The sequence below is a fragment of the Pseudoflavonifractor sp. MCC625 genome, from assembly GCF_018784545.1.
Lineage (GTDB): Bacteria > Bacillota > Clostridia > Oscillospirales > Oscillospiraceae > Pseudoflavonifractor_A > Pseudoflavonifractor_A gallinarum.
Window position 1 is genome coordinate 96,015 of the sequence record NZ_WQOJ01000014.1, and the last position, 115,343, is coordinate 211,357.

96 protein-coding genes, 1 tRNA gene, 1 other RNA gene, 2 pseudogenes and 1 riboswitch (1 of these 101 only partly in view) are annotated in these 115,343 nt (G+C 56.6%); of the genes and pseudogenes, 41 read left to right on the plus strand and 59 right to left on the minus strand.

Going from position 1 to position 115,343, the window contains the following annotated elements; genetic code table 11:
* Positions 1 to 219 precede the first annotated feature (219 nt).
* The 4 genes from dnaJ (at position 220) to rpiB (ending at position 4,754) form a co-directional block, all read left to right on the plus strand.
* Positions 220 to 1,392 carry a molecular chaperone DnaJ gene (gene dnaJ, locus GPK94_RS05155; protein ID WP_215654879.1) on the plus strand — a complete coding sequence of 391 codons (1,173 nt, stop codon included), beginning with the start codon at positions 220 to 222 and terminating at the stop codon, positions 1,390 to 1,392.
* Between the two features lie 83 nt (positions 1,393 to 1,475).
* The gene (locus tag GPK94_RS05160) at positions 1,476 to 3,455 is read left to right on the plus strand and encodes a phospholipid carrier-dependent glycosyltransferase (protein WP_215654886.1); all 1,980 of its coding nucleotides are present in this window, start codon (positions 1,476 to 1,478) and stop codon (positions 3,453 to 3,455) included.
* Positions 3,456 to 3,473: 18 nt separating this feature from the next.
* Positions 3,474 to 4,268 (plus strand): histidinol-phosphatase HisJ family protein, encoded by a 795-nt coding sequence (locus GPK94_RS05165; protein WP_215654888.1) that lies wholly within the window; start codon positions 3,474 to 3,476, stop codon positions 4,266 to 4,268.
* 48 nt (positions 4,269 to 4,316) lie between these two features.
* A complete protein-coding gene (gene rpiB / locus GPK94_RS05170) occupies positions 4,317 to 4,754 on the plus strand; it encodes a ribose 5-phosphate isomerase B (RefSeq protein ID WP_193537126.1) in 438 nt (145 codons plus the stop codon).
* Positions 4,755 to 4,823: 69 nt separating this feature from the next.
* On the opposite strand, the gene GPK94_RS05175 is transcribed toward rpiB, so the two are convergent.
* The 5 genes from GPK94_RS05175 to GPK94_RS05195 form a co-directional block, all read right to left on the minus strand.
* Entirely contained in the window at positions 4,824 to 5,159 is a 336-nt protein-coding gene (locus GPK94_RS05175; RefSeq protein WP_101691171.1) for a hypothetical protein, read from the minus strand.
* A gap of 136 nt (positions 5,160 to 5,295) precedes the next feature.
* Positions 5,296 to 6,084 carry an amino acid ABC transporter ATP-binding protein gene (locus GPK94_RS05180; RefSeq protein WP_252192520.1) on the minus strand — a complete coding sequence of 263 codons (789 nt, stop codon included), beginning with the start codon at positions 6,082 to 6,084 and terminating at the stop codon, positions 5,296 to 5,298.
* A 12-nt stretch (positions 6,085 to 6,096) separates the two neighbouring features.
* Complete coding sequence (locus tag GPK94_RS05185) at positions 6,097 to 6,741, minus strand: amino acid ABC transporter permease (RefSeq protein WP_101691169.1); 645 nt, start codon at positions 6,739 to 6,741, stop codon at positions 6,097 to 6,099.
* Between the two features lie 78 nt (positions 6,742 to 6,819).
* Positions 6,820 to 7,683 carry a transporter substrate-binding domain-containing protein gene (locus GPK94_RS05190; RefSeq protein ID WP_101691168.1) on the minus strand — a complete coding sequence of 288 codons (864 nt, stop codon included), beginning with the start codon at positions 7,681 to 7,683 and terminating at the stop codon, positions 6,820 to 6,822.
* A 173-nt stretch (positions 7,684 to 7,856) separates the two neighbouring features.
* Positions 7,857 to 8,447 carry a molybdenum cofactor guanylyltransferase gene (locus GPK94_RS05195; RefSeq protein WP_215654890.1) on the minus strand — a complete coding sequence of 197 codons (591 nt, stop codon included), beginning with the start codon at positions 8,445 to 8,447 and terminating at the stop codon, positions 7,857 to 7,859.
* Between the two features lie 155 nt (positions 8,448 to 8,602).
* On the opposite strand from GPK94_RS05195, the gene GPK94_RS05200 reads away from it, so the two are divergent.
* The 6 genes from GPK94_RS05200 to GPK94_RS05225 all read left to right on the plus strand — a co-directional run bounded on the left by GPK94_RS05200 (position 8,603) and on the right by GPK94_RS05225 (position 19,039).
* Complete coding sequence (locus GPK94_RS05200) at positions 8,603 to 9,733, plus strand: D-alanyl-D-alanine carboxypeptidase family protein (RefSeq protein WP_195279424.1); 1,131 nt, start codon at positions 8,603 to 8,605, stop codon at positions 9,731 to 9,733.
* Positions 9,734 to 9,980: 247 nt separating this feature from the next.
* The gene (glgB, locus tag GPK94_RS05205; protein ID WP_346727993.1) at positions 9,981 to 12,035 is read left to right on the plus strand and encodes a 1,4-alpha-glucan branching protein GlgB; all 2,055 of its coding nucleotides are present in this window, start codon (positions 9,981 to 9,983) and stop codon (positions 12,033 to 12,035) included.
* 128 nt (positions 12,036 to 12,163) lie between these two features.
* Positions 12,164 to 13,381 carry a glucose-1-phosphate adenylyltransferase gene (locus GPK94_RS05210; protein WP_215654894.1) on the plus strand — a complete coding sequence of 406 codons (1,218 nt, stop codon included), beginning with the start codon at positions 12,164 to 12,166 and terminating at the stop codon, positions 13,379 to 13,381.
* Positions 13,375 to 14,493, plus strand: a complete 1,119-nt coding sequence (gene glgD / locus GPK94_RS05215; RefSeq protein WP_215654896.1) for a glucose-1-phosphate adenylyltransferase subunit GlgD — start codon at positions 13,375 to 13,377, stop codon at positions 14,491 to 14,493. Before GPK94_RS05210 ends, glgD begins: the two co-directional genes overlap by 7 nt.
* A 177-nt stretch (positions 14,494 to 14,670) precedes the next feature.
* Positions 14,671 to 16,419 (plus strand): glycogen synthase GlgA, encoded by a 1,749-nt coding sequence (glgA, locus tag GPK94_RS05220; RefSeq protein ID WP_215654898.1) that lies wholly within the window; start codon positions 14,671 to 14,673, stop codon positions 16,417 to 16,419.
* A gap of 175 nt (positions 16,420 to 16,594) precedes the next feature.
* Complete coding sequence (locus GPK94_RS05225; RefSeq protein WP_215654900.1) at positions 16,595 to 19,039, plus strand: glycogen/starch/alpha-glucan phosphorylase; 2,445 nt, start codon at positions 16,595 to 16,597, stop codon at positions 19,037 to 19,039.
* A gap of 81 nt (positions 19,040 to 19,120) precedes the next feature.
* On the opposite strand, the gene GPK94_RS05230 is transcribed toward GPK94_RS05225, so the two are convergent.
* The 8 genes from GPK94_RS05230 to GPK94_RS05265 form a co-directional block, all read right to left on the minus strand.
* The gene (locus GPK94_RS05230) at positions 19,121 to 19,765 is read right to left on the minus strand and encodes an ABC-2 transporter permease (RefSeq protein ID WP_101691160.1); all 645 of its coding nucleotides are present in this window, start codon (positions 19,763 to 19,765) and stop codon (positions 19,121 to 19,123) included.
* Positions 19,762 to 20,628 carry an ABC transporter ATP-binding protein gene (locus GPK94_RS05235; protein WP_215654902.1) on the minus strand — a complete coding sequence of 289 codons (867 nt, stop codon included), beginning with the start codon at positions 20,626 to 20,628 and terminating at the stop codon, positions 19,762 to 19,764. The genes GPK94_RS05230 and GPK94_RS05235 overlap by 4 nt, the downstream gene beginning before the upstream one ends.
* Positions 20,628 to 21,008: a GntR family transcriptional regulator gene (locus GPK94_RS05240; protein ID WP_193537139.1), complete on the minus strand. Its 381-nt coding sequence runs from the start codon at positions 21,006 to 21,008 to the stop codon at positions 20,628 to 20,630. The genes GPK94_RS05235 and GPK94_RS05240 overlap by 1 nt, the downstream gene beginning before the upstream one ends.
* Positions 21,009 to 21,132: 124 nt before the next feature.
* Complete coding sequence (locus tag GPK94_RS05245; protein ID WP_235964234.1) at positions 21,133 to 21,750, minus strand: single-stranded DNA-binding protein; 618 nt, start codon at positions 21,748 to 21,750, stop codon at positions 21,133 to 21,135.
* A gap of 112 nt (positions 21,751 to 21,862) precedes the next feature.
* Positions 21,863 to 22,099 (minus strand): hypothetical protein, encoded by a 237-nt coding sequence (locus GPK94_RS05250; RefSeq protein WP_101691156.1) that lies wholly within the window; start codon positions 22,097 to 22,099, stop codon positions 21,863 to 21,865.
* Between the two features lie 116 nt (positions 22,100 to 22,215).
* The gene (locus tag GPK94_RS05255; protein ID WP_186963314.1) at positions 22,216 to 23,010 is read right to left on the minus strand and encodes an ABC transporter ATP-binding protein; all 795 of its coding nucleotides are present in this window, start codon (positions 23,008 to 23,010) and stop codon (positions 22,216 to 22,218) included.
* Positions 23,003 to 23,926 (minus strand): ABC transporter permease, encoded by a 924-nt coding sequence (locus GPK94_RS05260; protein WP_328821042.1) that lies wholly within the window; start codon positions 23,924 to 23,926, stop codon positions 23,003 to 23,005. The genes GPK94_RS05255 and GPK94_RS05260 overlap by 8 nt, the downstream gene beginning before the upstream one ends.
* Before the next feature lie 89 nt (positions 23,927 to 24,015).
* Positions 24,016 to 25,029, minus strand: a complete 1,014-nt coding sequence (locus tag GPK94_RS05265; RefSeq protein ID WP_186963315.1) for an ABC transporter substrate-binding protein — start codon at positions 25,027 to 25,029, stop codon at positions 24,016 to 24,018.
* A gap of 243 nt (positions 25,030 to 25,272) precedes the next feature.
* Here GPK94_RS05265 and GPK94_RS05270 point away from each other — a divergent pair, with 243 nt between their 5' ends.
* The 4 genes from GPK94_RS05270 to GPK94_RS05285 are packed head-to-tail and all read left to right on the plus strand — an operon-like array spanning position 25,273 to position 27,825.
* Positions 25,273 to 25,995: a WecB/TagA/CpsF family glycosyltransferase gene (locus GPK94_RS05270; protein ID WP_101691153.1), complete on the plus strand. Its 723-nt coding sequence runs from the start codon at positions 25,273 to 25,275 to the stop codon at positions 25,993 to 25,995.
* A gap of 16 nt (positions 25,996 to 26,011) precedes the next feature.
* Complete coding sequence (locus tag GPK94_RS05275) at positions 26,012 to 26,692, plus strand: thymidylate kinase (RefSeq protein ID WP_186963316.1); 681 nt, start codon at positions 26,012 to 26,014, stop codon at positions 26,690 to 26,692.
* Positions 26,693 to 26,714: 22 nt separating this feature from the next.
* Positions 26,715 to 27,260: a DJ-1 family glyoxalase III gene (locus GPK94_RS05280; protein ID WP_186963317.1), complete on the plus strand. Its 546-nt coding sequence runs from the start codon at positions 26,715 to 26,717 to the stop codon at positions 27,258 to 27,260.
* Positions 27,253 to 27,825 (plus strand): 5-formyltetrahydrofolate cyclo-ligase, encoded by a 573-nt coding sequence (locus GPK94_RS05285; protein WP_215654904.1) that lies wholly within the window; start codon positions 27,253 to 27,255, stop codon positions 27,823 to 27,825. Before GPK94_RS05280 ends, GPK94_RS05285 begins: the two co-directional genes overlap by 8 nt.
* A gap of 53 nt (positions 27,826 to 27,878) precedes the next feature.
* On the opposite strand, the gene GPK94_RS05290 is transcribed toward GPK94_RS05285, so the two are convergent.
* Complete coding sequence (locus tag GPK94_RS05290) at positions 27,879 to 28,070, minus strand: hypothetical protein (protein WP_215654906.1); 192 nt, start codon at positions 28,068 to 28,070, stop codon at positions 27,879 to 27,881.
* A 188-nt stretch (positions 28,071 to 28,258) separates the two neighbouring features.
* Between GPK94_RS05290 and mltG the strand changes: the two genes are divergently transcribed.
* The 6 genes and pseudogenes from mltG to GPK94_RS05320 form a co-directional block, all read left to right on the plus strand.
* Complete coding sequence (gene mltG / locus GPK94_RS05295) at positions 28,259 to 29,503, plus strand: endolytic transglycosylase MltG (protein WP_215654908.1); 1,245 nt, start codon at positions 28,259 to 28,261, stop codon at positions 29,501 to 29,503.
* Between the two features lie 85 nt (positions 29,504 to 29,588).
* Complete coding sequence (locus tag GPK94_RS05300) at positions 29,589 to 30,797, plus strand: U32 family peptidase (protein ID WP_215654910.1); 1,209 nt, start codon at positions 29,589 to 29,591, stop codon at positions 30,795 to 30,797.
* A complete protein-coding gene (locus tag GPK94_RS05305) occupies positions 30,794 to 31,894 on the plus strand; it encodes an acyltransferase (RefSeq protein WP_346727994.1) in 1,101 nt (366 codons plus the stop codon). Before GPK94_RS05300 ends, GPK94_RS05305 begins: the two co-directional genes overlap by 4 nt.
* Positions 31,895 to 32,215: 321 nt before the next feature.
* Entirely contained in the window at positions 32,216 to 34,876 is a 2,661-nt protein-coding gene (gene alaS / locus GPK94_RS05310) for an alanine--tRNA ligase (protein ID WP_215654912.1), read from the plus strand.
* Between the two features lie 262 nt (positions 34,877 to 35,138).
* Positions 35,139 to 35,477, plus strand: a complete 339-nt coding sequence (locus GPK94_RS05315; protein WP_101691145.1) for a histidine triad nucleotide-binding protein — start codon at positions 35,139 to 35,141, stop codon at positions 35,475 to 35,477.
* A 37-nt stretch (positions 35,478 to 35,514) separates the two neighbouring features.
* Positions 35,515 to 35,934, plus strand: a pseudogene (locus tag GPK94_RS05320) (cytidine deaminase); the annotation flags it as partial.
* Positions 35,935 to 36,002: 68 nt separating this feature from the next.
* Here the strand turns inward: GPK94_RS05320 and GPK94_RS05325 are convergent.
* On the minus strand, positions 36,003 to 37,328 hold the full coding sequence (locus GPK94_RS05325) for an MATE family efflux transporter (RefSeq protein WP_215654914.1): 1,326 nt from the start codon (positions 37,326 to 37,328) through the stop codon (positions 36,003 to 36,005).
* Positions 37,329 to 37,363: 35 nt separating this feature from the next.
* Positions 37,364 to 39,550, minus strand: a complete 2,187-nt coding sequence (locus tag GPK94_RS05330) for a DNA topoisomerase III (protein ID WP_215654916.1) — start codon at positions 39,548 to 39,550, stop codon at positions 37,364 to 37,366.
* Between the two features lie 122 nt (positions 39,551 to 39,672).
* Here GPK94_RS05330 and GPK94_RS05335 point away from each other — a divergent pair, with 122 nt between their 5' ends.
* Positions 39,673 to 40,197 carry a GNAT family N-acetyltransferase gene (locus GPK94_RS05335; protein WP_101691141.1) on the plus strand — a complete coding sequence of 175 codons (525 nt, stop codon included), beginning with the start codon at positions 39,673 to 39,675 and terminating at the stop codon, positions 40,195 to 40,197.
* 61 nt (positions 40,198 to 40,258) lie between these two features.
* Here the strand turns inward: GPK94_RS05335 and pepT are convergent, their stop codons facing one another.
* Positions 40,259 to 41,476, minus strand: a complete 1,218-nt coding sequence (gene pepT / locus GPK94_RS05340) for a peptidase T (protein ID WP_215654918.1) — start codon at positions 41,474 to 41,476, stop codon at positions 40,259 to 40,261.
* Between the two features lie 130 nt (positions 41,477 to 41,606).
* On the opposite strand from pepT, the gene GPK94_RS05345 reads away from it, so the two are divergent.
* Together GPK94_RS05345 and GPK94_RS05350 are read left to right on the plus strand one after the other, a co-directional pair.
* Positions 41,607 to 42,554 carry an alpha/beta hydrolase gene (locus GPK94_RS05345; protein WP_215654920.1) on the plus strand — a complete coding sequence of 316 codons (948 nt, stop codon included), beginning with the start codon at positions 41,607 to 41,609 and terminating at the stop codon, positions 42,552 to 42,554.
* An 89-nt stretch (positions 42,555 to 42,643) separates the two neighbouring features.
* On the plus strand, positions 42,644 to 42,856 hold the full coding sequence (locus tag GPK94_RS05350; protein ID WP_101691138.1) for a DUF378 domain-containing protein: 213 nt from the start codon (positions 42,644 to 42,646) through the stop codon (positions 42,854 to 42,856).
* An 84-nt stretch (positions 42,857 to 42,940) separates the two neighbouring features.
* Here GPK94_RS05350 and GPK94_RS05355 read toward each other — a convergent pair whose 3' ends face one another.
* The 3 genes from GPK94_RS05355 to GPK94_RS05365 are packed head-to-tail and all read right to left on the minus strand — an operon-like array spanning position 42,941 to position 44,693.
* A complete protein-coding gene (locus GPK94_RS05355) occupies positions 42,941 to 43,639 on the minus strand; it encodes a hypothetical protein (RefSeq protein ID WP_215654921.1) in 699 nt (232 codons plus the stop codon).
* The gene (locus tag GPK94_RS05360) at positions 43,636 to 44,343 is read right to left on the minus strand and encodes an ABC transporter ATP-binding protein (protein WP_215654923.1); all 708 of its coding nucleotides are present in this window, start codon (positions 44,341 to 44,343) and stop codon (positions 43,636 to 43,638) included. Before GPK94_RS05360 ends, GPK94_RS05355 begins: the two co-directional genes overlap by 4 nt.
* Positions 44,340 to 44,693, minus strand: a complete 354-nt coding sequence (locus GPK94_RS05365) for a GntR family transcriptional regulator (RefSeq protein ID WP_215654925.1) — start codon at positions 44,691 to 44,693, stop codon at positions 44,340 to 44,342. Before GPK94_RS05365 ends, GPK94_RS05360 begins: the two co-directional genes overlap by 4 nt.
* A 160-nt stretch (positions 44,694 to 44,853) precedes the next feature.
* Between GPK94_RS05365 and GPK94_RS05370 the strand changes: the two genes are divergently transcribed.
* The 5 genes from GPK94_RS05370 to GPK94_RS05390 all read left to right on the plus strand — a co-directional run bounded on the left by GPK94_RS05370 (position 44,854) and on the right by GPK94_RS05390 (position 51,360).
* Entirely contained in the window at positions 44,854 to 45,117 is a 264-nt protein-coding gene (locus GPK94_RS05370) for a metal-sensing transcriptional repressor (RefSeq protein WP_101691134.1), read from the plus strand.
* Between the two features lie 31 nt (positions 45,118 to 45,148).
* The gene (locus tag GPK94_RS05375) at positions 45,149 to 47,710 is read left to right on the plus strand and encodes a heavy metal translocating P-type ATPase (RefSeq protein WP_215654927.1); all 2,562 of its coding nucleotides are present in this window, start codon (positions 45,149 to 45,151) and stop codon (positions 47,708 to 47,710) included.
* Between the two features lie 116 nt (positions 47,711 to 47,826).
* On the plus strand, positions 47,827 to 49,179 hold the full coding sequence (locus GPK94_RS05380; RefSeq protein WP_215654929.1) for an 8-oxoguanine deaminase: 1,353 nt from the start codon (positions 47,827 to 47,829) through the stop codon (positions 49,177 to 49,179).
* 177 nt (positions 49,180 to 49,356) lie between these two features.
* On the plus strand, positions 49,357 to 50,718 hold the full coding sequence (locus tag GPK94_RS05385; RefSeq protein ID WP_215654931.1) for an MATE family efflux transporter: 1,362 nt from the start codon (positions 49,357 to 49,359) through the stop codon (positions 50,716 to 50,718).
* Positions 50,719 to 50,880: 162 nt separating this feature from the next.
* Positions 50,881 to 51,360, plus strand: coding sequence for a GNAT family N-acetyltransferase (locus tag GPK94_RS05390; protein WP_215654933.1), 480 nt, complete (start codon positions 50,881 to 50,883; stop codon positions 51,358 to 51,360).
* A 90-nt stretch (positions 51,361 to 51,450) separates the two neighbouring features.
* Here GPK94_RS05390 and GPK94_RS05395 read toward each other — a convergent pair whose 3' ends face one another.
* The 10 genes from GPK94_RS05395 to ffs form a co-directional block, all read right to left on the minus strand.
* Complete coding sequence (locus GPK94_RS05395; RefSeq protein ID WP_101691294.1) at positions 51,451 to 52,374, minus strand: ABC transporter permease; 924 nt, start codon at positions 52,372 to 52,374, stop codon at positions 51,451 to 51,453.
* Positions 52,375 to 52,412: 38 nt separating this feature from the next.
* Positions 52,413 to 53,588: an ABC transporter permease gene (locus GPK94_RS05400; protein WP_101691129.1), complete on the minus strand. Its 1,176-nt coding sequence runs from the start codon at positions 53,586 to 53,588 to the stop codon at positions 52,413 to 52,415.
* Positions 53,589 to 55,118, minus strand: coding sequence for an ABC transporter ATP-binding protein (locus GPK94_RS05405; RefSeq protein ID WP_101691128.1), 1,530 nt, complete (start codon positions 55,116 to 55,118; stop codon positions 53,589 to 53,591).
* Between the two features lie 159 nt (positions 55,119 to 55,277).
* Positions 55,278 to 56,450: a BMP family ABC transporter substrate-binding protein gene (locus GPK94_RS05410; RefSeq protein WP_346727995.1), complete on the minus strand. Its 1,173-nt coding sequence runs from the start codon at positions 56,448 to 56,450 to the stop codon at positions 55,278 to 55,280.
* A 228-nt stretch (positions 56,451 to 56,678) separates the two neighbouring features.
* Positions 56,679 to 57,326 (minus strand): deoxyribose-phosphate aldolase, encoded by a 648-nt coding sequence (gene deoC / locus GPK94_RS05415; RefSeq protein WP_101691127.1) that lies wholly within the window; start codon positions 57,324 to 57,326, stop codon positions 56,679 to 56,681.
* A 99-nt stretch (positions 57,327 to 57,425) separates the two neighbouring features.
* Positions 57,426 to 58,553: a DUF362 domain-containing protein gene (locus tag GPK94_RS05420; protein ID WP_186963331.1), complete on the minus strand. Its 1,128-nt coding sequence runs from the start codon at positions 58,551 to 58,553 to the stop codon at positions 57,426 to 57,428.
* A 12-nt stretch (positions 58,554 to 58,565) separates the two neighbouring features.
* On the minus strand, positions 58,566 to 59,303 hold the full coding sequence (locus GPK94_RS05425; protein WP_252192521.1) for a YoaK family protein: 738 nt from the start codon (positions 59,301 to 59,303) through the stop codon (positions 58,566 to 58,568).
* 93 nt (positions 59,304 to 59,396) lie between these two features.
* Positions 59,397 to 59,744, minus strand: a complete 348-nt coding sequence (locus GPK94_RS05430; protein WP_101691124.1) for a YbaB/EbfC family nucleoid-associated protein — start codon at positions 59,742 to 59,744, stop codon at positions 59,397 to 59,399.
* A 45-nt stretch (positions 59,745 to 59,789) separates the two neighbouring features.
* Positions 59,790 to 61,559 (minus strand): DNA polymerase III subunit gamma/tau, encoded by a 1,770-nt coding sequence (dnaX, locus tag GPK94_RS05435; protein ID WP_215654935.1) that lies wholly within the window; start codon positions 61,557 to 61,559, stop codon positions 59,790 to 59,792.
* A 110-nt stretch (positions 61,560 to 61,669) separates the two neighbouring features.
* An RNA gene (ffs, locus tag GPK94_RS05440) (signal recognition particle sRNA large type) lies at positions 61,670 to 61,934 on the minus strand.
* 257 nt (positions 61,935 to 62,191) lie between these two features.
* On the opposite strand from ffs, the gene GPK94_RS05445 reads away from it, so the two are divergent.
* Positions 62,192 to 62,268: transfer RNA gene (locus tag GPK94_RS05445), tRNA-Ala, on the plus strand.
* A 46-nt stretch (positions 62,269 to 62,314) separates the two neighbouring features.
* On the opposite strand, the gene GPK94_RS05450 is transcribed toward GPK94_RS05445, so the two are convergent.
* From GPK94_RS05450 to GPK94_RS05470, 5 genes are all read right to left on the minus strand, one after another.
* Entirely contained in the window at positions 62,315 to 63,838 is a 1,524-nt protein-coding gene (locus tag GPK94_RS05450; RefSeq protein WP_215654937.1) for a recombinase family protein, read from the minus strand.
* 192 nt (positions 63,839 to 64,030) lie between these two features.
* The gene (locus GPK94_RS05455; RefSeq protein ID WP_087181419.1) at positions 64,031 to 64,228 is read right to left on the minus strand and encodes a hypothetical protein; all 198 of its coding nucleotides are present in this window, start codon (positions 64,226 to 64,228) and stop codon (positions 64,031 to 64,033) included.
* Positions 64,229 to 64,242: 14 nt separating this feature from the next.
* Complete coding sequence (locus GPK94_RS05460; protein ID WP_215654939.1) at positions 64,243 to 65,610, minus strand: relaxase/mobilization nuclease domain-containing protein; 1,368 nt, start codon at positions 65,608 to 65,610, stop codon at positions 64,243 to 64,245.
* 2 nt (positions 65,611 to 65,612) lie between these two features.
* A complete protein-coding gene (mobC, locus tag GPK94_RS05465; RefSeq protein ID WP_215654941.1) occupies positions 65,613 to 65,924 on the minus strand; it encodes a plasmid mobilization relaxosome protein MobC in 312 nt (103 codons plus the stop codon).
* Between the two features lie 311 nt (positions 65,925 to 66,235).
* On the minus strand, positions 66,236 to 67,312 hold the full coding sequence (locus GPK94_RS05470) for an AAA family ATPase (RefSeq protein ID WP_215654943.1): 1,077 nt from the start codon (positions 67,310 to 67,312) through the stop codon (positions 66,236 to 66,238).
* 122 nt (positions 67,313 to 67,434) lie between these two features.
* Here GPK94_RS05470 and GPK94_RS05475 point away from each other — a divergent pair, with 122 nt between their 5' ends.
* Entirely contained in the window at positions 67,435 to 70,464 is a 3,030-nt protein-coding gene (locus tag GPK94_RS05475) for an RNA dependent RNA polymerase (protein ID WP_252192522.1), read from the plus strand.
* Entirely contained in the window at positions 70,454 to 71,326 is an 873-nt protein-coding gene (locus GPK94_RS05480) for a hypothetical protein (protein ID WP_215654945.1), read from the plus strand. The genes GPK94_RS05475 and GPK94_RS05480 overlap by 11 nt, the downstream gene beginning before the upstream one ends.
* 8 nt (positions 71,327 to 71,334) lie before the next feature.
* On the opposite strand, the gene GPK94_RS05485 is transcribed toward GPK94_RS05480, so the two are convergent.
* Positions 71,335 to 71,625 (minus strand): DUF6809 family protein, encoded by a 291-nt coding sequence (locus GPK94_RS05485; protein WP_215654946.1) that lies wholly within the window; start codon positions 71,623 to 71,625, stop codon positions 71,335 to 71,337.
* 904 nt (positions 71,626 to 72,529) lie between these two features.
* Here GPK94_RS05485 and GPK94_RS16395 point away from each other — a divergent pair.
* From GPK94_RS16395 to GPK94_RS05510, 4 genes are all read left to right on the plus strand, one after another.
* On the plus strand, positions 72,530 to 76,531 hold the full coding sequence (locus GPK94_RS16395) for an S-layer homology domain-containing protein (protein ID WP_215654950.1): 4,002 nt from the start codon (positions 72,530 to 72,532) through the stop codon (positions 76,529 to 76,531).
* 183 nt (positions 76,532 to 76,714) lie between these two features.
* A complete protein-coding gene (locus tag GPK94_RS05500) occupies positions 76,715 to 76,891 on the plus strand; it encodes a hypothetical protein (protein WP_158578119.1) in 177 nt (58 codons plus the stop codon).
* Entirely contained in the window at positions 76,878 to 77,135 is a 258-nt protein-coding gene (locus tag GPK94_RS05505) for a hypothetical protein (RefSeq protein ID WP_215654952.1), read from the plus strand. Before GPK94_RS05500 ends, GPK94_RS05505 begins: the two co-directional genes overlap by 14 nt.
* Positions 77,136 to 77,465: 330 nt before the next feature.
* Complete coding sequence (locus tag GPK94_RS05510) at positions 77,466 to 78,794, plus strand: threonine/serine exporter family protein (RefSeq protein ID WP_215654954.1); 1,329 nt, start codon at positions 77,466 to 77,468, stop codon at positions 78,792 to 78,794.
* A gap of 66 nt (positions 78,795 to 78,860) precedes the next feature.
* Here the strand turns inward: GPK94_RS05510 and GPK94_RS05515 are convergent, their stop codons facing one another.
* The 13 genes from GPK94_RS05515 to GPK94_RS05575 all read right to left on the minus strand — a co-directional run bounded on the left by GPK94_RS05515 (position 78,861) and on the right by GPK94_RS05575 (position 88,903).
* Positions 78,861 to 79,661, minus strand: a complete 801-nt coding sequence (locus GPK94_RS05515; protein WP_118285405.1) for a DUF4866 family protein — start codon at positions 79,659 to 79,661, stop codon at positions 78,861 to 78,863.
* Between the two features lie 302 nt (positions 79,662 to 79,963).
* Positions 79,964 to 81,223 carry a site-specific integrase gene (locus tag GPK94_RS05520; protein ID WP_215654956.1) on the minus strand — a complete coding sequence of 420 codons (1,260 nt, stop codon included), beginning with the start codon at positions 81,221 to 81,223 and terminating at the stop codon, positions 79,964 to 79,966.
* Positions 81,224 to 81,232: 9 nt separating this feature from the next.
* The gene (locus GPK94_RS15970) at positions 81,233 to 81,700 is read right to left on the minus strand and encodes an excisionase (RefSeq protein WP_252192523.1); all 468 of its coding nucleotides are present in this window, start codon (positions 81,698 to 81,700) and stop codon (positions 81,233 to 81,235) included.
* Positions 81,697 to 82,890 (minus strand): zinc-ribbon domain-containing protein, encoded by a 1,194-nt coding sequence (locus GPK94_RS05530; protein WP_215654958.1) that lies wholly within the window; start codon positions 82,888 to 82,890, stop codon positions 81,697 to 81,699. Before GPK94_RS05530 ends, GPK94_RS15970 begins: the two co-directional genes overlap by 4 nt.
* A 128-nt stretch (positions 82,891 to 83,018) precedes the next feature.
* The gene (locus GPK94_RS05535) at positions 83,019 to 84,296 is read right to left on the minus strand and encodes a tyrosine-type recombinase/integrase (protein ID WP_110436397.1); all 1,278 of its coding nucleotides are present in this window, start codon (positions 84,294 to 84,296) and stop codon (positions 83,019 to 83,021) included.
* A gap of 109 nt (positions 84,297 to 84,405) precedes the next feature.
* The gene (locus GPK94_RS05540) at positions 84,406 to 84,618 is read right to left on the minus strand and encodes an excisionase (RefSeq protein WP_118730357.1); all 213 of its coding nucleotides are present in this window, start codon (positions 84,616 to 84,618) and stop codon (positions 84,406 to 84,408) included.
* Positions 84,615 to 85,091: a hypothetical protein gene (locus tag GPK94_RS05545; RefSeq protein ID WP_215654960.1), complete on the minus strand. Its 477-nt coding sequence runs from the start codon at positions 85,089 to 85,091 to the stop codon at positions 84,615 to 84,617. The genes GPK94_RS05540 and GPK94_RS05545 overlap by 4 nt, the downstream gene beginning before the upstream one ends.
* Positions 85,092 to 85,093: 2 nt before the next feature.
* Positions 85,094 to 85,471, minus strand: a complete 378-nt coding sequence (locus tag GPK94_RS05550) for a type II toxin-antitoxin system PemK/MazF family toxin (protein ID WP_118285410.1) — start codon at positions 85,469 to 85,471, stop codon at positions 85,094 to 85,096.
* Between the two features lie 28 nt (positions 85,472 to 85,499).
* Entirely contained in the window at positions 85,500 to 86,093 is a 594-nt protein-coding gene (locus tag GPK94_RS05555) for a hypothetical protein (protein WP_110436393.1), read from the minus strand.
* Positions 86,094 to 86,358: 265 nt separating this feature from the next.
* Positions 86,359 to 86,607, minus strand: a complete 249-nt coding sequence (locus GPK94_RS05560) for a hypothetical protein (protein ID WP_110436392.1) — start codon at positions 86,605 to 86,607, stop codon at positions 86,359 to 86,361.
* Between the two features lie 23 nt (positions 86,608 to 86,630).
* Positions 86,631 to 87,356 (minus strand): ImmA/IrrE family metallo-endopeptidase, encoded by a 726-nt coding sequence (locus tag GPK94_RS05565; protein ID WP_118285411.1) that lies wholly within the window; start codon positions 87,354 to 87,356, stop codon positions 86,631 to 86,633.
* A 12-nt stretch (positions 87,357 to 87,368) separates the two neighbouring features.
* The gene (locus tag GPK94_RS05570; RefSeq protein WP_118285412.1) at positions 87,369 to 87,632 is read right to left on the minus strand and encodes a hypothetical protein; all 264 of its coding nucleotides are present in this window, start codon (positions 87,630 to 87,632) and stop codon (positions 87,369 to 87,371) included.
* 29 nt (positions 87,633 to 87,661) lie between these two features.
* Complete coding sequence (locus GPK94_RS05575) at positions 87,662 to 88,903, minus strand: DNA polymerase IV (RefSeq protein ID WP_118285413.1); 1,242 nt, start codon at positions 88,901 to 88,903, stop codon at positions 87,662 to 87,664.
* A 151-nt stretch (positions 88,904 to 89,054) separates the two neighbouring features.
* Between GPK94_RS05575 and GPK94_RS05580 the strand changes: the two genes are divergently transcribed.
* Both GPK94_RS05580 and GPK94_RS05585 read left to right on the plus strand, forming a co-directional pair.
* Entirely contained in the window at positions 89,055 to 89,876 is an 822-nt protein-coding gene (locus GPK94_RS05580; protein ID WP_110436388.1) for an XRE family transcriptional regulator, read from the plus strand.
* 31 nt (positions 89,877 to 89,907) lie between these two features.
* A complete protein-coding gene (locus GPK94_RS05585) occupies positions 89,908 to 90,114 on the plus strand; it encodes a helix-turn-helix transcriptional regulator (protein WP_110436387.1) in 207 nt (68 codons plus the stop codon).
* 277 nt (positions 90,115 to 90,391) lie between these two features.
* Here the strand turns inward: GPK94_RS05585 and GPK94_RS05590 are convergent, their stop codons facing one another.
* The gene (locus GPK94_RS05590) at positions 90,392 to 91,540 is read right to left on the minus strand and encodes an SLC13 family permease (protein ID WP_110436386.1); all 1,149 of its coding nucleotides are present in this window, start codon (positions 91,538 to 91,540) and stop codon (positions 90,392 to 90,394) included.
* A 321-nt stretch (positions 91,541 to 91,861) separates the two neighbouring features.
* Here GPK94_RS05590 and GPK94_RS05595 point away from each other — a divergent pair, with 321 nt between their 5' ends.
* Together GPK94_RS05595 and GPK94_RS05600 are read left to right on the plus strand one after the other, a co-directional pair.
* A complete protein-coding gene (locus GPK94_RS05595; protein ID WP_110436384.1) occupies positions 91,862 to 93,148 on the plus strand; it encodes a stalk domain-containing protein in 1,287 nt (428 codons plus the stop codon).
* Positions 93,149 to 93,236: 88 nt separating this feature from the next.
* Complete coding sequence (locus GPK94_RS05600) at positions 93,237 to 94,370, plus strand: hypothetical protein (protein ID WP_118360359.1); 1,134 nt, start codon at positions 93,237 to 93,239, stop codon at positions 94,368 to 94,370.
* Positions 94,371 to 94,627: 257 nt separating this feature from the next.
* Here the strand turns inward: GPK94_RS05600 and GPK94_RS05605 are convergent, their stop codons facing one another.
* From GPK94_RS05605 to GPK94_RS05615, 3 genes are read right to left on the minus strand one after another with little or no spacing between them, the layout of a single operon-like run.
* Entirely contained in the window at positions 94,628 to 95,341 is a 714-nt protein-coding gene (locus GPK94_RS05605; protein ID WP_110436382.1) for a hypothetical protein, read from the minus strand.
* A gap of 8 nt (positions 95,342 to 95,349) precedes the next feature.
* The gene (locus tag GPK94_RS05610) at positions 95,350 to 102,057 is read right to left on the minus strand and encodes a DUF4474 domain-containing protein (RefSeq protein WP_118740129.1); all 6,708 of its coding nucleotides are present in this window, start codon (positions 102,055 to 102,057) and stop codon (positions 95,350 to 95,352) included.
* Between the two features lie 49 nt (positions 102,058 to 102,106).
* On the minus strand, positions 102,107 to 104,113 hold the full coding sequence (locus GPK94_RS05615) for an S-layer homology domain-containing protein (RefSeq protein WP_118286302.1): 2,007 nt from the start codon (positions 104,111 to 104,113) through the stop codon (positions 102,107 to 102,109).
* Between the two features lie 104 nt (positions 104,114 to 104,217).
* Positions 104,218 to 104,309: riboswitch (cyclic di-GMP riboswitch) on the minus strand.
* Positions 104,310 to 105,121: 812 nt separating this feature from the next.
* Here GPK94_RS05615 and GPK94_RS05620 point away from each other — a divergent pair.
* Together GPK94_RS05620 and GPK94_RS05625 are read left to right on the plus strand one after the other, a co-directional pair.
* Complete coding sequence (locus GPK94_RS05620; protein WP_158574641.1) at positions 105,122 to 105,313, plus strand: helix-turn-helix domain-containing protein; 192 nt, start codon at positions 105,122 to 105,124, stop codon at positions 105,311 to 105,313.
* Positions 105,314 to 105,395: 82 nt separating this feature from the next.
* Positions 105,396 to 106,580 (plus strand): site-specific integrase, encoded by a 1,185-nt coding sequence (locus GPK94_RS05625; RefSeq protein WP_118285582.1) that lies wholly within the window; start codon positions 105,396 to 105,398, stop codon positions 106,578 to 106,580.
* A gap of 427 nt (positions 106,581 to 107,007) precedes the next feature.
* Here GPK94_RS05625 and GPK94_RS05630 read toward each other — a convergent pair whose 3' ends face one another.
* From GPK94_RS05630 to GPK94_RS05655, 6 genes and pseudogenes are all read right to left on the minus strand, one after another.
* Positions 107,008 to 108,804 carry a GGDEF domain-containing protein gene (locus GPK94_RS05630; protein ID WP_110436375.1) on the minus strand — a complete coding sequence of 599 codons (1,797 nt, stop codon included), beginning with the start codon at positions 108,802 to 108,804 and terminating at the stop codon, positions 107,008 to 107,010.
* Between the two features lie 325 nt (positions 108,805 to 109,129).
* Positions 109,130 to 111,982, minus strand: coding sequence for an S-layer homology domain-containing protein (locus tag GPK94_RS05635; protein WP_215654963.1), 2,853 nt, complete (start codon positions 111,980 to 111,982; stop codon positions 109,130 to 109,132).
* A gap of 321 nt (positions 111,983 to 112,303) precedes the next feature.
* Positions 112,304 to 112,933, minus strand: a pseudogene (locus GPK94_RS05640) (recombinase family protein).
* Positions 112,912 to 113,142: an LLM class flavin-dependent oxidoreductase gene (locus tag GPK94_RS05645; RefSeq protein ID WP_118285591.1), complete on the minus strand. Its 231-nt coding sequence runs from the start codon at positions 113,140 to 113,142 to the stop codon at positions 112,912 to 112,914. Before GPK94_RS05645 ends, GPK94_RS05640 begins: the two are co-directional and overlap by 22 nt.
* Before the next feature lie 69 nt (positions 113,143 to 113,211).
* Entirely contained in the window at positions 113,212 to 115,155 is a 1,944-nt protein-coding gene (locus GPK94_RS05650; protein WP_243022137.1) for a CHAP domain-containing protein, read from the minus strand.
* A gap of 36 nt (positions 115,156 to 115,191) precedes the next feature.
* Positions 115,192 to 115,343, minus strand: partial view of a DUF87 domain-containing protein gene (locus tag GPK94_RS05655; RefSeq protein WP_118360352.1) — the final stretch only. Its footprint extends 2,188 nt past the window's final position; only the last 152 of its 2,340 coding nucleotides appear in the window; its start codon lies off the right edge, out of view; the stop codon is at positions 115,192 to 115,194.

Genomic DNA, 115,343 nt, shown 5'->3' on the forward strand with positions numbered 1-115,343 from the left:
CGTGACACAGAAGCGCTCCGGGGCCGGAGCAGGCGCACAGCAAACCGCCTCCGGCGATTCAAAGAAACATCAGCTCTGTGGTGGGACGGATGAATTTCATCCGTCCCACTCGGGGCGTTTTGGCGGGCGTACCAGATACGTCCCTGCAACGGGAAATGCAGCGTAGGGGCGCGCTTTGCGCCCGCCGTTCCATACTCCCTCAATTTAAGAGGTGATCATATGCCTGAACAGAAACGAGATTTTTACGAGGTCCTGGGGGTCAGCAAGAGCGCCAGCGACGATGAGCTGAAAAAGGCCTACCGCAAGCTGGCCAAGCAGTACCACCCCGACCTCAACCCCGGCGATAAGGAGGCCGAGGCCAAGTTCAAGGAGGTCAACGAGGCCTACGAGGTCCTCTCCGACAAGGAGAAACGTGCCCGTTACGACCAGTTCGGCCACGCCGGTGTTGACCCCAACTATAACCCCGGCGGCGGTTTCGGCGGCTTCGGCGGCGCCGATTTCGGCGACATCGACCTGGGTGATATTTTCGGATCCTTCTTCGGAGGCGGATTCGGCGGCGGCTTTGGCGGGGGCGGCGGTGCCCGGCGCAACGGCCCCATGAAGGGCGATACCCTCCGTGCTTCCGTCACCATCACCTTTGAAGAGGCCGCCTTTGGCTGCGAAAAGGAGATCAACCTGACTCGCAGCGAACAGTGTGACGTGTGTAAGGGCACCGGCTGCGCCCCCGGCACGACAGCCGAGATCTGCCCCGACTGTCACGGCTCGGGTACCATCCGCATCCAGCGGGGCGGCGGCGCGTTCTCCTTTGCCACCACCACCAGCTGCCCCAAGTGCGGCGGCACCGGTAAGCTCATCCATACCCCCTGTAAGACCTGTAACGGCGCCGGCTCGGTTCGGAAGAACCGGAAGATCACCGTCAAGATCCCCGCCGGCATCGACAACGGTCAGGCCATCTCCCTGCGGGGACAGGGCGGCGCGGGCAAGAACGGCGGTCCGGCCGGCGATCTGATCATCAGCATCACCGTGCGTCCCCATCCCCAGTTCAAGCGGGACGGCATGAATGTCTACCTGGATCAGAAGGTCTCCTTCCTCCAGGCCACCCTGGGCGCGGAGCTGGAGATCCCCACCATCGACGGAAAGGTCAAGTGGAACCTGCCCGAGGGCACCCAGCCGGGCGCCACGTTCCGCCTCAAGGGCAAGGGCATCCCCTCCGTCAACGGACGGGGCCGGGGCGACCAGTACGTCACCGTCTCGGTGGATGTCCCCCGCGGGCTCACCCACGAGCAGAAGGAGGCCCTGCGCCACTTCGGCCGCGCCATTGGCGAGCTGCCCGACGCGGAGGAGGAAGAGGGGCTCAAAGGATTCTTTGACAAAATGAAGAAAAAGAAATAAAATAAGGGATGGACAATGTCCATCCCTTATTTTGTTATCTGACCTTATGCTATTTCTTGAATCCAACTTCCGGGAGGTCTTTCATGGATATCCTGCTCCAGGCCATCCGGCCTACGCTGATTTTTCCCATCCTTCTGCTCGCCGCCCTCTTTCTCCTGTTTGGCTCTTACTGGCGCTGGATCCTCTCTCCCCATAACCTGCATGACCGGATCCGCCGTCAAACCGGAGAGGTCCTCCCCTCCCCCGCCAAACCCCGCTTTTCCTTTGCGGGACGCTGTCACCCACTGGAGCGGCGGGACGGCCTGCTCATCCTGCTCCTGACGCTGGTCTATGCCGCCACCGCCTTTTTTCAGCTGGGCTCCTTTACCAATCCCCAGTCTTTTCACAATTTTACCGAGACACAGACGGTGGAGGTGGAATTCTCCCAGCCCTTCCAGCTCACCCGGCTGATGTATTATCCGGGTCTCGGCACCGGAGACTACAATGTGGAGATCTCCGCCGATGGCTCCCACTGGTCCACCCTCTGGGCCCGGGAGAACGAGGAGGGGACCGTCACCGGCTACTACTGGGCCGACGCGGAGGGCTACGAGCCCAGCTATGCCATGCCCCAGCACTACGCCGACCTCTTCAAGTGGCTTGAAATCACGCCCGAGAATACGCTGGAGGTCCGCTTCCTGCGCATCACCGCCAAATCCACCAAGAGCCCCATCGAACTGGGGGAGCTGGCTCTCTATGACACTTCGGGAAATCTGGTGTGCCCCGACCAGCCGGGGGAGGCCTCCGCCCTCTTTGACGAGGGAGACACCGTCCCGGAATCCCCCTCCTGGTATAACTCCACCTACTTTGACGAGATCTACCATGCCCGCACCGCCTACGAGCACATCCGTGGGATCTACCCCTATGAGATCTCCCATCCCCCGCTGGGCAAGCTCATCCTGGGCATCGGTATCCGTCTCTTTGGTATGACTCCCTTTGGCTGGCGCTTTATGGGCACGCTCTTCGGTGTGCTCATGCTTCCTCTGCTCTATGCCTTCCTCAAAAATCTCTTTGGGAAGACGCCGGTGGCCTTCTGCGGGACGGCTCTCTTTGCCTTTGATTTCATGCATCTCACCCAGACCCGCATCGCCACCATCGACACCTACGGGGTGTTCTTCATCCTGGCCATGTACTACTTCATGTACCGGTATCTCACCCTCCCGGCGGGCACCCCGTTCCGGAAGGGCGCGCCCTGGCTGTTCCTCTCCGGCCTTTTCTGGGGGATCGGTGCGGCCAGCAAGTGGACCGTCATCTATGGCGGCGTGGGACTGGCTCTGCTCTATTTCCTGGGCCTGTGGTTCAAGCTGCGGGACTGGCCCAAAGTGGAGGAGGGGGAAACTCCCCCGGTATTCCGGAATCTCTGGCTGATCCAGACACTGGCCTTTTCCGTGCTGTGCTTCGTGGTGATCCCCGCCTGCATCTATACCCTCTCCTACTGGCCCTACGCTGCCGCCAAAGGGGATACCAGCCTGGGCAACCTCATCCATGAGATGTGGAAAAATCAGGAGTATATGCTCACCTACCACCAGGGCGTCCACGACACCCACCCCTACTCCTCCCGCTGGTATCAGTGGATCGTGGACGGACGGCCCATCCTCTACTATCTGGACTACACCTCCGTACCGGGGAGCAAGTCGGCCTTTGCCGCCTTCTCCAACCCGGTGGTCTGCTGGGGCGGACTGCTGGCCGTTGTGAGCCTCATCGTCCACTGCATCCGGCGCCGCTGCGGGAAGGCCCTTTTCATCGTGGTGGCCTACTTCTCCCAGCTGGCCCCCTGGTTCTTCATTGGACGGACCACCTTCGAGTATCACTACTTCCCCTCCATCCTCTTCCTCTGCTTTGCCCTGGCCTATGTGTACAACGATCTCTTCGAGATGGGTCTGCCCTGGATGCGCAAAAGCGTCTATGCCCTGACCGGGACCGCGGTGGCCCTGTATGCCGCCTTCTACCCGGTGCTCATCGGTCTGATGGTCCCCCGGTGGTATACCTCAAACCTTCTCCAGTGGCTTCCCTCCTGGCCAATCTGACAAATTGGAGCGTGCTGTATGTATTTCATCGACTATCACACCCACACCATACTCTCCCCCGACGGGCATGTCCCTCTGGCTGAAATGGCCCGGGCCGCGGAGAAGGCCGGACTCTCCGAGCTGTGCGTCACCGACCACTATGACCGCATTCTGGAGCACGGCGGCTTCGCCCCCGATTATGACTGGTCCCCTGCCCTGGAGCAGTTCCGGACGACGGCGCCCGCCTTTGAGGGGAGACTCCAGCTCCGGTTTGGCATCGAGTACGGCAGTGCCCCCTTTGATCCCGACTACGCCCGGCGTATGCTCGCCCTGCCCGAGCTGGACTTTGTGATCGGTTCGCTCCACAATCTCTCTCCCGAGCTGGGCGGAGAGGACTTCTTCTACTTCTCCTATGACTCGGAGGAGACCTGCCGCCGGGTACTGGACGACTATTTCGCCTCCATGCTCCGCCTGGTGGAGCTGCCGGAGACCTATGATATCCTGGGACACATCATCTATCCCCTGCGTTATATGCCCCAGGAAATCTCCCTGGACCCCTGGTGGGACAGCATCGACACCGTGCTGCGCCGGGTGGTAGAGACCGGACGCGGCATCGAGCTGAACACCTATTGCGGCAAGACCGTGGAGCCCTGGCGCCCCATTCTGGAGCGCTATCGCGCCCTGGGTGGTGAGCTCATCACCGTGGGCTCCGACGCCCACTTCCCCGAGCGGGTGGGCCTGGGCATCCCTGCCGCCTACGACCTGCTGAAGGCGACCGGATTCCGCTATGTGACCACCTACCACCGTCACAATCCCGTTCCCAAGCCGCTGTAAGGGCGGATCTGGATAGATGGACTGAATTGATTTGAGGAGGATATGAACATGAAAGTTTCTCTGGGCTGCGACCACGGCGGATTTGCCATGAAGGAGCATGTGAAGGGCTGGCTGGAGTCCCACGGCTACGAGGTGCAGGACTGCGGCTGCTACTCCACCGAGAGTGTGGATTACCCGGTCTACGGCCGGGCGGCCGCCGAGGCGGTGGCCTCCGGCGCCTGTGAGCGGGGCATTGTGGTGTGCACCACCGGTATCGGCATCTCCATTGCCGCCAACAAGGTCAAGGGCATCCGCTGCGCCCTGTGCTCCGAGCCTCTCTCCGCCGAGATGACCCGCCGCCACAACAACGCCAACATGCTGGCCATGGGCGGCGGCATGATCGGGGCCAACATGGCCGACCGCATCGTGGAGACCTTCCTGACCACCGAGTTCGAGGGCGGCCGCCATGAGCGCCGGGTCAACCTGATCTCCGACATCGAGGGCTGAGCGGGATCATCTCTCCCCTGAGGCAACAAAAAAGCAGACACGCACCGGTTTTGTGCGTGTCTGCTTTTTTTATTCCTGCTCTTCGGCCGCCTGGGCCGCCTGTTTGCGCTCCAGCGCCGCCGCGCGCATCGCCAGGGTCTCCTCCAGCGTGCGGGGCGGCCGGGCGTTGATCTGTTCCGCCCACGCGATGCCCCAGGCCCGCAGTTCTTCCAGCCCCTGGGCTGTCATGGGGAAATACCGCTTCTCCTCCACCGTGCTGAAGGCATAGCCCCAGGGGCCCTCCCACACCTCGGCGGCCAGATTCTCCTCCTCAGGCGTCACCTGATAGCGCATCCGGCCGGCGCTGGCCGTCCAGAAATTCTCATTTTGAAAATGGGATAAAACCGGCAGAAAAAATGCTTCCATGTGTTGCGTTCTCCTCGTCTTGACAAATCTCTCGGTGTTATTATAGCACACCGCGCCCACCCTGAACAGGTACGCTTCGGGAATCTGCACACTGCAAGAAAACGCCCCCGGAAACCTTTGTTTCCGGGGGCTGTTCTTATGCCTTTTGTGCGTAGCGGGCCAGGAACTGCCGGGTCCGTTCCTGGGTGGGCTGTTCGATGACCTGTCGGGCCGGGCCCTGCTCCACGATGACGCCGCCGTCCATAAAGATGACCTGGTCGGCCACATCCCGGGCAAAAGCCATCTCATGGGTGACGATGACCATGGTGGTCTTTTTGTCGGCCAGGGAGCGGATCACCTTGAGTACCTCGCCGGTGAGCTCCGGGTCCAGCGCGGAGGTGGGCTCGTCAAAACAGAGGATGTCCGGATGCAGCGCCAGCGCCCGGGCGATGGCCACCCGCTGCTGCTGTCCGCCCGAGAGCTGATGGGGATAGTGCTCGGCCCGGTCGGCCAGCCCCATCTGATCCAGCAGGGCCAGGGCCTCTTTTCGGATCTCGGCCAGGATCTCCTTCCGGTTGGCCTTGTAGTCGCTCCGCTCCTGGGCCAGCAGCTCCTTAGCCAGCATCACGTTCTTCAGGGCCGTATACTGGGGAAAGAGGTTGAAGGACTGGAACACCAGACCGAAGTGGAGGCGCTTTTTGCGCACCTCGGCCTCCCGCTGGGTGCTGGGATCGGCCGCATCGAAGAGCACCTCGTCCCGTACCCGGATGGTCCCTACGTCGGGGGTTTCCAGAAAATTGAGGCACCGCAGCAGTGTGGTCTTGCCGGAGCCGGAGGAGCCGATGATGGCCAGAGCCTGTCCCTCCTCCAGGGAGAAGCTGATCCTCTTCAGGACCGAGGTTTTTCCGAACTTCTTCTGGATGTTTTCTACCTGCAAAATCGCCATATCTTCTACTCCTTACACCCGAAAATAGTCCAGCTTTTTCTCGGTCCGGCTGAGCAGCAGCGTCACCACACCGTTGAATACCAGGAAGAAAAGTCCCGCATAGAACAGGGGCCAGATCATGCCCTTGTTGCCAAAGTCCTTGGCCAGCTTGATGATCTCTCCCACCATAATGAAGTTGGACAGGGAGGTATCCTTGACCAGGGTAATGATCTCATTGCCCATGGGCGGGACGATGCGCTTGACCACCTGGAGCAGCGTCACCTGGAAAAAGATCTGCCGCCGGGTCATGCCCAAAACCTGTCCGGCCTCCTGCTGTCCCCGGGGCACGCCCTGGATACCGCCCCGGAAGATCTCGGAGAAATAGGCGGCATAGTTGAGCACGAAGGCCACCGACGCCGCCGTCATGCGCGGGAGAATATGTCCCGGACTGAGGATGCCCGGCAGATAGTACACCACCGCCAGCTGAAGCATCAGAGGGGTGGAGCGCATGATGTACACATAGAGCCGGACCAGCCAGCTCAGCGGCTTGAACTTGCTCATCGTGCCGAAGGATACCACCAGTCCCAGGGGCAGCGACAAGACCAGCGTAATGACAAAGAGCTGGATGTTGAGCATAAAGCCCTTCATCATGGTGATTGTAACCGTTTCAAATGACATATTCTCTCTCCTATGCCGGAAGCGGACAAGGGGCAGGGGCTGCCCCCTGCCTCTTCTGTCCTCCGCTTGATGACGTGATTATTTCTGATTGGCCAGCAGCAGCTCGCTCAGCTCATATTTCTCCGCCAGCGTGCCCAGGGTGCCGTCTTCCACCAGCTCCTGCATGGCCTGATTCACCTTCTCGGTGACATCGGATCCCTTCCGGAAGCCGATGCCGTACTCCTCCACCGACAGCTCCAGATCGGGGATGACCATCAGGTCGGAGTAATCACCCACACCGGCCAGGGCGTTGGCCAGAACAAAGTCCATGACCGCCGCGTCGGCCGCGCCGCTCTTGACCTCCAGCAGCGCATCGGTCTGCTTGACCACCGAGGTGTAGGTGGCCTGGCTGAGGAACTCGTCATTCTGCACCGTGCTCTCGCCCGCGGAGCCCGCCTCCGCGTCCACCTTAGCGCCGGCCAGAGACTCGGTGGAGGTGTACTTCTCCGCGTCGGCCGCACGGATCACCAGCACCTGGTAGTTCTTGATGTAGGGATCCGAGATGGAGATGGCCTCCTGCAGCTCAGGCGTGATGGTCATGCCGTTCCAGATACAGTCGATGTTCTTGGACTCCAGCTCCAGCAGCTTGGCGTCCCAGTTGATCTCTACAAATTCCGGCTCCACGCCCAGCTTCTCGCACACGGCGGTGGCAAACTCGGTCTCAAATCCGGTGAGCTCGCCGTCCTCTCCTATGTAGTTCATGGGCTCAAAGAGGGTGTAGCCGATCTTCAGCTTGCCGTTGCCCTCCACATAGGCCCAGTCGCTGTCCGCGCTCTGGGCAGGGGTGCCCTCGGGGGTGCCGCTTCCGGCCGGAGCAGGGCTGGAGGCGGTGCCGCCGGAGCAGGCGGTCAGGGACAGGCCCAGGGCAGCGGCCAGAGCCAGCGCAGAGAGTTTCCGTTTCATATCTAAATTCCTCCCATTGTCGTTCTTTCGCGGACAGTGTCCGGGGTGTCGCCCTATTGCTTTAGTATATTACCACAATAAAGTGCTCTTGTGAAGGGGGTAATGCAAAAAATTTTTGCCGCCCCCTCTACCTAGGACGATCCCCGGTTTCCCCGCCGCCGGAACGGACCTGCTCACGGCTCCAGCAGCGGACGGGCCCGCTCCCACTCCTCGGGGGAATTGGCGTTAAAGAGGCTGCGCTCCAGATCAAAGGCCGCAAGCTCCTCTTCTCCGATCTGCTCCACCGCTACAAAGGGAAAGAGCCCCTGAACGAAGGAGCGCCGCCCCTCCTCCAGACTGCGGGTAATGACCGGCAGACAGCTTTTGCGGTAGAGGGCAAAGAGGGGCTCCGGCCGCCCGTCCCCTCTGCGGATGGTGCACACGTCCGCCTGTCCCATCCGCTCCGCCATCCAGCGGGCCAGGGCGGCATCTCCAAAGGGCATGTCCACTGCCGTGAGAAAGACCGCGTCGGTCTCCAGCTCCGCCAGTGCGGCCTCCAGGCCGGCCATGGGTCCCGCGCCCGGATGCCGGTCCAAGAGGGCCGGCACCTCCGCCGGAAGGGTGCGCCCTCCCTCTCCCACCGAGACGGCCACGGCGTCGAATACCCCCGTCCAGCGGTTGATCATCCGCTCCAGCAGGGTACTCTCCCCCACCGGGAGTTCCCCCTTGTCCCGTCCCATCCGGCGGGATTTTCCGCCGGTCAAAATCACCGTTGTAATGTGCATATGGACCTTCCTCCTGTCCGGTGTAAACCGGTTTTCATTGTATCAGCTCTCTTTCCCACTGACAAGTTTTTCCGGCGGCATAGAACGGACAAATCTTCCATATCCTGTTCTTACAGAAACCTGCGCATGATCGCTTTGATACGGGAGGTACTGTCATGAAACAACTGGCCGCGGCCCTGCTGGCCGCTTCTCTGCTCCTCTGCCCCGCCGGGGCGGTCTCCAGCGCGCCGCAGGCGGAGGCAAGCGCCGCTGTCCTGATGGAGAAGGAGACCGGGACCCTTCTCTATGAACAAAATGCCCACGACAAGCTGGAACCGGCCAGCGTCACCAAGGTCATGACCCTGCTCCTGGTGGTGGAGGCCATTGACGACGGCCGCCTGGGCCTGGACGACCTGGTGACGGTGTCGGCCCACGCCGCCTCCATGGGCGGCTCCCAGGTCTATCTGAAGGAAAACGAGCAGATGACGGTACAGGACCTGCTCAAGGCGGTGACTGTGGTCTCGGGAAACGACGCGGCGGTGGCCCTGGCCGAGCACCTCGCAGGCAGTGAGGAGGCCTTTGTGGCCGATATGAACGAGCGGGCCGCCGAGCTGGGCATGGCGGACACCACCTTTCTCAACTGCACCGGCCTGCCCGCCGCCGGGCATCTGACCAGCGCCTACGATATCGCCCTCATGTCCCGGGCCCTGATCGGACATCCTATGATCCGGGAGTATTCCACCATCTGGATGGACTCCATCCGCAACGGGGCCTTCCAGCTCTCCAACACCAACAAGCTCATCCGCTTCTATCCCGGGGCCACTGGACTCAAAACCGGCTCCACCGACTCGGCGGGTTACTGTCTCTCTGCCACGGCGGAGCGGGATGGCATGGAGCTCATCGCCGTGATCCTGCATTCCCCCACCTCGGCCCAGCGCTTTGACAGCGCCAAGCGTCTGCTGGACTTCGGCTTTGCCAACTATACCCTGGCCGACATCCGCCCCAACCAGGCCCTTCCCCCGGTGGATGTGATCCTGGGCCGGAAGGAGCAGGTCCAGCCGGAGCTCTCCGCCTCCAGCCGGCTTTTGGTGGAAAAGGACCAGATCAACCAGCTCTCTACCCAGCTGGAGCTCTGCCAGGATGTGGAGGCCCCCGTGGAGAAGGGCCAGATCCTGGGCCACCTGGTGGTGACCGTAGGCGGGGAGGAGCGGGAGCGCATCCCCATCGTCGCCTGCGAGGCCGTGGAACGCGTCACCGTGCCCGGCATTTTCCTGGATTTTCTCCAGCGCCTGTTCCTGGCTGCCTGACCTTTTTCAGGGAGAGAACCATTCTTTTGGTTCTCTCCCCCTTTTTCTGTATTTTTCTTCCATATCTTGCGTTATGATGTGTTTTACGAAATAGCGCGGCACAGAGCCTTGACGTATTCCATATTATGTTGTATAATTTCTACAAATAAGTATCCGCTTTTTTGGATCCTTATTATCATCTATGCCAAGAGAAGGTTCTTTTTTCCCTTTACTTTTGGGCGTTTTTCGTACGAAGGAGAGTATGCCTATGAATCAGGTCACCAGCTATGCACCCGCTCTGGATGCGTTTTCAAAAGGTCAGGCCGTCCGTGCGCAGGAGTATCTGGGATCTCACGCACAGGTACAGGACGGGCAGGAGGGGTATGTCTTCCGTGTGTGGGCCCCCAATGCCAAGGCAGTATGCGTCATGGGAGATTTCAACGACTGGGATGAGTCCGATCACCCCCTCGCTCCCATCGGCGGCGGCGTGTGGGAGGGATTTGTCCCTGGCCTTCAGCGCTACGACTCCTATAAATATGCCATTCACACACAGGACGGCCGTGTCCTGGCCAAGGCCGATCCCTATGCCTTCCACGCCGAGACCCGCCCCGGCACCGCCTCCAAGATCTATGAGCTGGGCGGCTATGTCTGGGGCGATCAGGCCTGGCTGGAGTGGCGGAAAGCCAATCCCATCTATCACAAGCCCCTCAACATCTATGAAATGCACCTGGGCTCCTGGCGGCGCACCGGGGAGGACACCTTCCTCAGCTACCGGGATATTGCCCGCTATCTGGTCCCCTACGTCAAAGAGATGGGCTTCACCCATGTGGAGCTCATGCCCGTGAGCGAATATCCGCTGGACGACTCCTGGGGGTATCAGTGCACCGGATACTTTGCCGCCACCAGCCGGTACGGCACGCCGGACGACTTCATGTATCTGGTGGATCAGCTCCACCAGGCCGGCATCGGCGTCATTCTGGACTGGGTGCCCGCCCATTTCCCCAAGGACGCCTTCGGCCTGTACGAATTTGACGGCGGCCCCTGCTACGAGTACGCCGATCCCCGCAAGGGCGAGCACGCCGACTGGGGCACCCGCGTCTTTGACTACGGGCGCAACGAGGTCCGCTCCTTCCTCTACTCCTCGGCCCTGTTCTGGCTGGAGCAGTTCCACATCGACGGCCTGCGGGTGGACGCGGTGGCCTCCATGCTCTACCTGGACTACGGCCGGCAGGATGGACAGTGGTGCCCCAACCTCTTCGGCGGGCACGAGAATCTGGAGGCCGTGGATTTCCTCCAGCAGCTCAATACCCACATCTTCCAGGCTCACCCGGACGTGCTCATGATCGCGGAGGAGTCCACCGCCTGGCCCCGGGTCTCCCACCCGGTGGAGCAGGGCGGCCTGGAAGGCGGTCTGGGCTTCAACCTCAAGTGGAATATGGGCTGGATGAACGATCTGTGCCACTATATGAAGCTGGACCCCTACTTCCGGCAGTTCAATCACCGGGATATCACCTTCTCCCTGATGTACGCCTTCTCGGAGAACTTCGTGCTCCCCCTCTCCCACGACGAGGTGGTGCACATGAAGGGCTCCCTCATCAACAAGATGCCGGGCACCGATGAGGAGAAGTTCGCCGGTGTGCGGGCCTTCTACACCTATATGCTCACCCATCCGGGGAAAAAGCTTCTCTTCATGGGCGCGGAATTCGGACAGTTCAACGAGTGGCATTTTGAGCACTCTCTGGACTGGCACCTTCTGGAGCAGGAGCGCCATCAGCAGCTCCAGGGCTTCTTCCAGTCCGCCAACCAGTTCTATCTGGCCCACCCCGAGCTGTGGGAGCTGGACTTCTCCTGGGAGGGATTCCAGTGGATCTGTGCCGATGATAACCAGGGCAACTGCGCCGCCTTCCTGCGGAAGGACAAGAATGGACACTTCCTGCTCACCCTGTGCAACTTCTCCCCCGTCCACCGAGCGGGCTACCGTCTGGGCGTCCCCTGCCCGGGCCGGTACGAGGTGGCCTTCAACACAGACGATCCCGCCTTCGGCGGAAACGGACTGGGCGATCTGGAGCCCCTCAAGTCGGAGTACATCCCCTGTCACGGGCTGGAGCAGTCCATCTCGGTGGACCTTCCCCCCATGGGCGCAGTGATCCTGCGCTGCACCAAGAAATTCCCGCCCCGCCGCAAAAAGGCGGAGCTTTCGCCAGCCGCGAAGCCGGCGTCCAAGCGCACGAGCCGCAAAAAGGCCCCTGCCGCGGAGGAGTCCTCCGCCCAGGAGACCAAGCGTCCCGCCCGCAAGCCCCGCGCTTCCAAATCGGGCAGTTAAACCATCTACATACGCAGAGAGGAGCTGGGAATCCAACATTGCCTGTCATTGCGCTCCGGACTTCGTTCCGCTCCGGAGCCGATGTGGAGAGGGACATTTGAAAAGCAATCGCTAGAGGTGAACGTGTTATGAAAAAGGAATGTGTCGCCATGCTTTTGGCTGGCGGACAGGGAAGCCGTCTCCATGCCCTGACCAGCCACGTGGCCAAACCCGCCGTTCCGTTCGGCGGAAAATATCGCATCATCGACTTCCCGCTGTCCAACTGTATCAACTCCGGCATTGACACGGTGGGCGTGCTCACCCAATACCGTCCGCTGGAGCTCAACGCATATCTGGGCAACGGCCAGGCCTGGGACCTGGACCGCTCCGACGGGGGCGTCCACATCCTCCCCCCCTACATGCGCGAGGGGGAAAAGGGCACCTGGTACAAGGGCACCGCCAACGCCATCTATCAGAATATGGGCTTTATCGAGCTCTATGATCCGGAGTATGTGCTCATCCTCTCGGGTGACCACATCTACAAGATGGACTACTCCAAGATGCTGGCCCACCACAAGGCCAGCGGCGCGGCCTGCACCATCTCGGTGCTGGAGGTCACGCTGGAGGAGGCCACCCGCTTCGGCATCATGAATGTGGACGACTCCGACCAGATCTATGAATTTGAGGAGAAGCCCAAGCACCCCAAGAGCAATCTGGCCTCTATGGGCATCTACATCTTCACCTGGTCCAAGCTCAAGGAGTATCTGATGGCGGACGAGGCCGACGAGAAGAGCTCCAATGACTTCGGCAAGAACATCATTCCCTCCATGCTGGCCCACCAGGAAAAGCTGATGGCCTACCGCTTCCGGGGCTACTGGAAGGACGTGGGCACCATCGACTCCCTGTGGGACGCCAATATGGACATGCTCTCCCCGGAGAACGGCATCGATCTCTACGATACCGAGTGGCCCATCTACGCCCGCACCCCCACCAAGCCCCCCCTCTATACCGGTCCCAACGCCAAGGTGTCCCACTCCATGGTCACGGGCGGCTGTGAGGTCTACGGCACGGTGGAGAACTCGGTGCTCTTCCACTCGGTGCAGGTGGAAGAGGGCGCCCGGGTGGCCTACTCCATCCTCATGCCCGGCACGGTCGTGAAGGCCGGGGCCGTGGTGGAATACGCCATCATTGCGGAAAATACCGTCATCGGGGAGCAGGCCCATGTGGGTACGTCCCCGGACGACCAGAACGATTCGGAATGGGGCATCGCCGTTGTGGCGCAGAACCTCAAAGTTGGCCGGGGCGCCGTCGTACCCGCCAAGGCCATGATTACCCGCAATGTGAAAGGAGACGATAAGAAATGCTGAATAAACTCCACGGCATCATTTTTGCCTATCGCTCCAATCCCAGCCTGCGGGAATTGAGCCAGCATCGCAACACCTGTTCCATCCCCTACGGCGGCCGTTACCGGGTAGTGGACTTCATGCTCTCCAACTTCGTCAACGCCGGGGTCTCCGATGTGGGCCTCATCACCCACGCCAACTACCAGTCCCTGCTGGACCATGTGAGCTCCGGTAAGGACTGGGACCTGGCCCGCAAGCACGGCGGTCTGCGCATCCTGCCCCCCTTTGGCTATGCCGATAAGCGGGGCGACGGGAATTACCACGGCCGGATGGACGCTCTGGCCGGCGTGTACTCCTACCTCCAGAAGATCCGGCAGGACTACGTGGTCCTGGCCGGTGGCGACGTGGCGGTCAACCTGCCCCTCGCGGAGATCTTCCAGTCCCATCTGGACAGCGGCGCCGACATGACGGCCGTGTGCACCTCCAAGCTCAACAGTGACCCCCGCGGCTGCGACTACTTCACCACTGACGAAAACGGCTTTGTCACCGACGTGGCCGTCAACCCCACCACGGCTGCCGGTCTGGAGTCCCTGGAGGTCTACATCCTCTCCAAGGAGCTGCTCCTCTCCCTGGTAGACCACTGCTCTACCCACAACATCTCCTCCTTCAGCGACGGTGTTCTGGTGTCGGCGGTGCATAATCTGAAGATCCACGCCTACCAGTTTGACGGCTATGCCGCCCGCCTTCAGTCGGTGGCCGGCTATTTTGCCCGCAGCATGGAGCTGCTGGACCCCGCGGTCCGCGCACAGCTCTTTGCACCCGAACGTCCCATCAAGACCAAGGACCAGTCCAACCCCTCCACCTACTACGGCCCCGGCGCCAAGAGCATCAACTCTCTGGTGGCCGATGGCTGCATCATCGAGGGCGAGGTGGAAAACTGCATCCTCTTCCGCGGCGTGCATGTCCAGAAGGGTGCCCGTGTTTCCAACTGTGTGCTCATGCAGGGCACCGTCGTTCAGTCGGATGCCGTGCTCAAATATGTGATCACAGATAAGAATGTCCGGGTGAATCCGGGGCGGATGCTGATGGGTCATTCCAGCTATCCTTTAGCCATCGCCAAGAACGAAATCGTATGATCCTTTGACATTTTCCCCTGTGAGAGCCAAGAGACGAAGCTGTTTTTTCAACACTTCGTCTCTCGCTCTGACTGGAACTTTCTGCTATACTGGACATAACAGCAGTCTCCACCCATTGTGAAATTCCCATTGTTCCGAATGGGCAGTTGAACTGTGTGAAAGGAGTCTTTGCCCCATATGAACATTCTCTTTGCTTCCTCTGAGGTCGCCCCTTTTATTAAAACAGGCGGCCTGGCCGATGTGGCGGGCAGTCTTCCCAAGGCGCTGGCCGCGGCCGGCCATGATGTGCGCGTCATCCTCCCCCTCTACGAGGGAATCGGCCAGGAGTGGCGCGACCAGATGACCTATCTCTTCAATTTCCACGTGATCCTGGCCTGGCGCACGCCCTATTGCGGCATCTTTGAGCTCAAGCGGGACGGCGTGACCTATTATTTCGTGGATAACGAGTACTACTTCAAGCGCTCCGGCCTCTACGGCCACTATGACGACGCCGAGCGTTTCGCCTTCTTCTCCCGTGCCGTGGTGGAGACCCCCGCCCACCTGGACTGGCACCCCGATGTGATCCATGCCAATGACTGGCAGACCGCCCTGGCTCCCATCTATCTGCTGGAGGAGCGCACCCGTGTGCCCCAGCTCTATGGGACCAAGTCTGTCTTTACCATCCACAACATCGAGTACCAGGGCCGCTACGGCAAGGAGCTGCTGGAGGATCTGTTCGGTCTCAACTCCGGCTACTTCCACGAGCATATGCTGGCCTACCATGGGGACGTGAACCTGATGAAGGGGGCCATCTACGCCTCCGACTATGTCACCACCGTCTCCCCCTCCTATGCCGGCGAGCTCCAGTATCCCTTCTACGCCCACGGTCTGGAGGGCGTCATTGCCGACAACCGCCACAAGCTGCGCGGTATCCTGAATGGCATTGACACCGCGCTGTACGATCCCGCCCACGATCACGGCCTGGCCGCCAACTTCTCGCCCGACGACCTCTCCGGCAAGGCCGCCTGTAAGGCCGCCCTCCAGCAGGCCGTCGGCCTGCGGCAGGACCCCAATATCCCCATCATCGCCTGCATCTCCCGCCTGGTCAAGCACAAGGGCTTTGAGCTGGTGGCCTCCGCCATCCACGACATCATGGCCATGGATGTGCAGATGGTGGTCCTGGGCACCGGCGACTGGAATTTTGAGGAGGCCTTCCGCCACGCGCAGGCCCAGTATCCCGGCCGTTTCTCGGCCAACATCCTCTACTCGGGCGCCCTCTCCACCGCCATCTATGGCGGCGCGGACCTCTTCCTCATGCCCAGCATCGCCGAGCCCTGCGGCCTGTCTCAGATGATCGCCATGCGCTACGGCACCCTGCCCGTGGTCCGGGAGACCGGCGGCCTGCGGGATTCCGTGCGTCCCAACGGCACCGAGCACGCCAATGGCTTTACCTTCGCCGACATCAACGCCCACGATATGACCTGGGTGCTGGGTGAAGCGGTCAATCTCTACTACAACGGCAAGGAGGCATGGCAGGCCCTCCAGCGCAATGCCATGACCGCCGACTTCTCCTGGAACCAGTCCGCCCAGGACTACCTCCAGGTCTACTACTGGGTCACGGGCTTTACCAATCCCGCCGAGCAGGAGGAGCCGGTCCCTTTTGAGGAGGAGCCTGCGGCTGAACCCGCTCCCGCCGCTGAGGAGCCCGTGGCTGAGCCCGCTCCCGCCGCCGAGGAGCCTGTAGCCGAGCCTGCTCCCGCCGCTGAGGAGCCTGTGGCTGAGCCCGCTCCCGCCGCCGAGGAGCCCGTGGCCGAGCCTGCTCCCGCCGCCGAGGAGCCCGTGGCCGAGCCTGCTCCCGCCAAAAAAACTCCGGCCCGCCGCAGCACGAAAAAGACCGGCGGCAGCAAGAAGAGCCGTGCCGCCCGGAAGGCCGCAAAATCCGAATAACGTCCCTTCGTATTCACTGATCCCCTTACCGCTCCGCCGGTATTCCAGCGGAACGGCTAAGGTCACAGACCCGTCGACCGGCATATGATACCCTGTAAGCCTGCGGGCCCGGATTCCCTGGCCCGCAGGCTTTTGCCGTCTTCCGGGAACGCTGAGATTTTGGAGGAAACATTCCATGCACACTTATACCAAAAAAGAGCTGATGGCTCTCATCACCGGTAAGCTCCGCCGCAACTTCGGCCGGGACGTGGATGAGGCCACCAGCCTGCACATGTTCAAGGCCTGCGCTCTGGTCCTGCGTGATATCATGTCCGAGCGTCAGATGCAGACCCAGGACCGGACCACCCGCAGTCACGCCCGCCAGGTCCATTACCTCTCCCTGGAATTTCTGATGGGCCGTTCCCTGATGAAGAACGCCTATAACCTGGGCGTGCTGGAGCCTTTGAAGGAGGCCATCGAGGGCCTGGGCTTCTCCGCTCCGGAGCTCTTTGAGTCTGAGCCGGACGCCGGCCTGGGCAACGGCGGTCTGGGCCGTCTGGCCGCCTGCTACCTGGACTCCATGACCACCCTGGATATTCCCGCCACCGGCTATTCCATCTGCTATGAGCTGGGCATCTTCAAGCAGAAGATCGTGGACGGCCAGCAGGTGGAGCTGCCCGACAACTGGCTGGGTCTGGGCGACGCCTGGCTCATCCCCAAGATGGACGAGGTGGAAGAGGTGCGCTTCGGCGGCCGCGTGGAGGACGTGTGGGATGAGCACGGACACCACTCCATCCGCCACACCGGCTATGACTCAGTCCTGGCCGTGCCCAAGGACATGGAGATTGCAGGCTACGGCACGGAACATGGCAATGTGCTCCGCCTGTGGGACTCCAAGAGCCCCCAGCCGGTGGATATGTCCCTCTTCTCCCGGGGCGAGTACCTCAAGGCAGTGGAGCGTCAGGCCCTGGCCGAGTCCATCTCCAAGATTCTCTATCCCGAGGACAATCACTACGAGGGCAAATCTCTGCGTCTCAAGCAGCAGTATTTCTTTGTCTCTGCCACCATCCAGTCCATCGTGCGCAAGCACCGGGCCGAGTACGGCACCCTGCGCAACTTCCATCTGAAGCACGTCATTCAGATCAACGACACCCACCCCACCCTGGTCATCCCCGAGCTCATGCGCATCCTGCTGGACGAGGAGGGCTACGGCTGGGATGAGGCCTGGAATATCGTCACCCACACGGTGGCCTATACCAACCACACCGTTCTGGCCGAGGCGCTGGAGCGCTGGCCCCAGCAGCTGGTCATCGACCTGCTGCCCCGAATCTGGCAGATCATCGTGGAGATCAGCAACCGCTATCAGGCCGAGCTGACCACCTACTTCCACGGGGATATGTCCAAGGTGGAGCGCATGGCCATCATCTGGGGCGGAGATGTCCGCATGGCCAACCTGTGCATCTGCGCCTGCTTTGCCGTCAACGGCGTGTCCGCCCTCCACTCGGATATCCTCAAGCGGGAGGTCTTCCACGACGCCTATCTGCGCACCCCCGGCAAATTCAAGAATGTCACCAACGGCATCGACCACCGCCGCTGGCTCAGCGAGTGCAACCCCCAGCTGGACGCCCTCATCAAGGAGTGCTGCGGCGGGGACCGCTATCTTCTGGATCCCGACGCCCTCTCCGGCCTGGAGAAGTACAAGGACGACAGCGCCGTGCTGGAGCGCCTGGACGCCATCAAGCAGGCCAACAAGAAGGCCTTTGCCTCCTATGTGGCCCGGGAGAGCGGCATCATCCTCAACACCGACGCTGTCTTTGACGTACAGGTCAAGCGCCTGCACGAGTATAAGCGCCAGCTCCTCAACGTGCTGCACATCATCTATGAGTACCAGCACCTGAAGGAAGATCCCAATTTCATGATCGTCCCCAAGGTCTACCTCTTCGGCGCCAAGGCGGCCCCCGGCTACTATGTGGCCAAGCGGATCATCCACCTCATCAACTCCCTGGCCGCCACCATCAACGCCGATCCCATCTGCAAGGATAAGCTCCAGGTGGTCTTTTTGGAGAACTACCGGGTCTCTCTGGCCGAGAAGCTCATGCCCGCCAGCGAGCTGAGCGAGCAGATCTCCACCGCCGGCAAGGAGGCCAGCGGCACCGGCAACATGAAGTTCATGATGAACGGCGCCGTGACCATCGGTACCCTGGATGGCGCCAACGTGGAGATGCACCAGGTCCTGGGGGATGAGAACATCTTCCTCTTCGGTCTCAAGGCCCACGAGGTCAGCGAGCTCAAGGCCAAGGGCTACCACTCCTACGAGTACTATATGCACAACAATGACCTGCGCGCTGTGGTGGATGCTCTGGCCCAGGGCTTCCAGGATGGCGTGAGCTACAACGACCTGGCAAAGCGCCTGCTCTTCGGAGACGGCTGCCCGGCCGACGAGTATCTGCTCCTGGCCGACTTTGACAGCTACCGCAACGCCCAGAAGAAGGCGGCCGACACCTATCTGGACCGCAAGAAGTGGAACCAGATGTCCCTGATGAACGTGGCCCGCTCCGGCATCTTTGCCGCCGACCGCTCCATCCGGGATTACGCCCGGGACATCTGGGATGTCCCCGTGCGGGATCTGGGCAAGCTGTAAGCCCGCAAAAGAAAAACAAATAAACAGAAACAGCCCGGAATGCAAACGCATTCCGGGCTGTCTTCCTGTTAAAGCGTCGTATTACCACTCTTTTTGGGCATAGATGCGCTGCGAGATGCGGCAGGAGATGAAGTAGGCCGCCACGGTCACCAGAATCAGGCCCACCGCCAAGGCGGCTGCGCTCTCCTGGAGGCGCTCCTCCGCGCCGATGGCCGGGAACAGGAAGCCCGCGCTCCCCACAATGGCCACAAAGGCCACCACAAAAACCAGCGTCATCAGGGTGCGCCCCCGCTCCACGCCGAACCGGTAGCACAGCGGAAGGGTGATGCTGGCCATCAGCAGGCTCACCAACCCGGTTGTCACCGTGGCGGCCACCATCTCGAGCGGATCGTCGCTCAGCAGGCCAAACGCATGAATGAGCAGGCACAGCGCGCCGCAGATCAGCACGCTCCCGAGGGCGATGACCGCCGTATAGACATAGCGCCCCCGCACCGCGTTCCTGGCACCGCCGGGCAGGGTGCAGGCATAGCTGTCCCACCGGGAGACCTGATCGAAGGCCATGGCCGAGAGGGGGCACATCAGGGTCACCAGCACCACAAAGCCCGAGAGGATGTAGGACTCCCACACACCGGCGGCGCTGATGGCCCCATAGACCAGAAGAATCACGCCGTAGGTCCGCATCTGCTTGCGCATCAGGAGAAAATCTTTCCGCACATAACCCATCATGCTCTGTCACCTCGCACCGTAAATACCATCAAATCCTCCAGGCTCACCGGGTCCACCGCCAGCTCAGGGTAGCGGCGGCGGAACTCCCGTTTGTCCCGCACCAGCGCCTCGCACTGGAAGGCGCTCTCCCGCCGGCCCACCAGGAAGGCGGGGTCCACCCGGTCCATCTCTCCCCGGGTACAGACCAGACGGCCATACTCGTCCAGAAGCTCATCCTTGGCCCCCTGGAGCACCAGTTTTCCCCGGTGCAGGTATGCCACATAGTCCGCCGCCTTCTCCAGATCGCTGGTGATGTGGCTGGAGAGCAGCACGGCATGGGACTCATCGGAGACGAAATCCAGAAAGAGCTCCAGGATCCTGTCCCGCACCACCGGGTCCAGCCCGCTGGTGGCCTCGTCCAGCAGAAGCACGCGCGGATTGCGGGCCAGCGCCGCGGCAATGGAGAGCTTCATCTTCATGCCCCGGGAAAATTCCTTCACCAGCTTTTTCTCGGGCAGCTCAAACTCCCCCAGCAGGCTGCGGAACCGCTTGCTGTCCCATCCGGGGCAGGCGCCGGAGAGGATGGTCTCCACCATGCGGGGCGTGAGGAGCTCATGGAACGGACACTCGTCCAGTACCACCGTCACCTGCTCCTTGACCGCCCGCTCCTCCTTCCGGTTGTCCATCCCAAAGATCCGGATCTCCCCGGCGTCCCGCCGGACCAGATTCAGGATGCACTTGATGGTAGTGGACTTTCCCGCGCCGTTCTCCCCGATGAGGCCCAGGATGGTCCCTCCCGGCACCGCCAGGGTCACATCGTCCAGCCGGAAGCTGCCGTAATCCTTGGTCAGATGTTCGATCTCAATGGCATTCTCGTAGTTCATCAGGCTTCCTCCCCTTCGTACAGAATGGTCAGTGTCTGCATCAGCTCTTCCAGCGTGATGCCCCCGGTCCGCGCCACTTCCACCGCCGCGCCCAGGTGTTCTTCCGCCCGGCGCAGGGCATCCTCCCGTACCAGCTCCAGATTGCGGGGGGCCACAAAGCAGCCCTTTCCGGGGACCGTGGTGAGAAATCCCTCCCGCTCCAGCTCCTCATAGGCCCGCTTGGTGGTGATGACCGAGATCCGCAGCTCCCGGGCCAGCAGACGCATGGAGGGCAGCGCCTCCCCCTCCCGGAGCTCTCCCTTCAGGATCAGGCTCTTGATCTGGCGGGTGATCTGGTCATAGATCGGGACCTCTCCCGTATTGCGAATGATGATATCCATGGTGCACCTCTGTCATACTGTATATACTTGACATATACAGTATATATGCCATATACACAGTTGTCAAGTCCCAGCCGCAAAAAAAGCGCGCAGCCCCGAACGGGACTGCGCGCTGCTATGTATTCTATTCGATGGCTTCCACCGGCTCCAGCTGCATGACGGAGATTTCATAGGCGATGCGCTGGGTGGTCTCCCCCTGCTCCACTTTCGTATAGGTCCGGCTCTGGAAGCGCCCCTCCAGCCGGATGGCATCCCCCACGGACAGCTCCGCGCAGCGGCGGGCCAGCGCTCCCCAGGCGATACAGGGCAGATAGTCCGCCCGGCCGTAGCGCCGGTTGACGGCCAGCAGCAGATCGCAGATCTCCCGCCCCATGGGGGTGCGCCGAAAGACCGGCGGCTTGCAGATGGCCCCGGCCAGGACCAGATCGTTGCAGTGCTCTCCCACGCCCTCCCGCAGCTGCCGGGCGTACAGGGTAATGACCAGCCGGCTTCCCTTCCCGCTCTTGTTATTGAAGGAGCGGACCTCCCCCTCGATCTCCACCTCCTGCCCGGCCTGGACAGGATGCTGTTGGAGCAGTGCCCGGGAGACGATGACATTGACCCGGTCCTCCGCCCCGGAGAGCCTGCGTACCATCAGGGGAAAGGCCTCATACTCCATGCCGTGGTTGGTATGGGAATAGACGGGAGCCTCGGCTGCGGTCCCCCGCAGCAGGGCCTGATTTTCATTCCAGTTGATTTGCATGTCTGCCACACTCCTGCGTATAAATTCCAGGTTTTTACTCTGTGGCATCTATATGCGGCGGAGGCCCTCTCTATGACAGACGGTCCCTTCAAAAAGGCCTCCGCCGCCTCGGTCAGCCGCGGTCCCGGCCCTTCTTTTCACTCCGGCGTGCCTGCTGCCCGGCAGGCAGATGGACTCCGCCCACCGTTCCGGCACACTGGCCGTTGGCCGCCTGTACACCGGTGACCATCTCATCCTCTTCCATTCCGTCCGGACGACGGGCCATCAGGGCATTGGTCCGGTGCTGCACCTGCTGGAGCAGGGCCTCCTGCGGGTTGATCAGGACCCCATCGGCATTGACTTCGCTCATGAAAAACCACCTCCTTGTGGAGGTAGTATACCGCTCACCCCTTCGAATTATCCCTTAAAATAGAAAGACCCGCCGCAGAGCATTTCTCTGCGGCGGGTCGGTTTTATTCTGTTTGATCAGGAGAGCAGGGCGCGGTCACTGGAAAACTCCTCGCCGCTGGCCTTGGTGAACTGTTCCAGCAGGTCCTCCACCGTCAGGCGCTTCTTCTCCTCCCCGGAAATGTCCAGCACGATATGGCCGTCATACATCATCACCAGGCGGTTGCCGTGGGCGATGGCGTCCTTCATGTTGTGGGTGATCATCAGGGTGGTGAGGTTGTCCCGGTGAACGATCTTCTCAGTGGTATCCAGCACTTTGGCCGCCGTCTTGGGGTCCAGTGCAGCCGTGTGCTCATCCAGGAGCAGGAGCTTGGGGCGGACCAGACTGGCCATCAGCAGGGTCAGGGCCTGCCGCTGGCCGCCCGAGAGCAGACCCACCTTGGAGGTCAGACGGTCCTCCAGGCCCAGGTCCAGAATCTTAAGGAGCTCCCGGTACTCGGCGCGCTCCTTTCCGGTGATGCCGACCCGCAGGCCCCGGCGCTTGCCCCGCCGGGCCGCCAGAGCCAGGTTCTCCTCGATCTGCATGGTGGCCGCCGTTCCCATCATGGGGTCCTGGAACACCCGGCCGATGTAGGATGCCCGCTTGTGCTCGGGCAGGCGGGTCACATCCACCCCGTCAATGGTGATGGTGCCCTCATCCACCGGGAATACCCCGGCCACCGCGTTGAGCATGGTGGACTTACCGGCACCGTTTCCGCCGATGACCGTGACAAAATCCCCGTCGTTCAGGGTGAGGGTGAGGTGATTGAGGGCCCGCTTCTCATTGACGGTGCCCGCATTAAAGGTCTTACAGACCCCTTTGATCTCAAGCATGGCTGGCCGCTCCTTTCTTGGCGGATTTGGAGAAGTACTTCCCCTTCCAGTACGGGATGCTCAGGAAGAGGGCCACGATCAGGGCGGTGATGAGCTTCATGTCGTCCGTGTTCAGGCCCAGCCAGATGACCACATTGTACACCACATAGTAGAGCACCGAGCCGATGACCACGCTGAGCAGCAGCAGGGCGAAGTTGTGGAAGATCTTAGAGAAGAGCACCTCGCCGATGATGACGGCGGCCAGACCGATGACGATGGCGCCCCGGCCCATGTTCACGTCGGCGAAGCCCTGGTACTGGGCCAGCAGCGCCGAGGAGAGGGCCACCAGACCGTTGGAGAGCATCAGGCCCAGCACCTTGGCCACATTGGTGTTGATGCCCTGGGCCCGGGCCATGTTGGCGTTGGCACCCGTGGCCCGGAGAGAGCAGCCCAGCTCGGTGCCGAAGAACCAGTAGAGCAGGGCGATGATGACCGCCGCAAAGATCACCCCGATGAGGATGGGGTTTTCCAGGCTGAGGGATTTCACATTGCGGGAGGACACCAGCAGATCATAGTTCCGGAAGCTGATGGGCTGGTTGGCCTGTCCCATGATGCGCAGGTTGACCGAGTAGAGGGCCAGCTGGGTGAGGATGCCGGCCAGGATGGCAGGAATGCCGCACACGGTGTGGAAAAATCCCGTGGCCAGTCCGGCCAGCATACCGGCCAGGAAGGAGCCCAGCAGGGCCAGAGGCATGGGGACCCCCGCCATGGTGAGCATGATAAAGACGGCGCCGCCGGTGCACATGGTGCCGTCCACCGTCAGGTCGGCCACGTCCAGGATTTTATAGGTCAGATAGACGCCGATGGCCATGATGCCCCAGATGAGTCCCTGAGCGGCCGCTCCCGGCATCATATTGAATAAGGCTGTGATGTCCACAGATGATCTCCTCCTTAAATCGCGGAAATGCGCCCAAAAGCAGCGGAAACGGACGTTCCGCTGCTTTTGGATTTTATGCGGGGGACAGATTACTCGATAGCCTCATATCCCTCGGGCGGGGTGAGGCCCAGCTCTTCGCAGATGGCCGGGTTATACTTGGGGGTGAACTGGGGCGCGTACTCAATGGCCATTTCGGCGGGATCCTTGCCGTTGACCAGGATCTCATAGGCCATCTCGCCGGTGGCGTAGCCGATGTCATAGTAGCTGATGGTCAGGGTGGCCACGCCGCAGCCGCGGCAGATGCCCTCCTCACCGGCAATGATGGGGGTCTTGGCCGCCAGGGCGATGTTGCCGATCAGCTCGGCGTTCTGGGCGGCGGTGTTGTCGGTGGGGATGTAGAGGACATCCTCGGCGGCACAGGCCGACTCGGCCACAGCCGCCAGATCATTGGAGTCGGAGAAGGTGTAGCTGGTGCAGGTATAGCCCATCTCCTCCAGGTAGCCCTGCACCGCACTGACCTGATAGGCGGAGTTGGGCTCGGCGGAGCAGGAGAGCAGGCCCACCTTTTCCGCGTCGGGGAACCAGGTCTGGAGCATGGCGGCCTGTTCATCCAGCGGGGCCAGATCGGAGGTACCCGAGACGTTGAAGCCGGTGACCCCGTCAAAGTCGTTCAGGCCCAGGGCCACGCCGTACTCGGTGATGGAGGTGCCCAGAATGGGAATATCCTCGGTGGCAGAGGCCGCCGCCTGGAGGGCGGTGGTGCCGTTGGCCATGATGAGATCCACGCCGTTGGAGACAAAGCTGCCCACGATGGTATTGCAGTTATTGGAGTCGCCCGAGGCGTTCTCCACCTTGATCTCCACCTGGTCGCCCAGCTTTTCCTTCAGGGCGTCCTGGAAGCCCTGCGTGGCCGCATCCAGCGCCTCGTGCTGCATCTGCTGGCACACGCCGATGGTGTAGCTGTCCTGCCCACCCTGGGTACCGGTGTCTCCCCCCGCGCTCTGGGCGGGAGAGGCGGACGGATCGGAACTGGAACAGGCGGCCAGGGAGGCCGCCATCGCCACGGAGAGCGCCATGGCAGTCAATTTCGGCAGATATTTCATTGCAAGCTCCTCCATCATCTCATGGTTCGCTTTAGCACACTTATGCTTTTATGCGCTAAAGTAAAGAGGTTTAAAAAAATACCTCTCGGTCCAAGGTTGTATTCATTATAATGACCTTCCTCTCCCTTGTCAAGCCCTGTTTTCCCGCTGGTGCGCCGGTCTTAATGGTTTTTTCATAGACTTCTCCCGGCGGTTGTGTTACAATGGGGAGCACAAAATGATCCTTATCGGAGGTCTTTTATTTTGAAAACTGACATACTGGGTGTGGGCTTCGACACCCTCTCCCCCGAGGAGATGGTCCATACCGCCGCTTCCCTCATCGAGGCCGGCGGGTTCCACTATGCCGTCACACCCAACCCCGAATTCCTGCTGGCCGCTCAGAAAAACGAGGCCTTCCGCACCGTGCTCAATCAGGCCGACCTCTCCATGCCCGACGGCATCGGCGTGGTCTATGCCTCCAAGATCCTGGGGCGTCCGCTGAACGGACGGGTCCCGGGCATCGATTTTGCCGACGGGCTCATGGCCTGGATGGCACAGCACGGCAAGCGGCTATTCCTGCTGGGCTCCAAGCCCGGCATCGCCGAGATGGCTTCCGTCAACCTGCGCCAGCGGCACCCCGGCCTGACCGTGTGCGGCACCCATGACGGCTATTTCAAGGAGGATGCGCCCGTCATCCAGGCCGTGCGGGAGGCGGAGCCCGACGTGGTCCTGGTCTGCCTGGGCGCGCCCAAGCAGGAGCTCTGGATGGCGCAGAACGGCCCCGCCACCGGCGCCAAGTTTATGGTGGGCCTTGGCGGCGCGCTGGACGTGTTCGCCGGACAGACAGAGCGCGCCCCCGAGGCCTGGCAGAAGGCCGGGATGGAGTGGCTCTACCGTCTCATCAAAGATCCCAAGCGCATCAACCGCATGGCCAAGCTCCCCCTGGTCCTCTTCCAGGCGGCGGGGGCGCGCCTGCGCGGCAAGTAAATGGGAGGAATCCTCATTGTCTGGTAAACTAATTGTATTCGAAGGGACCGACGGCTCGGGCAAGTCCACCCAGTTTGCCCGTCTGTGTCAGCGGATGGAGCAGGAGGGCCGTCCCTTCCAGCGTCTGGTCTTTCCGCAGTACAGCGAGCCCTCCTCCGCCCTCATCCGGATGTATCTGGGCGGGGAGTTCGGCACCCACCCCTCCGACGTGAACGCCTATGCCGCCTCCGCCTTTTTCGCGGTGGACCGCTACGCCTCCTGGAAAAAGGTGTGGGGGAGTTATTATGAGGGGGGCGGACTGGTCCTCTCCGACCGGTACAGCACTTCCAACGCCGTCCACCAGGCCTGCAAGCTGCCTCCCCACCAGTGGGAGGAGTTTTTCCGCTGGCTGGATGACTTTGAGCACACCAAGCTGGGGCTCCCCCGGGCCGATCTGGTGCTCTATCTGGACATGCCCACCCAGCAGGCCCTGACCCTCCTGCGCAGCCGGGAGGCCAGCACCCACACCTCCGGCGACATCCACGAGGTGGACCCGGAGTATCTGGCCCTGTGCCGCCGCACGGCCCTGGCCGCCGCCCCGGTGCTGGGGTGGAAGGTCATCCCCTGTACGGAGGCCGACGGCTCCCTTCGCACCATCGAGTCGCTCCACCATCAGCTCTGGGAGATCCTCTCCCCCATGGTATCCGATCCAACCTGAATCGAAACGAGGAGGTTTTCCTATGGTTTACATTCTGCTTGGCACCGGCTTTGAAGAGGCCGAGGCGCTTGTCCCCGCCGATCTGCTCCGCCGCGCCGGCATTGAGACCGCCCTGGTGGGCGTGGACGGCATGACCGTCACCGGCGGCCACGGCATCCAGGTCGCCGCCGACCTGTCCCTGGCCGATGTGGATCTGGAGCGGGCCAAAATGCTCCTTCTCCCCGGCGGACTGGGCGGTGTGGAGGTCATTCAGAACAGCATCCCCGCCCTCGGCCTCATCCAGGGGGCCTATGACCGGGGCATCTGGCTCTCCGCCATCTGCGCTGCGCCCACCATCCTGGCCGGTATGGGCCTGCTGGACCGCCGGAAGGCGGTCTGCTACCCCGGTATGGAGGATGAAATGGGCTCCTCCGTGGTGGAGCGGGGCGCCCGCGTGGTGGTGGACGGCCATATCGTCACCGCCCAGGCCGCTGGTTCCGCCTTCCCCTTCGGTCTCAAGCTGATCGAGGTCCTGGCCGGGGCGCCCGCCGCCCAGGCCGTGGCCCAGGCGGTGCACTACCATGGATGAGCAAAAGGCCGCCCTGCGCCGGACCATCCGCGCGCAGATGAAGGCCCTCACGCCGGAGGAGCGGCATGAGAGCGATGAAGCCCTCTTTGCCCGCTTCCTCTCCCTTCCCGCCGTGGAGCGGGCGGACACCCTGCTGCTCTACTGCGGCATGGGGGCAGAGCTGGATACCCTCCGCCTGCTGCCCCAGCTGATCGCCCGGGGCAAGCGGCTCCTCCTCCCCCGCTGTGCCAACGCGCCCGGAATCATGGACGCACGGGTCTACGACCCGTCCCTCCCCCTGGTGCGCCACCGCTACGGCATGCTGGAACCGGGGCCCGACCGCCCCGTGGTCTCCCCCGGGGAGATCGATCTGGTCCTGGTCCCGGGCCTGGCCTTTGACCGCCGGGGCTACCGGCTGGGCCAGGGGGGCGGCTACTACGACCGCTATCTTCCCCAGACGAAGGCCGTTACCGTGGCCCTGTGCCGGTCCTGCTTCCTGCTGGATGCAGTCCCCCGGGAGGAACACGATGCGCCGGTGGACCTGGTCCTCACCGAAAAGGAGACCTTCGGTCCCGCCGCCCTTTGATGCAAAAAGAAACAAGCGGGGAAATTCCCCGCTTGTTTCAGGCTATTCTCTGCTCAGCAGCAGCTGTCTCCGCAGCAGCTCTCGCCGCAGCAGCCGTTATGCATCCGGTTTCCGCCGCAGCAGCAGCCGCTGTTGCCGCTCCATCCCATCCCGCTGCCGCCACCGCAGCAGCAGCACAGTACTAGAATCACGATCACGATCCACATGCAGTTTCCGCCGCCAAATCCATTGTTGTTTCCACACATAAGTAGATACACCTCACCTTTTCTGGGCGTCGGTGGTTTGCCTTCGCCCGAACTGACCCATACTATGTGGTAAGGCTGCCACAGGTGCATGCCGATCGTGGTCTCGTTTCACCGTTTTCTCCGCCCCTCCGGCGGAGGTCCGGCCGCCGTGCCCCGCCGGCGCGGCGGTACAGTTAGGAGTTGAATCCATGTCACAGGAATATGAACGCTCGCCGGGACGGCGGGTCCAGGGACGCAGATATACCCCCTCCCACTTGCAGAGCGGGGGGGAGACCCGCCGCCGGACCTCGTCTGCTTCCGGCTCCCGCAGCACCGCATCCTCCCGCACCACACCGCCCTCCCGGGATTCCGGCCCCTCCCGGCCCAACCGCCCCAGAGGGAAGCGCAAGGGGCGCTTTGGTCCCTACGGAGCCATGCTCTATGTGATCTTCGTCATCGGCATCTCGGCGCTGCTGGCGGCGTTGGGCTGGGTGGCCGCCTGCGATGTGCTGGCCCTCAATAAGCCCGAGCACACCGCCACCGTCACCATTGAGGAAAATACCTCCCTGGACCAGGTGGCCGACACCCTGAAGGACAACGGCCTGATCGAGTACAAATTCCTCTTCAAGCTCTTTGCCTCTTTTACCGGCGCGGAGAAGGACAATAAGATCACCGCCGGCACCTATGAGCTGGATACCGATATGGACTATCACGCCCTCATCAGCAACATGGGCAAGGGCTCTTCCAGCCGGAAGGAGGTCACAGTCACCATCACCGAGGGCATGACTCTGGACCAGATCTTCGCCCTGCTGGAGAAGGAAGGGGTCTCCACGGCGGCCAAGCTCCAGGAGGAGGCGGCCAACCACCAGTTCAAATACTCCTTCCTCAAGGATCTGCCCACCGGCGATTACCACCGGCTGGAGGGCTATCTCTTCCCCGATACCTATACCTTCTATATGGGCGGTGACCCCCTGCAGATCCTGAACAAGATGATCCTGCGCTTTGACGAGATGTTTACCGATGAGATGCGGCAGGACGCCGCTGACCGCGGCTACACGGTGGGAGAGATCGTCACCATCGCCTCCATGATCGAGAAGGAGACCGACGGTACCGACCAGACCAAGATCGCCTCGGTCATCTATAACCGCCTTGAAAATCCCACCAGCGAGACCGCCGGTTACCTCAACATCGACGCCACGATCCTCTACGCCACCGGCGGGACCGTGGTGGACACCAACGCGGACACGCCCTACAATACCTCTACCCACAAGGGCCTGCCCCCCACGGCGATCTCCTGTCCCGGCATTGATGCCCTGCGCGCTGCCCTCTACCCCGCGGATACCAACTATTACTACTACGCCCTGGGCGATGACGGCACCCACTCCTTCTTCAAGACCTACAAGGAGCATCAGCGCTTTATCGCCAGCCAGGAGCGCTATCAGACCTCCCAGTAACACGCACCACTGCGCTCAAGCGGCGGACACGGCCAGCCGTGTCCGCCGTTCTTCCTGCACCACAAGAAACAGAGAGGATGGTACTATGTCAATCGAACTGCTCTCCCCCGCCGGAGATATGGAGCGCCTGCGCATGGCCGTGACCTACGGCGCCGACGCGGTCTATCTGGCCGGAAGTGACTTCGGTATGCGGGCCTTCGCCGGCAACTTTACCCCCGACCAGCTCCGGGAGGCGGTGGCCCTCTGCCACGCCCGGGGCGTCAAGGTCCATGTGACCTGCAACACCATGCCCCGCAACGATGAGGTAAGCCGGCTCCCCGCCTGGCTGGAGCTCATCGCGGACGCCGGGGTGGACGCCGTCATCATGGCCGATCTGGGCGTGTTCGCCCTGGCCGGAAAGCACGCCCCCGGCCTCAAGCGCCACGTCTCCACCCAGGCAGGGGTCACCAACTACGAAGTGGCCCTGGCCTGGCACGATCTGGGTGCTGACCGGGTCATCCTGGCCCGGGAGCTCTCCCTGGAGGAGGTGGCCGAGCTGCGCGCCAAGACGCCCAAGGCGCTGGAGATCGAGGCCTTTGTCCACGGCGCCATGTGCGTGAGCTACTCGGGCCGGTGCCTGCTCTCCAACTACATGACGGGCCGGGACGCTCAGCGGGGCGCCTGTGCCCAGCCCTGCCGCTATAAATACGCCCTGATGGAGGAAACGCGCCCCGGCGAATACTTCCCCGTCTACGAGGAGAACGGCGAGACCTTCATCATGAACAGCCGGGACATGTGCATGATCGACCACATCCCGGAGCTGATGGAGGCGGGGGTGGACTCCCTCAAGATCGAGGGCCGGGCCAAGTCGGCCTACTACGCCGCCGTCATCACCAGCGCCTACCGCCACGCGGTGGACGCGGCCCAGGCCGGTGTGCCCCTCTCCTCCGTGTGGCGGGATGAAGTGGAAAAGGTGAGCCACCGCCACTACTCCACCGGCTTCTGGTTCGGCCAGCCGGGTCAGTTCACCGAGGACGCCCGCTACATCCGGGATTACCAGGTCTGCGCCGTGGTGGAGTCCTGCGCCCCCGACGGCCGGGCGGTGTGCTCTCTGCGCAACAAGTTCCGCGCCGGGGACACCCTGGAGCTCATCGGCCCCGGTCTGGAGCCGGTCTCCTTCCAGGTCCCGGTCATGGCAGACGCCGACGGCTTCCCCCTAGAGGAGCCCCGCACCCCGCAGATGAAGTTCACCCTCCAGCTCCCCCACCCTGCTCCCGCGCTCTCTCTTCTGAGAAGGCAGGTGAGTGAATCGTGACCGTCAAGCGCCGCTTTGACTATGATCTGATGCGGGTGCTCTCCATGTTCGGCGTGATCTATCTCCACACGGCGGCGGGGGCCCTGCGCCATCCGGAAAACGCGGCGGTGTGGCACTTCTCCAACCTCATCACCGCCCTGGCCACCACCGCCGTTCCCCTCTTCTTCATGCTCTCGGGGGCCCTGCTCCTGTCCCGGCCCGAGACCGCCGATCCCGGCGTGGTGCTGAAAAAGCGCCTGCCCAAGATCCTCCTCCCCCTGCTGGCCTGGTCAGGACTCATCATCCTGCTCACCGCCCGGGATGACCCGGCGGGAGCCGCCTCCCTGCTGGGCAATCTCCTGCACAATCCGGTGGTGGTCCCCTACTGGTTCCTCTACGCGCTGGTGCCCATGTACCTGCTGGCTCCCCTCCTGAAAAAGATGGCCGACGGGCTCACCCCGGTTCTGTGGCGGTATCTGCTGGGGCTCTGGTTCGTGCTGGTGCTGGGCCTGCGCACCCTGCGGGCCTTCCTCCCCGAGGGAGTCTGGCGCACCGCCCTGACCGAGCACGGGAGCTTCAACCTGATCTTTGTGGGCGGCTATCTGGGCTATTTCCTCCTGGGGGCCGCGCTGGAGCGCATGGAGCATCTCCCCTCCCGCCGGACACTCTGGGCCGCGGCAGGGGTCCTCTATATCCTCATCGCCGCCGGGACCGCCTGGCGCACCGATTCTTCCGGCGTCTATGACGAGACCTTCAAGAGCTATCTCAATCTCTTTGCCGCCCTGCTCTCGGTGGTTCTCTTCCTGCTGGCCCGCTCCTACCTCTCCCAGCGGGAGAGCGGACGGGTAATGACCTATTTCTCCGGCATCTCCTTCGGGGTCTACCTGGCCCACCCCAAGGCCATCAACCTGATGCAGCATCTCTGGTATGTCCTCCTCCACGACACGGTGGATACCATCCCCGACCAGGTGCTCCTCTATCTGGCCATTCTGGCCGGGTGCGTGGTGGGAGTGAGTATCGCCGCCTCCATTCCGGTGGTCTGCTACCTCCTCACCGGGCAGCGCTTCTCCGCCGCCCGCCGGGAGAGCAGCCTGCTGGCGCTCCTGCACCGTTCCTGATGTGTGCAATTCAACGGTTGACATTGTGGAAAAGTGTGATAAAATTACTCCGTAATCAAGTTGTAAGGCTTTGACGGAGCCAAGCGGAATTCCGGCGTCTGGAAGCGAGAGGGGAGAGTGCAAGCCCTCGGCGGACCGGTTTTCGCACGCCACTCCTGAGCCGTCCGCGACGAGCGGAACGTCCCGCCCCCGTTACCGGGCGAATGAGAGGTCCCCGATCGGGGGATCATCAGGGTGGTACCGTGGAACTTTTCCGCCCCTGGCCAGCGCCAGGGGCGGTTTTTTCATCCCACCCATATCTTTTCTTTGGAGGTCCTTCCCATGAAGCAGTATGGAGTCAACGAACTCCGCGAGATGTTCCTCAAGTTCTTTGAGACCAAGGGCCATCTCCGTCTCCCCAGCTTTTCCCTCATCCCCCAGAATGACGCCAGCCTTCTCCTCATCAACTCCGGCATGGCGCCCATGAAGCCCTTCTTCACCGGCGAGCAGGAGCCCCCCCGCCACCGTGTGACCACCTGCCAGAAGTGCATCCGCACCGGCGACATTGAGAACATCGGCCACACCGCCCGCCACGGCACCTACTTTGAGATGCTGGGCAACTTCTCCTTCGGCGATTACTTCAAGAAGGAGGCCATCCACTGGGCCTGGGAGTTCCTGACCTCCCCTGAGTGGGTGGGCCTGGACCCCAACCGCCTCTACCCCTCCGTCTTTGCCGGAAATGAGACCACCCCCGCCGACGACGAGGCCTTCCGCATCTGGAATGAGGAGATCGGCATCCCCGCTGAGCGCATCTTCAAGTTCGGCAAGGAGGACAACTTCTGGGAGCACGGCTCCGGCCCCTGCGGCCCCTGCTCCGAGATCTACTACGACCGCGGCGAGAAGTACGGCTGCGGCAAGCCCGGCTGCACGGTGGGCTGTGACTGCGACCGCTATATGGAGGTCTGGAACGTGGTGTTCTCCCAGTTCGACAACGACGGCGAGAACCACTACACCGAGCTCAAGCAGAAGAACATCGACACCGGCATGGGCCTGGAGCGCCTGGCCGTGGTGTGCCAGGACGTGGACTCCCTCTTCGACGTGGACACCGTCATGAACATCACCAACAAGGTCACCGAGATCACCGGCGCCAGCTACGGCCAGAGCCGGGAGAAGGACGTGTCCCTCCGGGTCATCACCGACCACATCCGCTCCGCCACCTTCATGATCTGCGACGGTGTGCTCCCCTCCAACGAGGGCCGGGGCTACGTGCTGCGCCGCCTGCTCCGCCGGGCTGCCCGCCACGGCAAGCTCCTGGGCGTGAACGATCCCTTCCTCTACACAGTCTGCGACACCGTCATCCAGGAGAACGAGGGCCACTACCCCGAGCTGCGGGAGCGTCAGGCCTATATCACCAAGATCATCCGGGTGGAGGAGGAGAACTTCGCCAAGACCATCGACGGCGGCATGCGCATCTTTGACGATATGCTCGCCGGTCACAAGGAGAAGGGGGAGAGCGTCTTCTCCGGCGCCGACGCCTTCAAGCTGTACGATACCTACGGCTTCCCCATCGACCTGACCATCGAGATGGTGGAAGAGGCCGGCATGACCGTGGACCAGGCCGGCTTCAAGGCCCTCATGGAGGAGCAGCGTGTCCGCGCCCGCAAGGCCCGTGAGGCGCTGGGCGACCTGGGCTGGGCCGGCATTGAGTTCGGCAAGGATATGCCCGCCACCCAGTTTGTGGGCTATACCCAGACCGAGGCCCAGGGCCAGATCCTGGCTCTGGTGGCCGAGGAAGAGCTGCGGGACGAGGTAGGCACCGGCGCCGAGGCCATCGTGGTGCTGGATCAGACCCCCTTCTACGCGGAGATGGGCGGCCAGATCGCCGACCACGGCGTCATCAAGACCGACTCCGCCCTCTTCGAGGTCCACGACGTCCAGAAGAACAAGGGCGGCAAGTATATGCACACCGGCGTGGTCAAGGCCGGCGCCCTGAAGGTGGGAGACACCGTGACCGCCTCCATCGATGTGGAGCGCCGCCAGGCCCTGGCCCGTGCCCACTCGGCCACCCATCTGCTCCAGCGGGCGCTGGAAATCGTTCTGGGCGACCACGTCAACCAGGCCGGCTCTCTGGTGGAGCCCGACTTCCTCCGCTTTGACTTCACCCACTTCTCCGCCATGACCCCCGAGGAGCTGGGCAAGGTCTCCGAGCTGGTCAACCAGTCGGTCCTCCACGGCTATCCCGTGGTTACCAACGAGATGAGCCTGGACGAGGCCAAAAAGACCGGCGCCAAGGCCCTCTTCGGTGAAAAGTACGGCGACACCGTGCGCGTGGTGGACATGGGCGGCTACTCCGTGGAGTTCTGCGGCGGCACCCATCTGGACAACACCGCCAAGGTGGGCGTGTTCCACATCAACAGCGAGTTCTCCGTGGCCTCCGGCGTGCGGCGTATCGAGGCCACCACGGGCCTGAAGTCCCTGGAGGTCATGAACCGCAACCAGGAGCGGCTCTTTGAGGCCGCTGCCATCCTCAAGACCAAGCCCGGCGAGCTGCGGGAAAAGGCGGAGCAGACCATGGAGGAGCTGCGCCAGATGCGCCACCTGGTAGAGAAGTACAAGGCCAAGGAGGCCGCCGGTGAGACCGAGCGCTTCCTGCTAGGCGGCCACAGCGTGGGCGAGCTGAAGGTCCTCACCGCCACCCTGCCCGACGCCGACGCCAACAAGCTGCGCCAGATGGGCGACCTCCTCCGGGACAAGCAGCCCAACGTGGTGGCCGTGCTCTCCTCCGTCAACGGCGAAAAGATCACCTTCCTGGCCGTCTGCGGCAAGGAGGCCGTCCAGAAGGGCGTCAAGGCCGGCGACATCATCAAGCACGTCACCGCCATCTGCGGCGGCAAGGGCGGCGGCAAGCCCGACTCCGCCATGGGCGGCGGCTCCGACGTGCTCAAGCTGGATGACGCCCTGGCCGCGGTGGACGACTTCGTCGCCGGTAAGCTGGGTCTGTAAGACACACGCTTCCCGCTGTGCCGCAGGGGCGTCATCCAGCCCCGCCGCCCCTGCGGCGTTCCAAGCGTTTTGCACCAACCGGTGCAAAACCTTGATGCCGGGGCGATTTACTCGCCCTGTGCAGTACTCCGATCCGGGGTCCCCATGGCCTCTGGTCATGGGGCATGACGCCCTGGCTGCGGTGGACGACTTCGTCGCCGGTAAGCTGGGACGGTAAGCGTCCTTTCCCCCATCCATCTTCTGTTCAAAGGAGGGTTATTCTATGAGCGATTGTCTGTTCTGCAAGATCGCGGCGGGCGAGATCCCGTCCAACAAGGTCTATGAAGACGAACAGGTCTATGCCTTCTACGACATCGACCCCCAGGCTCCCACCCACTTCCTGGTCATTCCCAAGGCCCACATCGGCTCCTGTGGGGAGATCAACGGGGAGAACGCCCCGGTGGTGGCCCATATCTTCGAGGTCATCTCCAAGGTGACCCATGACCTGGGGATCACCGACTTCCGTGTGGTCTCCAACTGCGGCGAGCAGGCCGGCCAGTCCGTCCACCACCTGCACTTCCATGTGCTGGCAGGACGGGACATGACCTGGCCTCCCGGCTAATCGGCAGGAGTTTGCACGCCATCGACGAAAGGAGCGCTCTATGAACAAGCAGGAACTGGTACGCCTGGCCCTGGAGGCCAGGGCGCACAGCTATGTCCCTTACTCCCACTTCCGCGTGGGGGCCGCCCTTCTGACTTCCTCCGGGAAGGTCTATCAGGGCTGCAACGTGGAAAACGCCTCCTACGGCGGCACCATCTGCGCCGAGCGCACCGCTGCGCTCCGGGCGGTCTATGAGGGCGAACAGCGCTTTTCCGCCATCGCCGTGGCCGGTTTCCCCGAGGACGCCCCTCCGGAGGAGCGTGGCTATGCCTATCCCTGCGGCATCTGCCGGCAATTCCTGCGGGAATTTGCCCTGCCCGGGATGAAGGTCTATATCGCCCGCAGTGAGGAGGAGGTCATCGAGACCACGCTGGAAGAGCTTCTCCCCATGTCCTTCGGCCCGGAACACCTGCAATAAGACGCAAAATGGCCCCTCAGCAGAGCAACTTGCTTCTGCTGAGGGGCCGTTCTTTTTCTGTGTTTCGATCAGAGCAGGTTCTCCCGCCGGAGTCTTATGGTGCACAGGCCCACCACGCCCACGGTGATGAACTCGGCCGCCGGGACGGCCATCCAAACGCCGTCCATCTGAAAGAAATATCCCAGCACTACGATGGCCAGCACCTCAAAAAAGAGGGTCCTGGAAAAGGAGATAAGGGCAGAGGTCTTGCCGTCTCCGATGGCGGTGAAGAGGGCCGAGGCAAAAATATTGATCCCCGCGCCCAAAAATCCCGTCACAAAGATGCGGAAGCCCCGCACCGCCATGGCAAAGACCGCCGTGCCCGGCCGGAAAAAGGCGCTGACGATCCCGGTGACCCCCAGAAGGGAGATGACCCACACTGCTGCCGAGGAGAGGAGCACAAAGCTGCCGCACCGCCGCACCGTGCGCCGCAGATAATCCCGGTTCTCCGCCCCGTAGTGGTAGGAGATCACCGGACTCACGCCCATGGAAAAGCCCATGAACATGGAGGTCATCAGGAACTGGCAGTAAAAGACCGCCGTGATGGCCGCCACCCCGTCGGTCCCGGCAAAGCGCAGGGTGTAGAAGTTCAGCAGCAGGGTAGTCACCGAGCTGGAGAGGTTGGTCACCATCTCCGAGGAGCCGTTGGCGCAGGTCTGGAGCAGGAGGCGGCCGTCCCATTTGGGCCGCCGGAAGCACAGGCCGTTCCGGTTGCGCCAGAAGAAAATGAGTCCGCCGATGGCCGGGATGCAGTAGCCTCCGCCGGTGGCCAGGGCGGCTCCCTGCACTCCCATCCCGCCGGGCACCACCAGCAGGTAGTCAAACACGATGTTGAAGACGCCCGCCCCGATGTTCATGACCAACCCCAGCTTGGGGCGCCCCGCCGTCACAAAAAAGCTCTGAAAAAAGAGCTGGATGGCTCCCACCGGGATAAAGCAGATCAGAGTGCCCAGATAGACCTCGCTGTAAACCAGCGTCTCCCCCTCCGCGCCCAGCCAGCGGCAGAGGGACTCCAGATTGGTCAGCGTCAGCACGGTCACCGCCAGCGACAGGGTGACCGAGGTCACTAAAATCAGGGTGAAGGCACTACGGGCCTCCTCATTGCGCCCCTGGCCCATCCGGATGGCCACCAGCGCGCTGCCGCCGGTGGCAAACATGATGCCGATGGCCAATGCCACGCCCTGGACCGGGTAGACCAGGTTCAGGGCGGCCACGGCCTCCGGTCCCACGAAATTGGATACGAACAATCCGTCCACGATGGTATACAGGGATACAAAGACCATCATCACGATGGACGGAAAGGCAAAGCGCAGCAGCTCAGGAAAGGAAAACTCCTGTGCCAGTCGTTGCTGCACGCAGAACACCTCCTGTCATTTCGCTTCTTCTCTCGTTACGATTGATTCTGTTCCATCCACTTGGCCAGCTGGGCGGCCAGGGCGGAGTTCCCCGTTTCCTCCTGCCGGGCCTGCTGCTCCAGGTAGCGGCGCACATCCCGCTTGCCGCCCCCCGCCTTTTCCCGGCGCTTTTTGAAGTCAGCGAGCTTTTCCCGGTAGCCGCACACACAGGCGAACATCTGCTTCTCCCCCTCGCCCCGCAGCTCCATCCGCTTGTGGCAGTTGGGACAGCGGGCGTTGGTGGTCTGCTTCACGCTCCGGCGGTAGCCGCACTCCCGGTCGGGGCACACCAGCATCTCCCCCCGCTTGGTCTTGACTCGCAGCAGGTACTTCCCGCAGTCGGGGCAGGGGGTCCGGGTCTGGTTGTCGTGGGTGTAGGAGGCGTCGCTGGCCTTGACCTCGCTCACCAGGTGGCTGGCGTACTGCCGCATCTCCTCCACAAAGTGGGCCTCCCGCTCCTTGCCCTGGGCGATGGCCCCCAGGCGGCCCTCCCACCGGGCCGTCAGGGCTGCCGAGCGCAGGTCGGCGGGAGCCAGCTTCACCACCTGGACGCCCTTGGAGGTGGGGACGATCTCCTTCCCCCGCCGCTCCACGTAGAAGGAGGAGAAGAGCTTCTCGATGATGTCCGCCCGGGTGGCCGGGGTGCCCAGACCGCCCGTCTCCTCCAGGATGCGGCTCTCCTCCCGGTCCTCCACCTGGCTTCCCGGGTGCTCCATGGCGGTGAGGAGGGTGGCCTCGGTGTACCGGGCCGGGGGCGCCGTCTGTCCGGGGCGCAGGCGCACCTCGCCCACCGGGAAGCGCTCCCCCTCCCGCAGAAGCGGAAGGGCCTGCTCCCGCTCGTCCTCGTCCTCCTCCTGGTCCAGGTCCGAGAAGGAGCGGTCATAGGCGGCGCGCCAGCCCGGCTCCACCATCACCTTTCCCCGGGCGGTAAAGGTCTCGCCGTCCACCTCCAGGGTGAGGCGGACCTCCTCATACACACAGGGCGGGAGCAAAACTGCCAGGAAGCGCCGCACCACCAGATCGTAGATGTTGCGCTCGCCCCCCGACATCCGCCAGAGCTCCACCTGCTCCTCGGTGGGGATGATGGCGTGGTGGTCGGAGACCTTGGCGTCGTTCACCAGATATTTCGTCTGGAGGGGCCGCTGCCGCCGGATGGAGAGGGCCAGGTCCCGGTACTCGTCCACCGCCACCGAGGTGATGCGCTCGGGCAGGGTGGGCACCACGTCCTGGGAGATGTAGCGGGAGTCGGTACGGGGATAGGTGAGCACCTTGTGGTTCTCATAGAGGGACTGCATCATGGACAGGGTCTCTTTCGCCGAATAGGCGTACTTCCGGTTGGCGTCCCGCTGGAGCTCCGTGAGGTCGTAGGCGGCAGGGGGCGGAACCTCCCGGCGCTTGCGCTGGAGGGAGCGGATGACCGCCTCCTTCCCCGCCAGACGCCCGGCCAGGGCCCGGGCTTTCTCCCGGTCGAAGATACGGGCCTGTCCCTGCCCGTCCCGCCAGGTGGCGGTGAAGCCCTCCAGCCGGATCTGGAGGGTGTCAAACTCCCGGGGCCGGAAGGAGCGGATGGCCTCCTCCCGGTCCACGATGAGGGCCAGGGTGGGGGTCTGCACCCGCCCGGCGGAGAGCTGGGCGTTATACTTGCAGGTGAGGGCCCGGGTCACATTGAGGCCCACCAGCCAGTCGGCCTCGCTCCGGGCCCGGGCGGAGTAGAAGAGATTGTCATACTCCGCGGCCGGCCGCAGACGGGCAAAGCCCTCCCGGATGGCCCGGTCGGTCTGGGAGGAGATCCACAGCCGCTTCGTGGGACCCTTCCACCCGGCCTTCTCCAGGATCCAGCGGGCCACCAGCTCTCCCTCCCGGCCGGCGTCGGTGGCGATGACCAGCTCCTTCACATCCCCCCGGTGGAGCAGGGCCCGCACCGCCCGGAACTGCCGGGCGCTCTGGGGGATGACCGCCGTCTTCATCGGTTCGGGCAGCATGGGCAGAGTGAGGAGGTCCCACTTCTGCCACGCCTTGTCGTACTCCTCCGGGGCGGAGAGCTCCACCAGATGGCCCAGGGCCCAGGTGACGATGTACTCCGCACCCTCCAGACAGCCCTCGCCGCTCTTCGTACAGCCCAGCACCCGGGCCAGTTCCCGGCCCACCGAGGGTTTTTCCGCCAACACCAGTGTTTTGGACATGAAATCGCTCCTTTTGGGGCCTGTGCCCCGGTCATCGGTTTCTCATTTGACTTTTTTGCGTCCTTTCATTATACTGGAGAGGAAGAAAAAAGGCAACTCATCCAGAAAAAGGGGTGTCACCTATGATACGTAAAGCCATCCCCAGCGATTTGGACGGCATCGAAGAGCTCTACGACGCCATCTTCCGCCGGGAAGAACAGACCGGACAGTGCGATACCAGCTGGCGGCGTGGGGTCTATCCCCTCCGGGAGGACGCCCGGGAGGCCGGGAAGGCCGGTACCCTCTATGTGGACATTCAGGGGGGCGACGTGGCCTCCTGCGCCGTGTTCGACCAGGTCCAGCCCGCGGAATACGCCAATGCGGCGTGGACTGTTCCCGCCAAGCGGGGCGAGGTGCTGGTGGTCCACACTCTGGCGGTCCATCCCGTCATCACCCGCCATGGCCTGGGCCGGAATCTGATGGCCTTTGCCGAGGGCCTGGCCGCTGGTATGGGCTGCAAGGCCGTCCGCCTGGATACCTACGAAGGCAACCTGCCCGCCCGGAAGTTCTATGAGAAGCTGGGCTACCAGGAGGCGGGCCGTGTCTCCTTCCAGTTTGCCTGCGGCACTACCCAGACGCAGGTCTGCTTCGAGAAGGCCCTGGGATAACAAAAAGGCTTCCCGCATCTGCCTTGCGGGAAGCCTTTTTCACCATTTCGGATTGCTCCGGTTATCCCTCCGCGGTCACCAGGCGCACCAGCACCTCCACCATCTTCTCCAGCGCAAAGGTGGGGATGTACTCGTGGACGCCGTGGAAGTTCACGCCGCCGGTGCACAGGTTGGGACAGGGCAGGCCCTCGTAGGAGAGGCGGGCCCCGTCGGTACCGCCGCGGATGGGCACCTCCAGCGGAGTGACCCCGCAGGCCTCCATGGCTGCCCGGGCCTTGAGGACCAGGTACATGTGGGGCTCGATCTTCTCCCGCATGTTGTAATACTGGTCCTTCAGCTCCAGCTCCACCGTGCCCGCGCCGTACTTGTCGTTGAGATAGGCGGCGGTGCGCTCCATGGTCCGCTTCCGGTCCTCAAAGCGGGCGCGGTCGTGGTCCCGGATGATGTAGCTCAGCTCGGTCCAGGTCTCATCCCCCGCCATGTTGGAGAGGTGGTAGAAGCCCTCGTAGCCCTCCGTGTGGGCGGGGATCTCAGCGGGCGGCAGGAGGGAGACAAACTCGTGGCCGATGAGCAGGGCGTTCTTCATCTTGTTCTTGGCAGAGCCCGGATGGATGTTGACGCCGTGGACGACCACCTTGGCCCCGGCGGCGTTGAAGTTCTCATACTCCAGCTCGCCCAGCTCGCCGCCGTCCACCGTGTAGGCCACCGCCGCGCCGAAGCCCTCGATGTCGAAGCAGTCGGCACCCGCGCCCACCTCCTCGTCGGGGGTGAAGCCTACCGCGATGCGGCCGTGGGGGATCTCCGGATGGGCGGTGAGGTATTCCATGGCCGAGACGATCTCCGCCACGCCCGCCTTGTCGTCCGCCCCCAGCAGGGTGGTGCCGTCGGTGACGATCAGATCCTTCCCCACGTACTTCTCCAGGCTCTCAAACTCACTGGCGCGCATGACGATGCCCTTCTCCTGGTTGAGCACGATGTCCCCGCCCTCGTAGCGGACGATCCGAGCCTGAACTCCGCCGCCCGGCGCGTCGGGCGAGGTGTCCATATGGGCGATGAGCCCCATGCAGGGGATCCCCTCACACCCGGGGGTGGCGGGCAGCCAGGCGTACACATAGCCCTGCTCGGTCATGTGGGCGTTCTGGAGCCCCATCTGGGCCAGCTCGGCCGCCAGGGCGCTGCCCAGTACCTTCTGCTTCTCCGTGGTGGGCACGGTGGAAGAGTTCTCATCGGACTGGGTATCATAGGAGACGTACTTCAAAAAACGGTCGATGACATGCATGCATCGCACTTCCTTTCCAGGTTGCCTCTGCCCGGGGGAGGGACCCGCCGGGGGCCTTGTTCTCCACCCAAAGACATGGGCAGGTGATATCTTCGCCTCCCTATTTTACCACAAAAGGAGTGACAGTTCCATGACAAACTTCCAATCCTTTTCCTTCCCCTCCAGCGACGGCCTCCACACCGTCCAGGCGGTGGAGTGGACCCCCTCCGCGCCGCCCCGGGCGGTGGTCCAGCTGGTCCACGGGATTTCGGAGCACATGGGCCGGTATGACCATTTTGCCCGTTTTCTGAATGAACATGGATTCGCCGTGTGCGGACACGACCACCTGGGCCACGGCCGGACCGCAGCCGGTCCCGGGGAATATGGCTTCCTGGGCGAGCGCAATGGTTGGGACTATCTGGCCCGGGACGTACACGCCCTGCGGGAGCGGGAGGGGGAACACTTCCCCGGTCTTCCCTGGTTCCTGCTGGGGCACTCCATGGGCTCCTTTGTGGCCCGGACCTGTCTCATCCGCTGGCCGGGGATGGTGGACGGCTGCATCCTCTCGGGGACCGGCCAGGAGAGCGCCCCCCTGGTGGCCTTCGGTAAGGCCATCTCCTCCCTGCTCTGCGCGGTGCGGGGGAGCAATACCCGCAGCAAGCTGGTGACCTCCCTCTCCCTGGGGGCCTATAACCGCCAGTTCCGGCCCAACCGCACCGCCAACGACTGGATCAGCCGGGACGAGGCCGTGGTGGACGCCTACAACGCCGACCCTCTGTGTCAGTTTGTCCCCACCGTGGGGATGTTCCGGGATATGATGGGGGGCCTCCAGTTCATCGGCAGCCCCGCCAACCTGAAGCACATGGACCCGGACACCCCTGTACTCCTCTTCTCCGGAGACCGGGACCCCGTGGGGGGCAGCGGAGCGGGGGTGCGCAAGGTGGCCGGACTCTTCCGGGATGCCGGTGTCCGGGACCTCACGCTGAAGCTCTACCCGGAGGGGCGGCACGAAATGCTCAACGAGCGCAACCGGGAAGAGGTCTACGCCGACGTGCTCGCCTGGCTGGAGGCCCATCTTCCCCCTTCCTCCAACGGGTAAGCCCCCTCAAATTCAAATTTTTTGCATAATCGGCGCCGGAACGGTCAAGCTAATCCTGGAATCCGAAGTTTGAGGAGGTCTTTTTGACTATGTTCATTGACAAACTCGCCCTGACGCTGGCCATCATCGGCGGCATCAACTGGGGCAGCATCGGCATTTTTGGGTTCGACCTGGTCGGTTTCCTGTTTGGCGGCCAGGGCGCCACCTTCAGCCGCATCATCTTTGCTCTGGTGGGGCTTGCCTCTCTGTGGTGCATCTCCCTCCTGTTCCGGGACACCACCACCGCGGGCCAGCACACCTGATCTCCCGTATCCCATGTGAAAGCGGCGGGCCGAACGATCGGCCCGCCGCTTTTCAGTTTCAAACGTCCGGCGCAGGAACTTCCTCTACCGGGTCTCCGACTCGAGTTTTTTTGCCAGGAGCCAGCAGCACAGGGGGAAGAGTGCCACCAGCACCGCCAGATAAACCCCGCTCAACACCCAAACCCCAAGCTTCCACAGCGACGCCCAATACACGCCGGGTACTAAGAAAGTCCAGCAAATTCCATACTGCACCGCCAGACTGTAACTCGCCGCCCCTTTTCCCTTCCAGGGGATCCGGCAGTACAGCAGCGCCGCCAGATAGATCTCGCTCAGTGCCGTGCCCAGCACCACCACACATACGCCGGTCCGCAGCCCCAGGAAGGTTCCCACGGCGCTCTCCCGGCAGATAAGCCCCAACTCGCGCCAATTCCCCGGAAGGTGGGATGAGGACGGGAGCCCCAGATAGAGGGACACCTGCCGCACCAGCTCCAGCGCGCTGAAGAGCGCCGCCCAGCACAGGAGCCGGCCGCCCACGGCCTGCCAGGGCGGGATGCCCGCCAGACGCTCCAGCGGCTCCTCCCGGCGCAGCCATACATACCCCGACCAGAAGACCCAGACAAAGCCCAGAGCGGGCAGCAGAAAGCTATACTGCCACATGCCGCTCCCGGCCACGACCCCGTTGGTCCAGGTCAGCATAAAAGCAATGAGCACACCGGCCAAAAAATCCCGGCCGCTCCACTTTCCATGCCACTCCCAGCGGATGATGCGCAGCAGTCCTCTCATACCGTCCCCTCCTTTCCAAACACATGGAGGTAGTGCTCCTCCACGGAGCAGCCGTGGACGGCCCGGATCTCCTCCGCAGGGGCATGGAGGGCCACCGTCCCGTGCCGGAGGAAGACCGCCTCGTCCAGCACCGGCTCCATATCGTGGACCAGATGGGTGGAGAGCAGGATGCTCCGCGTGCCGTCCATGGAGTCCATCAGCTCCCGCAGGATCTCCCTTCTGGTCACTGGGTCCACGCCGCCCAGCGGCTCATCCAGCAGATAGAGCTCGGCCTCCCGCTGGAGCAGGAGGAGTAATTCCAGCTGTTCCGCCTCTCCCCGGGAGAGGTCCCGGACCCGCCGCTCCCACGGGATGTGATGGCGCTCCACCTCCCGCCACACCCGCTCCCGGTCGGCGGTGGGAAAGAGGTCCAGATAGTAGGCGCAGGCGTCCCGCACGTAGAGTCCCCCGGGGAGCAGGGTGTGGTCCGCCAGGTAGGCGATGCGGGGCCGGTCCTTGGGGCGGATCTCCTCCCCCCGCAGGCGGATGGTCCCCCACTCGGGCCGGAGCAGGCCCGCGATGCAGCGCAGCAGGGTGCTCTTTCCCGCCCCGCTGGGCCCCAGCAGACCGATGATGCGCCCCTCTCCCACCTTCAGGGAACAGCCGTTCAAGACCTGGCGGTCCCCAAAGCTCTTATGGAGTCCCTTTACTTCCAGAATATTCATGGCTTCCCTCCTCGCAAACGCAGGGTCATCTCTTCCTCTGTAAAGCCCAGCGCGGCCATCTCACGGCGAAAGTGCTCCACCAGTTCGTCGGCCATATGCTCCCGCAGGCGATGGATCAGATCCTCGTCCTCCGTGACAAAGGACCCCACGCCCCGTCGGGTCACGAGCACCCCCTCGCGCTCCAGCTCCGAGCAGGCCCGCTGCATGGTATTCAGATTGATGCCATAGAAGGCCGCCAGGGTGCGCACGCTCTCCACCCGATCCCCCGGGCGGCGGCGTCCGGATATGATCTCCCGCTTGATACAGTCCATGACCTGAAGATAGATGGGTGAACTGGTGGAAAACTGCATGTCTCTCACCTCCACAGGTGTTCTACTTATATAATACACCGTAACACATGTTTGTCAAGATTCTGTGCGGTTACCCCTTGACAACCGCCTGCTTCTTGGGGTATACTCCAGTTACACCCCACCCCCGGGGGGTATTACTTTGACAAAGGAGGGCTGCCCCATGATGGCAGACCACGCCAAGGTCCAGCGGCTGCTCAAGACCGCCCGGGGCCAGCTGGACGGCATCCTCAAAATGGTGGAGGAGGACCGCTACTGTATCGACATCTCCACCCAGGTTATGGCCACCGAGGCCCTGCTCAAGCGGGTCAACCAGGAGATCCTGGCCGCCCATCTGGAGCACTGCGTCAAGCACGCCGCCAGCGAGGCCGACCGCCAGCAGAAAATCGACGAATTTGTGGATACCCTGGGCCGCATCCTCCGGTGAGGCCCGCCGCATCCCTTCTGAGGAGGACTCCATGAAAGAGACATACCATGTGACCGGCATGACCTGCACCGCCTGCTCTTCCCATGTGGAAAAGGCCGTGGGCAAGGTGGCGGGCGTGCGCTCCGTCAGCGTGAACCTGATGACGGGCTCCATGCTGGTGGACTACGACCAGACCGCCGTTACCCCGGCTGACATCGTCAAGGCGGTGGTGGACGCGGGCTACGGCGCCTCTCTGCCCGGCGCGGCCAAAACCGCCCGGCGGGAGGGGACTCAGCCTCCCGACACCCTGGGCGAGGAGCTGCGGCAGATGAAGCTCCGTCTGATCCTCTCCTTCTGCTTCCTGATCCCGCTCTTCTACCTCTCCATGGGCCACATGATGGGGTGGCCCCTCCCCGCCCTCTTCCACGGCCGGGAAAACGCCATGCTCTTCGCCCTGACCCAGTTCCTGCTGGTCCTGCCCATCCTGTATATCAACGACAAATACTACAAGGTGGGCTTCAAGACCCTGTGGAAGCGCGCCCCCAATATGGACTCCCTCATCGCCCTGGGCTCGGCCGCCGCCGTTCTCTACGGTGTGGCCGCCCTCTACCAGATCGCCTGGGGCCTGGGCCACGGGGATGCCGCCCGGGTGGACAAGTGGTCCATGGACCTCTACCTGGAGTCGGCGGGCATGATCCTCACTCTCATCACGCTGGGTAAATTCCTGGAGACCCGCTCCAAGGGCAAGACCGGACAGGCCATCTCCCGGCTGATGGACCTCTCCCCCAAGACCGCCACCGTCCTCCGGAACGGCGCGGAGGTTGAGGTCCCGGTGGAAGAGGTGGCCGTGGGCGAGCGCATCGTGGTCAAGCCCGGCGGCCGGGTCCCCGTGGACGGCGTGGTGGTGGAGGGCTGGTCCTCGGTGGACGAGAGCGCCCTCACCGGCGAGTCCATCCCGGTGGAGAAAGCCCCCGGCGCCAAGGTGGCCGCTGCCTCCATCAACCAGTCGGGCACCTTCACCTTTGAAGCCACCCGGGTGGGCGAGGACACCACCCTCTCCCAGATGATCCGCCTGGTGGAGGAGGCCTCGGCCTCCAAAGCCCCCATTGCCAAGCTGGCCGACCGGGTGGCAGGCGTCTTTGTCCCGGTGGTCATCGGCATCGCCCTGGTCACCGCCCTGGTGTGGCTGGCCGTCACCGGGGGCGACATCGCCCGGGCCCTCACCGCCGGGGTGGCCGTGCTGGTCATCTCCTGCCCCTGCGCCCTTGGTCTGGCCACCCCCGTGGCCATCATGGTGGGCACCGGCAAGGGCGCGGAGCACGGCATCCTCATCAAATCCGCCCAGGCGCTGGAGACCCTCCACGCCATCGACACGGTGGTGCTGGACAAGACGGGCACCCTCACCCAGGGCAAGCCCCGGGTCACCGAGGTCCTCCCCCTGGGGGATACCACGGAGGAGGAACTGCTGTGCGTGGCCGCCTCCCTGGAAAAACCCTCGGAGCACCCCCTCTCCTCCGCCATCGTCTCCGCCGCCCAGGAGCGGGAGATCCCCCTGGCCCCGGTCAGCGACTTTGCCGCCCTCCACGGCAAGGGCATCCGCGGCGAGATCCAGGGCGGACAGTTCCTGGCGGGCAACGCCGCCCTCTTGGCCGACGAGGGCATTTCCCTGGGGGCAGCCGCCGGACAGGCGGAAGAATTGGCCGCCCAGGGCAAGACGCCCCTCTTCTTCGCCCGGGACGGAGAGCTTCTCGGCATCATCGCCGTGGCCGACCTGCCCAAGCCCACCAGCGCCGCCGCGGTGGAGGGCTTCCACGCCCTGGGGATCCGGGTGGTCATGCTCACCGGCGACAACGCCCGCACCGCCCAGGCGGTGGGCCGCAGCCTGGGCGTGGATGAGATCATCGCCGAGGTCCTGCCCCAGGACAAGGAGCGGCAGGTGGCCGCCCTCCAGAGCCAGGGCCGGAAGGTGGCTATGGTGGGCGACGGCATCAACGACGCCCCCGCGCTGGCCCGGGCCGACGTGGGTCTGGCCATCGGTGCAGGCACCGATGTGGCCATCGAGTCGGCCGACATCGTGCTCATGAAGAGCGACCTTCTGGACGCGGTCACGGCTGTGGAGCTCTCCAAATCGGTCATCCGCAACATCAAGCAGAATCTCTTCTGGGCCTTTATCTACAACATCATCGGCATTCCCCTGGCTGCCGGTGTGTGGTACCCCCTGTTCCATATAATGCTTAACCCCATGTTTGCCTCCGCCGCCATGAGCATGAGCTCGGTGTGCGTGGTGAGCAACGCCCTGCGCCTGCGGCTGTTCAAGCCCAGGTTCTCCCCTAGCGCCCCCTCCGCTCCCGCTGACACCCCCTGTGGATGTGGGGAACCAATCTCAACCAAAGGAGTGTTTTCCATGACAAAGAAACTGACCATCGAGGGCATGATGTGCTCTCACTGCACCGGCCGGGTGGAGAAGGCCCTCTCCGCTCTGGAGGGCGTCTCTTCCGTGGTGATGGACCTGGAGGGCAAATCCGCCACCGTCACCCTCTCCGCCGACGTGTCCGATGCTCTGCTCACCCAGACCGTCACCGACGCCGGCTACGAGGTCACCGCCATCCAGTGACCTCCCGCCCCGCTCCGCCGTGGATCGCTCCCGGCCGGGCGGGGCCTTTTTTATTTTCTTGCAGCCTATAAATTTGTATGGTATGATAAAGGTATCCTAAGACTGGAGGCTTTGATATGTCTACACTGCTCATCCGCAATGCCCGTTATATCGTCTCCTGCGACGACCAGGATACCCTCTGGGAACATGCCAACCTCTTCATCCGGGACAACGCCATCGAGTACATCGGTCCCGAGCTGATGCACGCCGACCAGACCATCGACGCGTCCGACATGGTGGTCTATCCCGGCCTTGTGAACACCCATCACCACCTCTATCAGATCTTCTCCCGCAACCTGCCCGAGGTCCAGCGGATGGAGCTCTTCCCCTGGCTCCAGACCCTCTACGAGGTGTGGAAAAACCTGGACGAGGAGGTGGTCTACCACTCCTCCCTCACCGGTATGGCCGAGATGCTGAAAACCGGCTGCACCACCTGCTTTGACCACCACTATGTCTTCCCCGCCCACGCCGGGGACCTGGTGGCCGCCCAGTTCCGGGCCGCCGATACCCTGGGAATGCGCTTCCACGCCTCCCGGGGCTCCATGGACCTGTCCCAGAAGGACGGCGGTCTTCCCCCCGACAGCGTGGTCCAGTCCATCGACGCCATCATGGCCGACTCCGAGCATCTGGTGCGCACCTGGCACGATGCCTCCCGCTTCTCCATGCACCAGGTGGCCCTGGCCCCCTGCTCCCCCTTCTCGGTGACCGGCGACCTCATGCGGGAGAGCGCCAAGCTGGCCCGCTCCCTGAGCGTGCGCCTCCACACCCATGTGGCCGAGACCAAGGACGAGGAGCGCTACACGCTGGAGCGCTTCGGCATGCGCCCGGTGGCCTATATGGAGAGTCTGGGCTGGACCGGCCCCGACGTGTGGTACGCCCACGGCATCCACTTCGATGACGACGAGCTGCGCATCCTGGCCGAGACCGGCACCGGCGTGGCCCACTGCCCCGCCTCCAACATGAAGCTCTCCTCCGGTGTGTGCCGGGTGCCCGACATGCTCCGGCTCCACGTGCCGGTGGGACTGGCCCTGGACGGCTCGGCCTCCAACGACGGCTGCGACATGCTGGAAGAGCTGCGGGTGGCCTACCTGCTCCACCGGCTCCACTCCAGCCAGGACGCCCCCACCGGATACGACCTTCTCAAGATGGCCACCCGGGGCTCCGCCCAGATCCTGGGCCGCACCGACATCGGCTATCTGGCCCCCAACATGGCGGCCGACTGCTTCCTGGTCAATCTGGAGCAGCTCCCCCTGGTGGGCGCCCAGTTCGACCCCAAGTCCATGCTGGGCACGGTCGGCCTCAAGGGCAGTGTGGACTATACCATCGTCAACGGCGTCCCCGTGGTCCAGCGGGGCGAGCTCACCACTCTGGACGAGGCCCGGGCTGTCTCCCAGGCCAACGCGGTGGTCCATCGCTATCTGGACCGCTGATTTTCCCTGCTCCCCATAGAGTCGTCCGCTTTTTTCGGAAAGCGGACGACTTTTTTGTGGAAAATGGCCCTTGTCAAAGAAGTTGACTGTGCTACAATTAAGCCTACTGAATCAACCGCCTGTGCGGTTGATTGATCTTTTTCTCCCCGGAGAAATCAGGAAAAGGAGGCTCCTCCCTTGGGTCAGACGGAAACATCTCTGAAACCACTCTTTTCCCGCCAGGCACTCATCCGACTCATCATCCCCCTGGTCATCGAGCAGTTCCTGCTCATGAGCGTAGGCATGATGGACACCGTCATGGTGACCACCGCCGGGCAGGCCGCCGTGTCCGGCGTCTCCCTGGTGGACAATGTCAACCAGCTCATCATCCAGATCTTTTCCGCCCTGTCCACCGGCGGCGCGGTGGTCTGCTCCCAGTATCTGGGCCGGCGGGATGTGGAGAGCGCCCGTACCGCGGCCAAACAGCTGCTCTATGCCGTTTTTGCCCTGGCTGTGGCTCTGATGGCTATCGCCCTGATCTTCCAGCAGCACATCCTCTCCCTGCTCTTCGGACAGATCGAGCCCGACGTCATGGACAGCGCCCTGGTCTACTTCCTGGCCACCGCCCTGGCCTACCCCTTCATCTCCCTCTACAATGCCGGAGCCGCCCTCTTCCGCTCCATGGGCAACAGCAAGGTCTCCATGTTCAACTCCCTCATCGTGAACCTGGTCAACGTGGCGGTCAACGCGGTGCTCATCTACGGGTTCCACATGGGTTCTCTGGGCGCGGGTATCGGTACGCTGGTCTCCCGCATCGTGGCCGCGGTGATCATCCTCTACCTGCTTCAGCACCACAACAATGTCCTGCGCATTGAGGGGCTCTTCCGCTTCCAGTTCCGGGGCGACATGGTGGGACGCATCCTCACCATCGGCATCCCCAACGGCCTGGAAAACGGCCTCTTCCAGACGGGCAAGCTGGTGGTGCTCAGCCTCATTACCTCCTTCGGCACCAACGCAGTGGCCGCCAACGCCATTGCCAACAGCATCGCCGGCGTGGTCAACGTCCCCGGTCAGGCCATCGGTCTGGCCATGATCACCGTGGTGGGCCAGTGCATGGGGGCCCAGGCTCCGGAGCAGGCCGTCTCCTACACCCGGAAGCTGGTCAGCATCGTCTATGTGTCCATGGGCTCTCTGGCCCTCATCATGTTCTTCTTTGCCGCGCCCCTCTGCTCCATCTTCCAGCTCACCCCGGAGGCCGCGGATATGGCGGCCGAGGTCCTGCGCTGGTGTGCGGTCTTTGACCTGATCATCTGGCCGCTGGCCTTTACCCTGCCCAATGCTCTGCGGGCGGCGGGCGACGCGGTCTTCACCATGGCGGTGTCCCTGGCCTCCATGTTCCTCTTCCGGATCGGCTTCAGCTATCTGCTCTCCTGCTCCTGGGGGCTGGATCTGGGCCTGCTGGGCGTGTGGATCGCCATGATCATCGACTGGTGGGTCCGTGCCCTGATCTTCATTTTCCGCTTTGTCCAGGGCAAGTGGAAGCGCATCCGTTTGATTTGATCACTCCTGAATCAACCGCCCGGACAGCCAAACGCTGTTCGGGCGGTTAAAACATTCCATAGTGGCTGTGGTTCGACACCTATGATACAATAGCATGGAAGCGTTCAGACGATGCCGCTTCCTTTGCGGAGCAAAATCACAAAAGGAATGGGATGATCCAGCATGAAAAAAGAGCTTGTGTTTCGATCTGCCACACGGGAAGATGTCCCTCTGATTTTACAGTTTACCCGGGAGCTTGCCGACTACGAAAAGATGCTGCACGAAGTCGTCGCAGATGAAGCGACCCTGGAAGAGTGGATCTTTGACCGGCAGAAGGCAGAGGTCCTCTTCGCCCTTGTAGATGGAAACGAGATCGGGTTTGCCCTCTTCTTCCACAACTTTTCGACCTTCCTGGGGCGTGCGGGAATTTACCTGGAAGATCTGTACGTAAAGCCGGAATACCGGGGGATGGGCTATGGAAAAGCCATTTTGAAACGGCTGGCCTCCATCGCGGTTGAGCGGAAGTGCGGGCGGCTGGAGTGGTGGTGTCTTGACTGGAATCAGCCCAGTATCGATTTTTACCGGTCGCTCGGTGCAGAGCCCATGTCCGATTGGACGGTGTACCGCATCGCAGGCGATACCCTTACCCATCTGGCCGAATAAAGAAAAATATGCTGGACACGGTGGATAAAACCATGTCCAGCATATTTTTTCTCTCATCCTGCACAGCGGGCAGGGATGTTTCGTCTTTTCTCAGCGCTGGCCCTTGTCGTAGGGGATACCCTCGGCGCGGGGCGCGGCGGAGTTCTTGGAGGTGAAAGCCAGCACGATCAGGGTGGCAATATAGGGGACCATCTTGTAGATCTCGCCCGAGATGCTCAGGTCCTTAATGCCCGGGATCAGGCCATAGCTCACCGACAGGGTCTTCATAAAGCCGAAGAAGAGGGCGGCCAGCGCGATGCGGCCGGGCTTCCACTGGCCGAAAATGAGCACGGCGATGGCCAGGAAGCCGTAGCCGGACACGGTGGCGTTGAAGTTGGTGGAGGTGGGCACCACGAAGATCACGCCGCCGATGCCCGCCAGCGCGCCGGAGAGCAGCGTGCCGGCATAGCGCATCTTGTAGACGTTGACGCCCACCGAGTCAGCCGCCTGGGGATGCTCACCGCAGGCCCGCAGGCGCAGGCCAAAGCGGGTCTTGTAGAGCACGACCCAGGACGCCACCAGAATCAGCACACCCAGATAGGTGGTGATATAGGCGTTCTGGAAGAACATGGGACCGATCACGGGGATATCACCCAGCACAGGCACCTTCCGGATCAGGAAGTCGTTCTTGAAGGGGATCTGCTGCACGCCGGTCATCATACGGGCCACAAAGATGGCAAAGGCGGGAGCAAAGGTATTGATGGCCGTACCGGAGATGGTCTGATCCGCCTTCATGTTGATAGAGGCAAAGCCATGCACGGCGCTGATGATCACACCGGACAGGGCCGCCACCACCAGGGCCGCCAGGAGCATTCCCTGACCGCTCATGCCGGTAGCCTGCACCATCTGCAAAAACATGATGCCGGTAAAGGCGCCAATGATCATGATACCATCCAGGGCGATGTTGACGATACCGGAGCGCTCCGCAAAGAGGCCGCCCAGGGCCACCACCAGCAGGGGAATGGCAAAATACATGGTCTGCTGGACCAGGAAAAAAATCAGTTCATCGAGTTTCACTGAGCGTCGCCTCCTTTCTCAGTCTGGACCGGCGGCGCGGGGGGCGTCTGATCCGCATTGGCATTGGCGTCGTTCTTTCCGCCCCGCTTGCCCAGCTTGCCGATGATCTGGCTGAAGAAGAGGATGAAAGCGGCAAAGTAGACGATGACGGAGGTGATGATGGAGATGATCTGGGAGACAAAGCCGTAGCTCTGCATCGCCAGGCCGCCCACCGTCAGATAGGCCATCAGGATGCCGGTGAAGATGATCGCGATGGGGTTGGACATGCCGAGGAGGGCCACGGCGATGCCGTCAAAGCCCTGCTGGGCCAGCTCGCTGCCCACGGCGATGCCGGTGCCGGCGCCCGCCAGGTAGTTCAGGCCGCCGCCGATGCCGGAGAGCGCGCCGGCGATGACCATGGCCAGCACCACATTGCGCTTCTCGCTGATGCCGGCGTACTTGGCCGCGTCCTTGTTGAAGCCGCAGGCCTTGAGCTCATAGCCCAGCTTGGTCTTGGAGAGGATGACCCAGACCACGATGGCCAACAGAATGGCCACCAGGATACCGGCGTTCACGCTGGAGGGAGTGCCCACATCGGCCACAAAGATCTTGTCAAAGCCCAGCTTGGGCAGGTTGGCCCCGTCCACGGGACGGAGGGACTGGTTCTTGGTGCGGTCGAAGATATAGGCCCGGATGAGCACATTGGAGGTGCTCATGCCGATATAGTTCATCATGATGCAGGTGATGACCTCGTTGATGTTGCAGTAGGCCTTGAGCAGACCGGGCACCACGCCCCACAGGGCGCCCATCAGGCAGGCGGCCAGGATGGCCACCAGGCAGTGGATGCCGCCGGGGAGGAAGGTCCACTTGACGCCCACATACACCGCTGCAAAGGCACCCATCATGAACTGGCCGGGGCCGCCGATGTTAAAGAGGCCCGTCCGCTTGGCAAAGCCAACCGAGAGACCGGTCATGATGAGGGGAGTGGCGTAGTAGAGCACCTGGCCCACGTTCTTCATGTCCTGCACGCCGCCCGTCATGATGGCGCCCAGACCCTTGAGGGCCATGGAGGAATCGGTGATGAGCAGAATAACAAAGCCCACCAGCATACCGATGAGGATGGCGATCAGCGCCGCCAACACATTCTGTACGCCTGTATGCTGAAGGGGATTTCCCAGTCGTTTTTCCTTCATTTACTGTGCCCCCTTCCGCTTGGAACCGGCCATGTAGAGGCCCAGCTCCTGGATCGTGACTTCCTTGGGGTCCAGATCGGCCACGATCTCGCCCTCGTAGATGACCAGGATGCGGTCGGAGAGGTTCATGACCTCGTCCAGCTCCAGGGAGATGAGCAGCACGCCCTTCCCCTTATCCCGCTCCGCTACGATCTGTCGGTGGATATACTCAATGGCGCCCACGTCCAGGCCGCGGGTGGGCTGGACCGCGATGAGGAGATCGGGGTTGCGGTCGATCTCCCGGGCCACGATGGCCTTCTGCTGGTTGCCGCCGGACATGGAGCGGGCAATGGTCTTGCCGCCCTGACCGGAGCGGATGTCATAGTCCTTGATCAGCTTTTCGGCATACTGGTTGATCTTGTCATACTTCAGGAAGCCGCCCTGGCAGAACTCCGGCTCAAAATAGCTCTGGAGCACCAGGTTGTAGGAGAGGGGATAATCCAGCACCAGGCCGTGCTTGTGCCGGTCCTCCGGGATGTGGCCCAAACCGTGGGTGTTGCGGTGACGGATGGAGGAGTGGCTGATGTCCTCGCCCTTGAGCTTGACCGTGCCGTGGTCGGCCTTGATGAGTCCCGTGATGGCCTGCACCAGCTCGGACTGGCCGTTGCCGTCGATACCGGCGATACAGACGATCTCGCCCCGGCGGACCTGGAAGGACACCTCGTTGACCACCTTTTTCCCGTGCTCCTTGTTGACCACGGTGAGGCCCTCCACCTCAAAGACCACGTCCTTGGGTTTGGCCTCGTCCTTCTCCACGTTCAGGGAGACCTTACGGCCCACCATCATCTCGCTCATCTCCTCCTTGGAGACGTCGGCGACATTGACGGTGCCGATATACTTGCCCTTGCGCAGGACGGTGCAGCGGTCGGCCACCTCTTTGATCTCGTTGAGCTTGTGGGTGATGAAGAGGATGCTCTTGCCCTCGGCAGCCAGCCCCTTCATGATCTTCATCAGTTCCTCGATCTCCTGGGGGGTGAGCACGGCGGTGGGCTCGTCAAAGATCAGGATCTCATTGTCGCGGTAGAGCATCTTCAGGATCTCCACACGCTGCTGCATGCCCACCGTGATGTCCTCGATGAGGGCGTCCGGATCCACCTTCAGGCCGTACTGCTCCGAAAGAGCCATGACCTTCTCCCGGGCGGCATCCATTTTCAGGAAGCCACCGCGGACGGTCTCCACGCCCAGAATGATATTTTGCAGCACGCTGAAATTGTGGACCAGCTTGAAGTGCTGGTGCACCATTCCGATGCCCAGGGCGTTGGCGTCATTGGGGTCCTTGATGCGCACTTCCTGGCCATTTTTTTTGATGACGCCCTCTTCCGGCTGGTAGAGTCCGAACAGGACGCTCATCAAGGTGGATTTACCCGCTCCGTTCTCACCAAGAAGCGCGTGTATCTCGCCTTTTTTCAGCTGCAGGGTGATGTTATCATTGGCAATGATCCCGGGGAATTTTTTCGTGATATTGCACATCTCAATGACATACTCACTCATCCGCTGTCACTTCCCTTCTCTGTTTGCTTCTGTCTTATTATACCGTTTTTTCCTACCTGGCGCAAGGTAATTTATCTATTTCCCACAAAGAACTTTCGGAGAGAAAAAATGGGCGGACACCTTGGTGTCCGCCCATTTGCAGGAACAATGGAAGGCCAATTACTCGGCAATGTAGTTCAGAGTCACATTGGCGCAGCCCAGATCGGTGGGGATCTCGGCGTCGGTATCCTTCTTCAGAGTGATCTCACCGGAAGCCAGCTTGCTGAACAGAGTGTCATAGTCCTCCTGAGTGAAGTTGTTCCACTTGGAGGTGGCCATGGGCAGCTCCACGGCGTTGTCAGCAGCACCCAGGGTCAGGTTCTGGCCGCCGGGGAAGCTGTCGTTGTAGTAGTGGTCCAGCATCTGCTCCACGGCAGAGGACAGGCCCTTCATAGCGGAGGAGATAACGGTGTCGGACTCGGAGGACTGATCCACGTCCACGCCGATGACCTTGCCGCTGCTGGCCTCAGCCGCGGCCATGACGGAGTTACCCACGGAACCGCCGCAGCCGAAGATGACCTCGGTGCCGCTGGTGTACCAGCCGGCAGCCATGGTCTGAGCCTCGGGGGTAGCGGCGAAGTCGCCGGTGTAGTAGTAGTTCATCTCAACGGTCTCGCCCAGCTCGGCGGCAGCAGCGTCAGCGCCCTGCACGTAGCCGTAACCGTAGCGCACCACGGCGGGAACCGCCATGCCGCCCATGAAGCCCAGCTTGGTGTAGCCGTCCTTCACCGCAGCGTAGCCGGCCAGGTAGCCCACCTGCTCCTCGGAGAAGAGGATGCCGACGGTGTTGTCAGCGGTCTTGTAGTCGCTGGAGTCAGCGTTGTGGGGGTTACCGTCGATGAGGATGAACTTCACATCGGGGTACTGATCCTGCACCAGATAGACGGGCTCCTCAAACAGGAAGCCGGGGGTCACGACCACCTTGGCGCCGTCCTTGATGGCCTGCTCCATGGAGGTGACATAGTCGTCGGTGGTAGCGGCGGCGGGCTTGTAGTACTTACAGGTCTTGCCGTTCTCGCTGCAGTAGTTCTTGATGCCCTCCCAGGTGCCCTGGTTGAAGGACTTGTCGTTGATATCGCCCTTATCGGTGATCATGGCGATCTCAAAGCTGCCGTCGGCGGCCAGGATGTTGCCGGCGGAGTCCTCGGTCACGCCGCTGGGCTCACCGGAGGTCGCAGGAGCGCCGGAGGCGGGAGGAGTGCTGGTCTGCGCAGCGCCGCCGCCGCAGGCGGCCAGGCTGCCGATCATACCGACGGACAGAAGCAGAGCGGTGATTTTATTGAAGTTCTTCAATGTAATCTACCTTCCTTTCATAACTGGATGCACAGACGGGAGCCGCTTGTCGACCCTCGGCGTCTGTCATACGCATGTATTATACAACATGCTTTTACAAAGAGCAACCGCATTTTTCCGTTTTGCAAATAATCTTTAAAAATTTGTTACATAAGTGAAAGGAGACTCTTCAGATCACTCTGAAAAGCCTCCTTTTTCATATAATTTCTTTTCGTCTTTTTTACAAACTTATTTCTTGACCAGCTTGACCAGGGCGCTGGCGCCGATGCGGCTGGCGCCGGCATCGATCATGGCCTGGGCCTCCTCAAAGGAGTGGATGCCGCCGGCCGCCTTGATCTTCACATCAGGTCCGATGTGGGCCTTGAAGAGGGCCACGTCGGCCACGGTGGCACCGCCGGTGGAGAATCCGGTGGAGGTCTTGATATACTCGGCCCCCGACTCGGTGACCAGCTCACAGAGCTTGATCTTCTCTTCCTCGGTCAGCAGGCAGGCCTCCACGATGACCTTGAGGATGCGGCCCTGGCAGGAGGCCTTGATGGCCTTCATCTCCTCCAGAATGTCGTCCCAGCGGCGGTCCTTCACCCAGCCCAGGTTGACCACCATGTCGATCTCGTCGGCCCCGCTGCGGATGGCGTCCTCGGTCTCAAAGACCTTCACCGCCGTGGTGGAGTACCCGTTGGGGAAACCGATGACGGTGCAGATCTTCAGGTCATTGCCCACATACTCGGCCGCCTGCTTCACATAGGAGGCGGGAATGCACACCGAGGCGCAGTCATAGGCCTTGCCGTCATCACAGATGGTCTTGATCTGCTCCCAGGTGGCCTCCTGCTTGAGGAGGGTGTGGTCACACATGGTAAGGATCTGTTTTACGTCCATATTATACCATTTCCTTTCTAAATCCATGGCTTTTCTCTGTCACAGGTTCACTATATCGTGTGCTCATCCAAAAGTCAATGGACACGCTCACTTCCGGCATTATTTGACACGGATCAGCTCATAGGAGCGGGTGCCCACGCCGATGGCCTCGGCGTGCTCCAGGCAGCTTTTCCAGTTGGTCTCCGGGAAATTATTGGTAAAGTGGTCGTGGTGGTCGCAGAAATCGTGGGCGTGCATGTTCTCATCCAGGCGGGAGCCGGGGATGGGCTGCTGCTCCATGCAGGCGTCGGCGCAGGCCTGATCCAGGGCCACCGGGTCGAAGGAGGCGAACATACCCACATCGGGCAGGATGGGCAGGTCGTTCTCGGCGTGGCAGTCGCAGAAGGGAGAGACGTCCACCACCAGGCTGATGTGGAAGTGGGGACGTCCGGCCAGCACCGCCTTGGAGTACTCAGCGATCTTGGCGTTGAGCTCGTCGTTGGCACAGGCGTTGCGGTTGACGATGGCGTCAAAGTTGCAGGCTCCCAGGCAGCGGCCGCAGCCCACGCACTTGTCATGGTCGATGAAGGCCTTCCGGTCCTCCCCGTAGGAGATGGCGTCCTGACCGCACTGCTTGGCGCACTGGCGGCAGCCCACGCACTTGTTGGTCTTCACCTCGGGCTTGCCGGCGTTGTGCTGCTCCATCTTGCCGGCGCGGCTTCCGCAGCCCATGCCGATGTTCTTCAGCGCGCCGCCGAAGCCGGTGGCCTCATGGCCCTTGAAGTGGCTCAGGGAGATGAACACATCGGCGTCCATGACCGCCCGGCCGATCTTGGCCTTCTTCACATAGGTGCCGCCCTCCACCGGGACCTCCACGTCGTCGGTGCCCTTGAGGCCGTCTCCAATGATGATCTGGCAGCCGGTGCTGAAGGGAGAGAAGCCGTTCTCATAGGCGGCATCCATGTGCTCCAGAGCATTCTTGCGCCGGCCCACATAGAGGGTATTGCAGTCGGTGAGGAAGGGCAGGCCGCCCAGGCTCTTGACCACGTCGGCCACCACCTTGGCGTAGTTGGGACGCAGGAAGGACAGGTTGCCCGGCTCTCCGAAATGGAGTTTGATGGCCACCATCTTCTTCTCAAAATCAATGGTGTCGATCCCGGCGGTGCGGATGAGACGCTCCAGCTTCTGGAGCAGGTTATCCCCGGACTTCGCCCGCAGATCGGTAAAATAGACCTTTGCTTGTTCCATATCCATTTCTCCTTACCTTGTTTTCTCCCGGGACCCTTCCGCCTCCTCGGCGCAGGGGTCCTCCATGTTCCAAAACATCATCAGAAAGGCCGCCAGCAGCAGCACGCAGGCGATCAGTACCGCCCGCTCCGCCAGCAGCGAACTCACCCATGCCCCCAGGGCCGCCCCCAGGATAAAGCACAGGATGATGCCGTAATACTGCCCCGCCTGCCAGCGCTGCTCCGGATTCCCGCTGCGCAGGAACTGATAGAGCCGCTCCGTCCCGCTGCGCAGGTTGCCGGTACACATGGTGGTGGCAAAGGCGTTTCCGTGGACCTTGCGGAAACTCTCCACCTGCACAGCGCAGACAAAGGAGACCGACACATTGGCCGCCATGTTCAGGCTCTGGGGCAAAAAGGCCACGACCAGCAGGATGCACAGCTCGGCCAGAACGCTCAGCTGTCTCCAGTGGATACCTCCCCTGTCCCGAAACCGTGCCTTGATGCACTCGGCCACAATGATCCCCGCGGCAAAGGCGGCCACCGGCACCAGATAGGTCAGCGCGGTGTGCCACTCCCCCCGCATGGCGTGTATGCCCAGGAGAACCATGTTTCCGGTCTCTGCATTGGCAAAGACCCCTCCCCGCACGCTGTAAGAATAGGCGTCCAGGAAGCCGCCCGCCAGCGCCAGGACGGCGCCCAGCCGGAAGGTCTCCGACATCTGTTTTCGTTTGATTGCCTGCAATGCCTCCACCTCTTTTGATGATACCATAACTTGCCGCCCGGCACAAACGAAACTTGCCGCCCGACGGCCCTTCCACGCAAAAAGGGCAGGCCTGGCGGCCCGCCCTCTCTCTGCACGACCTTAGAACGGCAGTCCCAGACCGCCGGTAATGCTCTGCATGGACGCGGCCATATCCTGCTCCGCGGTGCGCAGAGCTTCGTTCACCGCCGCCACAATCAGATCCTGGAGCATCTCCACATCCTCGGGATCCACTGCCTCGGGATCCACAGTCAGGCTCTTGAGCACCCGCTTGCCGGTGACCACAGCCTCCACCACGCCGCCGCCGGCCTGAGCGGAGTACTCCTTCTCCTCCAGCTCAGCCTGCATGCGCTGCATGTCCTGCTGCATCTTCTGGGCCTGCTTGATCATATTCATGTTGATGCCGCCCATACCGCCCATACCGGGACGGCCGCCAAATCCTTTTGCCATCGTTGTTTCCTCCTTGTCATTCCGCCCGCGGCGGAATGGATTCTTTTATTCTTTGATGATAATGGAATCAAACTGCTGCCCCAGGGCCAGCAGGTCCTCCAGATTGTCGTGCTCCGGTGCGGATGCCGTTGGAGCGGGCGCCGGCGGAACGCCCACCGACACCGCGCAGCGGACCGGCTGTCCCACAATGGCCCCGGTCGCCGCCGCCACCGCCCGGAGGGTGGCAGCCTTGCCCACCATCACCCGGGTAAAGTCGGAGTCCACCCAGAGGGTGAGCAGATCGCCCTCCAGCCGTCCCTGCACCTGGGCGGGATTGCTGAGGAAGGGGTAGTCGCTCATGGGCACCTTGCCCCGCACCGCGCCCACCACAGCCGGCCAGAGATCAGCAGAATGCCCCGCCGCCTTGCTGCCCGCTCCAGCGGGAGAAGCAGGGGACGCAGGCCGGCGCCGGACTGCCGGACGCTCGGCCGCCGGGGACGGCGGCTCGGGTACGGGGAAGACCGGCTCTCCCGGCTCCTCAGGCAGAGGGGGACGCTCCTCCTCCCAGGGGGGCAGATCCTCCCCGGAGGGCTGAGACTGCGGCTGCGTTTGGGGCTGCGGCTCCACCGCTTTGGCCTGGACCGGAGCGGCCGCAGGCTGCGCCGGAGCGGGCTGGGCCTGGAAGGTCCCGCCCTGGGCCAAGCGCTCCTCCAGACGGGCCAGACGGGCGCTCAAGCCCGCCGGACTGCTGTCCAGCGTGGTGTCGCACAGCCGGATAAGGCACAGCTCCGCATCGGTGCGCCGGTTTCCGCTGCGGGAGAGATCGGCGGCCGTCTGCTGCAGGAGGCTCAGCATTTGCATCAGACGCTGGGGCTCCAGCTGGTTGGAGAGCTTGCGCATGGTGGTCTCATCGTATCCGCCGGTGAGCAGGGCCGCGCCGCCCTGGGGGGCCGTCTTGCGCACCAACAGGTCCCGCGCCAGACCGGCCAGCTCTCCCAGCAGGCTCCCCACATCCTTTCCCGCTCCGTAGAGCCGCCCCAGGGTCTCCAGTGCGGCTGCGGTGTTGCCCTGGGCGATGTGGTCCATGAGGGCGGCAGTCTCCAAATTACCGGCCAGTCCCAGGGCGGAGAGGACCTCCGCCTCCCCGATCACGCCGCTGGGATTGACGCACTGGTCCAGCAGGGAGAGCGCGTCCCGCAGGCCGCCGTCCGCCAGCCGGGCCAGGAGGGCAGCTCCCTCAGGGGCCAGCTGGATGCCCTCCTCTCCCGCCACGTAGCTCAGGCGCTGGGCGATGTCCCCCGCCAGGATCCGCTTGAAGGAGAACTGCTGGCAGCGGGACTTGATGGTGGCGGGCACCTTGTGGAGCTCGGTGGTGGCCAGAATGAACATCAGGTGAGCGGGCGGCTCCTCCAAAATCTTCAGCAGGGCGTTGAAAGCCGCCGTGGAGAGCATGTGGACCTCGTCCACGATATACACCCGCTTGCGCACGGCGGCGGGGGTGTAGACCGCCTCATCCCGCAGGGCGCGGACCTGATCCACGCCGTTGTTGGAGGCCGCATCCAGCTCCAGCACGTCCAGAATGGAGCCGTTCTCGATCCCCAGGCAGGAGGGACACTGGTTGCAGGGGTTTCCGTTGACCGGGTGCTCGCAGTTCACCGCCCGGGCCAGAATCTTGGCGCAGGTGGTCTTGCCGGTCCCTCTGGTGCCCGTGAAGAGATAGGCGTGAGAGAGCCGTCCCGCCGCCACCTGGCGCTTGAGGGTATCGGTAATATGGCTCTGCCCCACCACATCGTCAAAGGTCCGTGGTCTCCATTTGCGGTAGAGTGCCTGATACATGCCTGTCACCTCGCCAAAAATTCGATTCATGTGAAAAGGAGCGGAGGATGCGGGTATTGACCCGTCGCCCCGCTCCTCTTCCATGCCCATATGCCCGGCACATGGCAAGACCGCACACCGACCTTTGAAGTTTCCGTTCTGTCCGTTACCCTGGCAGCCGGCTCAGGAGCGGGAGTCCCGCGGCACACGGCGCATTCCGCTTAGTGCTGCTTGGTTCCCCACCTGACACGGTTCACGGGGCCCCGTTGCGCGGGACCGATCCATCATCGCTGCTTACCTGGGTCAGACGACACAACGAAAATCCGGGGGCCGGGATTCATCCCTGCTGTAGCGGATTGCAGGTACAGGGCACCGCTATCTCCCCAACTAGTGCGGCCTTGCCGTAGGCCGGGCAATGGACGCCCGTGCATTCGGAAAGCTCGTATTTGTTATCATACATCATTTCCCCCAAATTAGCAATATCGCTTTTTTATTTTTTTCAAAAAACTCTTTACATTTCGAAAATTCATGCTATAATATTTCATGGTCATGGGCCTGTAGCGCAGCTGGGAGCGCAAAGGGTTCGGTTTTCTGCCTCATCTATAATTTCATATTGCTTTATTCTTCTGTTCCGCTTTTGGAACTGTTGATTTGGGCCCGTAGCTCAGTCTGGGAGAGCGTACGGTTCGCATCCGTAAGGTCGAGGGTTCGATCCCCTTCGGGTCCACCACACTCGGGAGATCTCGTTTTGAGATCTCCCGAGTTTTTTCATGCTTTCAGGATGCACGATAGTACACACTCTTGTCCCCTTCCGGATGTAGGAAGTCGAAGAACTGTGTGACACTGATTTTGAATTCCACTTCGATTTCAAAGTTCTTCCCGATATTCACCCGCTCAATGAGCTGCCGCAGGATCATCTTCTTTCCCTCAATACTACTCCCCGCATACAGGTCGGCCCAGGACATAATCTTGTCATACTCCTTTTGGACGGCAACGGCAGAGCTTTTCAGATCAGCCGCTTTTTCCTTAGCCTGTTCCAATTCCTGTGCCAACGCCGCCAGTTTGCTTCGGGTGTCCTCTATCATCTCGCCAAGGATGTCCGCTCCAAAACTGCCAGTCCCATTGATGGTCTTGATGATCTCTTTCTTGTAGCTCTCCAGCTCCCGTTCTGCGGAGGCATGGAGTTTCTCCAGATTCGCCACCGAACTGTTTGCCAGTTGGAGTTCTTTTTCCCGCTGCTTTTGAATGAGCTGGCTCCTGGGTGCCGTCTTCATCCGCTCAAAGAGTTGGATGACGATCTTATCAATAATGCCGTCCAGTTTCTCGCCGGAGTATCCGGTCTGACCGTCACAGTCCTGAGGATGGCGGATCTTGTAGTGGCAGGCGTATCGGATATGAGTTTCCCGTTTGGGCTCACCCTTGGCGCGTCTGCCGCTGCTGGTGGTCAGCACCAGCTTGGAACCGCAGTGGGCACAGTAGACCATCCCGGAGAGCAGCGCCTTCCCCTTGGAGTTAAAGGGCACCTCATTGTGGTGCATTGTCCTGGCCCCCATCAACTCCTGTGCTCGCTCATACAGATCCAGCGGAACGATTTGCAGCTCCGGAAAGATTTCTGAGCGTGTTTCCCCACTGCGCAGGATTCCCACATACATGATGTTCTTCAGCATTTTGATGATGGTGGTATTGGCGAAGTTGGTCCCCTTTCGATTGAGATAGCCGTTGTTATATAACCACCGGGACAACCGCTGTGCGCCGAACCCCTCATAGACATATTTTTCAAAGATGATGCGCACCACCGCAGCTTCATCCGGGTCAACCAGAATCTCGTTGACTTCATGATTCTTTTTATTGAAGCGCCCCTGCTTTTCCAGGCGGTATCCATAGGGGACGATCCCGCCCCGGAACCTCCCCTCCTGCACGATTTGCGAAAGGCGTGTCTTTGTTCGGGCAGAGGTTTTGAGGCTCTCGCCGGAGGCCTGCCAATAACGGATATAGTTCAGCAGTTTGTCGATATGATCGTCCATCTTCTGTTGCCCTTCCATTGCACTCCACACTTCGATTCCGTTGCGGATGAACCACTCTACCACGAAGGGCGTCTCATCGTCCCGCCGTCCCAGGCGGTCGAACATGAACACCAGCAGGATGTCAAACTTCCGTTCCTCAGCGTCCTGGCGGATCTCCTGAATCGCGTCGCGGTCAGCAGCAGCCACCTTGAAACCCGAGACACCTTTTTCTGCAAATTCTTTGATGATCGTCCATCCCTGGCTCTCCGCAAATTCACGGCAGTATTGTTTCTGCATCGGGATATCATCTTTTTCTACCTGTCCTTTAGTAGAGACTCGATAGAGGCAGTATACTCGCTTGTTTTTTTCCATGATTGCACCTTGTCCTTTCTGGTATAGGACTGCGGTGCATATGGTTTGCTCAGATTAAATTGTCAAGGTTCATATGCACACACAGTATCCCACACCACTGGTAAAAAGTCTACTGAATCAAGCAGGCTTGTTCAGGTTTTCAAAGTCCTGTGCCATCAACAGCGTCTGCTCAATTTCAGACACTGTGTCAGGCTTTGTGATGGTGTTTTTGAAGCGGAGAGCAACAATCAGTCCGTCCACTTCCATCGTGATATATTCTGTCGGCTCAGAGTATCGGGGATGCTCCCGATCATACATTGCCTGCTGATAACTCATGTGATCATCCTCCTTTACATAGTCTGCTGCCAAGTTTGTTCTTCTTCGTGGTCGTCCTCGGCGTGGCCTTGGGCGATTTTCTTTTGCCGTTCTTTCCGGAGGGCCTTGCTGTCTGCGTGGTAGTTCGTGGTGGTGGCATCCCTCACGGGAGCATTGTCTTGGCCGCGCTCCAGAGCGTGTCCAAACTGGACCACGCCACCCACAGCACTAACCCAGTCAGCGCCAGGGCCGCCAGTCCCAACAGCAGACTGGTCCATGGAATGTCCGGCAGACTCGGTCTGGGCAGTCTGATGCTGGGCAGAGAAAAACGCTTCTCGTTCCGCTTCCCAGCCTGTTCGCTCATCTTCTCCAGATGCTTCACCGCTTTCAGCAGTTCGTCCATCTGCGTCCGGGTCGGAAGCTGCGCCAGCAGTTCGCTGATCTTCTTCAGATAGCCGGTCTGTCTCTCGGTGTGGTACCCCAGTGTGTAGAGGGCGCTCTGCAGATCCTCCCACTCCGCTTTCGTAGGATGGTCTTCGGGCGGCGGTGTCAGCTCCTGCGCCGGAAGCTGCGGTGTGGCCTGTGCCATCTGCGCAGGTCGGTTCTTCTCCAACAGCTCGTCCATAGATAATTTCTTCTCTGATCCTGAATTCATATTCCATATTCTCCTTCAGATATTTGTCCCCGAACAGCAGGCGGTCACGGCACTGCCAGCCGCTGGGTGTGGTGTAGGTGATGTTCCGCCGGGAGGTTTCCCAGCGTACCTTGTAGCCCTCGTTCTCCATCAGCGCAATAAACTCCTCACGGTTAGAGGCGTGGACCATACAGTCGTTGATGATGTTCATGAGCTGCAGTTTTTTGCTCTGTCCACGGGCGGCCGTGTGGTACTCGCCGATGGACATCGTCTTGGTCTTCTCTTTCCTGTTCGTTGGCTTAAACACAGGGAGAGAAAATTCCACGCAGACTTGATCGTTGCGTTGCCGCAGTTCCTGGAGCTGCTCCTTTGCGATGTGCAGTTTCTTCCCAGTATCGAAGTTGACGGAGTTGATGAGAAAGTGGGAATGAATGTGTTCCCGGTCTGTATGGGTGCAGACCAGAACTTCATACCCCTCATAGTACTCAGCCAGCTTCAGTGCCGCCGCATGAGCGGCGACCGGATCGACCACTTCGCCTTTTGGAAAGCTCTGCACCATGTGGTAGAACAGCACACCGTCGGTTTTGTGATGCAGCCGCTTGGTGGTCATGAAGTCCGCGTAGACAGATTCCGGCTGGCAGTTGATACCTGTGACCAACTGTTGCCCGTCACACTCGGTTTTCTTGTCCTGCATGGTGTATCGCATCACGGCTCCCATGCAGCCGGTGCTCTGACCACGCTTGTAGTTAGTGAAGCTGATAATGGCCATCCTCACCACCGCCTTCGTTCCAGAATCAGCCGGACCGCAGCGCAGAGTTCAGAGAACGCCTGGCGTACACCGTCCAGGTTGATCACCGTGATACGCCCCATGTGCGCCAGGGTGACAAGCTGATTCAGATTTCTGCCGATGGACTTCAGCTCCTTGAGCACTTCTTTCAGTCCATCGACGACCACAACCTGCTTTCCCAGACAGCAGGCTGTCACATAGTCGCTCATGGACATTCCGGAGCGTTTCGCCAATTCCTTGATGGCCTCCCGGTCTTCGGATGCCATCCGGGTGCTGAATTTGATATCTTTTTTCATGTCGTTTCCTCCAGTCTTTCATAAAAATGGGGTGTGGGCAGCGCCCCGCAAACAGGCGGAAGGCGGGCGGCGGCTGTGCTGGTGACCAGACAAACGCGATGCTGGCCCTCGTCGGAAGCGACTGCGCATCCGTCGCTTCCGACCGAGGTCGAAAGTTCCCTCGCTCCGTGCTTCCTCCTCTCCCCAGCGAAACCGCTCCGCTGAGTTTCGCCGGGGACCCCTTTTGAAGTGATTTTCCCGCGCCGAACACCCGCGTTCCACCTTCGGCCACAAGCGGCCCAACACGGCGTTTCTTTTACCTTGCGGGAGGTTTACTCGCCGCACCTGGAAACCGCCCGCAAATCGCCGCACAGCGCCTCGACAGGGTCGATAGGGACGATTTCTCCGGCCCTCTCTAAATCGACACTATCGGCACGACGCAGCTCGATCACACGCTTGCCGTTGCTTCGGCGGATCACTGCAGCAATTCCGTTCTTCCTTAGGGCCTCAACGCTTTGCAGGATCAGCCTTGAAATCTTTTTGGGCGTTACCCCTTCAGACTTATCAGGGTCGATCTTTTCGGAGAGCTCCGTGGGAGTGCCGATAAATACTGTTCTGGTGCTCATAAATGCAGAGAGAAGAACGACGATCCGATCCTCACGCAGCACGGGTTCTTCTCTGCTGTCCGAAACCAGTTCCCACACATTTTCCTCGCTGCGACGAAGCTCCAGCTCTCGGTATTCGATGTCCCGGCCCACGCAGGTCAGTCTGGCCCTGCCGCTGCCTCGCTTTTCTTCCACCAGGGTAAAGCTGGAATCCACTGCGCCGCTGATAGCAGTCGTACCAGAGATCCGATGGAACACATCTTCCGCCTTTTCTTTCCGCAGATGGTGGATGAGCAGGATGGCAATGCCGTGCTTGTCCGCCAGCCGCTTGAGCACAGACAGATCCCGGTAGTCGTTGGCGTAGGTGGCGTCATGGATCGGACGGACCATCTGCAGGGTGTCGATGATGACCAGCACGGTGTCCGGATGAGCGGTGAGGAATGTTTCCACCTGTTCCTCCAGTCCCTGACCGATGAGGGCGCACTCGGTACAGAAGTGGACGCTGTCTGGTGCATCCTCAGTGATTTCAAAGAGTCGATTCTGGATGCGGAGGACGGAATCCTCCAGACAGAGATAGAGCGTGGTGCCCTGCCTGGTGGTCATGCTCCACACCGGTTCTCCCTTGGCCACTGTCACCGCCAGCCACAGAGCAAGCCAGGACTTGCCCACCTTTGGTGAGCCAGCCAGGATGTGCAGACCCTGAGAGATCAGGGTATCCACCACAAAATTGGGCGGCTCCAGCGGACGATCCATCAGGGTTCTGCCGTCCACTGTGATGAGGGGATGGTTCATTTTGCTGTTCATGTTTGGTACCTCCATTTCAAGAATTTGAATACAAAAAGCTCCCACCTCAAAAGAAGTGGGAGTAGTATTCATTTTGATTTTGAAATGGTTTGTGGTAGAATGGAACAAACGGAGGTGAGCCAATGGCGACCTATCAGATCTATGAACTCTCTGCCCGGGCGGTGATGAGCTATGCCGCAGAGAAAGACGGCGTTTACACCTTTACTCTGAACCGCAGCGCCACCGAGCACTGCAAGGTACCGGGTGCCAAGCACGAGCAGGACAGCTGCGCCATGTTCCACCAGCTGATGTACCAACTCCACGGAAAGGGCTGGCGGGAGCGTGGCGAGGAGAAGGTAACGGCTCTCTCCGATGTGCTGTTTTATATGGACTTCGCCGGAATTTTTGACCGGCGTGGAACCGGAAAGACGCAGCAGGCCCGCCGGGAAAAGGCCAGAGATATGTTTCGTCCCGAGGGGATCACTCTGGACTTCGGCAGCGGCCCACACCGCTATGTGGCTTTCGAGCGCTCCGCCAGCATGAGCCGCCAGTCCCGCCTCTCCTTTATCCGGGAGGATCTGTATGGACCGATACGCCAGCGGATCATGCTAAACATGGAGCTGGACCGCTGCCAGCTCAGTAAACTCTACGCCTACAACGGTCTCATGTTCTCCAGCGGAACCCGGGTGGACGGCATCCGCATTGACAAAAAACACCGGGTCATCGTTATAGACAATCCATCCAAGAGAGTGGAGCGAGCCCCTGTCATTACCCTGCGGGAAGGAGAGGAGCCGGGAAGTTTTTACCGGGTGGATACGCTGGAAACTCTGGACATCACCTGCTTTGACGGCGTGGGCCTCATCTCCAAAGAGTATGCGGAGGTAGTGGACAAGGCTTGCTGCGGCAGCCACACTCACACCTCCTTCCAGATTCGGATGCCCTACATCAAGGGGATGCTCCATCAGGTGGATTTCAAAGGTTTTTTGAAGCGCAGCGGCACCCAGAGCATCGTGGACATCTGGGGCAAGGCGCATCCCGTCCGCAGTGTGGACATCATCCTCACTCGCAGTCAGTTCAAGGCCTACGGCTGGCTGCGGGAGAATGGTATGACCTGGGAAGACTACTGGGACGCCTTTCGGGACTACAACCACGCCCTGTACATCACCAACCTGAGCAAGACGGAGCCGGAGAAACTGGTAGAGCTCAACTATCAATTTCTCTCCACCCTCTCCATTCAGCCGGAGGAGTTTCGCCCCGCCGACCTGCCGGAAGGCTGGGACCACAGTCCGGAGGATGACCCCCGGCAATGGCTGACCAAGGCCACCGAGACGGCCTACTATAACTTTCGTGCCAACGAAGCATATCAACAGGAATACTTTCGCCGGGGCCTGAGCCATCCAAAAGGAAGCCGGGCGAACATCATGGCCCGGGGGCTGGAGAAGAACCCGAAATTTATTCGGGAACCTATCTACGCGGAACAATTGGACGGACAGGCCCGGAAGATCCTCCGAGGATATGCCGTTGGGCGGCTACTGGTACCAGGGGACAACCGGTTCCTCTCCGGTGATCTGCTGGAACTGCTGCGACAGTTAATTGCGCCCCGTGTGTTCCAGTTGCCCGGTGAGCGGGACTTCTGCAATCAGGCGATGGGAGATTTCTTCGCGGAGGACAGTTTCTTTGCGCCTGGTGCAGCCTATGACCATGAGGACAGCTGCACCCTGCTCCGCAATCCCCACATCGCCCGGAACGAGGAATTGCAGCTGTCGGTGTACCCAGAGGGAGACGAGCTGCGTCAACACTATTTTGGTCATCTCACAGATGTGGTTATGGTGTCCGCTGACAGTCTGGCAGCGGAGCGGCTGGGCGGAGCGGACTACGACGGCGACCTTATCAAAACCATTGCTGACCCTATCCTCAACCGCTGCGTGAAGCGGAACTATGATTACGATGTCCATCAGCAGCTCTCCAACAACGCCAATCTGCCCCTGCTGAAAATTCCATCCTTATCCGCGCCCAAGTCCGACGCCAACGACTGGCAGGCCCGGTTTCAGATAGTGGAGAACACCTTTGCTGCCCGTATTGGACAGATCTGCAACGCCGCCCTGGACCGCAGCGTCATCGCCTACAACGACCACGCCGACCCGGAGGAGCGCAAGCGGTGCCGCCGGGACTTGGAAGCCCTGGCCATCTACAGCGGGTTGGAAATTGACGCGGCCAAGACCGGTGTGCGGCCCAACCTGGATGAATTTCTGGGCGGACGGAAGGAAAAGCGCACTCCTTTCCTCCAGTACAAATATCTGTTGGAGCGTGCGGAGGAGCGCCGCCGCGCCTGGTATGAGCCAACCCACCGGGAGCGGTTGGAGACCTTCTTTGCCGGGATCGACTGGGAGCAGGTGGACTCCCCGGTGGAGCGATTGCCCTGGCTGGCCCGCCAGCTGGAGCGCAACACGCCCAAGATTCAGGAGAAACCGGCAAAGGACGGCGAGTTATTTACTTTCGCCCAGGAGCGAAACTGGAAGAGGCAGCTGGATGAGAAAACACTTTCTTCTGTTTCTACCTTGCTGTGGGACTACGAGCACTGCCTCTCCCGCATCCGGGCCTGCCGCGCTCCCGCCAAGGGACAGCAGCGAAAAACGGACATCGACCGCATCCTCTACGCCAGAGGACAAGAGGAACTCTACGACAGCGACGAGCTGTACGCCTTCTTCCAGCAGCTTTCCCCGGAGCGTATCGCCGCTCTGCGAAAGGCCATCGTAGACCAGCAGTGGCACCTGATGGCAGAAGGACAGAAAGAAACATTTCTGCGGGAGCATCTACCGGAGGCGGTAGACTACTATGATCTTCTGACCGATTTCCGCCACGGCGGGTTCCGTCTGCTGGGAGATCTGGTCTGTGACATCGACGATCTGGAGACGGCCCGGGAACGAAAGCAGCTCCGCCGCCCGGCGGATTCCCCCGCCTTCCAGAAGATGATGGATGCCTATCTGTCTGCCCCCTTCAGCGGCAACGAGCGGGCCGTGGTGTCCAAGGTCTGCCGCAGGCTGCTGGACAAGATCGTCCGGCCCAGCCTGGCGGCGCCCTATGTGGTGGCTCTGGGTAAGCGAAGCCTGCTGTGGGATCTGCTGCCGGACCACATTGAGGAACATGTTCTGGAGGTGGACCATGCTGAATGAGTGGAACGAGTTTCAGGACTACACCGGTGCGGTAAACTACACCGCCCGGAACAAGCAGGACACCACCTACCTGGGCCGCTTCACCTTCGACACCATCCTGGACTTTGAGGGGCTCAACCGGGTGCTGACCATCCTGGCGAGAGGGTTTCTGTTTCATAACGAGAATGGCAACCCAATCGAAGCGCCCTGGGAGCGCATCGACGATGCCAAGCGGGGCCTGTGTGCCTGGTGCAGTGTGCCGGACAGCAAAAAAGCCACGTACCGGGAGGCGTGGCAGTTCGGCAGTGATTTTAGGGAACTCCATTCAGAATTTCCTGGCCTTGTAGACGAAAACGGCAGCGGATGGTTTCACCGCCATGTACGTCGGGTGGTGGATTTTGTGCGGGAAAATTCGGAGAGGGTATCCAGCAGCGCCCATAAGAAGTGCGCCGCCATTGAAAAAGGCTTTGACCAGGCCTGGCGGGGCAAGGTGATCCAGATGCAGGTCCCCCTGTTTGCTCCCACCACCAAGGGACAGTGGGGCCTGCGGTTTGACAGTTTTCTGGCCCAGGCTCTGGAGCTGGGGCCACTCCGGATGAAGGAACCGATACTTCCACCCACATTGGTGGAGCAACTTCGCAGCCTCACGCCTAAGGGCGTTCCCGTGGAGATGGTGGAGACGCTGGCGGCCTACTACTTTGCCAACAAGCCGGAAGATTCCGACTGGGTGGTGCTGCCGGTGGCAAACTTTGACGCATACTTCGGCACCACCAGCTTTGGACGGAAGTATCTCAAACAGATCCCGGAGACCATTTTGGAGCGATCTGAAACAGGCTTTGGACTGTGCCGGTATCGGTTGGGCGGCACCCTTGTCATTAAGTAGGGATAGAATCAGGCATCCATCTCCTCTTCTTCCACTGGAGATGGATGCCTGTTCGTTTCAAAATGATTCAGTTCGTTTGTCATTTCCCACGCCAGACGGAATCCGCAGATAAAGCTGTCCACGGAGCGTTGCTCTATCATCAGGTTCTGGGCGTCGATGATCTGCAGCACCAGTTTACGCTCCGGCTTGTCCAACCGCTCAATGAGCTGTCGGTGGCAGGTTTCAACTTCCTGTTCGGATTCCACCATAGGCAGAGGGGTGTAGAATTTGTCGTACAGCAATCTCAAAGTTTCGTTCATGTGCCCCGCCTCCTTGTAGCAAGACACAATAGCACAGGTCAGAGGAAATAGCCACTATTATATTTTTAAAATTTCCAGAATAGTCAACTCCAACTTTCCTATCCACGGAAAAGCCATCTGCTAATCGCACAACGAGTAAATGAAATGGTGCTATTCCTTGCAAACAGGCTTCATGGTCGGGAAATTATGACCTGAACGGACAAAGGTCTGCAACCCTCTGTTGACCCTCTTCGGTCGCTCAACAGCGGTTAAATCGACCTCGATTAAAAGTCTGCGATTCCTTGTTGTTTACAATCCTCTCACTGGCACACGCTTTGGCATACGTGGCATACTCAGCGAAGTACCGCCTGCACTTACGCTTTGTTCGCATCTGTCTTCCTTTTGCTTATTCATTATACCACTTTTTCGGCGCTCTGCTACTTGAAATTTCAACTGAACCCATTCGCTCAATATTGCAAAAACCGCTTCCCGTATGACAGATACTATATCGAACTTTTGGGGCTTTCGCTAAGTGCGAAACTTCCTTTCGCAACATGGTTTCGCCTACACCAACCACGTACAGTCTGTTCAGACACTCCACAGTTATCCGCAATTTCCTTAATCGTCTTAGCCATTCGACCTTTCATCACTCCAGCAATCTGCCAATATCTCGTTTAGCATACATTGCTTTTGCGAACTTGATTATACGCTATCAACAGTGCTATAATAGAGAAAGATTATAAGCAGTTGAGCTGCCGAAAAGTACACCTTTTGACATCTTGTAACTGCCCTTGCACAGAAGGGGGAAAGCACAGCATCAATGCGGCGGACGAAAGAACTGCCGCGCAATATCAGAAACCTGTCAGGATATTGCCTTAGTGGCCTTGCCTTGGCAGGTATCACTATGTGTAAAGGAGCATTTAATGTGAAAACGAAATTATTGTCATGGCTGTTGACACTGAGTCTGCTCATGACCATGCTTCCGACTGCTGCGCTAGCCGCTGCAGATCCCGGAACAAGCAGCGATACAGTTATCTATGTATCCGAAAGCGGCGATGATTCAGCCGCCGGCGATGAGAGCGCACCCCTAAAAACAATTGGTGCGGCATTTACGAAGGCAGCTGACGGTGGTACCATCTATCTGCTTTCAGACATAGTTTTGCCGAGTAAAACCGTCCTGTCAGGTGATAAGTCAATCACGCTGGCGGGTAATGCCGGAGAAGCTGCACCTACGATCAAATATAGTTGGGATGGTGTCACAACCAATAACCTCTATATGATTGAAATCGGTGCCGAAAGTGGTACAAGCACACAGACGAATATTACGCTGCGAAATCTGACGGTAGATGCAGAAGCCCAGGATATTCGCTGCCTGCGTGTTTGCCCTGGCAGTCAGCTTATCCTTGCAGATGGTGCGACTGTTCGCAATGGCCGAGCAATCAATCAGGATGGAACGACTGGTACCAGCGACTGCGGTGGCGGCATCGTTGTAGATAACGACGCCAAACTGACGATGGAGGATGGTTCCAGTATCACCGGCTGTTCTGCCGAATGGGGTGGTGCTGTCTATCTCAGTGGCGAAATGGCGATCAACGGTGGCGAGATCAGCAACAATACTGCCGTTGGTGACATTTACGAGATCAACGACGTTGATCGTTCCGCCAGCGCACACGGCGGCGCAATTATGATCCGCGCTTGCCGAGCAGACTATGCTACATCTTATGATGCTCCTGCCAAACTGACCATGCGTGGAGGTACGATCAGTGGAAATGCGGCTACCAGCGATGTCAGCGCCTTTGGCGGTGCGATTTCTATTATCGGTACACCCGATACAGGAAACCTGACGAACACATTTGTCATGTCTGGCGGTACGATCTCCAACAACAAGGCAGTTTACGGTGGTGCCGTCTCGGCGTATGCAGCCGACAATTATTGGCATGGCAATACCAGCATTCAGTTGTCTGGCAATGCTCAGATCAAGGACAATATCGCCCGCACCTATGGCGGCGCTATCTGCCTGTTCGGCAATAATGCGCAGAATTATACCGACACGCTTACAATGAGCGGCGGCATGATTTCCGGCAACAAAGCAAACTCTGCCGGTGGCGGTGTGTATCTCTCTGCCCATGGCGACCAGATGTTTATGACCGGAGGCAGCATCCGAGAGAATGAAGCCGGTTATGGCGGAGGTCTGTCAATCCGTTCTGGCAACAGCGGTGCAAATCCCAATGCCGCTGTATATTTGCTGGGTGGCACCATCTCGGATAACCAGGCAACGAGTGGCTATCCGACAGATGATAGTTATTCCGAGCGCCTTTATTGCGGCAACGCAATCGAGCAGAGCGGTGAGCTTTATCTGGACGGAACACAGATGAATGTCAGCGGAGATATTCGCGTAGGATGTACGACTAATTTCCGCACTGGAGCAATCGAGACTAACCGCTATGTCACATTGGTAGGCGCATCTGATTCCATGCAGAATTACGAACTGACCTCTGATGATGATGAGTCTTTGGATGGCAGAGTGGTTGTTGCCCCCGGTACGATTACTTATGGCACAGAAACCTATAGCGTAGCAGATGCGGAACCGTATCTGTCGCATTTTACACATAATTATAAGGAAATTGTTACGAATACCGAGTACGAAGCAGAAACAGGAACTTCTTCTCAGCCGAAGAGTCTTGTTCTGCACGGGTTTTCTGTTACCTACACAGACGGTATCGGCGGCACCAGCTTTGCGGATGAGGTAACCAGCGACCTGCGCCGTGGAACCCCCACCCCTGCTTTCACTGGCGGAACGCCGACTCGCAGTGGTTATACCTTTACCGGCTGGGAGCCGTCCGTAGCCGCAACGGTAACGGACAATGCCGTTTATACCGCACAGTGGAAGCTGGATGAAGCGTATGCCGTTAAAATCGCACCGATGAACCTGACGGTTTATGTCGGCGGTGACGGCTATCACGGCGTGATCGGTGAAGATGGCAAGTTTGCTGCGAATGATCTGCCGGAGATCGGTTTCTATATCACTCTGCCGGACGATATTAACACAATGCTCGGCGGTACAGATGAAAAACCAGTTGATTTGAGCGACAAACTACGACTGACCCCTGTCGACGACAACGGTACAATGCGCAGCTGGAGTCTGGAGTTGTACAGCGATGAAAGCAAGAGCCATGTTATGGAGAACGGACGTCGGGTCTATGTCTACAAGCTCCGCCAGATCGACGACGGCGAGGAGACCGTCCCCCGCGTACAGTTCACCGGTGCGGACGGCTCGGTCATGACTGAATCGAACTTTCAGGCGCTGCTCACCGACCAGTTCCGCAACTACAAGATCAGCGTGTATCAGGGTCTGCTGGATGAACAGATATACAAGGCGACTTTTACAACCGCGGATGGCAAGACCTTCACCCGTCCAATCAAGCTGGGCACTGGCACGCTGAAGGTCCGCGGCAACAATGATACGACTTATCGTGCTATCGAGAACAACACGATTCCAAGCGTTAATCCGCAGGAAAAGGATATCATGCTTGTCAGCACTGCACAGACAGACACGCAGTATTATATCAATAACAGCGGTATCAGCGTACCCTCCTCTGACGATGTAAAACTGATGGTCGATCACAGTCTGGATGATGCACTTTTAAGTGCGTACATCAATCGAACCTCCAACACCGAAGGCAAGTATTCATATCAGTTCCGCTATCTCGATCTGGTTGATACCTCAAACGGCAATACCTACGTTACCATGGGTGCTGGTCAGAAAATGAACCTGTACTGGCCGGTCCCCAGCGATGCAAAGTCAAACTCTGAGTTCCATATCATCCACTTTAAGGGCATCGACCGCGACAGTGACGCTGATGTGAATGAACTTTTGACCACTCGTATTCCGGAGGAACTGACATGTGAAACGGTTACAATCGGCGGACAGAAATTCGTTACGTTCGCAGTTGACTCCTTCTCTCCGTTTGCACTGTTGTATGAGAAAGCAGCCTCCTCCGGCGGTGGATATTCCAGCGGTGGCGGAAGCAACTCCTCCAAGTATACGCTGCACTACGAATCCAACGGCGGTACTTCCTATAAGGACGAAAGCTATTCCTCCGGCACGACTGTGACGCTGGATAAGGCTCCTGTCCGCGAGAGCTATACCTTTACCGGCTGGTATGCCGACAAGGCGCTGACCGACAAGATCACCAATGTGAAAATGACGGGCAACAAGACGGTCTATGCAGGCTGGGAGGCTACCGGAGTACCGAGTATGCTGAATGGCGATGACCACTACGCCTATGTAGTCGGTTACCCGGACGGCAAGGTGCACCCGGAGGGCAATATCAGCCGCGCGGAGACCGCAACGATCTTCTTCCGACTGCTCAAATCCGACATTCGCGACGGAAATCTGACCGCCGACAACGAATTTTCCGATGTTTCGGACGGCCAGTGGCACAACAAGGCGGTTTCCACGATGGCGAAGCTCGGTATCGTCAAGGGCCGCCGTGCGGACCGCTTTGACCCCAATGCCTCGATCACCCGTGCGGAGTTTGCGGCGATCTGTGCGCGCTTCAGCACCAGAACGGTCGAGAACAGCGGCAGCTTCTCCGACATTTCCGGTCACTGGGCGGAAAACGAGATTGAGAGAGCGGCGGCGTTCGGCTGGATTTCGGGCTATCCGGACGGCACGTTCCGCCCCGACGCCCGCATCACCCGCGCTGAGGCTATGACCATGATCAACCGCGTGCTCTGCCGTATGCCGCAGAGCAAAAGCGACCTGCTGGACAGCATGGTAACGTGGCCGGACAACAAGCCGTCCGACTGGCACTATCTCGCCGTACAGGAGGCCACGAACAGCCATGACTTCAACCGTCAGGGCGAGGTCGGCGAAAGCTGGACAAAGCTGACGAGCGTCCCCGACTGGACACGGTATCAATAAAAAAGTTAAAACGACAGACATTATTGTTGTCTACCATATGTTTATGTCTTGTATGCAGAAAGCGCTCCGCATAGCAATCCAGTCCTCACCAAAAAATCCGAGCGCAAATACAGCGGTATCGGCGCTGCACTAATTGCATTTGGTATCAAGTATTCCATAGACAACGGTTGCCGAGGTGATGTTATGTTCGATGCAAAAACCGATGAACTTGCGAAGCATTACGCAGAAGACTTTGGTGCTATGCGTATTCCGAGCATAACCAACGGTGGTCCGAAGCGCTTTATGCTTGCTGATGAGGCAGCTTGGAAACTTTTCTCAGAGCATCTTGTGGAGGAGGTCAACGAAGATGAAGCAAAATGATCCCATGTATATAATCGGTGAATTAGCAGAGCAGGCTGGCGGATACTTTGCTATGCCTTCCCAAGACGACATGGCTTATACTGACCTATTGTTCGACATCTGCCAGCAATTCGGCATCCGGTATTATTCTGCTACGCCTAAAGAAAAGGCATTTGTAGAGGAAGTTACTCGTGTCACTTGGGCAAAAGAACAGGAATCTTTGACGGGTATCAAGCAAGATATTCGTCCTGCCTTTTTCGCATAATCACTTATCTACACAATAAAAAATGGGTTCTGTGGCATCAACGCTTACAGAACCCATTTTTTCTTGACGCTTAAGAAAGACAAATCCTCCGGTTAACGGTTACAAATGTGCGACCAGATAACGACGACCGAATAGACGGATCCGTTTACAGGCATCAAGAATACGAGAGTATAAAAACAGACCTCTTTAACAACAGCCTGTAGCGGTTATGACGTTTTCTGCACTTTTTCAATTACACATTCGTGTTTCTTGGTATCCTTTTCTACATTCATCTATTGACTTTACTGCACAGAACGACTACAATACAGCCATATAAGGAAGTGTATTACTATGCCGCAAACTGCTTTTCGCCCCAACCACATGCACATTGCGTGGCACGATTACACATCACATGATGCTACTCTACCGATCTCTGCCGCGCCCTTGCGCGAGAAGGCCTCCGTCATCGGCCGCACCGGCTTGATGCTGCTCTCATGCGGCACCGGTGCATGGCGTGTCCGCAGTTCGATGAACACGCTCGCGGAGGAGCTGGGGCTGGTCTGTGCAGCCGACATTGGTCTGACCTCGATTGAATACACCTGCTTTGACGGTGAACAGGCATTTTCGCAAACGCTCACGCTGACCAGCACAGGCGTCAACACCTCAAAGCTCAACCGACTCGAGCAGTTCGTCGCTGAGTTTGCCGACATCTGCTCCCGTATGACCGGCGAGCAGCTGCACACCCACCTTGACGAAATCGAGCAGGTGCACGGACTGTATTCGCCACTGATGCTCGGTCTGGCGGCTGCCCTCGCCTGCGGTGCATTTACGTTTCTGCTCGGCGGCGGCTGGGTCGAGATGATACTCGCATTCTTTGGCGCGGGTATCGGCAACGCCGTGCGCTGCAAGCTGTCCAAGCACCATCTGACGCTTGTGCTCTGCACGACTGTTTCGGTCGCAGCAGCCTGTCTGGTGTACGCGGGCTGTCTCAAGATTGCCGAGATGACCTGCGGCATCAATATCCAGCACGAAGCCGGCTACATCTGCTCCATGCTGTTCATCATTCCCGGATTTCCGTTTATCACCAGCGGCATCGACATGGCCAAGCTGGATATGCGGTCAGGTCTCGAACGGCTCAGCTACGCGGTAATGATCGTATTGATTGCCACGATGGCCGCATGGCTAATGGCGCTCGCGCTGCACCTCAAACCGGTAGATTTTCTGCCGCTGAACCTCAGCATGCTGCAGTATATCGTATTCCGCCTGCTCGCCAGCTTCTGCGGTGTGTTCGGCTTTTCGATCATGTTCAACAGCCCGGTACCACTGGCGATGTCCGCCGCGGTTATCGGTGCAATATCCAACACGCTGCGTCTGGAGCTGGTTGACCTTGCATCTTTGCCGCCTGCGGCTGCCGCATTTTTCGCGGCCATGATCGCCGGACTGCTGGCTTCTGCGTACAAAAAGCACTCCGGTTTTCCGCGCATCGCGATTACAGTGCCGTCTATTGTGATTATGGTGCCCGGCCTGTATCTCTACCGCGCAATTTACAATCTCGGTATGATGAACCTGAGCATTTCCGCTTCGTGGTTCGCGTCTGCCACATTGATCATTCTCGCGCTTCCGCTCGGACTGATCTTCGCCCGCATTATGACGGATAAGATGTTCCGTTACTGCACCTGATTTTCTGCAGACAAGCCAAAACCGCTGCTGTGAGTTTTCCTCATAGCAGCGGTTTTGTTATGCTTTTTACAGCGGCAGCGAGTCCTTGCCAGCCTGATGGATCATCTCCTCACGACAGCGCAGCACAATGCCGTCCACCTGCTCGAGATGGTGCAGGATGTTATGTTCAAACTCCTTAAGCGGCAGCAGAACGCCCAGTTCATCGTGGCTTTTCTGCAACTTGTAGCCGGTGTCCTGACCGTAGAATACCATCGCGGTCGGACACCTCTGCTGGATTTCATTGAATGCGTCCCAGACGATGTTGTACGCCTGTGCTTCGGTCAGACCCTGCTCGACCGTATCCGGCAGCGCGTACAGCGTCAGCACGCCGCGGCGGGACGGCGAATACATCTCCCGCACCTGCATGTCCTTGGTGTACTTGTGGCGCAGATGACTGCCATCGGCCAAGTAGAGCGCCGCACGCGGTACAGACAGGTGCTGACGGTAAATATCGTGGAACTTGCGCAGCTCTCGTGCCGAGACGGCATTGCGGTATTCCTCGCGCACCTCACCGTTCGCATCGGTCAGCAGTCTGGGATTCCCGCCGTTTTTGCCATGAAAGCGATACGGAATAAGATAGGCTGTGCGCAGCAGATCGAACATCGTGTTATTGCATAGCGCAATCGTCAGCGCGGAAATATCGCGGTTCTCATAAGCCTGCAAAAGCGCTTTCGCAAAGCTGCACTCTGCACCGCCGCCATCCTCAAACGATGCATTCTCCTGCTCCATGCAGAAGGTTTCGTACAACTGCTGCTCTGCACCCGGATTGCTCAGAATTCTGTGGAACAGTGCTTCGGCGTGTTCCTCTCTTGGAAAAAGTGATGCCATGATAATTCCTCCTTATGCACTGTCAAGAGCTTGCTTTTTTGCAATACAAGCATAGCCCTGTTTATCTCGTATGTCAATCGTATTTTTCAAATTATAACGTAACCGTCAAACCTCCCGCATCTCCTGTGGCCAACTATTAGGATAGCATTCACAAAAGAGTCTATGAATATGAACCGTCGTTTTTACTGAGAAATTACTGCCTTTCTCGGAAAGCACGCTTTCAATGTGCACTTTTTCATTCTCGATATCCACTTTCGCATTTCCCATATCCACTTTTTCTTCATTCAAAAGTCCACTTAATTCTACTTCAGCTTCATCTTTCCCTCCATTCGCATCATCTCATTCTGGGCCTGCGCTTTGGTCACATTTGCATAAACGCGCATGGTTGTTTCGGCATCTGCGTGCCCCATGATAATCTGAACTGTTTTCAAGTCTATTCCGCCCAGAATCATCCTCGTACAGAACGTATGCCGCAACATATGACAGGTGATTGGCGGAAGGGGATTTTCCTCTCGGCCTTCTTGTTCTGCCTCGGCGTGTTCCTCCTGATTGTATTTCGCCGTAATTCTTTTAAGCTGACGGTTGATGCGATGATTCGAGTAAACACGACCGTACAGATCACGAAAGACGAAATTCGTATAGCCATCAATGACAATCTGATTATCTGCATTGAAATCATTTCTTCTTTCATACAGTGCCAGCAGCGTGTCCCTCACTTCTGTCAGCATGGGGATTTCCCGCTTTCCCGTATTACTCTTCGGCACAGTCACAGTGTACTTACACGTTCCGTCCAGGGTAGCAGTATAGTTCATCGTATGATTGATGCTGATCGTATTCTTTTTGAAGTCAATATCATCCCAGGTAAGACCCGCAAGTTCGCCGGAGCGAATACCGGTTCCGAGAAATACGGTCAAAACAGGCAGTAATTCACGATAATCCAGCGTATGAGCAACATAAGAAAGCAATCTATCCTGTTCTTCCTCGGTTAAGGCATCTCTGTGTTTCGGCTCCCAGTCCTTTCTTTTTTTGAACTCCTGATAAACACCATCAACCGGATTAGCGGCGATATAATGCTCTCGACAGGCCAGCTCAAACACTGGGTGAATTACATTGTTCAGATTTCCAAGCGTAGAAAGACTCAAGCCATGTTTGAGCCTGCTGATATAGAACCGCTTCACATCAGAATATCGAACAGATTGGATCGGTCTTTTTCCCCACTCGTTCTTTACATGCTTGTTATAAAGATAAATGTACCGGACCAGCGTTGTTTCCGCAATCTCACATTTCATAGAAATATATTCTTGCCAAAACGCATTGACCGTTTTCGTTTTCTTAGGCATTGCTTTTATGCGCCGGTCGGTAATCCTGTTCTCCATGTCACGCAGGCATTCTGGATTTGTATCCCCTTTGGGTGGCGGATCTTCAGGGAGCAGTTTCCAGTTGGTGATGCTTTTGCGAACCCCGTTCTCGTCCGTATATCGGAATGTATAGCTGCCGTTTCTGATCTGAGCTTCTCCGGTCAGAAGCAGACGCCCCTTATTATCTCTTCTTTCCCTTGCCATCTCAGCACCTCACGATTCAGTGTTGTTATTACTAAATAGCTGAACCTCATTATTCAGATATTCTTCAAACATTTTTCGTTTGAAGAATACCCGTCCACCATTCCAGATCAGATACTTGGCGTACTTATCCTTCGCAATGATCTGTCGAAGTCTTCTTGTACCAATGTGGAAGTATTCAGCTGCTTCGGATAATGACAAAGCGTATTTCTCCCAGATTGGAACCTTCTTCATGTTGTAAGCGACATTTTCATGAGCGGAATACATATCGCTTCTCGCTCGCTGAAGATCCTCAGCCCGCTCCTCCTTCATGGTATCTTTTATTCTTTTCGTTTTTCCTCTGCTCTCAGCCGGGGCATAATCGATTCCATCCTCCCGCTCTGCTGCCCGTTCCTTTCTGGGGCGCAGCATCTCTGGTTCTGCCTCCCTCAGCTCTTGTTCCAAAAGAATCCGCAACAACAATCTCATATCATCTGTCATCTTAATTTTCTCCTCTTCAGCAAGTTATATTTCTCCCTGCACAGCGCTATATCGTCTGCCGCAGCCGTTTTAATATGTACATGATGCTCTTTCAAAATCGTTCGGATAAATGCTGCCGCATCTTCTGCCGACTTGAATGGCTCATACAAGATATAGCGAACATCTTGCAGCTCGCAAATATACCTCTTAACCTTCTGCTCATGATTTCGCTCATCGGTACTTCTTTCTTCGATAGCCAGATTCAACTCCGGGATATACATTTCCATGCGGATTCCCGTCAAGTCATCTGTGTCGAACTCCACTTTCAAATGGTTTTGTCCTGTATACAGCATGACAAGTAATTGAGGGAGTACATAAACAAATTCCTGCTCGCACTTTGGACATGGCACTTTTCGCACCGTTCGATCATAGATTTTTGCTTTCCATTCATGACCGCAGCTGCTTTTCCACCAGTATTCCTGCTTTGACAAGGCCGAAACCTGATCTGGTGTAATTGTTCCGTTCTTCTCGCAATTCCACTCTACTGCTATTGCCGGGTGGGTCTTTGACAGGCTGTTCAGGTTTTCTTCTACCACTCGTCCAGCGCAGTACGGGCATCTGCTGCCATCCATTCTTGATGAAATCCACGCGCTGTACTCTCCTCCGCAGGATGGGCAATGCCACCAGAAAAGCCCCGCCTTGCTTGATGTAACTGCATCTGCTCCGACCTTGTTCTTCTCTGACCACTCCTTAGCAAGCTGCGGGTACTGTGAAGCAAAGTCGTTAAAGCCTTTCAGCAGTTTATGATCCTCGCAGTAGGGACAGCCATGCCCATCCGATCTGCTTGAAATCAGAGCATACCATTCATGCCCGCATTTTCCTTTCCACCACGCTTTCTTATTGCTGAATGCTGTTACCTCGTCTGGTCTTAGGGGATAATTCTTCTCCGACCATTCTGCCGCGATCTCCGGAAACCTCGATGCAAGGTCATTAAAACCGGCAAGCACACGGTTTCCGGAACAGTACGGACAACCGGGAGAATTTTTTCCGGTTCGGCTATGAGGACTTGCCTGCCATTCGTGTCCGCACTCTCCACGCCACCAAACCTTTTTATTGGAACCATAGCTGACATCCTTCGGCAGCAAAGGAAAATTGCGCGTTGACCACTGTTTTGCGACCTCTGGGAACATAATTTCCAGGCTGTTTTTCATTTTTCTCACCTCGCTTTCCTTTAACGAGATTCAGTATAGACGAAAAAATTCAATATGAGAAATGTGCGAATTTGAAAAAGGGACCTGTCAGGCGATTTTTCATCGTCCTGGCAGATCCCGTTTTGTGCTTATATATTTTGTACCTGTCGCTCTCCCGTCCGGATATAGTTACTGTAGGTTAAAATCTCCCTCTTTTTCATTTCGTTCGACACCGTAACATAAATCTGGAGAGTGGTGGTTACATCCGCATGGCCTAGCACTGATTGTACGACCTTTACATTCAGTCCAGACTCGCACATACGCGTTGCAAAAGTATGCCGCAGTACATGACAACTGAAACATGGGAGGAGCACCGGCTCATCGTCAATGTCATTGTTTTCAAGGATTTCGCCATTACAATCGCGCATGATTCTGCGCAGTGCCTTATTCAGTGTTCCCTGATGCTGTACCTCTCCGAATCGGTTGACGAAGATAAAATCAGAATAACCTTCGATATGACTGACACTAATGATATTATTTTCTTCTTGATACTCTTTCTCCATCTTAAATGCTTCGACAACGCCCTCTGTCATTGGAATTTCGCGGATACCAGCTTTGGTTTTGGGTGTATTGATAGAGAAATAGCAGCCATGCTCATCACGATGATTGTAATAGACCAGCGTATGGTTCACGTTGATAAGTCCTGTCTTGAAATCCACATCACACCAGCGCAGGCCGGTAATCTCGCCAACACGCATCCCGGTGTTTGCCATAATATAAAAGACCGGATACCAGTGATTGTAGCGCGGCGAATTCCTGAGATATTCAAGGAAGATCCTTTCCTGCTCAACGGTCAACGCCTTTCGCTTTTCCACCTCGTGACCATGTGCCGATTTCAGCTCACGCAGCATATTGTCTGTCGGATTATTCCGGATCATATCATCATCGACAGCGATTGCAAAGACCTGATGGAGCACGTTATGAATGCCGTCCAAAGTAGAGATTTTCAAGATGCGCTCATCAACAAGCTGATTGTAGAACCGGCGTACATCTGATTTCTTAACCTGTGTCAGCTTTTTCTTTCCGAAAGTTGGCTTCACGAACATCTCATACATATAAATGTAGTTCTTCATCGTACTGTCTTTAACGCCTCTTTTCACCTGAACCCACAGGTCAAAGAGGTCATTTACGGTGATGTTCTTCACATTCGTTTTAATACCGTCATGCCGGTCTACGATGATCTGTTCTTCCTGCTCTCGCAAATCAGCCAGCGTGGGAGCATATACTGCATGGCGTTTCCCGACTTTATCCGTCCAGCGGTAAACATAGGTGCCATTATCTTTTTCACTTTCGCCTGTGCGTAGCCTGATATGCTTACTGTCAAAGCGAACGCCGTTCTTGGATTTGACTTTCTTCTTCGATACCATTGTTTTTCCCTTCCTTCATCAAATTTCTCTTACGGGAATAGCATAAACAATGACGTCCCGTTTTCCCAATGTACAAATGCAGTGGTCGGAAGCAAATCACACAGTTGCATTAGACGGAGTATGCGTTCTCCAAATACTCATCCAGTTTCCGGCGCTTAATCATTCGCCTGTTGCCAACCCACATGACATAATCGCAGGTCGGCTCATCTGTCATTTCTCTCAGCTTTCTGACACCAATGCCGGTATAGGCAGCAGCTTCTTCCAGTGTGATTGTTGCCCGTTCCCATACGGGAACCAGGTTGTTTTTTTCTTCTCTGTTCATTTTCTTCTGCCTCCATCTGCTCGCTTCTCAGCATAGTCCTGATAATTTGTATAACGGTATTCACACCAGTCATATTCTCTCGACTTGAAAAACTTCTTTCGGATAGCATCATAAAAGTGTTGAATCGCTCTGAGGTTGATGTTCTCCGTAAGGACTAAATCCCTGACCGTAATCTTTTCAAGCTGTCTGTGAATCTTTCTCCAGCCGGTGTAGTCGAAGCACTGATTCATTGCCCCGCAGTACATCGCCTCGTCTACTGTGATATTCGGATTCAGACTGCGATACAGGCAAACGATAATTTCCTCGACTCGTACTGCATCGAGCAGGTTCATATTCAGCAGATCAAAGACGCGCATATCCAGGACCTGATCCAAATGTTCAAAGCCAAGCGAATCGAAGTAATTCGCCACAGTACGGTTTACAACAGCCTGCCAGTCATCAATTACCACAAAGGCATTCAATTCGACATTCATCGTCACACCTCGTCTTTCTGCAACGAGCGCAAACCAAGACTGATAGCCGCTGCTGCATCAACCCGGCGCATAACGCTTTTGTTTACGTGGCCGATCTTATCTCCCAGTCTGCACTTATCGACCGTCCGCAGCTGTTCCAGCAAAACCAGAGAGGGACGTACACCACTCTCTCGACCTACATGCACATGAGTCGGCAAAATGTTTTTTCTGATATTGCTGGTCAGCGGTGCAACAACAACCGTCGGACTATAACGATTACCAACATCATTCTGAACGACGACTACTGGACGAAAGCCAGCCTGCTCAGAGCCAACCGCCGCACCCAGTTCGGCATAGAGAATATCTCCGCGCAAGATGGGACTTCTCTTGTAAGTATTCATATCGACCCTCCTCAAATTTGTCCTCTCACTAATCAACTACAACCTTCGAGTCCAAAAACTGATAATCATTTTTGAAAAAATTCAAAATGAATTTTTCAAACAGCTTTACGCGGTATCTTGCCTGATGTTCCGGAATATCATATTTTTCCCTTAAATAGCTGCATGCCTTATGTTTTCTGCCATTCAAATAGAATCTGAGAACCTCATTCGCCCATGGCTTCCAGTTTTCAAGCGCAGCACGCAGCTGGCGCATAGTTTCTTTCTCAACTACAGCCTTCTCTACGCAAAAGCTATCTGCAATAAAATCAGTCAAATCGCCTGCATCTTCGTTTGCACAAAGCGTGTCTGTAGACAGAAACTTATACTTTCTTTTTGCATTCTGAATTTTGTTTCTGTAAGTTTGCTTGCTGTTCCACTTCTGATAATCCGGCAAGCCTGTTTCGATGTACATGACATCCAATCCATCCGTATCAGCAATTACATCCTTGGTAAACAGCCGGCGTTCCTGTAAAGGCAGTTCCTTATTCTTAATCAGTATCTGCGTGAATTCCTCCTGAGAGGCAATCCGCATACCCATGCTTGTATTCTCTCGATCAACAAAGACCAGCACAGTCGTTTTCATCTTGCAATCTCCTTTGAATTTTTTTGAAAAATCAAAGGTGATCACGGATATGCGGCGATTAGCGCCAGCCAGTAAAAAACGCTCATTTCGTTCCTTTCTGGAACCAAATGAGCGCAAAAAAGCCACTTGATCTGCTAACCTATCGCCACAATGATCGAACCGTGCTTTCTAAAGCACAGGTTGCAAATCAAGTGGCGCAATGGAAGTCAGCACATCAAGTGGCTCCGTGGCACAATCTTGTTACTCCATATTCAATTCAATCCGCTTATGCGGTATACAGCCGAAAGGCAATCGGTGGAAACACTACTTCCTCACCGCAGTTCGGGCATTTTGCCCTTGAAGGGCCATGTTCCCCCCGATACAAAATCTCGATCTTATGCTCACAGTATGGGCAGAGCCGCGCAACGCTAGTGCCGAAAGCCGCCATGCTGAACTGAAGTTTCAGTTCTTCCTGCTCCGCCTTCACCTGCGCATAGCGTTCCGGGTCCTGCGTCTTTACATCAAGTCTTGCCATATTGAAATACCTCCTCTGAGAATCTATCTATCTGTTTCATCACAGCAAATATCGATTAAACTGTACGGATTATTCAGGTCGTTTCGATCTACCAGACCCAGCTGCTTCATTCGAATTGCCAGCGCCGTTTTAGAGACCCCCATCTTATCTGCAATCTGCGAAAATGCTTCATACTGCCTTGCCGCAAATATTCGATTGACCATACGCATTTTCTTTCCTAAGCCATACTCCCGCATATACTGCAGGATCAGGTCTTTGGGCATCAGCACTGCTGAAGCCAGCATATTGGTACGCCATTCTTCCCAGTCTGGCGTCACGTTTCGTGGTGCAAAACGCAGGCTGTAATAGACTCTGCGCAGCTGAACGCCTAAATAGGTTTCTGGATACAGCATTCCGTATACCAGGTGGCAGGCTTCGTGCATCAGCGTGAAATTGTGACGCCCGATATTTGCGTTCTCGCTTCTCAAACTCTCGTCAACGAAAACCGTCCTACCATCCAAGGGCGCATATACCGGGTGCTCAACATCATCAAACACTTGAATCGCAACCGGAAGCATACAAGTCAGGCCCAGCACATGCCCAAACCGCGATAATTTATGATATGCGATCTGGAGGCCCAGCACATTGCTTGTCACAATTTCAGGGTCGATTCTCGTTAATTTTCGATTCTGCTGAGCACAGTACCGGTGATATGCCCGCACGATGCGTTCGGCAATCGTCTCGATTTCTTGAACCGTCAGGTAGGGCATAGCCGGCACCTCCTACACATGAAGGGTTTTGGCTTCTACAAACCACAGGCCTTCATCTTCAAAGAGAAATGTACGATGCTGTCCGATCCGGATGGAATACCGTATGCCGGTTCCTCCGACTTTACTCGCGGCGGCTCTCTTTCTGTCTAACACCTGGTCGATCTCATAGGTCTTGCCATCGGAGAACTTGATAGATAGCGGTATGCTGCCGCCATCCTTCGTATGGCGCACCAGGGTGTCTACATAGACCTTTTCCCAATTTACTGTCTGTTCCATAGTCTTTACTCCAAAGATTTATCTTTTTCCTATTGATACATCAGTCCCGGCATTTTTACGCTATCGCGTCCATCATCCGGCATCTTCAGATTGCCAAGCAGGCCAGCATACGTTAGAGATTTTTTGCCGAAACGACGACGCAGATCTTCGATCGCATCCTCCAGCCGCACTCTGCGATCTCGCCGCTCATAATCGACCATCAGTGAAAGCTGCTCTTCTGTTGTCTGAGGTATCAGGTCGATTGCGCGAATGGTGATTGCGCGAACTTTTTCAGTCCATATATAATGCTCTTTGAATAGCTGGAAGCCTGCTGCGGCTATTTCAGAGGGCAGCTGCGTTTTGAACGGCAGTTTGTACTGATACTGGGTACTGTAAAGGCTCTTGTTTCGCACAAAAATCTGAACGCCGGTAGCTGCCAGCCCATGCACGCGCAAGCGGTGGCCAACATCCTGGCTTAATTCCAGCAGCACATGAAGTACTTCTTCCTCGTTATCAAGGTCAGCCGTACAGGTAATGCCATGCCCTATTGACTTGACCGGACTGACAAAATCCTTCTGCATCACGCGAGACTCGTCCGTACCGTTTGCATATCGCCAGAGTTTCAGGCCATTGATGCCGAACATATATTTCAGCGTGCTCGGCTCCGTTGCAGCCAGATCACCGATTGTCTTGATACCGTAGCTGGCCAGCTTCTTCGTTGTGGCGCTGCCTACATAGAGCAGCTCTGATGCGGCCAGTGGCCAAATGTTCTCCTTGAAGTTCTGCTTTGTGATTACGGTAATTGCATCTGGCTTTTTCAGATCACTGCCCAGCTTGGCAAATATCTTATTGAACGATACGCCGATACTCACCGTCAGCCCCAGTTCTTCCTTCACCGACTGCCGGATCTCCTCTGCGATCTCCAATGGTTTGCCATATATCTCGCAGCCGGTCACATCCAGCCAGCATTCGTCCATTCCAAACGGCTCCACCAAATCGGTGTAACGGTAATAGATCTCATGTGCCAGCTTTGAATACTTCAAATACTGGTCATACTGCGGCGGAACAAGAATCAGGTCTTTACATCGCTGCTTTGCCTCCCAGTTTACCATGCCGGTTTTGACCCCAGCTCGCTTTGCAAGCTCTGACTTTGCCAAAACGATTCCATGCCGGTTCTCTGTTGATCCACACACTGCAACCGCTTTGCCTCGCAGTTTGGGATCAAGCATCATTTCAACCGATGCGTAGAACGAGTTCATATCACTATGCAGTATCGCACGGTCAGCACTCATTGCCACTCACCTCGCTTTCTGTGCTTTAAGCATATCATTTCGTTATACGATATGTCAATCGTGCATTTGTATCGTTTTATTCAATTCTTTCTTGACACTGCTCTTTCCGACTTATATAATATAAGCATAAACACAGAGGGAGGAACAGACCATGAAAAAGGCTAACCGTTCCAGCAAGATTATCAACTTCAAAGATTTCAATACCGGCTATAATGCTGTTTCTGAAAGGGAAGATAATATCATCGGTAAAAAAATTGCAGATTTCCGTGCTGCAAATAAAATGAGTCTGACCGATCTGCGTATACTGCTTGAAATCTATGGTATATCTATAACCAACGCTTCTATCAGCAAATGGGAAACCGGAGCTTCTGTTCCGAACATCTATCAGTTTATTGCCGTTATGCAGGCTCTAGGCATAGACGAAAATATCTCCTTCTTCACGCGCGCTGCCGCACAGCTGAACCCAGAAGGATTGCGAAAGCTGCGCGAGTATCGTGACGATTTGATAGCTACCGGAAAATACAGAGTCGTTGCCAAGCACTCCTATGAAGAGGAATGCATTGATATGCCGATCAGCACTCTTTCCGTTTCGGCTGGTACCGGTACATTCCTCGATGAAGGGAATTTTGAAACTATCTCTTTCCCAAAGAGTGCAGTTCCTGATCGTGCTGATTTTGGTGTTCGTGTCTGCGGCGATAGTATGGAGCCGGTTTATCACGATGGTCAAATCGCATGGATTCAGGAATGCAGTGAACTGTCCCCAGGCGAGGTCGGCATCTTTATGTATGACGGCGACGGCTACATCAAGATGTATGATGAGCAGGAACCTTGTGAAGCCGAACGTTACGATTTTACTGACAGTGACGGCACACTCCATATGCAGTCTGTTCTGATTTCGTACAATAAAAAATACGAGCCGAAGCTCGTATCTCCATTAGTTAGATTTTCTATTGTAGGCCGTGTACTGAACTAATTTCCAATTAACCTCAGAGGAGGTCCTTGACTTGAATACTATTAGCCGTGTGCAGGAACTTGCTGACGAACGCGGACTTACCCTTTGTCAGCTCTCTAAAATATGTGATTTGTCCGAAGCCACAATCCGCACTGCTAAGAAACGCGGTAATCAGCTAAGTGTGGATACCATAGAGCGTATCTGCGAGGCACTGGATATATCGCTTAGTGATTTTTTTGCAGAAACCTTACCCAAATAAATTCGCTATACGCATGAGCTTCTATCTCCACTTTCGTAACCATCTAATCTATCCTCGCCAAGAAAAATACTGGATACCATTGCCTGTCGCTTTTCTGTATAGTAATCTCCGATCTTTTCATTGGAAAAAGCAAAGTGGTGTAAAGATTAATGATCTTTGTATTGGCACCGAAAATATATTTATTTCTCCGCGGCTTTTCTTCCAGGATGGGAGAGTGCCGCGGAGAATTTTTTGCGAAGAAAGAATTGCTATAACTTTCGTAATTCCGGGAAAACCTTTATCTAAGAAAAAAATACAATATTAACATGAATATCATGAATATAATATTGGAGGCTGTGAATATTCCCAAATACCTCCCTCTCAGATTCCTGTTTTCTTTTGCAATATATTTGAAACTTATCAGGCTTGCCATGGATGCAATCAGAGTGCCGAGACCTCCAATATTGGTTCCGACAATTAAAGCCCGGTAATTATCTGTAAAGCCGGATAAAAGAAGCGCAGCGGGAACATTGCTCATAATCTGACTGGCAAGAACAGCAGTAAGTGTTTCCCTTCCTGCCATGATTCTTTCCAGAAAACTGCTGAATTGCGGAATCCTTCCAAGGTTGCCGATAAAAATAAATAATGCGATAAAGGTGGCAAGCAGGGAGTAATCCACCCTGCTTATATTTTCCCTGTTTCTTAGCAGCATATATATAAGAACCACTACAAGAGGAATCTGGTATGGAATGATACGTGCAACAGTGAGCAGGCAGATTGTAAATAAGATCAGGTAAGCGGCCAGGTATTCCATGTTAAGTTCTTTTCTGTCAGAGAATCCCAAAAGAGTTTTATCTTTTTCGGAACCGCATACGTGAGGTGCTTTGGCAGCGGCTGCCTGTATCCATATCAGAAGAAGGATAAGTGCTGTGGCGGAATAGGGAAGCATCAGGGTTATTAATTCTGCCGCGGACATCCCTGCTCTGGCATATAGATAAAGGTTCTGCGGATTTCCGATTGGTGTGAGCATGCTTCCGAGATTAGCAGCGATTGTCTGCATGGCTACTATTTTAAGAAGCCAGTAATTGCCCAGTTCCTTTGGCATTTTATGCACAATGATCAGTGCAAGAGGAACAAAAGTAATCAATGCCACATCATTGGTGATCACCATTGACAGGAAGAAACATAAGAGTACCAACAGCCTGATCACACCCACAGTTCCCGATGTTCCCATCAGCAATTTTTTGGCAAGTATATCAAAAACACCAACAGCCTTCAAACCAGCTACAATTGCCATCAAGCAGAAGAGGAGCCAGAGAGTCCTGAAATCGATATAAGTAAAATAAGCCTTATCCGGTCTGACCCAGAACATAGAAAGAAGCGCCAGGATCACTGCAATTGACAAAACGGTTTCTTTCCTGAAAAAAACATATAATTTTTGTAACATAATATTTCCTTTCCGGTCCTCCTGGCTATCGTATGTGGCAGAAAAAAGAATCTAAACTGGAACTGGCAGCCTCCATGATCCGGCAGGTTATGCCTGAATTTCAGGAAAAAAAGCAGGTTATTAAAGACCTTAAAACAGCTGATTCATCAATAAGTCTTTTTTTCATTTTCATACCCCTTATCTTGTTTCGTGTCAATGTAAATTCATTATATCCTATCCATGTATTGAATGCAATGAGAATAGTAAATAGTCGGAAACTGTGGTATAATCAGGTTATCATGGTTTCCATTAGCATTCAAAATATAAAAGGGGAGAAAAAGTATGAACGAGCATGAAAATCAAACGATGAAAATATTCGGCAAGCGGCTGACTGCTAGCCTGCTGGGTGCAGCACTGGTGATGAGTATGCCGTTTGCGTCCGCGCTGACACAGAAGAACATTACCGTAGAGCGTGGTGTTACGGTTTATGTGGATGACCAGAAGCTCAATCCGGGTGACGCAAATGGCAATTCGGTAGAGCCAATGCTGTATAATGGTACGACTTATCTGCCGATTCGCGCGGTATCTGCGGCGCTCAATGTGCCGATTGCGTGGGACGGAACGACGTCCAGTGCGTATCTCGGTGAGCATAAGGTGGATCAGAATGCGGTAAACCGTGCGAAAGCGTATGTTTCGGTGATCGAGCAGCTGCAGAGTAAGTACGGCAAGCGCGCTGTCAGCGGCAGTATCGTCAGCGGTCTGGTGACGGCGATGCTCATCGATTTTGATGGGGACGGAAACGAAGAACTGCTTTGTGTTTGCAATACGAAGGATAAGATTCCGGCTGATCAGTGGGATAAGCATGGCACAAATGCATCCAGCAAATATATGGTTTACTCGTGGAATGGGTCTTCTGCGGTAAAACTGGTAGAAGATGAAGTGCCGTTTATCTTTACACAGAATGATTCTCGTAATTTCCCGCGAGTGCTGCCCATAGCTTCTCAAAACGGAAAGTATTATTTAGTATGGATGAGCAATGGTGATTTAGCAGGAAATAATAAAGCATATTCAATGGAGCGGATAGAGACTGTAGTGAATGGTCAGTGGCAGACGAAAGGCATCTGGCACTATGAAGATTGGAATTATGAGTCGGTAAGAGTATGGGATACGGACTTGTTCACTGGTGAAGTAATTGATACAGAAAACGATTGGAAAGAATTCGGCAAACTGCATTACTCTGCAAAGGAATATCGGGTAACATTTAGCAGCTACAATACGGATGGACATCAGAATAATACCCTTAGCAATCTGGCTCCTGCACCGGAAATCGCACTTTCCAAGCTGAAAGCTATCGCCAACTCGCAGTCGTCCATTCTGGGCGGCAAGGCCTCGGGCGAGTATAATGCGAAACGTCGAATGGAAAAGCTGGCTGTTGAAACCGGGGTTAAGGTCTATGTGAACGACAAGCCGATTGTTCCGACCGACGTCAACGGCAAGACGGTTGACGTGCTGCTTTACAAGGGCACGACCTATCTGCCGGTTCGTGCCGTTGCAAATGCACTCGATCAGGCTGTTGCATGGGATGGCGCGAGCTACAGCGTATACATCGGCAGTCACAAGGACGTATAGGTAATTACAGCAAACCCACCTTATATGGATCATTGGAGCTTGAGGGAGTCGAAGATGATTCATTCGTGAAAAGAAAGGACCAAAGAATATGAACAAACGCACTATGTTTATGATTGGCGTTGTTAGCGCTGCGCTTCTCACGAGTGCTGGCGCGGTGAACGCAACCCCGACCAAGAATACAATCTATGTAGACGGCACAAAGGTTAACGGCGCCGCTTACATGATTAACAATAACAATTACTTCAAACTCAGGGATGTTGCGGCGATGGTCAACGGAAGCACAAAACAGTTTGAAGTGTCTTGGAATGAGACGAATAAGCGGATCGATCTCACGACCAACAAGGCATACACCGTTGTTGGCGGCGAAATGGCGCTTCCTTCTAGCGCAGTGAAAACTGCCAAGGAATCGAAGGCATCCGTATTTAAGGATGGAAATAAGGCTGATTACACAGGATACAACATCTCCGATAACAACTATTACAAGCTGCGTGATCTTTGTAAGGATATGAACATCGGCGTCAAGTTCGATCTCGCAACCAATCGAGTCGACATTCTGACGACTGTAGGTTACGGTGAAGAGGATAACGCGGGTAATACCACGAAACCCACGACACCGACTGAGCCGACAAATCCCGTAACGCCTACGGAACCCACGGCGCCGACAACGCCCTCCACCAGCGATAAAATCGGCCCCAGTGATATTGATTATCGTGCGGCAGGTGATGAGGGAATTAAGAGCGTCGTTCTGTCAGCGTATGATCCTCATTATATTTATTATCCGTCTTACGGAAAGTATAGCGCAGACTATCAGAACCTGTTGGACACCTGCGGTGAGGAAATCGTGACCAAGACAGTAAGTTACTATACCTACTGCTCTCAAACCGATCAAAAGTCTGTGCTTGCAGGATATCCCATTCAGATTCTGGTCAAAGATGAACGTCTGAATAAGGAAACGAGAGTATGTGCAATGACTTATTACGTTTCCAAGCCTGAAGGCGAGATTACTATAAAAATGCCAAAGAGCACATACGAACGCGCTCTTTCTGGAGAAACGGGAGTATTCCGAGTGCTTGGTACGTTTATCGAGAGAAACAATTCCCATGCACTGATCAACGGGCAGGAATATCAGATCAATCCAGTTAACTTCTCTAAATCAGACTTCCGTTCCGAAAATCCCACTGCCATGGAAATGACCTTAATGCCGAAGTCTAGGAATAATTGAAAAAACAAACACCTACTCAGCCAATGCAAGCATTGGCTGAGTTTTTTATAGTTCTTTGATAGCAAGCGCAAAGTCCATCAAAATGCTGCAGGAGATTGAGAAAATGAAAGGTCGGGATTTCGTGCAGCAGCTTTTGGACGGCACGGTTCTGAACGAAAAGCATAGGAAGATTGTCGCGCAGGTGACGAGCGGATTGGAGTAAAAGAACAGCCACCGGAGAAAATTCTCCGGTGGCTGTTTGCTTAAAAAGTCGAATATTATGGTTCAATTTCGTGAAAATGTAATGTGTTTACGGTATTATCAAAAAAGTCTGCATAATCAGAATTTATGACGGCTGTAAACGAATCAAATTGTGGTTCAACCGAACAGGTAAACATCGTGCAAGCCTTTTCACGATCATCCCATTGTTGACGCTCTGCCGAACTCATATTCTCTACATCAGTAACAGAAAATTGTTCCCATGCCTTTTCATATTGTTGCCGTAATTCAGCATTTTCAACTGTCATAAGGCTACAATTAACACTCACTATTACGGGTATAGAAGTATCATTTATGTTGAGGTTTCCATTAGCTTCATAATAGTTTTCTGTTGAACACAGAGAGAACGAAAAACTTAATTCATCGCACGAATAAGTTGTGGATTCTAAAAGTAAACCTTTCACTTTCCATGCGTCATGTTTTTCTTTGACAACCTCTACATCATATAAATCCGTATCATTTATCATGTATTGAAACGACATAATACCTGATTTACCTGATTGATTGACTTCACCCTCACCGCTTCCGCCAACAAATGTGACTGTGTAATCTGAACCATATCTTGCAGTCAAGAAGGAATTATCCGTCATATACTCATCGGCCACGGTTTGGTCAGTTGCCAATATTCCCGAAGGAACCGATAGTTTACCGGCAGAACATCCCGATAATATTCCTACTAAAGTAGATAACAGCAATAAAAGCACCTTCTTCAAGAATAAATTCACCTCCACGAAAAAGATTCCACTTTGTTATTCGACTTACGATTCATAATTTTATATCCGCCATACTTACTTTTCCAATAAAGTTTCTCATCGTAAGCACTACGCATTGTACTATTGGGGAATGTTAGTGTAACATCCATAATAATATTTTCTTTCTTGGCAGAATTAAGTTTGAAGACTGTTAGCCACCAATGCCCCGACGAAGAACGAGAAGCAAAAGCATTGGTAGTATACGAATCACCGCCGTTTTTCTTTTGTACCACTTCTCTAAATGCAATGCTCATGCCAATGTATTCACTGGAATACGCTGCTCGGTACCATGCAACATTTTTAGATAACGGTTCAGTATTTTTTATCATAGAAAATAATCTATCAAATGCTTCTGTTCCGGTAAATACTGCACCATCGCATCGCATCTTTTGAAAATATTGACTAAGCGACATCGTGCCATCCAAAACATATAAACCAACTTCGCCGCCAGCAGTAGGACCGTATTCGCCCTTCCAACATTCCACACGCCATGTTTTGTTGTTATATTGGAATATACAGGACAAGAAATTAATATTGATACCCGGAACAATATTCATATACTTGTCAAAAAGGTCCATATAGCCAAATGTCCGCTGCCAACCATATTCAGATGAATAAAAATATTGTCCACCATACGAGTATTCAAAACCAAATTTTTGAGCTACCGAATCAATTGTAGCAGATATGCTGGGGCGTTTGCTTGTTTTTAGATACTTATCTGCAATCCAACCTGTTTTACCTTCATATTGAACTTTGGCCCAATTATAATTGTTATTGTTTTTCTTCTCGTTTAAATATGTAACAGCAGTATTATATTGCAATGTCGCGAGGACATTATATGATGTGCCTGCGCCACTACGCATATAGACATTATCAGTAGCAACATATCGCGTATTCGATGATGCAAGTCCAGCCCAATCAGAATAATTAACCACATTATTCCCGCAATACCCATACCAATTCTCGCCGTCCTTGATAGGGTCTTCCTGTGTGAACCGGTGGTCGGCAGGGTCGTAGAAACGATTCTGCGCGAAATACAGGTCAAGCACTTCGTCCCAAGTGTAGCCGGTGAAATTGTTGGCGTTGTCAATGCCGCTGAAATTCGTGTCCGTGTAGGTTTTGGTCAGCGGATTGCCCCACGGGTCATAGATCGTGTGAGAGATGACCTTGCCGGTTTCGTCTACGGCAAACAGCGTGCTGCCGAGATGACTGGTGCGATACCATACCTTGCGCACATCATTTGCCGCAAAGTCACTTTGCAGGTTTTCGCCGCCCTCACCGCGCTTTGTACCGGCTGCATAGCCGTACTCTGCCGAGATACGGGTGCCGTCCTCATCGTACACATACCGCTGCGTGAAGCTGCCGTCCTCTGTGACGAGTATATCACGATTGGCAATGGAAAGATAGTCCACAACATAGTTCTTTGTTACGGTTTCAAAATTGCTCTGGAAGGTCGTGCCTACCTCGGTTTCCCATGTGCGCTGCCAGAAAAAGCGTCCATCCTTCAAGAAGTCCAGATAATCGGTGCCGTGCGAACCGTCCTTCAAGTCGGAGTTTGCATGGGCGGCATTCTTGTTGTCGCGCACCTGTACATTCTTAATGCGTACATTGAGCGCATTATAGGTGTAGGTGCTGCTCTGACCGTCCTCTGTCTTGCCGGTTTTCAGCTTGTTCTGTGCCGTGTAGGTATACTCGGTCGTGCCGTCCGGTGCAGCCTTCTTAATCAGATTGCCCGCCGCGTCATAGGTATAAGTGGTCGTACCGTCCTTGCCGGTCTTGCTAACCAGACGGTTTTGCAGATCGTAGGTGTAAGTGTTCGTACCATCGGAAAGCAGATTGCCCGCGAGGTCGTAGGAATACTTCGTATTCTTGCCCTCGATATTGGTGCGGATAAGCTGATTGGCCTTATCGTAGTAGTAGCGTACCAACTCGTCCTTCTTGTCAATGTCTACACCGGAACGGTTTTCACTTACGATATTGCCCGCATCATCGTAGGTATACGCAGTCTGACGGCGTGTGCTGTTGCTCTTGGTGACTTCCTTTTGCAGCGTCAGCAGACCGGCGGCGTTATAATCATACTCGGTCGTGCTGCCGTCGCTGTGGCCTTCCTTGATTGTGCGTCCTTCCGCGTCGCGCGTGTAGGTAATGCCTGTGCCGTCATGGTCGGTCTGGGACTTCACATTGCCGAGACTATCATACGCGGTCGTAACAGCCTTGCCGTCGGGGTAGGTGATGGACAGACGGTTGCTTGCCGCGTCGTAGGTGTACGCCGTGGTCGTGCCGTCCTCATTTGTGACAGCGGTGGTGCGGGAAAGCGCGTCGAACGCAAATGCTACCGTGCCGTTTCCATCCTTGGCCGAGGTCATGTTGCCCGCCTTGTCATAGGCAAAGGTCGCAGTACCATCCGCGTCCTTGCGGGAAACCATGCGATACAACTTGTCGTAGGTGTACGCGGTCTGCTTGCCGTTTTCGTCAACCTGCGTCAGCACATTGCCTTCCTTGTCATGCGTGTAGGTAGTCACGCTGCCCAGCGGAGAGGTTTCGGTCAGCAGATTGCCCGCTGCATCATAGGCATAAGTGGTCGCGGCCTTCTCGTCACCGCCGCCGTACATCGTCGTGCCTGCGGTGTTGCCAAACGAATCATACCGGTACTCGAACATACCGCCTTCGGCGTTGGTCTTGGAAACAAGACGATTCAAGCCGTCATAGGTGTATATGGTCTTGTTCTTGTTGCCGTCGATCACCGCCGTCTGGTTGCCTGCAAGGTCGTATTCGTACTCGGTTGCATGGTTAAGCTGGTTGGTTTCCTTGACCTGCCGATTCATGCAGTCATACGCATACTTCACCCATTCGTTGTTGCGGTTGGTGTACTGAATGAGATTGTTGTTCGCATCATACTGATAAACGGCATACGCATTATTCGCGTCGGTTTCCTTGCGGAGATTACCGGCTGCATCATAGGTGTAGGTAGTCGTTGCACCCAGCTTGTCCGTAGTTGCTGCTACTCTGCCGCGTGTGTCGTAGGTGTTGGTAACAACACCGGAAAGCGCGTCGGTTTCGGTCAGTACATTGCCGTTCTTATCGTAGGTGTAGGTCGTTGCATTGCCGTTTTCATCGGTTGCAGAAACGACACGACCCAGCGCGTCATAAGCAGACGAGGACACGCCGCCTTCTGCGTCTGTGGTCTTGAGCAGGTTATAGTTTTTGTCGTAGGTGTACTGTGTTGCATTGCCTTCACGGTCAGTGGAAACCAGTACATTGCCTACGCCGTCATATTGCTTTGTTCCCGCATTACCCAGTCCGTCAATCGTTTTTATCACACGATACGCACCGTCGTACTCGCTCTTTGCGATTACTGTTCCGTCCTTGGTGACAGAAACCGTGTTGCCTACCTTGTCGTAGCCGTATTCGGTCACAACACCTACTGCGTTGGTTTCGGTATGCGTTCTGCCGAGTGCGTCATAGGTGTACTTGGTTGCATTGCCGTTCTGGTCGGTTACTTCGCTGACATTTCCGAGCGCATTGTAGGTATAGTGGGTTTCGCCGCCGTCCGCATAGGTGATAACAGTAATCTGGTCTTTGCGGTTGTACTGATACGAAGTTTTGTTGCCTTTCGGGTCAGTGACGGTGAGTTGGTTGCCGTTCGCATCATAGGTGGTAGCAGTCTTACCGCCGAGTTCGTCATAGCTTTCTGTCGTGCGTCCCAGCGCGTCATACACCGTGCGGGTCTTGCTGCCGTCTGCGTTAATCTGCTCTACGGCGCGTCCCAGCAGGTCATAGATATACTTTGTCACATTGCCTTCGGGGTCGGTAACACTAAGCTGATTGCCCGCAAGGTCGTAGGTGTACGCGGTAACGCCGCCGAGTGCGTCCGTTTCGGTCAGCAGCCGTCCTACCTTGTCGTAAGTGTAGGTGGTTTCGTTGCCTTCGCCGTCAATCTGCTTTACCGCTGCATTGATGGCGTTGTACTCGGTCTTGGTTTCATTGCCGTTTGCGTCCGTTGTGACAAGCAGATTGCCAACAGGGTCATAGGTATAGGTTGTCTTGTTGCCTGCACCGTCGGTTTCAGTCTTGGTTCGTCCGAGCGCGTCATAGGTGTAGGTTTTCTTGTTGCCTTCTGCGTCGGTTTCCGAAACCGTGCGTCCCATGCTGTCATACGCATAGATCGTTTCGCCGTCCAGCGCGTCAATCGTCTTTGCTACACGGTCGAGCGCGTCATATTCATAGGTAGTCGCATTGCCTTCCGCGTCCGTAGTCTGGATAAGCAGGCCGCGATCGTTGTAGGTGTAGCGGGTTTCGTTGCCCTCTGCGTCTGTTACCGATACAAGCTGTGCGGTATCCTTGTCATATTCATAGGTGGTTTCATTGCCGTTCGCGTCCGTGCGTTTGAGCGGTTCGCCGTTCGTGCCGTATTCGGTCGTTACCGTGCCGCAGAGCGCGTCCTTGGTCGAGGTGGTAAAGCCGTTGGCATTGTACTCATACGAGGTTTCGCCGCCCAGCGCGTCTACGGTTTTCAGCAGCTTGCCCGCCTTGGAGTAGGTATGCTTGGTCGTTGCGGTAGCCGTATCACTCACCTTGGTATGCTCTGCAACGATGCGGCCTACGGCATCGTATTCAAAGCTGGTAACACCGCCCTCAGCGTCGGTGACAGAAAGCTGCCGTCCCTTATCGTCATACGCATAGGTGGTCTGATTGCCGAGTGCGTCCGTAACCGTAATCGGCAGACCGAGTGCATTATAGGTGTACGAAGTGGTATGTCCGTTCTTGTCGCGGAACTCGGTCAAGCTGTGTCCGGAGTAGGTATAGGTTTCCGTATTGCCGAGCGCGTCCGTGATGGACGCAATATCGCCGCCCGCCGTATAAGTCAGCGTCATAGTGGTATTATCCGCATAGCGAACCTTCGTCACATTGCCGCTGCTGTCGTACTCGTATGCGGTTGCACCATTCAGACGGTCGCTTGCAGAGTTGGCGCGATAATCGCCGTCATAGGTGTTGTTGGTGGTGTACTCCGTGCCGTCGATAACTGTTCCGATTTTCTGGATGTTACGGTGATTATCGTAGTAGTAGCGTGTTTCCAGACCGTTTGCGTCTACACAGGTCGTAACACGCGCGTCATCGTCATAGGAAACGGTAGAAACAGTGGGAATGTCCGCATTGATAAAGGTCTGCTTTACCACACGGCCTATGCCGTCATACTCGTTCTCAATATAGACTTCGCCTTCAAAGTCGGTAGCACTGTTCAGATAGCCGTTGCCATCGTAGGTATAATGCAGCGTATCACCGTCTGCATTGGTAACGCCGGTCAGAAAATCGCCGTCATGCTCATACGATACGGTGCGGCCTGCGTTATCGGTCACGGACGAAATATGTCCGTTCGACCATGCCAGCGTATAGCTGCCTGCAATGCCGTCAATTCCGGTCAGTTCATCGCCGTTGTAGGTAAGCTGTGCTACCGGCGTACCATCGGGATTATAGACGGTTTGCAGCTTGCCGCTCTTGCCATCATTCGAGAAAATGAACGCTGCGCCGTCCTCGTGCGTCATGCGGTAGCTGCCGTCTGCTTCATTTTCCAGAACAAAGCCGCTGTCTGCCAGAGAATCATAGCCGCCGCCACGGAGCGTAAGGAAGATTTGCTCCTCACCGCCGGGCATTGTCACACGGATAATACCACGGTCATTGATGAGCGAATAATCGTAACTGTGCGTAAAGCCAGTACCCAGCGCACCCTTGTTGTAGCGCGAGTTGTAAACACGAAGGAAGGTCAGCGGGATAATGCCTTCCAGCTTCAAGTCCTCGTACATGAAGTTGTACGCACCTGTTACCATGTTTACAGGGTCAAGGTTCTGGTAGTCCAGCACCAAGCCTTCCAGTTCGGGGAAACCGGTCAATTCATTGCACGCCAGACTGCCGCTGACAAACTGCTCGTACAGTTTCTTGCGTACTTCATCGGACAAACTGCCTTTCAGCATGAGGAACGCCGCCGTGCCATCTTCACCGACAACATAATCACGGTAGTCTACCAGCAGTTCGGTACTGACAGCAAACTTTTTCTTGCCGTTCTCCTGCTTCTGCGGCCAAGTATAGTTCTGACCGTGCGTGTGGCTATCATCACTGTCGGTACACTCAACATTCTTATCCGGTCTGCCGAGCGGTTCAATTTCTACGGTCAGATAAAACACATCTTCATCGAGGTTCGGACCGATAATCGGAATACCATTGAGAGAGCCGTCCCATATAAGCGTGTGCTTCATCATGGCTACCGGCTCAATATCTTCACCGGCAAAGTTCTTGTCTGCTTGATAAATGCCGTCCTCGGACAGTTTTACCAAACCGCCGTCCGTTTTGGTTGCCGGTGTGTAGGGCGATACCATAGTGTCCGGTGAATCTTCGGGAAGCCATGCTTTAACATCGTTTGCACCGGAGAGCAGGTAATTCTCTACAATCGAGCCGACAAATTCTTTCTTCAATCCATCGTCCGAAGGACTGCGGACATAGACATTGATATTCACATACTGTGTAAGCTGATACCCAAATTCCAGTTCCAGATAACCGGTATGCGGGTCGAATGTGCCGCCTTTGATTTCTGCTGCCTGTGCGTCGATGATTGGCACGAATCCAATCACCATGCAAAAGCACAGGAACAGAGAAACTACTCTGCGGACTAATGCTTTCTTCATAAGTTTACCTCCAACTATTCAGGAGTTCTTCCGTTTCTAATTCTTTCTATCAGTGCTTGTGCGTGATAGCGGCTTCCATGATGTTGCCATACGCCCAGTTGCTCTGGCTGACATCGGGGAACGGACAAGCCATGCTGTGCAGTTCGGTTGCCGTTTCATAGTTTCTGCCGAGCATACGGTTTATCATCGTTACGGTTTCAGCGCGGGTGATGTACTGCTCCGGTCGGAAGGTGCCGTCCGTATAGCCGCTGATTAAGCCGTACTGCACCGCTTGACGAATATAGCTGCTGTACCATTTGCCGTCTGCCACATCAGAGAAGGTCTTGGTACTGCTGGTCATAATCAAGCCTTCCTTTGCTGCGATACGCGACAAGGCCGTTGCCATCTCGGCACGAGTGATTGCAGATTCCGGTTTGAACACGCCGCCGTTATAGCCTACCATGTAGCCTTCCTTGGACGCTGCTTCAACCCAGCGATACGACCAGCGGTTATTGGCAACATCGGTATACGAGGATTGCTCCGGTTCGGCAGTTTCCTTTTCCAGCGCGTCAATCAGCATTTTCGCGGTCTGTTCGCGGGTGATATTGCGTTCGGCATGGAACATACCATCGGTAAAGCCGTTGATATACAGCTTGTGTTCTACCTTGGGCGTTGCAGGTGTGCCGCCGCCACCGCCGCCGATACCGCCGCCGCCACCGCTGGTAACATCGGTAGTGAGGGTCAGCTTTACCTTGGAATATTCAGAGCCGGTGTTGTCCTTGATTTGGATTGTGATACTGAAATTCGTATTCAGCGGAATATCCGTCAAAGCCTTCACATAGATACCGCTGCTATCCGCAGTAACCTGCACCTTGGTATCATCAAAGGTCACAACATACTCGTCCGGTCTAAGCAGCACCTTTGCCGTGCTGCCGGTAGTCAGCGACTTGTTCAGCAGCAGCGCATACAGATTTACCGTGCCGTCCTTGCTGACCGTAACCGTGGAACGAGTGCCGGTAAGCTGGTGCTGTTCGCTTGCCGCACCATCGGTAAAGTTTCCGGTGTTGTTCGGCATATCCTTCAAGACAGCGCCGGTCATGTAGTTATTGTTCAGATACACCTTTGCACCTGCGTCATGCCGTGCTTTGAGCGTAGCAGGAACAAAACCGCGCAGATAAGTGTTTTCCAAATGAATCTCGGTCAACGCGGTATGCGTAAATGCGTCCGGTAATACACCGCGCAGAGGATTCGTGTCCAGCGCGAGATATTGCAGGTCTGCCAGATTAGCAATACCGGCAGAGATTTCGCCTTCCAGCTTGTTTTCGGACAGGTCTAAAATCTGCAAACCGGAAAGCGTGTACAGTGTTTCGGGAATCGTGCCGGTCAATCCGCACTGCCACGCCGAAAGCGAGATAAGATTAGTTAGCGCGGACAGGTCGGGAATCGTACCGCCGATAGCATTTTCCGAAAGGTTCAAGTATTTCAGACTGCTCATACCGGCAACTGCCGCAGGAAAACCGCCGGTCAACTGATTTCCCATGAGGTTCAGCACCTCAATCTGGGTATTGCTCAAAATCGTGTCCGGTATCGTACCAGTGTACTGGTTATCTTTGAGAACCAGCGTTTTCAATGCGGGCATTGTACCAAACTCGGAAGGAATCGCACCTGCATAATCATTGCCGCCCAAGTCTACATTTTGCAGTTTCGGGAGCGTATAGAGCGCAGACGGAATATCTCCGCTCAAATGATTATCCGAGAGGAACAGATACCGCAATTCACTAAGTTCCCCGATTGCAGCCGGTATATGTCCGGTGATGTTCTGACCTTTTAGACCAATGCTCTTGATTTCCACAAGGTCTTCCGCTCCGGTGATGGTATCCAGTGTGCGCTGCTGGGCGTTCAGCAAACGCTCAATCTCATTGATGAACCATGTCTGTCCATCACAGGCGGCAATAAATCGTTTGGCATATTCCGTCTGTGGGTTTGGCGTAAAGTCTACTGCGCCTGCCGTGAGTGGTGCGTATAGCTGCAACAGCAAGGCTATTACAAGCAATACGCTGATTCGTGTGCGTTTCATTTTTCGATCGCTCCCTTTCTTTTGCGCCCAAACAGTAAAAAAAGGGCGCAGTACCGCATGGATAGTAGTCCACACAGTACTGCGCCCGTAATGCGGGGACTGGTTTAGGTAACTGGCTGTCATGCGATTGCTGGACAATCGTTTAGATCCTATAGCTTTGCGCCGCAGAGTTTCCTCTGTTTTGCCATTTCTGCCATTCTCCTAAGAGTTTGGGTTATTTTGCTATTCAAATTATACTAAGTTACTGGGTGTTTGTCAATTATTACTTTGTCAATTTCGACAAAAATATTTTTATACTTAAACAAGTACTTGTTTAAAATTGTGTACTGCTTACGTCGGAGAGGGTCTATTGTTATAGACTTCAAAGTTTTTTTCTCTGCGCTCGCCGCCGCGAGAATGGTGAGGGGGTGCTGCGGCTGTGGGTAACTGCCGCAAGGGAGTTATCCATCAACCGCAGCAGGGGGAGAGGAAAGACGCGGGCGGCGCGGATTTCGTTCCTCTCCCCTCACCTCAAAAGCGGTTTTTACCGGCGTTTTGATAAGATATTAGCATATCGCACAAAAACTGAAGTTGAATCTTGTGCATGATTAAAAATATTTTTCAGGGGCTATTCCATTGACCACATTTCGGCGTTATAGTAAAAGAGGAAATATTTCCAATGTCCTTTGACAACCGCATACTCAGGCATCAGGTACAAATTCGGCGCGGAGAGCTGCAGCGGAAAGCTGTGAACTGTGGGTGGCTCCTATCATGGCAATGACCCGCGCGGAAGATAATGATACTCCCGACCAGTCACCGTCCGAGCGTGAAAACGTCGCAGGCAATGAGGTCGGACAACGGATAGGTGAAATTCCTGTGGAATCGGTACGCCGCCGATCGCTTGGTGCTTCCCGCAGTCGGGGGTGAGGCCGAATAGACTGACAGTAACAGTATAAATCATTATAAAACCGGAAGAATACCGCTTCTTTGCGTGTATTCTTCCGGTTTCGCACTTCATGGAGGTTTTACATGTCATTTGATTACGAAATTTTATCACAGAATGATCTGCTGGAACTGTTTCCGTTCGGCCGGTCAAAACTCAACGCCTTACTGCGGGCCGGTGTTCTGCCCGTCACCAAAGTTGGACGTGATTACATCACCATTCGAGCAGAACTTGACCGCTGGTTCGCGGCCAATCGCGGACGTGAAATCTTCTATTAACCAGACGTTGCGAACCATGCAGAGTATGGCGTATAATAACAATGTTAGCTGTTGTAGCTGCCGCACCGGGTCAGGAGCGAAAATGAGCAATACAACAGAAAAAGTAACGAAAACGAATCGTCATTACGGGGAGGGCAGTATTTATCAGCACAAAGATGGCCGCTGGGTAGCAAAATACCGCGATGAAGCCATGGCGAAACCGCAGTACCTTTATGGTTCGACCGAAGCTGAGGTTCGCCGCAAGCTGCGGGATTGGAAAAAGCAGACGGCACGCGGTCTGACTGCGTGCAAGAAAGTGTTTTTTCGTGATTATGCAGATAACTGGTTTTACACGTTCAAGCAGCACTCTGTCGAAAACAGCAGTTTTGACCGTTACGAAAGCATTTATTTGCATCATATCAAGCCTGTATTGGGCGATATTCAGATTGCGTCTATCCGCAGTGAGGAGATTCAGAATCTGCTGGTTGCGAAAAGCAAAACGCTTTCGTACAGTGTAGTGAAGAAGATCAATTTCCTTTTGTCGGAACTGTTTCAGTATGCTCATTCCGAGGGCGATATTGCGAAGAATCCCATGCGCAATGTGAAGATGCCGAAAAAGACGCTGTTCAAACCGGAACGCGAAATCATCGCGCTGGAAAGCGAGGAAGTGCGGGCGTTGGAGCAGGTAGCAGTAATGAAGCGAAAGAACGGTCTGCCGTTGATTACGCACGCGAATCTGATTGTGTTCCTCGTGCATACCGGTTTGCGCTGCGGTGAGTTGCAGGCTTTGAAATGGTCTGACATTGACTTTTGCAGTAAAACGGTTACAGTGAACAAGAACCTGTCTATGGTCTGCGACCGCGACCGAAACGGTGAACGGAAGAATCACAAAAAGGCGAAAATCAAGGGCACGAAAACGACAAGCGGCAACCGCATTGTTCCGCTGAACACAAAGGCGATTGCCGCTTTGAAAAACCTGCACACCATCTACCGCAAGAAAGGAATTTGCAGTCCGAATGTGGTAGCGTCGCTCAATGGCAATATGCTGTCTAACGACCAGTTGCAGCGTGTACTCCATCGTGTGCTGAAATATGCTGAAATCAGCAAGCCGTTCACGCTTCACCAGCTTCGTCACACCTTTGCAACACAGACACTTAACGCCGGTGTCCCGATTACCGTAGTAAGCAAGTGGCTCGGACACGCGAATGTATCTGTTACTTATAACACCTATATTCATGTGTTGGAATCCGTAGAAACTACGGCGGTAACGCTTCTCGAAGCTATCTAAAAATTTTCAAAGCCACTTTGGTATATATTCGGTATCACGACAAAGGGAAAATGCCGAAATTGTTAGATGTGGTGCGGGGTTTTAGTAAAAGAGGGATAGATCTGCGGTTTGATCGCTCACCAATACTGTGATATCGAAGTCTATGATGAAAACGCATAACTTCCCGTAACACGAAAACAGGCTGCTAAAAAGCAGCCTGTTTTTGTTCGTAACCGTCAAACATCCCCACAAAGAAAAGCGTGCGATGTGGATTTTTTGCTCAGAGAGACACTCAATGCGCCAGAACAGCTTAAGCAATATTGAAAGAAATCATTGCCGCCGACACTGACAAAGTAAGAATATGCAGCAATATAATCCGTTTTCCTGTTTTCGTGTATTATTTGAATTGCTATCCTTCGATAGCATGCTTAATGTCGCTGTTGTTATTTTATCGATTATTTCCAAACTGGCGAAGGAAGTCTTCCGGCAGCATGGGTTTACCAATCTTATAGCCTTGCAGCTTATCACATCCGAGTTTTTTCAGTAATTCGATCTGGCTGTCTGTTTCGATACCCTCTGCCACACAGCGCATATTCAAATCGTGGCACAGGTCGACAACATGTTTGATGACAAGCTGTTCACGGTCGATGTGTTCAGCCTTGTCGATCAAACCTTTATCAATTTTTGCAACGCTGATCTGCGGCAGATAAAGCATTTCAAGGCAGGAAGCCTCGGTGCCAAGGTCATCAATTGCCAGCGAAATACCTCGTTGTTTCACTTCATCCAACAGACTGTACAGGGACTCCAGCTGAATGTTTTGCGAAGATTCCGTGATCTCAAAGATAAGCTGCGCCGGGTCAGCACCGGTCTCGGAAAGAATTTGATCGATCCGCTCCAGAAAGTCTGGCTCCATCAGTGTGTTGCGTGAAAAGTTTACATTGAGCACAATATCCGGCCATACCGGTTTCCATTTCTGGATCAGTTCGCAGGCTTGCCGCAGCATTGTGAAGTCCACCATAGAGATCATGTGCTCACGCTCCATAACGTCAATGAATTCCACGGGTGCCTGGATATTACCATGCGGATCGATTTTACGGACGAGAACTTCTGCACCGTAAACACGGTTATACTGGATACTGTAAAGCGGCTGCAAATATGGGATAAAGGTGCTGTCCCGAAACTCCTGCAATAGTGCGTCCAGATAGCCGGGGCGACTATCTTTTAATTCGGCATTTGCGGCGTAGAACTTATTCTTTGCTGTCTGCATTGCTTTCTCTGCCTTGCGAACGGCAATACCCGTATCTTCTTCTTTTCCCCATACAAAACCAAACGATGCAATGTTTTTCTCGTCAAACAGCGCCGCCTCCAGTTTTTTTGCGGCGCTCATAAAAACCTTATAATCAACATCTGGCCAGATCATAACGAACTCATCGCCGCTGATGCGGTAGATATACTGCTGTTCGATGTGCTCGTTGAGAATAGTGCAAATCTTTTGGATCACTTTGTTGCCCATGTCATGACCGAGCGTATCGTTGATCCATTTCATCCCATTGATGTCCAAAAATCCTACGCCTACCGGAAACTCCTTTCCGCGCAAATGATCCAACATCTCGTCATAGGCCAAGCGGTTGTTTAGACCGGTCAGCGGGTCCTGATAGCTTTTTTTCGTCAGTGCTTCTGTAAGCAGGCGCTTTTGCAGCTCGTTTGCAATGATATAAGTAAGCTGCGTTAACAACGTCAGCGCATCCATGTGGCTACGGGGATTATCGATTCCAAGAAAGCCGTGCAGTTTGCCATTTATAAAAATGGGAACGGCAATAAGACTCTTGATCCCCTGCGGATGCAGGCAATCATACTCAAGGCGGTGGGTAGGATCATCCTTGAGTGCATCAACATCTCCGATAAAGATGATGGTATTCTGTTCCTGGTCCTCAAAACTATCCACCCATCGTGCTACTACATCAACGGGCACTGTCTGCAGATTCTCAATCTGCGGAGAGATACCATCTCTGCAAATTTCGTAGGTATTCCGAGTAAGATTTTCCTTCCATTGAAATTCAAATATGTAGGTACGATCCGCATCGTAATATTCGAGGATAGTCGTCAGCCCAGAGTTGACCGCTGCTGTGAAGTCATCGTTCATGACAAGGTTTTCAATACAGTCAAGCAGCTTCTTTTCCACTGACAGATCGTTCCGTGCGCTATCCAGTTCTGTGGTCTGATTCAAATTTTTGTGAATATCCATATCTGCAATTTCCTTTGTCTATCTCTGTATCAATCAGTAAATCTTTCTTTGCGCGGAATATATGGTATCATTCTGAGAACCTTCTCCAAGCGCTCCACCAGTGGTCAAGCGCTTGGAGAAGGCTGGGGCAAATGCCCCAGCTTTCCGTGAAAAATAGGAATCGTTCGCAACATCCTTAACTCTGGCTGTGTCTTGAACGGGGAAAAACAACTCTACTCTCACTATGCCGCAAGCATAGTGAATGTATAGATATTTGCCGTCTTGGAGTAGCAGAGGGGATGTTGTCATTCTTTGAGAGCCACTGCTCCGAAAATTCCTTGTTGTATTACTGATACTGCTTCCAGTCAGGTACGCTCGTCAGCTTCGTCCAGCTTTCGCCGACCTCGCCCTGACGGTTGAAGTCATGGCTGTTCGTGGCCTCCTGTACGGCGAGGTAGTGCCAGTCGGACGGCTTGTTGTCCGGCCACGTTACCATGCTGTCCAGCAGGTCGCTTTCGCTCTGCGGCATACGGCAGAGCACGCGGTTGATCATCGTCATAGCCTCAGCGCGGGTGATGCGGGCGTCGGGGTGGAATGTGCCGTCCGGATAGCCCGAAATCCAGCCGAACGCCGCCGCTCTCTCGATCTCGTTTTCCGCCCAGTGACCGGAAATGTCGGAGAAGCTGCCGTTGTTCTCGACCGGTTTGGTGTTGAAGCGCGCACAGATCGCCGCAAATTCCGCACGAGTGATCGAGGCATCGGGGTCAAAGCTGTCCGCACGGCGGCCCTTGACGATGCCGAGCTTCGCCATCGTGGAAATCGCCTTGTTGTGCCACTGTCCATTCGTTACATCAGCAAATATATTTTCAGTGGTCAAGTTGCCATCACGAACTTCCTTCTTGAGCAGGCGGAAGAAAATCGTTGCAACTTCGGCGCGGCTGATGTTCGCGTTCGGACGGACAGTGCCATCGGAGTAACCGACTACATAGGCGTAGTGGTCATCGCCGTTCAGCATATCCGGCACAGTGGATGCCTTCCAGCCAGCATAGACGGTCTTCTCGCTGGTCATCTTGATGCTGCTGATCTTTTGAGTCAGTTCCTTATCCGCATACCAGCCGGTAAAGGTATAACTCTCGCGGGTCGGGGTCTTATCGAGCGTCACCTTCGTGCCGGAAGAATAGCGCTCATCCTTGTAAGCCGTGCCGCCGTTCGACTCATAGTGCAGCGTATAGCGGGTCGAATGATGGGAGGAGGAACTGTTCTTTGCCCACTGTGCGGTATAAACGGCATTGTCCGTTACCGTTGCGGCTACGGACGGCTCCCAGCCGGTAAAGGTATAACCGCTGCGAGTCGGCGTTCCGCCGGTAAATGCAGGGGTGGGTGTTCCACGGCGCAGGTCGCTGGTTACCTCATCCGCAAAGCTGGTGCCGCCGATACCGTCTGTGTAGGTAACAGAAAACTTTTGGATTGCTCCGTACAGAACAAGGCTCTTCGCCTGAGAAGAAGTTCCCGTTTCTGCCGTATAATCAGTATCTGAAATAATTCCCTTATGGTTGTGTGTAAAATGCGACAGATACGGCTCGGCATCTGCTACGCTATAGGTTGCTGTGCCATAAGTAATCGCACCGGGGGCAACAACTACTCTGCCATCCAAGGATTCATTTTTAAAAGAAGTCAATTCATAATCGTTCATCGTATCCGATGCGCCGACCAAAGTTACAAAACGGTTGGTGGAAATTCCTCCGCTTGTATCAAAGCGGCAGCCGATACGAATATCGCCGCTGATGTTAGCTTTTGTGCCGTCAAGATAGAGGCTGCCATCCTGGTAAACTGCGTTTCCGTAATAGCTTCGCTCCGAAGCATCATCATAGTGGGGGTATCCGTCAGTTGCCTTATTGTCCTGAATGGTACCGCCCAGCAGATAAGCAGCCGCGTCTGTATCATTGATGAAGATGCCGCCACCTTGTTTAGCTTCGTTATCGGAAATTTTGCCGTCGGTCATGTAGAACGAGTCTCCCTTGCCGTACAGGAAAACACCGCCGCCCTTAGAGAATGTCTTATTGTCCGAAATCGTACCGCCGCTCATTTCTACGGTGCTGGAGTAATCATCTGCTTTACTGGTCCACAGAGCAATCGCGCCACCGCCATTACGGCCTGTATTTTGGGTAATCTCCGCATTACCGGAAATCTTGACGCTTGCATTGCCGTTCCAATAGCGATCAGCCGCATAAACAGAGATCGCACCACCGTATCCGGCTGTATTGCCGGAAATCGTACCCCCGGTCATAATAAATTCGTTGGTCAAATCCACAGAATTTTTTGGTGTACCAAGAATGGCAACCGCACCGCCAAAAGCACTTCGGTCACTTGCCGCTTTATTGTTTTGAATGTTTCCGCCGGTCATAGTCAATTTAGCCGGAGCATCATAACTCTCATCATAGTCAGCACGATTTGCACGAATCAGAATTGCACCGCCATGGGCACTTTGTGTATGGTCAGTATCAAAGTAATCACCAACTGCGGTATTTCCGCTAAGCATACCGCCGTTCAGCTCCATCTCGCCGCTGAGATAGATGCCGCCGCCCTGTTCAGCAAAACAGTCGGTTACGGCGGAGCCATCATTCATAATCAGCTTTGCAGTGCTATCAACTACGATACCGCCGCCCCAGTCATTTGTTCCTGTGTTTCCTGAATGACCGCTCCGATGAACTGCACGTCCGTTGCAGACCGTTGCACCGTTTTCTAATGTGAGCTGGCTTTCAGGGCAAACACGGATGCAGCGAATATCCTGTGCCTCAGCATCAATCGTCATATTTTCAAGCGTGAGGTTCGTCGCTGTAGCTGTGCCGTTTTCAACACCAACCTCAATCATATAAAGGTCAGTAGAAGTGTCTTTTTGATAGGTAATCTTCTTTGCAGTTTCATCGGCTTTGCCCGCCAGCGTTACTGATTTATCACCGGTCAGAACAAGATTTCCAACTAGTTTAATATCAGAAAGCAGGCAGATCGTATCTCCGTCAGCTGCCTTCGTAAATGCCGCACCAATTGTTTTAAGGGGTGCGTTCTCGTCGCCGACAGCTGAATCATCGCCGGTTTCGGATACATATATAAAACTGTACCGCTGCTTGTTCCGGGAGCCGCAGCGGCCAGCGCAGCAGTCGGAAGCATGGTCATGAGCAGACTCAGTGTCAACAGCCATGACAATAATTTCGTTTTCACATCAAATGCTCCTTTACACATAGTAATACCTGCCAAGATAAGACCAATAAGGCGATATTCTGACAGGTTTCTGATCTTGCGCGGCAGTTCTTTCGTCCGCCGCATTGATGCTGTTCTGTCCTCCTTCAGTGCAATGACAGTTGCGAGATGCCAAAAGGTGTACTTTTTGGCATCTTCACTGCCTATAATTTTTCTCTATTATAGCACGGTTTCATAGGAATTACTACTATTAAACCTTTATTATGTACAATGTCTACTTTGACTAACAAAAAAGTACACATTCTCGCATTCTCGGTTAAATTCATTTTATACTTTGTTTGATTTTAAATGCCTTGTTGCGAAAGGTAGACAACGGCATTCTGCATCCTCGCGCTGCGGCTGTGCCTGTTATTTCGCCTTTTTCCCAACGTCGATACACCTCTTCAAAATTTCCGGGTAAAGGTTTCGGGGGTCGCCCAAAGCGAACCCCTTTCGCTTTTGCAGCCGCGATACCTTCCGCTTGCCGCTGGCGGATATTAATACGCTCGTTTTCCGCAACAAAGGACAACACTTGTAATACGATATCGCTGAGGAAGGTTCCCATCAGATCCTTTCCGCGCCGGGTGTCTAGCAGTGGCATATCCAAAACCATAATGTCGATGCCTTTATCTTTCGTAAGAATCCGCTATTGTGCTAATATTTCCTCATAATTGCGTCCCAGACGGTCTATACTCTTGATGCAGAGAAGATCGTCTTTTTTCATTTTACGCAGCAGTTTTTTATACTGTGGCCGTTCAAAATCTTTACCCGATTGCTTATCTATAAAGATATTTCTCTCCGGCACAGCCAATTCCCTCAGTGCAATCATCTGCCTGTCCTCATTCTGTTCTTTCGTTGAAACCCGGACATATCCGTAAATCTCTGCTATTGTCAACACTTCCTTTTCTTCCATACGATATCATAGCCGAGAATATCAGCAATCTCGACAGCTTCAGTATAACTGAAAGTGCCGCGACGCAGTTTACCGGACAGGTTCTGCATACAGCTGCTCCGCCCGTACTTTTCAGCGAGCTGTGCAGCCATGCACGTCAATGTCATACCATTTGCAATGATATATCCCTTTACCTCGTGTCCGTAGTTTCTTGCATTTGCTCTTTTCATGTTATCCTCCCATACAAGTTATCCGACACCCAGTATTGCACTTAACACTGGGTGTCGAATTTTTCATCATTATGAATACATCGGCACTCCATACCCATAAATTCGCGCATCGCCTACTGGATAGCTATTCTCCCGACAGGCATCGCCAGAGTTACCTTCTACGGTGTACACCGTACCGCCTTCCGTTTTTTCGACAATACCCACATGATCCGGTACGCCATCGCCGCCCCAGTCAAAGAAGATAATGTCACCGGCACACGGTTCGTAATCACGCTCCTGCCACTGACTGCGTGCCTTGAACCAGTCCGAACCATCACTGCACAGCGAAAAGCTCGGAATCACTCCCGCATCAATATAGCCGCACTCGTTCGCGCACCAGCTGACAAAGCAAGCACACCACTCCACACGTGATGTGAAGCCGTACCAGCTCCAGTAAGGCTGACCACCCACATTACCAAGCTGCGACAGCGCTATTGTCACGATTTCACCATCACCTGTTCCGATACCGTAAAGTACGGAACTCCAAAGCGACCGATACTTCTCATCCAACAATTCTGCCAGCTGCTTTTTCTGGTCAGCATTAAAATGATACTGATCTGCCATCTCGTCAGTAGTTTTATGCGAAATTGTAATGTACAGATATACTACCGTTGTCTTATCTTTGCCGCTACCTTTTGTATGGCGCTCCACACGATAGGAAATGCTGTTCATATCCCAAAAGACCTTACGCAGCAGCTCCAGCTTCATATCATTCATTGATGCCACCTCCTGACCATCACTCTGGTCGGATGTGGTCTTTACTGCATAAATCGAAAGGATTTCCGGCCATGTGGCTCTCGAACCGGATAGGATCAATTTATCATAGGGATTGTCTGTTTTGATTTTTTCTATCTTCTCGTTATACTCCTGATTGATTTCTCGTGCTGCGTCCCGCATGGTCATGCCAGTGCCGCTGTCTTCGCCTGAGAAAAAGATACCAAAGCAGGAGCCTGCCATCATGCCAATCAAGCACACAACAACAATCACCATGCAGGTCACTCCACTGCCGGCAGTCAGAGCCGCAACCATCGACCGCATACCGGCAATAATTGCCCTAAGCACCTCTTTCGTGGCTTCTGCCGCTCGTTTAGACATGGTTGCCGTCCGCTTTGTCGCTGCTCGAAATGTCTGGGCCGAAATTTCAGCAGATTTCACTGCAGCCTCCGCCGAACGATGCTGAACCGCAGTTGCATACTGCGCTGTTTGTCTGGCTGACTGCACCCTTCGTGCAGCAGTCTTGATTCTCAACCGAGTTGTCTTAGGCGAAATTGCCTCTTTTGCAGCAGTTTTGCTGCTGTGCAATACTGTTTCTCTCGACTTTATGACGCTTTTTTCTGGATTTGCACTATGCTGTGAACCATGCACTACGCAATCATGGAAACTCGTTTCGGCAGGTTTAATAGTCCGATCTGAACCTGCAATCGCAGACTGCCGCTCTTTGATTCGAGCAGATTTCAACTTCTTGGCAGCTTTGCTCTTTGCCAATGTACGTCCCTGTTCCACCGGGTCATTTGAAACTCTACTCACAGTCTGCTGTCCGATTTTTATTCTCGGAGCATCTTTTCCGGCAGTTTTCCGGTTCGTTTTCACTTGTTGTGCACGAATTGCAGCCTGCCGTTGCGATTGTTTCTGAGGTGTGATGTCATTTTCACCCCATGGCTGATTGGGCATCGCCGGCTCCTGCATCGGTTCCGCATATCGTTCCCTGCGCTGCTTGATTGCCGCTGTTCCTTTTTTCACTGCCAGTTTTGCACCAGCCGCAGCAACACGAGCAGTATCTTCCGCCGCATTTTCCGCTGCTCGTTGCACCTTGTCCCCAGCATAGGCATTGGGATTTTCCGAACGGTCATCTGTCAAATTTGTAAACTGTTCTTTGGAACGGATATATACCTCCTTCATGCGTTCTCCCGCAACCGCCGCCTTATCCAACGTCTTAATGCCTTGCACCTTTTCTCTTGTCTTGATCTTTGGCATTTTCCTACTCACCTCCATACGCAGAAACGGGCAGGATTACTCCTGCCCGTGTGCAAACTGACCCTCACCAGGTCGGGTCGTCATCAGCTCATACAGTTTCGTATTCTGCGGAAAACGGTTGATGAACGGCACCAGTGCGCTGCCATATTTAATCAGGCCGCAGCCTGCATCTGCGTTGGTGATATAGC

Excerpts from the sequence above, each read along its gene's own strand:
- GPK94_RS05190 (WP_101691168.1), bottom strand. The coding sequence starts at position 7,683 with ATGAAACGGAAACTCTCTGCGCTGGCTCTGGCCGCTGCCCTGGGCCTG.
- GPK94_RS05500 (WP_158578119.1), top strand. The coding sequence starts at position 76,715 with ATGTTCGATGCAAAAACCGATGAACTTGCGAAGCATTACGCAGAAGAC.
- pepT (WP_215654918.1), bottom strand. The coding sequence starts at position 41,476 with ATGCATGTCATCGACCGTTTTTTGAAGTACGTCTCCTATGATACCCAG.
- GPK94_RS05265 (WP_186963315.1), bottom strand. The coding sequence starts at position 25,029 with ATGAAATATCTGCCGAAATTGACTGCCATGGCGCTCTCCGTGGCGATG.
- GPK94_RS05235 (WP_215654902.1), bottom strand. The coding sequence starts at position 20,628 with ATGAACTACGAGAATGCCATTGAGATCGAACATCTGACCAAGGATTAC.
- GPK94_RS15970 (WP_252192523.1), bottom strand. The coding sequence starts at position 81,700 with ATGACAGATGATATGAGATTGTTGTTGCGGATTCTTTTGGAACAAGAG.
- GPK94_RS05645 (WP_118285591.1), bottom strand. The coding sequence starts at position 113,142 with ATGAAAAGAGCAAATGCAAGAAACTACGGACACGAGGTAAAGGGATAT.
- GPK94_RS05380 (WP_215654929.1), top strand. The coding sequence starts at position 47,827 with ATGTCTACACTGCTCATCCGCAATGCCCGTTATATCGTCTCCTGCGAC.
- GPK94_RS05330 (WP_215654916.1), bottom strand. The coding sequence starts at position 39,550 with ATGTCCAAAACACTGGTGTTGGCGGAAAAACCCTCGGTGGGCCGGGAA.
- GPK94_RS05480 (WP_215654945.1), top strand. The coding sequence starts at position 70,454 with ATGCTGAATGAGTGGAACGAGTTTCAGGACTACACCGGTGCGGTAAAC.
- GPK94_RS05375 (WP_215654927.1), top strand. The coding sequence starts at position 45,149 with ATGAAAGAGACATACCATGTGACCGGCATGACCTGCACCGCCTGCTCT.
- GPK94_RS05350 (WP_101691138.1), top strand. The coding sequence starts at position 42,644 with ATGTTCATTGACAAACTCGCCCTGACGCTGGCCATCATCGGCGGCATC.
- GPK94_RS05545 (WP_215654960.1), bottom strand. The coding sequence starts at position 85,091 with ATGAATGTCGAATTGAATGCCTTTGTGGTAATTGATGACTGGCAGGCT.
- GPK94_RS05625 (WP_118285582.1), top strand. The coding sequence starts at position 105,396 with ATGAGCAATACAACAGAAAAAGTAACGAAAACGAATCGTCATTACGGG.
- GPK94_RS05405 (WP_101691128.1), bottom strand. The coding sequence starts at position 55,118 with ATGAGTGAGTATGTCATTGAGATGTGCAATATCACGAAAAAATTCCCC.
- glgA (WP_215654898.1), top strand. The coding sequence starts at position 14,671 with ATGAACATTCTCTTTGCTTCCTCTGAGGTCGCCCCTTTTATTAAAACA.
- GPK94_RS05520 (WP_215654956.1), bottom strand. The coding sequence starts at position 81,223 with ATGGCAAGGGAAAGAAGAGATAATAAGGGGCGTCTGCTTCTGACCGGA.
- GPK94_RS05160 (WP_215654886.1), top strand. The coding sequence starts at position 1,476 with ATGGATATCCTGCTCCAGGCCATCCGGCCTACGCTGATTTTTCCCATC.
- GPK94_RS05345 (WP_215654920.1), top strand. The coding sequence starts at position 41,607 with ATGACAAACTTCCAATCCTTTTCCTTCCCCTCCAGCGACGGCCTCCAC.
- GPK94_RS05390 (WP_215654933.1), top strand. The coding sequence starts at position 50,881 with ATGAAAAAAGAGCTTGTGTTTCGATCTGCCACACGGGAAGATGTCCCT.
- GPK94_RS05535 (WP_110436397.1), bottom strand. The coding sequence starts at position 84,296 with ATGGTATCGAAGAAGAAAGTCAAATCCAAGAACGGCGTTCGCTTTGAC.
- GPK94_RS05365 (WP_215654925.1), bottom strand. The coding sequence starts at position 44,693 with ATGCAGTTTTCCACCAGTTCACCCATCTATCTTCAGGTCATGGACTGT.
- GPK94_RS05575 (WP_118285413.1), bottom strand. The coding sequence starts at position 88,903 with ATGAGTGCTGACCGTGCGATACTGCATAGTGATATGAACTCGTTCTAC.
- GPK94_RS05400 (WP_101691129.1), bottom strand. The coding sequence starts at position 53,588 with ATGAAGGAAAAACGACTGGGAAATCCCCTTCAGCATACAGGCGTACAG.
- GPK94_RS05185 (WP_101691169.1), bottom strand. The coding sequence starts at position 6,741 with ATGTCATTTGAAACGGTTACAATCACCATGATGAAGGGCTTTATGCTC.
- GPK94_RS05455 (WP_087181419.1), bottom strand. The coding sequence starts at position 64,228 with ATGAGTTATCAGCAGGCAATGTATGATCGGGAGCATCCCCGATACTCT.
- GPK94_RS05285 (WP_215654904.1), top strand. The coding sequence starts at position 27,253 with ATGGATGAGCAAAAGGCCGCCCTGCGCCGGACCATCCGCGCGCAGATG.
- GPK94_RS05590 (WP_110436386.1), bottom strand. The coding sequence starts at position 91,540 with ATGTTACAAAAATTATATGTTTTTTTCAGGAAAGAAACCGTTTTGTCA.
- dnaJ (WP_215654879.1), top strand. The coding sequence starts at position 220 with ATGCCTGAACAGAAACGAGATTTTTACGAGGTCCTGGGGGTCAGCAAG.
- GPK94_RS05615 (WP_118286302.1), bottom strand. The coding sequence starts at position 104,113 with ATGAAACGCACACGAATCAGCGTATTGCTTGTAATAGCCTTGCTGTTG.
- mltG (WP_215654908.1), top strand. The coding sequence starts at position 28,259 with ATGTCACAGGAATATGAACGCTCGCCGGGACGGCGGGTCCAGGGACGC.
- glgD (WP_215654896.1), top strand. The coding sequence starts at position 13,375 with ATGCTGAATAAACTCCACGGCATCATTTTTGCCTATCGCTCCAATCCC.
- mobC (WP_215654941.1), bottom strand. The coding sequence starts at position 65,924 with ATGAAAAAAGATATCAAATTCAGCACCCGGATGGCATCCGAAGACCGG.
- GPK94_RS05515 (WP_118285405.1), bottom strand. The coding sequence starts at position 79,661 with ATGGCATCACTTTTTCCAAGAGAGGAACACGCCGAAGCACTGTTCCAC.
- GPK94_RS05530 (WP_215654958.1), bottom strand. The coding sequence starts at position 82,890 with ATGAAAAACAGCCTGGAAATTATGTTCCCAGAGGTCGCAAAACAGTGG.
- GPK94_RS05450 (WP_215654937.1), bottom strand. The coding sequence starts at position 63,838 with ATGCAGAAACAATACTGCCGTGAATTTGCGGAGAGCCAGGGATGGACG.
- GPK94_RS05510 (WP_215654954.1), top strand. The coding sequence starts at position 77,466 with ATGCCGCAAACTGCTTTTCGCCCCAACCACATGCACATTGCGTGGCAC.
- GPK94_RS05555 (WP_110436393.1), bottom strand. The coding sequence starts at position 86,093 with ATGAAAACGACTGTGCTGGTCTTTGTTGATCGAGAGAATACAAGCATG.
- GPK94_RS05620 (WP_158574641.1), top strand. The coding sequence starts at position 105,122 with ATGTCATTTGATTACGAAATTTTATCACAGAATGATCTGCTGGAACTG.
- GPK94_RS05610 (WP_118740129.1), bottom strand. The coding sequence starts at position 102,057 with ATGAAGAAAGCATTAGTCCGCAGAGTAGTTTCTCTGTTCCTGTGCTTT.
- GPK94_RS05360 (WP_215654923.1), bottom strand. The coding sequence starts at position 44,343 with ATGAATATTCTGGAAGTAAAGGGACTCCATAAGAGCTTTGGGGACCGC.
- GPK94_RS05250 (WP_101691156.1), bottom strand. The coding sequence starts at position 22,099 with ATGAGCGAAGTCAATGCCGATGGGGTCCTGATCAACCCGCAGGAGGCC.
- GPK94_RS05225 (WP_215654900.1), top strand. The coding sequence starts at position 16,595 with ATGCACACTTATACCAAAAAAGAGCTGATGGCTCTCATCACCGGTAAG.
- GPK94_RS05200 (WP_195279424.1), top strand. The coding sequence starts at position 8,603 with ATGAAACAACTGGCCGCGGCCCTGCTGGCCGCTTCTCTGCTCCTCTGC.
- GPK94_RS05175 (WP_101691171.1), bottom strand. The coding sequence starts at position 5,159 with ATGGAAGCATTTTTTCTGCCGGTTTTATCCCATTTTCAAAATGAGAAT.
- GPK94_RS05195 (WP_215654890.1), bottom strand. The coding sequence starts at position 8,447 with ATGCACATTACAACGGTGATTTTGACCGGCGGAAAATCCCGCCGGATG.
- GPK94_RS05600 (WP_118360359.1), top strand. The coding sequence starts at position 93,237 with ATGAACAAACGCACTATGTTTATGATTGGCGTTGTTAGCGCTGCGCTT.
- GPK94_RS05540 (WP_118730357.1), bottom strand. The coding sequence starts at position 84,618 with ATGAACAGAGAAGAAAAAAACAACCTGGTTCCCGTATGGGAACGGGCA.
- GPK94_RS05485 (WP_215654946.1), bottom strand. The coding sequence starts at position 71,625 with ATGAACGAAACTTTGAGATTGCTGTACGACAAATTCTACACCCCTCTG.
- GPK94_RS05470 (WP_215654943.1), bottom strand. The coding sequence starts at position 67,312 with ATGAACAGCAAAATGAACCATCCCCTCATCACAGTGGACGGCAGAACC.
- GPK94_RS05210 (WP_215654894.1), top strand. The coding sequence starts at position 12,164 with ATGAAAAAGGAATGTGTCGCCATGCTTTTGGCTGGCGGACAGGGAAGC.
- GPK94_RS05255 (WP_186963314.1), bottom strand. The coding sequence starts at position 23,010 with ATGCTTGAGATCAAAGGGGTCTGTAAGACCTTTAATGCGGGCACCGTC.
- GPK94_RS05395 (WP_101691294.1), bottom strand. The coding sequence starts at position 52,374 with ATGTATTTTGCCATTCCCCTGCTGGTGGTGGCCCTGGGCGGCCTCTTT.
- GPK94_RS05300 (WP_215654910.1), top strand. The coding sequence starts at position 29,589 with ATGTCAATCGAACTGCTCTCCCCCGCCGGAGATATGGAGCGCCTGCGC.
- GPK94_RS05370 (WP_101691134.1), top strand. The coding sequence starts at position 44,854 with ATGATGGCAGACCACGCCAAGGTCCAGCGGCTGCTCAAGACCGCCCGG.
- dnaX (WP_215654935.1), bottom strand. The coding sequence starts at position 61,559 with ATGTATCAGGCACTCTACCGCAAATGGAGACCACGGACCTTTGACGAT.
- GPK94_RS05565 (WP_118285411.1), bottom strand. The coding sequence starts at position 87,356 with ATGCCCTACCTGACGGTTCAAGAAATCGAGACGATTGCCGAACGCATC.
- GPK94_RS05420 (WP_186963331.1), bottom strand. The coding sequence starts at position 58,553 with ATGGAACAAGCAAAGGTCTATTTTACCGATCTGCGGGCGAAGTCCGGG.
- alaS (WP_215654912.1), top strand. The coding sequence starts at position 32,216 with ATGAAGCAGTATGGAGTCAACGAACTCCGCGAGATGTTCCTCAAGTTC.
- deoC (WP_101691127.1), bottom strand. The coding sequence starts at position 57,326 with ATGGACGTAAAACAGATCCTTACCATGTGTGACCACACCCTCCTCAAG.
- GPK94_RS05595 (WP_110436384.1), top strand. The coding sequence starts at position 91,862 with ATGAACGAGCATGAAAATCAAACGATGAAAATATTCGGCAAGCGGCTG.
- GPK94_RS05180 (WP_252192520.1), bottom strand. The coding sequence starts at position 6,084 with ATGGCGATTTTGCAGGTAGAAAACATCCAGAAGAAGTTCGGAAAAACC.
- GPK94_RS05240 (WP_193537139.1), bottom strand. The coding sequence starts at position 21,008 with ATGGATATCATCATTCGCAATACGGGAGAGGTCCCGATCTATGACCAG.
- GPK94_RS05335 (WP_101691141.1), top strand. The coding sequence starts at position 39,673 with ATGATACGTAAAGCCATCCCCAGCGATTTGGACGGCATCGAAGAGCTC.
- GPK94_RS05355 (WP_215654921.1), bottom strand. The coding sequence starts at position 43,639 with ATGAGAGGACTGCTGCGCATCATCCGCTGGGAGTGGCATGGAAAGTGG.
- GPK94_RS05230 (WP_101691160.1), bottom strand. The coding sequence starts at position 19,765 with ATGATGGGTTATGTGCGGAAAGATTTTCTCCTGATGCGCAAGCAGATG.
- GPK94_RS05630 (WP_110436375.1), bottom strand. The coding sequence starts at position 108,804 with ATGGATATTCACAAAAATTTGAATCAGACCACAGAACTGGATAGCGCA.
- GPK94_RS05570 (WP_118285412.1), bottom strand. The coding sequence starts at position 87,632 with ATGGAACAGACAGTAAATTGGGAAAAGGTCTATGTAGACACCCTGGTG.
- glgB (WP_346727993.1), top strand. The coding sequence starts at position 9,981 with ATGAATCAGGTCACCAGCTATGCACCCGCTCTGGATGCGTTTTCAAAA.
- GPK94_RS05550 (WP_118285410.1), bottom strand. The coding sequence starts at position 85,471 with ATGAATACTTACAAGAGAAGTCCCATCTTGCGCGGAGATATTCTCTAT.
- GPK94_RS05315 (WP_101691145.1), top strand. The coding sequence starts at position 35,139 with ATGAGCGATTGTCTGTTCTGCAAGATCGCGGCGGGCGAGATCCCGTCC.
- GPK94_RS05560 (WP_110436392.1), bottom strand. The coding sequence starts at position 86,607 with ATGGCAAGACTTGATGTAAAGACGCAGGACCCGGAACGCTATGCGCAG.
- GPK94_RS05580 (WP_110436388.1), top strand. The coding sequence starts at position 89,055 with ATGAAAAAGGCTAACCGTTCCAGCAAGATTATCAACTTCAAAGATTTC.
- GPK94_RS05245 (WP_235964234.1), bottom strand. The coding sequence starts at position 21,750 with ATGCAAATCAACTGGAATGAAAATCAGGCCCTGCTGCGGGGGACCGCA.
- GPK94_RS05165 (WP_215654888.1), top strand. The coding sequence starts at position 3,474 with ATGTATTTCATCGACTATCACACCCACACCATACTCTCCCCCGACGGG.
- GPK94_RS05475 (WP_252192522.1), top strand. The coding sequence starts at position 67,435 with ATGGCGACCTATCAGATCTATGAACTCTCTGCCCGGGCGGTGATGAGC.
- GPK94_RS05280 (WP_186963317.1), top strand. The coding sequence starts at position 26,715 with ATGGTTTACATTCTGCTTGGCACCGGCTTTGAAGAGGCCGAGGCGCTT.
- GPK94_RS05460 (WP_215654939.1), bottom strand. The coding sequence starts at position 65,610 with ATGGCCATTATCAGCTTCACTAACTACAAGCGTGGTCAGAGCACCGGC.
- GPK94_RS05290 (WP_215654906.1), bottom strand. The coding sequence starts at position 28,070 with ATGTGTGGAAACAACAATGGATTTGGCGGCGGAAACTGCATGTGGATC.
- GPK94_RS05635 (WP_215654963.1), bottom strand. The coding sequence starts at position 111,982 with ATGGCTGTTGACACTGAGTCTGCTCATGACCATGCTTCCGACTGCTGC.
- GPK94_RS05425 (WP_252192521.1), bottom strand. The coding sequence starts at position 59,303 with ATGGTATCATCAAAAGAGGTGGAGGCATTGCAGGCAATCAAACGAAAA.
- GPK94_RS05505 (WP_215654952.1), top strand. The coding sequence starts at position 76,878 with ATGAAGCAAAATGATCCCATGTATATAATCGGTGAATTAGCAGAGCAG.
- rpiB (WP_193537126.1), top strand. The coding sequence starts at position 4,317 with ATGAAAGTTTCTCTGGGCTGCGACCACGGCGGATTTGCCATGAAGGAG.
- GPK94_RS05430 (WP_101691124.1), bottom strand. The coding sequence starts at position 59,744 with ATGGCAAAAGGATTTGGCGGCCGTCCCGGTATGGGCGGTATGGGCGGC.
- GPK94_RS05650 (WP_243022137.1), bottom strand. The coding sequence starts at position 115,155 with ATGCCAAAGATCAAGACAAGAGAAAAGGTGCAAGGCATTAAGACGTTG.